Annotated in this window: 116 protein-coding genes and 4 pseudogenes; 95 read left to right on the forward strand and 25 right to left on the reverse strand. The window is 42.8% G+C overall.

Annotated elements, in window-relative coordinates:
• The 12 genes from ltrA (DFP98_RS16685) to DFP98_RS16745 form a co-directional block, all read left to right on the forward strand.
• The coding region (gene ltrA, locus DFP98_RS16685) for a group II intron reverse transcriptase/maturase (RefSeq protein WP_116061757.1) at positions 1 to 1,020 on the forward strand (1,020 nt) is incomplete at its 5' end.
• 314 nt (positions 1,021 to 1,334) lie between these two features.
• Complete coding sequence (gene ltrA / locus DFP98_RS16690) at positions 1,335 to 3,260, forward strand: group II intron reverse transcriptase/maturase (RefSeq protein WP_181917731.1); 1,926 nt, start codon at positions 1,335 to 1,337, stop codon at positions 3,258 to 3,260.
• Between the two features lie 246 nt (positions 3,261 to 3,506).
• Positions 3,507 to 5,792, forward strand: a complete 2,286-nt coding sequence (locus DFP98_RS16700; protein WP_181917732.1) for a helicase-related protein — start codon at positions 3,507 to 3,509, stop codon at positions 5,790 to 5,792.
• A 163-nt stretch (positions 5,793 to 5,955) separates the two neighbouring features.
• Positions 5,956 to 6,690, forward strand: a complete 735-nt coding sequence (locus DFP98_RS16705) for a YecA family protein (protein WP_116061759.1) — start codon at positions 5,956 to 5,958, stop codon at positions 6,688 to 6,690.
• A 151-nt stretch (positions 6,691 to 6,841) separates the two neighbouring features.
• Complete coding sequence (locus DFP98_RS16710; protein WP_116061760.1) at positions 6,842 to 7,582, forward strand: hypothetical protein; 741 nt, start codon at positions 6,842 to 6,844, stop codon at positions 7,580 to 7,582.
• 619 nt (positions 7,583 to 8,201) lie between these two features.
• Positions 8,202 to 8,540: a hypothetical protein gene (locus DFP98_RS16715; protein WP_116061761.1), complete on the forward strand. Its 339-nt coding sequence runs from the start codon at positions 8,202 to 8,204 to the stop codon at positions 8,538 to 8,540.
• Entirely contained in the window at positions 8,540 to 9,004 is a 465-nt protein-coding gene (locus tag DFP98_RS16720; protein WP_116061762.1) for a hypothetical protein, read from the forward strand. Before DFP98_RS16715 ends, DFP98_RS16720 begins: the two co-directional genes overlap by 1 nt.
• Positions 8,970 to 10,118 (forward strand): hypothetical protein, encoded by a 1,149-nt coding sequence (locus tag DFP98_RS16725; RefSeq protein WP_181917733.1) that lies wholly within the window; start codon positions 8,970 to 8,972, stop codon positions 10,116 to 10,118. Before DFP98_RS16720 ends, DFP98_RS16725 begins: the two co-directional genes overlap by 35 nt.
• A 58-nt stretch (positions 10,119 to 10,176) precedes the next feature.
• Positions 10,177 to 11,469, forward strand: a complete 1,293-nt coding sequence (locus DFP98_RS16730; RefSeq protein ID WP_116061764.1) for a Mov34/MPN/PAD-1 family protein — start codon at positions 10,177 to 10,179, stop codon at positions 11,467 to 11,469.
• A 54-nt stretch (positions 11,470 to 11,523) separates the two neighbouring features.
• Positions 11,524 to 12,381, forward strand: coding sequence for a ThiF family adenylyltransferase (locus DFP98_RS16735; RefSeq protein WP_116061765.1), 858 nt, complete (start codon positions 11,524 to 11,526; stop codon positions 12,379 to 12,381).
• A 2-nt stretch (positions 12,382 to 12,383) separates the two neighbouring features.
• Positions 12,384 to 12,716, forward strand: a complete 333-nt coding sequence (locus DFP98_RS16740; protein WP_116061766.1) for a hypothetical protein — start codon at positions 12,384 to 12,386, stop codon at positions 12,714 to 12,716.
• Positions 12,717 to 12,778: 62 nt separating this feature from the next.
• On the forward strand, positions 12,779 to 14,968 hold the full coding sequence (locus DFP98_RS16745; RefSeq protein ID WP_116061767.1) for a DNA cytosine methyltransferase: 2,190 nt from the start codon (positions 12,779 to 12,781) through the stop codon (positions 14,966 to 14,968).
• Positions 14,969 to 15,219: 251 nt separating this feature from the next.
• Here DFP98_RS16745 and DFP98_RS16755 read toward each other — a convergent pair whose 3' ends face one another.
• Positions 15,220 to 16,080, reverse strand: coding sequence for a hypothetical protein (locus tag DFP98_RS16755; RefSeq protein WP_116061769.1), 861 nt, complete (start codon positions 16,078 to 16,080; stop codon positions 15,220 to 15,222).
• 486 nt (positions 16,081 to 16,566) lie between these two features.
• Between DFP98_RS16755 and DFP98_RS16760 the strand changes: the two genes are divergently transcribed.
• The 28 genes from DFP98_RS16760 to DFP98_RS16880 all read left to right on the forward strand — a co-directional run bounded on the left by DFP98_RS16760 (position 16,567) and on the right by DFP98_RS16880 (position 38,768).
• Entirely contained in the window at positions 16,567 to 17,700 is a 1,134-nt protein-coding gene (locus DFP98_RS16760; protein ID WP_116061770.1) for a hypothetical protein, read from the forward strand.
• The gene (locus DFP98_RS39090) at positions 17,687 to 17,848 is read left to right on the forward strand and encodes a hypothetical protein (protein ID WP_158223858.1); all 162 of its coding nucleotides are present in this window, start codon (positions 17,687 to 17,689) and stop codon (positions 17,846 to 17,848) included. The genes DFP98_RS16760 and DFP98_RS39090 overlap by 14 nt, the downstream gene beginning before the upstream one ends.
• A 162-nt stretch (positions 17,849 to 18,010) precedes the next feature.
• Positions 18,011 to 18,571, forward strand: coding sequence for an AbrB/MazE/SpoVT family DNA-binding domain-containing protein (locus DFP98_RS16765; protein WP_116061771.1), 561 nt, complete (start codon positions 18,011 to 18,013; stop codon positions 18,569 to 18,571).
• 543 nt (positions 18,572 to 19,114) lie between these two features.
• A complete protein-coding gene (locus DFP98_RS39095) occupies positions 19,115 to 19,264 on the forward strand; it encodes a hypothetical protein (protein WP_181917735.1) in 150 nt (49 codons plus the stop codon).
• A gap of 463 nt (positions 19,265 to 19,727) precedes the next feature.
• The gene (locus DFP98_RS16775; RefSeq protein ID WP_116061773.1) at positions 19,728 to 20,045 is read left to right on the forward strand and encodes a hypothetical protein; all 318 of its coding nucleotides are present in this window, start codon (positions 19,728 to 19,730) and stop codon (positions 20,043 to 20,045) included.
• Positions 20,046 to 20,118: 73 nt separating this feature from the next.
• A complete protein-coding gene (locus DFP98_RS16780; protein WP_116061774.1) occupies positions 20,119 to 21,225 on the forward strand; it encodes a hypothetical protein in 1,107 nt (368 codons plus the stop codon).
• Between the two features lie 348 nt (positions 21,226 to 21,573).
• Positions 21,574 to 21,840 carry a hypothetical protein gene (locus DFP98_RS16785; protein ID WP_116061775.1) on the forward strand — a complete coding sequence of 89 codons (267 nt, stop codon included), beginning with the start codon at positions 21,574 to 21,576 and terminating at the stop codon, positions 21,838 to 21,840.
• Positions 21,841 to 22,096: 256 nt separating this feature from the next.
• Complete coding sequence (locus tag DFP98_RS16790) at positions 22,097 to 22,900, forward strand: hypothetical protein (protein ID WP_116061776.1); 804 nt, start codon at positions 22,097 to 22,099, stop codon at positions 22,898 to 22,900.
• Between the two features lie 426 nt (positions 22,901 to 23,326).
• The gene (locus DFP98_RS38670) at positions 23,327 to 23,764 is read left to right on the forward strand and encodes a hypothetical protein (protein WP_147310210.1); all 438 of its coding nucleotides are present in this window, start codon (positions 23,327 to 23,329) and stop codon (positions 23,762 to 23,764) included.
• Between the two features lie 14 nt (positions 23,765 to 23,778).
• Positions 23,779 to 24,645 (forward strand): hypothetical protein, encoded by an 867-nt coding sequence (locus DFP98_RS16800; protein ID WP_116061778.1) that lies wholly within the window; start codon positions 23,779 to 23,781, stop codon positions 24,643 to 24,645.
• 268 nt (positions 24,646 to 24,913) lie between these two features.
• On the forward strand, positions 24,914 to 25,480 hold the full coding sequence (locus tag DFP98_RS38675; protein ID WP_220377122.1) for a hypothetical protein: 567 nt from the start codon (positions 24,914 to 24,916) through the stop codon (positions 25,478 to 25,480).
• A 3-nt stretch (positions 25,481 to 25,483) separates the two neighbouring features.
• Positions 25,484 to 25,741 (forward strand): hypothetical protein, encoded by a 258-nt coding sequence (locus DFP98_RS16805; protein WP_094048391.1) that lies wholly within the window; start codon positions 25,484 to 25,486, stop codon positions 25,739 to 25,741.
• 13 nt (positions 25,742 to 25,754) lie between these two features.
• Positions 25,755 to 26,057 carry a type II toxin-antitoxin system RelE family toxin gene (locus DFP98_RS16810; protein WP_116061779.1) on the forward strand — a complete coding sequence of 101 codons (303 nt, stop codon included), beginning with the start codon at positions 25,755 to 25,757 and terminating at the stop codon, positions 26,055 to 26,057.
• Complete coding sequence (locus DFP98_RS16815; protein WP_116061780.1) at positions 26,058 to 27,119, forward strand: GGDEF domain-containing protein; 1,062 nt, start codon at positions 26,058 to 26,060, stop codon at positions 27,117 to 27,119. It abuts the gene before it with no gap.
• Positions 27,120 to 27,134: 15 nt separating this feature from the next.
• Positions 27,135 to 28,094 carry a helix-turn-helix domain-containing protein gene (locus DFP98_RS16820; RefSeq protein WP_181917737.1) on the forward strand — a complete coding sequence of 320 codons (960 nt, stop codon included), beginning with the start codon at positions 27,135 to 27,137 and terminating at the stop codon, positions 28,092 to 28,094.
• Between the two features lie 163 nt (positions 28,095 to 28,257).
• A complete protein-coding gene (locus DFP98_RS16825) occupies positions 28,258 to 29,184 on the forward strand; it encodes a CpaB family protein (protein WP_147310212.1) in 927 nt (308 codons plus the stop codon).
• A 12-nt stretch (positions 29,185 to 29,196) separates the two neighbouring features.
• Positions 29,197 to 30,411 (forward strand): CpaE/TadZ family protein, encoded by a 1,215-nt coding sequence (locus DFP98_RS16830; RefSeq protein WP_116061783.1) that lies wholly within the window; start codon positions 29,197 to 29,199, stop codon positions 30,409 to 30,411.
• A gap of 18 nt (positions 30,412 to 30,429) precedes the next feature.
• Positions 30,430 to 31,842 carry an ATPase, T2SS/T4P/T4SS family gene (locus DFP98_RS16835; protein WP_147310213.1) on the forward strand — a complete coding sequence of 471 codons (1,413 nt, stop codon included), beginning with the start codon at positions 30,430 to 30,432 and terminating at the stop codon, positions 31,840 to 31,842.
• Positions 31,793 to 32,836 (forward strand): type II secretion system F family protein, encoded by a 1,044-nt coding sequence (locus DFP98_RS16840; RefSeq protein WP_147310214.1) that lies wholly within the window; start codon positions 31,793 to 31,795, stop codon positions 32,834 to 32,836. The genes DFP98_RS16835 and DFP98_RS16840 overlap by 50 nt, the downstream gene beginning before the upstream one ends.
• A 12-nt stretch (positions 32,837 to 32,848) precedes the next feature.
• On the forward strand, positions 32,849 to 33,763 hold the full coding sequence (locus tag DFP98_RS16845; protein ID WP_116061786.1) for a hypothetical protein: 915 nt from the start codon (positions 32,849 to 32,851) through the stop codon (positions 33,761 to 33,763).
• A gap of 197 nt (positions 33,764 to 33,960) precedes the next feature.
• Positions 33,961 to 34,137 carry a hypothetical protein gene (locus tag DFP98_RS39100; RefSeq protein WP_181917738.1) on the forward strand — a complete coding sequence of 59 codons (177 nt, stop codon included), beginning with the start codon at positions 33,961 to 33,963 and terminating at the stop codon, positions 34,135 to 34,137.
• A 249-nt stretch (positions 34,138 to 34,386) separates the two neighbouring features.
• Entirely contained in the window at positions 34,387 to 34,854 is a 468-nt protein-coding gene (locus DFP98_RS16850; protein WP_246016574.1) for a hypothetical protein, read from the forward strand.
• Positions 34,847 to 35,425, forward strand: coding sequence for a hypothetical protein (locus tag DFP98_RS16855; protein WP_116061787.1), 579 nt, complete (start codon positions 34,847 to 34,849; stop codon positions 35,423 to 35,425). The genes DFP98_RS16850 and DFP98_RS16855 overlap by 8 nt, the downstream gene beginning before the upstream one ends.
• Positions 35,426 to 35,436: 11 nt before the next feature.
• On the forward strand, positions 35,437 to 35,925 hold the full coding sequence (locus tag DFP98_RS16860; protein ID WP_181917739.1) for an HD-GYP domain-containing protein: 489 nt from the start codon (positions 35,437 to 35,439) through the stop codon (positions 35,923 to 35,925).
• Positions 35,926 to 36,299: 374 nt separating this feature from the next.
• A complete protein-coding gene (locus DFP98_RS16865) occupies positions 36,300 to 36,911 on the forward strand; it encodes a recombinase family protein (RefSeq protein WP_116061789.1) in 612 nt (203 codons plus the stop codon).
• Positions 36,912 to 37,096: 185 nt separating this feature from the next.
• Positions 37,097 to 37,510 carry a MerR family transcriptional regulator gene (locus DFP98_RS16870; RefSeq protein WP_116061790.1) on the forward strand — a complete coding sequence of 138 codons (414 nt, stop codon included), beginning with the start codon at positions 37,097 to 37,099 and terminating at the stop codon, positions 37,508 to 37,510.
• A gap of 1 nt (position 37,511) precedes the next feature.
• Positions 37,512 to 37,781: a YbbN family protein gene (locus tag DFP98_RS16875; protein WP_116061791.1), complete on the forward strand. Its 270-nt coding sequence runs from the start codon at positions 37,512 to 37,514 to the stop codon at positions 37,779 to 37,781.
• 69 nt (positions 37,782 to 37,850) lie between these two features.
• Positions 37,851 to 38,768 (forward strand): hypothetical protein, encoded by a 918-nt coding sequence (locus DFP98_RS16880; protein WP_116061792.1) that lies wholly within the window; start codon positions 37,851 to 37,853, stop codon positions 38,766 to 38,768.
• A gap of 158 nt (positions 38,769 to 38,926) precedes the next feature.
• Here the strand turns inward: DFP98_RS16880 and DFP98_RS16885 are convergent.
• Positions 38,927 to 39,016: pseudogene (locus tag DFP98_RS16885) on the reverse strand (transcriptional regulator); the annotation flags it as partial.
• Between the two features lie 483 nt (positions 39,017 to 39,499).
• Between DFP98_RS16885 and DFP98_RS16890 the strand changes: the two are divergent.
• From DFP98_RS16890 to lspA, 26 genes and pseudogenes are all read left to right on the forward strand, one after another.
• Complete coding sequence (locus DFP98_RS16890) at positions 39,500 to 39,844, forward strand: ArsR/SmtB family transcription factor (protein WP_181917740.1); 345 nt, start codon at positions 39,500 to 39,502, stop codon at positions 39,842 to 39,844.
• 114 nt (positions 39,845 to 39,958) lie between these two features.
• Positions 39,959 to 40,381 (forward strand): annotated as a pseudogene (locus DFP98_RS40380) (prolipoprotein diacylglyceryl transferase family protein).
• Positions 40,382 to 40,422: 41 nt separating this feature from the next.
• Positions 40,423 to 40,575, forward strand: a complete 153-nt coding sequence (locus tag DFP98_RS40240; RefSeq protein WP_425455537.1) for a hypothetical protein — start codon at positions 40,423 to 40,425, stop codon at positions 40,573 to 40,575.
• 103 nt (positions 40,576 to 40,678) lie between these two features.
• On the forward strand, positions 40,679 to 40,939 hold the full coding sequence (locus tag DFP98_RS16900) for a hypothetical protein (RefSeq protein WP_116061793.1): 261 nt from the start codon (positions 40,679 to 40,681) through the stop codon (positions 40,937 to 40,939).
• The gene (locus DFP98_RS16905) at positions 40,939 to 41,460 is read left to right on the forward strand and encodes a TlpA family protein disulfide reductase (protein WP_116061794.1); all 522 of its coding nucleotides are present in this window, start codon (positions 40,939 to 40,941) and stop codon (positions 41,458 to 41,460) included. Before DFP98_RS16900 ends, DFP98_RS16905 begins: the two co-directional genes overlap by 1 nt.
• Positions 41,457 to 42,113: a cytochrome c biogenesis CcdA family protein gene (locus DFP98_RS16910; RefSeq protein WP_116061795.1), complete on the forward strand. Its 657-nt coding sequence runs from the start codon at positions 41,457 to 41,459 to the stop codon at positions 42,111 to 42,113. Before DFP98_RS16905 ends, DFP98_RS16910 begins: the two co-directional genes overlap by 4 nt.
• 89 nt (positions 42,114 to 42,202) lie before the next feature.
• Positions 42,203 to 43,807, forward strand: a complete 1,605-nt coding sequence (gene merA, locus DFP98_RS16915; RefSeq protein WP_116061961.1) for a mercury(II) reductase — start codon at positions 42,203 to 42,205, stop codon at positions 43,805 to 43,807.
• 761 nt (positions 43,808 to 44,568) lie between these two features.
• Positions 44,569 to 44,952 carry a MerR family transcriptional regulator gene (locus DFP98_RS16920; protein ID WP_116061796.1) on the forward strand — a complete coding sequence of 128 codons (384 nt, stop codon included), beginning with the start codon at positions 44,569 to 44,571 and terminating at the stop codon, positions 44,950 to 44,952.
• A gap of 136 nt (positions 44,953 to 45,088) precedes the next feature.
• Positions 45,089 to 46,090 (forward strand): organomercurial lyase, encoded by a 1,002-nt coding sequence (gene merB / locus DFP98_RS16925; RefSeq protein ID WP_116061797.1) that lies wholly within the window; start codon positions 45,089 to 45,091, stop codon positions 46,088 to 46,090.
• Positions 46,091 to 46,441: 351 nt separating this feature from the next.
• Positions 46,442 to 46,642 carry an integrase core domain-containing protein gene (locus DFP98_RS16930; RefSeq protein ID WP_116061798.1) on the forward strand — a complete coding sequence of 67 codons (201 nt, stop codon included), beginning with the start codon at positions 46,442 to 46,444 and terminating at the stop codon, positions 46,640 to 46,642.
• Between the two features lie 205 nt (positions 46,643 to 46,847).
• Positions 46,848 to 47,117, forward strand: a pseudogene (locus DFP98_RS16935) (mercury(II) reductase); the annotation flags it as partial.
• A gap of 262 nt (positions 47,118 to 47,379) precedes the next feature.
• Positions 47,380 to 47,691 (forward strand): ArsR/SmtB family transcription factor, encoded by a 312-nt coding sequence (locus tag DFP98_RS16940; protein WP_028598744.1) that lies wholly within the window; start codon positions 47,380 to 47,382, stop codon positions 47,689 to 47,691.
• A 15-nt stretch (positions 47,692 to 47,706) separates the two neighbouring features.
• On the forward strand, positions 47,707 to 49,119 hold the full coding sequence (locus DFP98_RS16945; RefSeq protein WP_116061799.1) for an arsenic transporter: 1,413 nt from the start codon (positions 47,707 to 47,709) through the stop codon (positions 49,117 to 49,119).
• A 32-nt stretch (positions 49,120 to 49,151) separates the two neighbouring features.
• A complete protein-coding gene (arsC, locus tag DFP98_RS16950) occupies positions 49,152 to 49,577 on the forward strand; it encodes an arsenate reductase (thioredoxin) (RefSeq protein ID WP_116061800.1) in 426 nt (141 codons plus the stop codon).
• 10 nt (positions 49,578 to 49,587) lie between these two features.
• Entirely contained in the window at positions 49,588 to 50,058 is a 471-nt protein-coding gene (locus tag DFP98_RS16955; RefSeq protein WP_116061962.1) for an ArsI/CadI family heavy metal resistance metalloenzyme, read from the forward strand.
• 3 nt (positions 50,059 to 50,061) lie between these two features.
• Complete coding sequence (locus DFP98_RS16960; RefSeq protein ID WP_116061801.1) at positions 50,062 to 50,505, forward strand: protein-tyrosine phosphatase family protein; 444 nt, start codon at positions 50,062 to 50,064, stop codon at positions 50,503 to 50,505.
• 102 nt (positions 50,506 to 50,607) lie between these two features.
• Positions 50,608 to 51,057, forward strand: coding sequence for a MarR family winged helix-turn-helix transcriptional regulator (locus DFP98_RS16965; RefSeq protein ID WP_116061802.1), 450 nt, complete (start codon positions 50,608 to 50,610; stop codon positions 51,055 to 51,057).
• Positions 51,058 to 51,107: 50 nt separating this feature from the next.
• Positions 51,108 to 52,088 carry a flavin-containing monooxygenase gene (locus tag DFP98_RS16970; protein ID WP_116061803.1) on the forward strand — a complete coding sequence of 327 codons (981 nt, stop codon included), beginning with the start codon at positions 51,108 to 51,110 and terminating at the stop codon, positions 52,086 to 52,088.
• Positions 52,089 to 52,122: 34 nt separating this feature from the next.
• A pseudogene (locus DFP98_RS16975) lies at positions 52,123 to 52,935 on the forward strand (arsenite methyltransferase).
• A 358-nt stretch (positions 52,936 to 53,293) separates the two neighbouring features.
• Positions 53,294 to 53,887 carry an alpha/beta hydrolase gene (locus DFP98_RS40245; protein ID WP_116061804.1) on the forward strand — a complete coding sequence of 198 codons (594 nt, stop codon included), beginning with the start codon at positions 53,294 to 53,296 and terminating at the stop codon, positions 53,885 to 53,887.
• Positions 53,888 to 53,895: 8 nt separating this feature from the next.
• Entirely contained in the window at positions 53,896 to 54,078 is a 183-nt protein-coding gene (locus DFP98_RS16985) for an alpha/beta fold hydrolase (protein ID WP_147310215.1), read from the forward strand.
• A gap of 83 nt (positions 54,079 to 54,161) precedes the next feature.
• On the forward strand, positions 54,162 to 54,800 hold the full coding sequence (locus DFP98_RS16990) for a CadD family cadmium resistance transporter (protein ID WP_116061806.1): 639 nt from the start codon (positions 54,162 to 54,164) through the stop codon (positions 54,798 to 54,800).
• A 40-nt stretch (positions 54,801 to 54,840) separates the two neighbouring features.
• Positions 54,841 to 56,250 carry a dihydrolipoyl dehydrogenase gene (gene lpdA, locus DFP98_RS16995; protein WP_116061807.1) on the forward strand — a complete coding sequence of 470 codons (1,410 nt, stop codon included), beginning with the start codon at positions 54,841 to 54,843 and terminating at the stop codon, positions 56,248 to 56,250.
• A 75-nt stretch (positions 56,251 to 56,325) separates the two neighbouring features.
• Positions 56,326 to 56,694: an ArsR/SmtB family transcription factor gene (locus DFP98_RS17000; RefSeq protein ID WP_116061808.1), complete on the forward strand. Its 369-nt coding sequence runs from the start codon at positions 56,326 to 56,328 to the stop codon at positions 56,692 to 56,694.
• Entirely contained in the window at positions 56,687 to 59,077 is a 2,391-nt protein-coding gene (locus tag DFP98_RS17005) for a heavy metal translocating P-type ATPase (RefSeq protein ID WP_116061809.1), read from the forward strand. Before DFP98_RS17000 ends, DFP98_RS17005 begins: the two co-directional genes overlap by 8 nt.
• A gap of 76 nt (positions 59,078 to 59,153) precedes the next feature.
• Complete coding sequence (lspA, locus tag DFP98_RS17010) at positions 59,154 to 59,630, forward strand: signal peptidase II (RefSeq protein ID WP_116061810.1); 477 nt, start codon at positions 59,154 to 59,156, stop codon at positions 59,628 to 59,630.
• Between the two features lie 431 nt (positions 59,631 to 60,061).
• Here lspA and DFP98_RS17020 read toward each other — a convergent pair whose 3' ends face one another.
• Complete coding sequence (locus DFP98_RS17020) at positions 60,062 to 60,886, reverse strand: C39 family peptidase (protein WP_116061811.1); 825 nt, start codon at positions 60,884 to 60,886, stop codon at positions 60,062 to 60,064.
• A 115-nt stretch (positions 60,887 to 61,001) separates the two neighbouring features.
• Here DFP98_RS17020 and DFP98_RS17025 point away from each other — a divergent pair, with 115 nt between their 5' ends.
• The 20 genes from DFP98_RS17025 to DFP98_RS17135 all read left to right on the forward strand — a co-directional run bounded on the left by DFP98_RS17025 (position 61,002) and on the right by DFP98_RS17135 (position 85,040).
• Positions 61,002 to 61,715, forward strand: a complete 714-nt coding sequence (locus DFP98_RS17025) for a cytochrome c biogenesis CcdA family protein (RefSeq protein WP_116061812.1) — start codon at positions 61,002 to 61,004, stop codon at positions 61,713 to 61,715.
• A 275-nt stretch (positions 61,716 to 61,990) separates the two neighbouring features.
• Complete coding sequence (locus DFP98_RS17030; protein ID WP_116061813.1) at positions 61,991 to 62,653, forward strand: class I SAM-dependent methyltransferase; 663 nt, start codon at positions 61,991 to 61,993, stop codon at positions 62,651 to 62,653.
• Between the two features lie 316 nt (positions 62,654 to 62,969).
• Positions 62,970 to 65,939: a Tn3 family transposase gene (locus DFP98_RS17035; RefSeq protein WP_116061814.1), complete on the forward strand. Its 2,970-nt coding sequence runs from the start codon at positions 62,970 to 62,972 to the stop codon at positions 65,937 to 65,939.
• A gap of 239 nt (positions 65,940 to 66,178) precedes the next feature.
• A complete protein-coding gene (locus tag DFP98_RS17045; protein WP_116061816.1) occupies positions 66,179 to 67,153 on the forward strand; it encodes a hypothetical protein in 975 nt (324 codons plus the stop codon).
• 673 nt (positions 67,154 to 67,826) lie between these two features.
• Complete coding sequence (locus DFP98_RS39110) at positions 67,827 to 67,982, forward strand: hypothetical protein (RefSeq protein ID WP_220377123.1); 156 nt, start codon at positions 67,827 to 67,829, stop codon at positions 67,980 to 67,982.
• A gap of 111 nt (positions 67,983 to 68,093) precedes the next feature.
• The gene (locus tag DFP98_RS39115) at positions 68,094 to 68,255 is read left to right on the forward strand and encodes a hypothetical protein (RefSeq protein ID WP_181917744.1); all 162 of its coding nucleotides are present in this window, start codon (positions 68,094 to 68,096) and stop codon (positions 68,253 to 68,255) included.
• 537 nt (positions 68,256 to 68,792) lie between these two features.
• The gene (locus tag DFP98_RS40250; protein ID WP_220377124.1) at positions 68,793 to 69,041 is read left to right on the forward strand and encodes an ATP-binding protein; all 249 of its coding nucleotides are present in this window, start codon (positions 68,793 to 68,795) and stop codon (positions 69,039 to 69,041) included.
• On the forward strand, positions 69,038 to 69,223 hold the full coding sequence (locus tag DFP98_RS17055; RefSeq protein WP_116061817.1) for a hypothetical protein: 186 nt from the start codon (positions 69,038 to 69,040) through the stop codon (positions 69,221 to 69,223). Before DFP98_RS40250 ends, DFP98_RS17055 begins: the two co-directional genes overlap by 4 nt.
• Before the next feature lie 1,133 nt (positions 69,224 to 70,356).
• The gene (locus tag DFP98_RS17065) at positions 70,357 to 70,758 is read left to right on the forward strand and encodes a helix-turn-helix domain-containing protein (protein ID WP_116061819.1); all 402 of its coding nucleotides are present in this window, start codon (positions 70,357 to 70,359) and stop codon (positions 70,756 to 70,758) included.
• Between the two features lie 20 nt (positions 70,759 to 70,778).
• Positions 70,779 to 71,300 carry a hypothetical protein gene (locus DFP98_RS17070; RefSeq protein WP_116061820.1) on the forward strand — a complete coding sequence of 174 codons (522 nt, stop codon included), beginning with the start codon at positions 70,779 to 70,781 and terminating at the stop codon, positions 71,298 to 71,300.
• 190 nt (positions 71,301 to 71,490) lie between these two features.
• Entirely contained in the window at positions 71,491 to 72,195 is a 705-nt protein-coding gene (locus DFP98_RS17075; protein WP_116061821.1) for a Sak single strand annealing protein, read from the forward strand.
• A gap of 25 nt (positions 72,196 to 72,220) precedes the next feature.
• Positions 72,221 to 72,709, forward strand: coding sequence for a single-stranded DNA-binding protein (locus DFP98_RS17080; protein WP_116061822.1), 489 nt, complete (start codon positions 72,221 to 72,223; stop codon positions 72,707 to 72,709).
• A 291-nt stretch (positions 72,710 to 73,000) separates the two neighbouring features.
• Positions 73,001 to 73,699 carry a hypothetical protein gene (locus tag DFP98_RS17085; RefSeq protein ID WP_116061823.1) on the forward strand — a complete coding sequence of 233 codons (699 nt, stop codon included), beginning with the start codon at positions 73,001 to 73,003 and terminating at the stop codon, positions 73,697 to 73,699.
• Positions 73,700 to 74,848: 1,149 nt separating this feature from the next.
• Entirely contained in the window at positions 74,849 to 75,208 is a 360-nt protein-coding gene (locus tag DFP98_RS17095; RefSeq protein WP_143762645.1) for a hypothetical protein, read from the forward strand.
• Between the two features lie 368 nt (positions 75,209 to 75,576).
• Positions 75,577 to 76,437 carry a hypothetical protein gene (locus DFP98_RS17105; protein ID WP_116061826.1) on the forward strand — a complete coding sequence of 287 codons (861 nt, stop codon included), beginning with the start codon at positions 75,577 to 75,579 and terminating at the stop codon, positions 76,435 to 76,437.
• Positions 76,424 to 78,514 carry a VirB4 family type IV secretion system protein gene (locus DFP98_RS17110; protein WP_147310217.1) on the forward strand — a complete coding sequence of 697 codons (2,091 nt, stop codon included), beginning with the start codon at positions 76,424 to 76,426 and terminating at the stop codon, positions 78,512 to 78,514. The genes DFP98_RS17105 and DFP98_RS17110 overlap by 14 nt, the downstream gene beginning before the upstream one ends.
• Positions 78,511 to 80,715: a tape measure protein gene (locus tag DFP98_RS17115; RefSeq protein ID WP_116061828.1), complete on the forward strand. Its 2,205-nt coding sequence runs from the start codon at positions 78,511 to 78,513 to the stop codon at positions 80,713 to 80,715. The genes DFP98_RS17110 and DFP98_RS17115 overlap by 4 nt, the downstream gene beginning before the upstream one ends.
• 54 nt (positions 80,716 to 80,769) lie before the next feature.
• Complete coding sequence (locus tag DFP98_RS17120; RefSeq protein WP_116061829.1) at positions 80,770 to 82,497, forward strand: M23 family metallopeptidase; 1,728 nt, start codon at positions 80,770 to 80,772, stop codon at positions 82,495 to 82,497.
• Positions 82,494 to 83,024, forward strand: coding sequence for a hypothetical protein (locus tag DFP98_RS17125; protein ID WP_116061830.1), 531 nt, complete (start codon positions 82,494 to 82,496; stop codon positions 83,022 to 83,024). Before DFP98_RS17120 ends, DFP98_RS17125 begins: the two co-directional genes overlap by 4 nt.
• Positions 83,025 to 83,999: 975 nt before the next feature.
• Positions 84,000 to 85,040, forward strand: a complete 1,041-nt coding sequence (locus tag DFP98_RS17135) for a toll/interleukin-1 receptor domain-containing protein (RefSeq protein WP_181917745.1) — start codon at positions 84,000 to 84,002, stop codon at positions 85,038 to 85,040.
• A 426-nt stretch (positions 85,041 to 85,466) separates the two neighbouring features.
• Here DFP98_RS17135 and DFP98_RS17140 read toward each other — a convergent pair whose 3' ends face one another.
• Together DFP98_RS17140 and DFP98_RS17145 are read right to left on the reverse strand one after the other, a co-directional pair.
• Positions 85,467 to 86,516, reverse strand: a complete 1,050-nt coding sequence (locus DFP98_RS17140) for an IS630 family transposase (RefSeq protein WP_116061833.1) — start codon at positions 86,514 to 86,516, stop codon at positions 85,467 to 85,469.
• A gap of 315 nt (positions 86,517 to 86,831) precedes the next feature.
• On the reverse strand, positions 86,832 to 87,098 hold the full coding sequence (locus DFP98_RS17145) for a hypothetical protein (protein WP_116061834.1): 267 nt from the start codon (positions 87,096 to 87,098) through the stop codon (positions 86,832 to 86,834).
• A gap of 1,590 nt (positions 87,099 to 88,688) precedes the next feature.
• Here DFP98_RS17145 and DFP98_RS17150 point away from each other — a divergent pair.
• On the forward strand, positions 88,689 to 89,558 hold the full coding sequence (locus tag DFP98_RS17150; RefSeq protein ID WP_116061835.1) for a hypothetical protein: 870 nt from the start codon (positions 88,689 to 88,691) through the stop codon (positions 89,556 to 89,558).
• A gap of 81 nt (positions 89,559 to 89,639) precedes the next feature.
• Here DFP98_RS17150 and DFP98_RS17155 read toward each other — a convergent pair whose 3' ends face one another.
• Complete coding sequence (locus DFP98_RS17155) at positions 89,640 to 90,062, reverse strand: hypothetical protein (RefSeq protein WP_116061836.1); 423 nt, start codon at positions 90,060 to 90,062, stop codon at positions 89,640 to 89,642.
• Between the two features lie 1,097 nt (positions 90,063 to 91,159).
• Here DFP98_RS17155 and DFP98_RS17165 point away from each other — a divergent pair.
• Together DFP98_RS17165 and DFP98_RS17170 are read left to right on the forward strand one after the other, a co-directional pair.
• On the forward strand, positions 91,160 to 91,591 hold the full coding sequence (locus tag DFP98_RS17165; protein WP_116061838.1) for a hypothetical protein: 432 nt from the start codon (positions 91,160 to 91,162) through the stop codon (positions 91,589 to 91,591).
• Complete coding sequence (locus DFP98_RS17170; RefSeq protein WP_181917748.1) at positions 91,584 to 92,036, forward strand: S-layer homology domain-containing protein; 453 nt, start codon at positions 91,584 to 91,586, stop codon at positions 92,034 to 92,036. Before DFP98_RS17165 ends, DFP98_RS17170 begins: the two co-directional genes overlap by 8 nt.
• A gap of 674 nt (positions 92,037 to 92,710) precedes the next feature.
• Here the strand turns inward: DFP98_RS17170 and gshAB are convergent.
• From gshAB to DFP98_RS17200, 6 genes are all read right to left on the reverse strand, one after another.
• Positions 92,711 to 95,050, reverse strand: a complete 2,340-nt coding sequence (gene gshAB / locus DFP98_RS17175; RefSeq protein WP_246016576.1) for a bifunctional glutamate--cysteine ligase GshA/glutathione synthetase GshB — start codon at positions 95,048 to 95,050, stop codon at positions 92,711 to 92,713.
• Positions 95,047 to 96,390, reverse strand: a complete 1,344-nt coding sequence (locus DFP98_RS17180; protein ID WP_116061840.1) for an MATE family efflux transporter — start codon at positions 96,388 to 96,390, stop codon at positions 95,047 to 95,049. Before DFP98_RS17180 ends, gshAB begins: the two co-directional genes overlap by 4 nt.
• Before the next feature lie 12 nt (positions 96,391 to 96,402).
• Complete coding sequence (locus DFP98_RS17185; protein ID WP_181917758.1) at positions 96,403 to 96,576, reverse strand: hypothetical protein; 174 nt, start codon at positions 96,574 to 96,576, stop codon at positions 96,403 to 96,405.
• Positions 96,577 to 96,655: 79 nt separating this feature from the next.
• The gene (locus DFP98_RS17190) at positions 96,656 to 96,979 is read right to left on the reverse strand and encodes an ArsR/SmtB family transcription factor (protein ID WP_116061842.1); all 324 of its coding nucleotides are present in this window, start codon (positions 96,977 to 96,979) and stop codon (positions 96,656 to 96,658) included.
• A gap of 393 nt (positions 96,980 to 97,372) precedes the next feature.
• The gene (locus DFP98_RS17195) at positions 97,373 to 98,428 is read right to left on the reverse strand and encodes a flavin-containing monooxygenase (protein WP_116061843.1); all 1,056 of its coding nucleotides are present in this window, start codon (positions 98,426 to 98,428) and stop codon (positions 97,373 to 97,375) included.
• 90 nt (positions 98,429 to 98,518) lie between these two features.
• Positions 98,519 to 98,956, reverse strand: a complete 438-nt coding sequence (locus tag DFP98_RS17200) for a MarR family winged helix-turn-helix transcriptional regulator (protein WP_116061844.1) — start codon at positions 98,954 to 98,956, stop codon at positions 98,519 to 98,521.
• Positions 98,957 to 99,088: 132 nt separating this feature from the next.
• Here DFP98_RS17200 and DFP98_RS17205 point away from each other — a divergent pair, with 132 nt between their 5' ends.
• Positions 99,089 to 99,529: an arsenate reductase ArsC gene (locus DFP98_RS17205; protein ID WP_116061845.1), complete on the forward strand. Its 441-nt coding sequence runs from the start codon at positions 99,089 to 99,091 to the stop codon at positions 99,527 to 99,529.
• Positions 99,530 to 99,582: 53 nt separating this feature from the next.
• Here the strand turns inward: DFP98_RS17205 and DFP98_RS17210 are convergent, their stop codons facing one another.
• The 7 genes from DFP98_RS17210 to pstS form a co-directional block, all read right to left on the reverse strand.
• Positions 99,583 to 99,888 carry an ArsR/SmtB family transcription factor gene (locus DFP98_RS17210; protein WP_116061846.1) on the reverse strand — a complete coding sequence of 102 codons (306 nt, stop codon included), beginning with the start codon at positions 99,886 to 99,888 and terminating at the stop codon, positions 99,583 to 99,585.
• A 94-nt stretch (positions 99,889 to 99,982) separates the two neighbouring features.
• Complete coding sequence (locus tag DFP98_RS17215; RefSeq protein WP_116061847.1) at positions 99,983 to 100,666, reverse strand: helix-turn-helix domain-containing protein; 684 nt, start codon at positions 100,664 to 100,666, stop codon at positions 99,983 to 99,985.
• Between the two features lie 16 nt (positions 100,667 to 100,682).
• A complete protein-coding gene (gene phoU, locus DFP98_RS17220; RefSeq protein ID WP_116061848.1) occupies positions 100,683 to 101,342 on the reverse strand; it encodes a phosphate signaling complex protein PhoU in 660 nt (219 codons plus the stop codon).
• Positions 101,343 to 101,362: 20 nt separating this feature from the next.
• Positions 101,363 to 102,121, reverse strand: a complete 759-nt coding sequence (pstB, locus tag DFP98_RS17225) for a phosphate ABC transporter ATP-binding protein PstB (protein ID WP_116061849.1) — start codon at positions 102,119 to 102,121, stop codon at positions 101,363 to 101,365.
• Between the two features lie 12 nt (positions 102,122 to 102,133).
• Positions 102,134 to 102,988, reverse strand: a complete 855-nt coding sequence (gene pstA, locus DFP98_RS17230; RefSeq protein ID WP_220377125.1) for a phosphate ABC transporter permease PstA — start codon at positions 102,986 to 102,988, stop codon at positions 102,134 to 102,136.
• Positions 102,985 to 103,968: a phosphate ABC transporter permease subunit PstC gene (gene pstC, locus DFP98_RS17235; RefSeq protein ID WP_116061850.1), complete on the reverse strand. Its 984-nt coding sequence runs from the start codon at positions 103,966 to 103,968 to the stop codon at positions 102,985 to 102,987. Before pstC ends, pstA begins: the two co-directional genes overlap by 4 nt.
• 98 nt (positions 103,969 to 104,066) lie before the next feature.
• Positions 104,067 to 105,143, reverse strand: a complete 1,077-nt coding sequence (pstS, locus tag DFP98_RS17240) for a phosphate ABC transporter substrate-binding protein PstS (protein ID WP_220377126.1) — start codon at positions 105,141 to 105,143, stop codon at positions 104,067 to 104,069.
• Between the two features lie 206 nt (positions 105,144 to 105,349).
• Between pstS and DFP98_RS17245 the strand changes: the two genes are divergently transcribed.
• The 5 genes from DFP98_RS17245 to DFP98_RS17265 are packed head-to-tail and all read left to right on the forward strand — an operon-like array spanning position 105,350 to position 108,351.
• Positions 105,350 to 105,664: an ArsR/SmtB family transcription factor gene (locus DFP98_RS17245; RefSeq protein ID WP_425455540.1), complete on the forward strand. Its 315-nt coding sequence runs from the start codon at positions 105,350 to 105,352 to the stop codon at positions 105,662 to 105,664.
• 12 nt (positions 105,665 to 105,676) lie between these two features.
• Complete coding sequence (locus DFP98_RS17250; RefSeq protein ID WP_116061852.1) at positions 105,677 to 106,969, forward strand: arsenic transporter; 1,293 nt, start codon at positions 105,677 to 105,679, stop codon at positions 106,967 to 106,969.
• Between the two features lie 27 nt (positions 106,970 to 106,996).
• Positions 106,997 to 107,419, forward strand: coding sequence for an arsenate reductase (thioredoxin) (gene arsC, locus DFP98_RS17255; RefSeq protein ID WP_116061853.1), 423 nt, complete (start codon positions 106,997 to 106,999; stop codon positions 107,417 to 107,419).
• Positions 107,420 to 107,421: 2 nt separating this feature from the next.
• On the forward strand, positions 107,422 to 107,901 hold the full coding sequence (locus DFP98_RS17260; RefSeq protein ID WP_116061854.1) for an ArsI/CadI family heavy metal resistance metalloenzyme: 480 nt from the start codon (positions 107,422 to 107,424) through the stop codon (positions 107,899 to 107,901).
• Between the two features lie 18 nt (positions 107,902 to 107,919).
• The gene (locus DFP98_RS17265) at positions 107,920 to 108,351 is read left to right on the forward strand and encodes a protein-tyrosine phosphatase family protein (protein WP_116061855.1); all 432 of its coding nucleotides are present in this window, start codon (positions 107,920 to 107,922) and stop codon (positions 108,349 to 108,351) included.
• A gap of 32 nt (positions 108,352 to 108,383) precedes the next feature.
• On the opposite strand, the gene DFP98_RS17270 is transcribed toward DFP98_RS17265, so the two are convergent.
• The 6 genes from DFP98_RS17270 to DFP98_RS17295 form a co-directional block, all read right to left on the reverse strand.
• Positions 108,384 to 108,875 carry a GNAT family N-acetyltransferase gene (locus tag DFP98_RS17270; RefSeq protein WP_116061856.1) on the reverse strand — a complete coding sequence of 164 codons (492 nt, stop codon included), beginning with the start codon at positions 108,873 to 108,875 and terminating at the stop codon, positions 108,384 to 108,386.
• A 170-nt stretch (positions 108,876 to 109,045) separates the two neighbouring features.
• A complete protein-coding gene (locus DFP98_RS17275) occupies positions 109,046 to 111,001 on the reverse strand; it encodes a hypothetical protein (RefSeq protein WP_116061857.1) in 1,956 nt (651 codons plus the stop codon).
• Between the two features lie 80 nt (positions 111,002 to 111,081).
• Positions 111,082 to 111,960, reverse strand: a complete 879-nt coding sequence (locus DFP98_RS17280; protein WP_116061858.1) for a DUF2971 domain-containing protein — start codon at positions 111,958 to 111,960, stop codon at positions 111,082 to 111,084.
• A 281-nt stretch (positions 111,961 to 112,241) separates the two neighbouring features.
• Positions 112,242 to 113,222 carry a DUF4365 domain-containing protein gene (locus DFP98_RS17285; RefSeq protein WP_116061859.1) on the reverse strand — a complete coding sequence of 327 codons (981 nt, stop codon included), beginning with the start codon at positions 113,220 to 113,222 and terminating at the stop codon, positions 112,242 to 112,244.
• A gap of 48 nt (positions 113,223 to 113,270) precedes the next feature.
• Positions 113,271 to 114,407, reverse strand: coding sequence for a hypothetical protein (locus tag DFP98_RS17290; protein ID WP_116061860.1), 1,137 nt, complete (start codon positions 114,405 to 114,407; stop codon positions 113,271 to 113,273).
• A 424-nt stretch (positions 114,408 to 114,831) separates the two neighbouring features.
• Complete coding sequence (locus DFP98_RS17295) at positions 114,832 to 115,221, reverse strand: hypothetical protein (protein WP_116061861.1); 390 nt, start codon at positions 115,219 to 115,221, stop codon at positions 114,832 to 114,834.
• Positions 115,222 to 115,343: the final 122 nt, after the last annotated feature.

The following is a 115,343-nucleotide window of genomic DNA, read 5'->3' on the forward strand; positions in this document are numbered from 1 at the left end:
AAGGGAAAGCCCAAGGAGAAACGTCCGCTGGGCATCCCGACCATACGGGACAGGGTGTGCCAACAGGCACTGAAAAACAGGTTGGAACCGATCTTCGAACCCTTATTCAGCGAATGCAGTTTCGGGTACCGGCCGGGCCGCTCGACCCACCAAGCGATGCGGAAAATCTATCGCGAACTGATGGACGGATACGAATGGGTTGTGGACGCGGACTTGCGGGACTTCTTCGGGACGGTGCATCATGAGCCGCTTATTGACATGATCGCCGAGCAAATCAGCGACGGGAGAATCCTTAATTTGGTCAGACAAATGCTCGAAGCCGGGTACATGGAAGGCGGAAAAAAATACGAAACGCCCAGCGGCACACCGCAAGGCAGTGTCGCAAGTCCGTTGTTTAGCAACATTTACCTCAATCGCTTCGATCATGAGATGACAGACAAAGGATATCGTCTGACGCGTTTTGCCGACGATTGGGTCGTCCTTTGCAAAACGCAGGCGGAAGCCGCGAAGGCGTTAAGAGATGCCAGAACGATACTGGAATCGCTCGGATTGACGCTTCATCCGGAGAAAACAAGGATTACCCATATTAAATGGGGATTCGAGTTCTTGGGATATAAGCTGAAGCGAGGAAAGGGATTGACGCTGCCGAGGGAAAAGGTGAAGAAGCAAACGAAGATGAACATCTATGCTTTCCCCAAGGAGAAGTCAATCCAATCGTTCAGGGACACCATCCGAGCCCGGACACGCAGACGCATTCCGCTGACCGTCTTTGAACTCATCGACTCCATCAACCCTGTCATACGGGGATGGGGCAACTATTTCCGTAAAGCCCACGTTAGGAAACTCTTCAACCGACTCCAACGCTGGATTGTCCGACGAGTTTGGAGTCACCACTTTAAACGTTGGCGCAATCCGGGATGGAAAAGGCTGCATGAATCCATCCTCTATTCCAAGTACAAATTGGTGAACCTCCTGTCGTTAATACCAGATCTGAACCTACGAACTGCACCCAGAGGGTGACATGAAGGAAAGCGGATTGCGGGAAAACTGCACGATCCGTTTGAACGAGCGGACGGAGGAAGGCGCAAGCCGACCTCCTTCGACTCTACAGTGATGATCATTGGCCTGATGACCTGTCTATAAAGCGGACGAAGACCGCGGAAGTGACAGCGAGGGGAAAAACCAATAGGAGCGAAGGGAGCTAGTCGGGAGGGAACTCTTTGAAGCATTCACGTCTACACGAACCCATCCCTTCGGATGGTGGGAGTCAAACAGCTAATTCGCAGGCATACATCATGAAGTCGCCGGAACACCGGTAGCGGGAGGTGTATGTTGTGAAGGTAAACGGACGTGAAATTCTTAATGAACGAGGTCTAAGGGAAACCTTAGATACAATGTATGCTCTTGCGAAAGCAAAGAAGGAACCTTTCTATAACCTGATCGATCTGATGTGCAATGAGCAGACTATCATGTCGGCCATACACAACATCAAATCGAACAAAGGGAGTATGACCGCTGGGATTGACGGTAAGACGATTGTTCATTTCCTGCAAATGCCTTATAGCCGGTTAATAGCAATTGTCCGCCGCGAAATCCTTAACTACCGGCCTCGCCCGGTACGGCGCAAATACATCCCTAAAGCCGGATCATCAAAGATGAGACCACTAGGGATACCAGTGATGATTGATAGGATTATTCAAGAGGTCACACGAATGGTCATTGAGCCTATCGCGGAAGCCAAATTCTATCAATATTCGTTCGGGTTTCGTCCGATGCGTGATGCTAGTCAAGCAATGGCTGAAATCATAGAACGAATACGCCGGAACGGAACATACTGGGTCATCGAAGGAGACATTATGGGCTTCTTCGATAACATCGACCACAACAAGCTCATTTCGATGCTCTGGAACATAGGGATTAAGGATAAGCGTGTTCTCGCGATCATCAAGAAAATGCTTAAGGCAGGGGTCATGGAAGAAGACGGACGACTTCTAAAGTCAGACGTAGGTTCTCCACAAGGCGGCATTATATCGCCGCTACTAGCCAACATCTACCTTAACGCATTTGACTGGATGATAGCCCATAAATTCGTTGAGCACCCAGCAAGATATACGGTGCCTGACCCCTCTAAGAAGGGCTTAACGAAAGTACGCAAACGGCACACAGACATTTTCCTGATCCGTTATGCTGACGACTGGGTTATCCTCTGCAAGAGCAAGCATCAAGCAGAGTCAGTTTTGTCGCAGGTGGAGAAATACTTCAAACACTGCCTCAAACTTGAATTATCTCGAGAAAAGACCTTGATCACGGACATTCGCAAACAGCGAGCAAAATTCCTTGGATTCGAAATTTTTGCTGAGAAATCTCGCTCACCCGGTTCCGAGCAAGTCGTTGGGAAGTTCATTCCCAACATCGCCAAGTCTACGGAGAAGGTAAGAGAGATTGGACGGGAAATCAGGCACCTCAATATTCTCCTTCGCAACAAGAGAGATTTGCGGGACGCTGCGCTGCAGATCGAGAAAGTGAACAGCAAGATTGTCGGACTTACTAACTACTATTCCTATGCGAACTGCTCCAATTTCTTTAAATCGTGGGACAAGCGGATTGTCTACCAAACCTATAAGGTGTTTAGCAACACGAAGTGTAGATTCTACGCCGGGCTCAAAAGAGATTGGATGTGCAAAGCGAAAGACAGTGGGAATCGTAAGAACCGCCATGAAAACCGATCAGATATGATTTTTGCTGTCCCAGTGGACGGCATATGGATTGGGGTTACGAAGTTCTCCTTCACTCCCAGCCAGACAGCTCTGAAGGTTAATCTAGCACTTACCCCTTATTCCAAAGAAGGGCGTAGGCTACACCACCAGAAAACGGGGAGTTTGCTTCCCCTTCTGCGAATGGGCACGATTTATTCATACAACGAACTCTTAGAACGAGTTATCTGGATGAAAACTTCAGACAGAGGCTCACACTACTACAACTTTGAGTTTGTGATGAATCGGGAATACGCCTACCTTAGGGATAAAGGGAAGTGCAAATGCTGTGATCAGCCTGTACTTCCGGGCAACTACGACTGCCATCACATTAACCCATCCTTACCAGTAATGATCGTTAACAAGGTTAATAACCTCGCTACGCTATGTTCGAGATGCCACGGTCTTATACATGACGACAACCTTGACCCTAATGCTTTAGTTGAGAGAAAGGCGGCAGCTAAGGTTATCAGGTACAGAGAAAGGCTTTCAAAGCAGGAGACATGAATAAGTTCAAAGAGTTGGCAGCTTATATCCGTAAGGATTAAGCCAGCCACTGAACACACTCTGATGAGATGGGTTCTAACCTTCTCGATGGAACGCCGTGTGCATCGAAAGGTGCATGCACGGTGTGGAGCGGGGGAAAAGGCGGAGATCATATCAAAGCCTTACCTATCGCTATAATCAATTATGGCTGGGGGCGCTGCGCATGTTATGCACCAACGGAAAAAGAGGCGAACGGGAAAGTCAGGAATGGCGGTCTTGTTGTCTGCTCCCGCAATCACGCTGCCAAAATGGAAAAGTAAGGAGCTACTAAAAACCGTTCCAGACATTGAAGTCAACATCATCCGGAGCGGGAATGATGCTTTAGCTTTGCTAAAGCGTGTTCGGCAGGGGTATAAGCCTAAAAAACTTGAGTTTACCCTGGTGGGCATAGATAAAGCAAAATTGGGTTCTGAGATTTATTTCGGAGGCATCTGGAAGCGTATGTACAATGTACCTCTCGAAGATGAATTGGGTACTTTTGAATATGCTTGGCATTGTCCAGGATGCGGAAAGCCCATACTGGTCCCACTGGATGAAGGTGACGATAAATCCGAATTAGTACCAGCCCCGTGGGACACATTCGCCGATGTTCCAATGGTTTCAGCACAAGAGCTTGAAATTGCGCGGCGACAAGGAGAGCTACTACCAAATGGGCTTCCAAAAGGAATAAAAATCAAGTGGAAGCGTCACTCTAAACTCCCAAAATTCTGCGAGCATTCCTTTCCCTTAACAGGTGTAGATGCAACCAGGGAAGGGAAAGAGGAAAATCCGGATCGCATATGCGGAGAAAGACTGTGGCGACCAGCGATCCACTCTTTAGGTGAATCCAGGAATCGATCGCGTGTAAATATCAGTCAGGTACTAAAGCGATTGAAAGGATATTTTGCTCTTTACATCTGCGATGAAGCGCATATGTGTAAGTCAGAAGACAGTGGTCGAGGCGACGCCTTTGCACAAATGGTAAAGTCTGCAAAACGAACACTTATGTTAACCGGAACGATTACCAATGGCAAGTCGACGTCTATAAAGGAGTTGCTTTGGCGGACGGATCCGCGTTCTTTGCTTGAAGCAGGTGTGGATTATCAAACTGGTTCGGTTGAGTGGGCGTCGAGATTCGGTAAGCTGGAGCAGGTTATCAAAGAGGAGGGTGGAGACGAAGGTGTTATAACGCGAAGAAATAAAAGAAGTGTTCAGACCAAGGAGGCCCCAGGAATAGCGCCGCAGCTCACAGCGCAATTTCTGCTACACAAGTCAGCTTTTCTTGAACTTCCGGATCTCGGGTTACCACTTGTAGAATTGAAAGAGTACCCCGTATTCCTCGATATGGATGAGGGGCACGGTGAGCATTATACCAAATTTCATAACACACTACATGAAGCATGCAAAAAAGCGAGTGGTGCTTCGGGTACGCCAGGAGCTTGGTCAAAGTTTAATCCGGCCACGCTCATGTATTCTGCTCGTCCTGACCAAGAAATGATCGTAAGACTCGGACAGTCAGCATATACAGCTCCTGCACTTGGAGATGGCTCGATGCTCCATGCCAAAGAAAGATGGCTTGTCGAAACTGTCCAGAGTGAACTGTCCGAAGGTAGGCGCTGCATCATTTTTAATCAGTTCACCGGTTCGTATAACATGAACGAACGCGTTGAAGAAATTCTTCAGCGGATGGGTGTTCGATGTAAAATATTGAATGAGCCTAATACTGAGCTTCGGACACAGCGATTGGCTGAATATGAAGCAGAAGAATATCCGGTAATAATCTGCGCCATGAAGCTTGTTGAAGTTGGTCTTGACATGATGTATTGGCCAACCATCATTTATAATCAATTAAGTTATGAAGTGAGTACAGTCCGGCAATCGTCTAGGCGAGCATGGAGAATCGGACAAGATCGCGAATGTCGGGTCTACTACCCGATCTACAATCGTTCGCAGCAAATGAAACAATTCATGCATATCATGAGCGCCCGCGGCCATGCATTGATGGTAGAGGGTAGGCTTGATAAATCAGAACTAGCCTCTTTTTCTATCGATTCCCAGTCTTCGTTGGCTAGAGATCTAGCATCTTGTTTCGCTGGTGCCGATGTTGCAAAAGCGTGGACTACACTCGCCGCGAAGGAAATGGCCGGCATTGAAATGATCGCAGAAGCGAATTTTAAGGACGTGCTTTCCGAACGGATGCAACGATTGGCTGACGAAACGCTAAAACTGTGTGGCATTGACCCTGCTCAATGGCATCAAGAAAGATCGAAAAAACCAATCATTAAGGAAATTGGCGAAACGAGAACAATCGACCTAATGAATGATCTTCTCATCAGGCAAGAAGTACAAGCAGAAACTTCAGCAACAACGCGAATTTTGTCGAACAATGTCATCAACCTAGAGGAAGAAATCAGAATATTGACTTTCGCGGAGCTGATTGTGGATGAGCCAAGAAAGATATTAAAAAAACAAATTCCTACTCACGAAAATCAGCTGATGTGGGATTTTGGGTAAGAAGTTGGACCATGAGCCTAGGTTGGCTCATGGTTCTTCTTTGTTTGAAATGAGTAGATTTCTCCAACTAATCTAGTATTTGAGGTATAATTTGATTTAATTCTTTGCGATATTAGGATTTGGTATCGAAATCTCAAAATAGACAATAAACGGAGGAGCAGGCATGACGAATATTGGTAGGAATGATCCCTGTCCGTGTGGAAGCGGAAAGAAATTCAAGCACTGTCATATCGGTGAATCAGTTCATACGGAACCTTCATTACAAGAGATTCAACTTATGAGGGACACCACTGTTAAAAATCTACTAGCTCAAATCGACATATACGACAATGAGGGAATGTTAAACCATTTTCCAAATCACCAAACGCTTGTTCGAGAATTAAGAAGTGCAGTTAAAGCGGCAGCGCAGGTAGATATAGTAAGGAACCCCAGTCACATACCAGGCAAGCAAATTTATAATCGTGAACATCTCGGGAGATTAGGGAAGATCGTTTTCGCCTGGAGCATTCCAGCAGTTGAGCATCTGATTGAAGTATATAACCTACAAACACAAAATTTTTATGTTGCGGATTTAAATAAGTTTGTTAATTCTTCGGCTCTTAAACAAAAAAAACTAATATATGCACGATCAAATACTAACCCAATTTACGTGATTGAATACAATATAGCTCATACTATCGAACAATGGGCAGTCGATGGAAACCATAGAGTTGCAGCCCGATACCAAAATGACTCTTCATCGAAAATCGAAGGATATCTTCTTCCTCCTGAATTGCATATTAAGGCACTAATGTATGATTTCATGCGGGTCGCATACACAGTTAGGACGAATATTAATCGGGCTTTTGACTACCAGAACGGATCTCAACCAATACCAGTAATGCTCCCAATGACATAATGTTGAAGTTAATGCTCGAACTATTTTTAATTCTGGAGTAGTGATGAGTTGGAGGAAACCGCGATTCTCGATAATTTGACCTGATCGGGATGATTGATGGTTATAGTGGAGTTCGAAATTTATAAAGTAGATAGCAGGAGTTGAAGCAGAGATGAATCAGCCTGTTTCTAAAGAAGAAATGAATAGTCAAATTATTCAGTTGCAAAGAAAATTAGAAGCGATCATCTCAAGAAAAAATACACTTCTGGAGTTATGTGAATCCTACGATCGTGTATCAAAAGGAGCACGCGACGTTCTACTAGCAGGACGTCGCAGGCTTCTTGATGGAGTATGTGGTATAGTTGCCGACTATATCGATTTTCCAGAGAAATATTTAATTGCTATGATTTCTATTTTAGGTGATGTATCCGATTATGTTCTGATTGAGAATTTTGAAAGTGCTGCAAATGCAATTGCATATCTAAAGAAGCGCCAGTCTGGAAGTGTTGCGTTTTTGTCATTGGATCGAGTTGTTGGAAAAACCATTGATGATACAGTTCTTCAAAAGGCTTTGCGGACAAAAGGATATTTGGGGAAAGCAATTGAACTTGTTACAGTAGATGAGGCGTATCTGCCGGTATTCACCCACTTACTCGGTGATGTTCTTATCGTTGAAGATCTAAAAGCTGCAAATGAAGTCTCCAACAAGACGAAACAACGATGCAAGGTTGTGACACTGGAAGGGGATGTAATTGGTATCGACGGTGTCTTAAGGGGAGGGGCTTTCGTAAAGCCGATGACACATCTGTTATACAATAAATCGCTAATTCGCAATCTTGATCAAGAAATCAAAGAAGTCGAAACACAATTGCATAGGTTAAGAGATAGCTCCAAAGAAGGCATAATAGATTGAAATTCATGACGTCTCGTCCGGGCTGCGCAGCTGGGCGGCAACAGCCGAGAGGGGCTCAACTGCTGGTCACTTCCTAGTTCATCTGGATGAAGCCGGGCAAATCCGAGGTGCAGAAAGCGGCAGGAAGCGAGGAGCTGCAGCTCGCATACTGGTTCCTTTGAATGAAACCTACGTCTCCGTGCGATCCCCTTGCCGCAATAGCAGTCATCTTCAGCAACTGCAGACGAAGCCACAATAAGCAGGATCGTCAACTTGCAGCCGGACAGGAACGTAAATGATTCTTATAATCTGCTACGTCTTATCAATCACCAAGACCTACTAAGCCAAAGTGGTTCAAATTTCTTCTAAAGGCCAATTAAAATGATGTAAAGGTAAGGCTTTTATCTTCAGCTTTAGATATGTTACAATCACATTAGAAACCGACTGCCTCTGGCATTTAAGCAAAAATCACACGCCTATGATTGCGGCTGCTTATCTCGAAAACCTTTATTGGTGATCGAAGGCATCGCTCAATCATGGGCGTTTTACATATAGAGATATCTATAAAAGACGGCACTTTTTCCGCAATGAAGCGGAAGGATTGTCGTTTTTTTTATTTCATGAAAAGGAGCTAAGCGGCATGAACGTACTTGCATTTGTGGAAGAATTGGAGTCAGTAAAGATCGATAGCCCTAAAAATCTCATCCGAATTGAGCAAGGGTTAGCTCTTCTTGATGATCTCCTATTTCTAAGAAAGCCGGTTATCCAAGAGCTATCTGCATTTCACACAGTTTCTTTGGAACACATGGAAGAGCTGTACGAAGAACTGCGGTACTTTTACACAATTGACAACGACGAGGATTTTTACGAACTGTTTAATGCTTATTGCCCGATTATGGACCTAAACCGAACACACGGAATGTCAAAGATTTTTTCGGATTCTAAGCCGCATGGCATCCGGAAAAGGAGACTTATTTAATGAGTAGCTTTTTTAGCCTTTCTTACAATGAACTAGATGACTATTTATGTATGTTGTCAAACGTCATCATGGTCAAAAAGATGATGGAGTTTGGGTTTTCGGTTGATCCGAGCTGGAAAGTAGGGGATCCAATCCAATCTTACTTTCTCAAAGCCTTATTTGGAGAGTCCATACAGGAAAACATGGATAAAATCGTGTTAACTGGGCCACTTTCTCGAAAAGATATATATGACCTGAGAGCACTGCTAAAGAGTCATGCCTTTTCGGATGAGTGGACAGAGACTGAATTTAAGGTGAGTAAGCTAGGGGTTCAATTTGAATTTTCAACCCATTATCCTAAACTTCATTTGATGTTCGAGGATTTTGTGGAACTAGCTAAACTCTGGAATGAGTCGATAATGACAAGGAAGGTGAAGAGGTATGCAAGAGATGAACGAAAAAAGAACAAGGTTAATATTGGATGAATCCGGGCGTACTTTCCCGATTGTTGAACGGGAATTAAACGGTAACATCATCAACAAATATTCCGTTAACCCAGCCGATCTCATGCGTTTGATGATTAAAAATGCAGATGATTGGATGATTTTCGAAGCATTTACTGCCAGAAGTGAAGGGCCTTATAACATATTCGACAGCCTTTTTTCCTTCCTTGATGAGCAAAGCGATAAAAACTATGGAGAAATATGGTTCAATGAACTTCTCAAGCATATGAGAGATTCTGCTTATTCTCACACCAAGCGAACGTATGCTTATGATTTCTCTGAGCTACTTCGTGTGATGTGTAAAAATCTAACTAATACAGAATTGGATTCAGACGCATATCGACGTCTATTTCAAGGGATTCTTGCTAAGGCGGAAAACGTATTGGATCCAGAGGCTGTTGCAAAGTTGGCGAAGTACTTGCTGGAATCTGTTCAATTTTTTGATTCACCAAACATAGGGCTGGTGCAATCGATATTGGATACGATTTTTAAGTATGTTCGCTCACATGAGAGCATTAATGAAATGTGGACGTTTCTTGCGGAGAGAGTATCGCAAGAATCGGTTATGAATTATGCTTTGGCTCATTTGGACGAACTGGTAATCAACACGCCCATTCTACCGAGCAATTGCATATTTTACTCGAAACGACGGCAAGAGGAGATCATCGCCATACGAGTACACAAGCAAATGATAGATGTAAATCTTATTGGCACGGAGTATCCTTCTGTTGGGCACCCAGCATTAATTTACGTGTTCAAATTGAAGAAGGAGAAACCTAGCATAGAGGCATTCCTTTTTGCAGTAAAAGATACCGTGATTACTGAGAAAACGCTCCTTTACCGATATCCTTATTCAAATGTCTATGGTAACGGGAAGTGTTGTTGGAGTACTTTTCCCAACATTGATAAGGTTCGGCAGCTAGAATCATTTCCGGACATTTTTATGAATGGAGAACGGAACTTTCATCTTTACCCAAAAACCGGAGATATGGATTACCGAGCAATCCTCACCTTGATGAGTGGTCGGGAGTTCGAAGATCAATTGCTCGTCTCCCTAGATGTAAACATCGGGGAACTCTTAAAAATTGAGGACTAAGGAATAGAAAATTACACAATAAGGGAGGGAAACCCCTCTTTATTTGGGGTGCCTAATAATGAGCCAATCTGATCTATTTGCATTGCTTGGAATTGAAGTGGAGACATCACAGTCGTCCACAAAATCAAAGGATAAGAAGAATGTTGATGTGAAGTCAACCGCTTCGAAGGCAACCACAGCACAAGCTCGAAAGTCAGAAACTGCAAAGCAAAAGTACTCCACGCGCGAAGGTATTCGGAAAATGCCGATTCCAGTTCAGGGTTGGACGATCCACTACGCTACCCACACGTTTGAAGTTGAACGTTATGCGAGGCAGCTGGTGGATATGGGGGATGAAACTCCTTTGGAAAAGGTTAAAGAGGCTTTGTGGACAAAAGTGCCAGAAGACGTTCGAGCTGACATTCTGAAGGCGAGAGAGAAACAAGAGAACTCTAACGACAAGGTTCAAAGTGAAACTGTGGAAGAAGAAGACAATCTTGATATTGATGAGGATTCCGGTGAAGTTAGGGAGAAGAATATTGCGAAAAAGGAAAAGAAACCTGAAGACCTTTACGATGGAGATATGACGATCGCAATGATCGAACAAGCTTTCGCCTACGACTATTTCGAATTCGCATCGTCAGAAGCCATTTCATGGAGGGTTGACCGAGAAAATAAGCGTCTGTTTCCGGCTGTAACAAACGGAAAGTGGGGCGCATATTCGACAGGAACCAGGCGATTGTATTGGAAATGGCAAGATTATCTCAAAGATACCGACAAACCTCCAATTGGGGTTGTTGCTGGTAGGCAAGGTAGGTTATTTGACGTCCGTGAGGATGACTTCATGCGTATCGTAGCGCCTTCGCAGTTAATTAGGGAGCTCGATATACCACCAGAAGGATTCCATTTGAACTTGGACAAAATTCCAGGGGAATTTCTAGTCCAAACGGTAGCGTTTTTCAAACACTTTGCACAGCAGGAACCTCCAGTTGAAGCGGCGGTCTACATTACTTGGAACAAGGAAAAGCATTCGTATGCACTCCATTGTCCAAGACAAAGAGTTTCTTTGGCGGAAGTCAGGGCTGATTTCCCTCATTTTTTGGACGATCCGGACACGAGGATAGTTGTTTATATTCATTCACACCATCTCTGGCCAGCGGATTTTTCGGGACAGGATGATGCTAATGATAAAGCATTTGCCGTCTATGGCGTCATTGGTAGGTTAAACTTACCGATGATTGATATGCGCTTTAGGGCAGGTTTTAACGGCCAGCATTACGAAGTGTCGGCAAAAGAATTGTTCGATTTTTCGGATGTAACTTACTCAGATCAATTTCCACTCGAGTGGCTGGCTTGCGTTGAGCGGGAATAGAGGAAAAAGGGGTCCATTATTGGACCTCTTTTGTCTACAAAGGAGGTTGTATTCATGCCAAGCGAAATTAAATTCCCCACAACGCCAATATACCAATTCACAATCGTCGGTGCCGGCGCAAATGGTAGCCACTATTTCCGGGGGTTGTGTCAAGACCTTCGTACGCACAGCAATGCTAATCAGAATCATTCTGAAAAAAGGTACATCTTGGATCACATCATGTTGATTGATGGGGACAAGGTGGAAGAGAAAAACTTGGGGAACCAACTCTTCGAATCGGAGGAGATTGGAGAGTACAAGGTGACTTGTCTTGCGGAGCGATATGGCAGCCACTACGACCTAGAGGTCTTTAGGCATACCGGTTATATACAGGATGCTCAGCAACTCGCTGAACTCATGCCGGTGAATACGTCGAACCGCGGAGAGTTCATACCCGTAATCGTTGCCATGGTCGACAACAATGCTACCCGGCAGATCGTAGACACGTATTTTCGTGACGCAAACGTCCAGACGTTAATCTACATCGATGCTGGCGTCCACGCGATCCAAATGGAGCGGGGACCGGGAGGGATGGCCGGTCGAGTCGATACTGGGAATAACGGACAGGTGGTCGTGGGCTTCAAGTATCGGGGCGAAATCATCATGGAACCCGTTACTGGGGTTTATCCCGAGATCCTGACTGATACAGATTCAAGGGTTCCTGGATGCGGCGCAGTTGTGGAGTCACAACCTCAAAGACTTATGTCTAACAAATTTGCCGCCCAGATCGCTAACAACCTGGTAACCAGCTTGCTTTCTGAACGCGCTATTCTCATCCATCAAGTGCATTTTGACGCGAGATTTTGCGGCTCACGCGCCACCTATGTGAGTCAAGCACAAGCTTCCGCCTTTGATCACCTGATTGGGGGATAACTATGGAGACCAATGCGTGCAAATGGCCATCAGCTGAACGTATTCAAATTATCAAAGTGAATCCTCCGAATCGTTATGGGGATTATTCGTTTAAATGCCTGTCGCTTGAAGGGGAAAACACGACGATCGCTCGATGTGACATCATTTTGGATGATGAGGCTAGACTGATCGAGGAGCTTGCAGGGATCTTCCTGCAGCACAAAGTTCCGCCGCGCTCTCCAAGATACAGTGTCATTGTCAGGGCGCTGCTAAAGAACCGCGTCCCGTATGTCTCCCTGTTGAAGCAGCTTTTAAAAGAGAAGAGAAACTTATTTCAATTGGAACTGAACTTCTAATATTACTAGACGGGGAGAGGGCTGTTTTTTTCGGCCCTCTGTCTTGATAAAAGGAGAAAAAAATGGGAGCTCAACCTATTTCAAAATTTAATGTCATTCCAGTGTGTAAAGCTGACTTCGCGGGTTCCTACTGGGGTAATGGTGGGAAAGCACCCTCTGAACAAGTCCGAACGGAATTTACAGTGGCATACCTATTCGGTGGTGTAGGCGGCGGAGCGATTGGCGTTCAGCGTTCACGAGGCCACTACAAAGGAACAGTGGGGCGATTTAGATCGCTCTGTAGTATTGACGCGGATCCGATCGCGAGCAAGAACTACGAAAGACTGACTGGGAATAAAGGTACAGGCAAAGTCATAGACCTCTTCAGTTACAAACAGTACGTTGCTTTTCATGGCAAGCGGCCGCCGGCAAATTGGAAAGAATGCACACCTTGGGATCTTTGGGAGGCATTCGGGTACATTGTTCCGGATCTGATTTTGACCAGTCCGCCATGTAAAGGGTTCAGCGGATTGTTGCCGGAGAAAAGCAGCAAGACTGCGAAGTATCAAGCACTGAATCAGCTTACCATTCGTGGACTGACTCTCACGCTAGAGGCATGCGAACAGTACGGTGATGCACTTCCTAAAATCGTTGCCCTTGAAAATGTACCGCGGATCAAAACTCGCGGGAAAGAAATATTAAAGGAGATTGTAGATTTACTAAAAAGGAAGGGATACGCAGTCACCGGTTATGACCATGACTTAGGGTTAACCGGCGGTCTTGGCCAAATCCGGAAAAGGTACTTGCTTGTCGCGCGTTTAGAAAGAGTGATGACGAGCTTTATCTTTAAGCCGGAACAGAAAAAGCACAGAACGATTGGAGATGTTCTGGGTAATTTGCCCCTGCCTGGTGATGTGATTCACGGTGGTAGGCTTAATCGGCTTCCCAACCTTTCGTTCAAGACGTGGCTGCGGCTTGCTTTGATTCCTAAAAAGGGAGATTGGAGAGATCTCAATAAAATAGATTGGTGGAATTACCGATTAACACATGTCCCGCGTGGTGGAGGATCTTGGGGCGTACAGGATTGGGACGAGCCATCAACTGCAGTGATTGGGAAATCAAGAGTCGGAGGAAGCAATGCCTCAGCCGTTGCAGATGTCCGTATTGGCCACTTACCGCGTGCAGGTGCATATGAAGTTGGAGATTGGGAGAAGCCATCCCGAACGGTGACGGGTGCTCAGGGTGTAGGAACAAGCAATGGATGTTCGGCCATCTCGGATCCTCGTTTTCAAATCAATGAAGGTAACGGAAAAGCAAACTTGATGCGCATTATGCAGGTCGACGAACCGGCAGCGTGCATCACGGGCAGCGCGGGACCAACCAATGGTGCAGCGTGCATTGCGGATCCGACGCTCAAGGAGAGAGCAAGCAGACATCCAGCCGTCTACAAAATTGTCTCAGTTGATGACCCTGCTCCCTGTGTCACGGGAACAAGGCTTGGTAGCGGTCAGTTTGCGATCGCTGATCCCGGAAAAGTCAAAGATATGTATCCTGGTGGATATGGGGTAAATGATTGGCATGGAGTTTCGGATCCTATCCGGAGTCAAGGACGTGTAATGAATGCGCCAGTCTCGATTGCCGATGTTCGATTGCCGTTGCCATCGTGTGGTGGGCGGTACACGAATAAATGGCAGATGGAAGATTGGTTGGGCGTAGCTGCAACGATAACTGGAGCGCCTGACATTCAAAGTGGGGCTCCTAGTATCAATGACCCGCGACTTACGTGCAATCCTCGTGCAGGCACAATGGGTGTTATGCCCGCAGATGAGCCTGCAAAAACCATTATTGGCTCAGCTGATATTCACGCTGCAACCAGTGCTGTGGCGGATGATTGGTTCTCGTTTGAGGATCTAGAGGGAGCGGGGGAACCAGATTCGGAGATTCCTGCAGATGACGATAGGGGAGTATTTATCATTCTTTCAACGGATGGGACCTGGCACAGGCCTTTAACAACGATGGAACTTGGTGCGATCCAGACGCTTCCAATGACACTGCCAGATGGAACTCCATTTGACTTGGTGGATTGCCCGGAGGCAAAAGCGAGAGAATATATCGGAAACGCAATTCCTCCAGATGCTGCAGAAGAAGTGGGTAATGTTTTTCTAGATGCTTTAATGATAAGCAGCGTTGGAGAATTCACGATGGGTTTTGAAGAGGTTTGGGTACATCCGCATGATGATGATGAGCGGACATATGCCATACTTATGCAGTAGTAAAGCGAAAAACACTCCAGATCATTCTGGAGTGTTTTTTATCTATTTCTTTGTATTCGATTTTGTAGTAGCCACCTGGAGTTTCGCTAGGTTTAATTCCTTGATTACGTCGCTAGTGGCGGGAGGAATCTGGAAGTCCAAGGATACACGCTGGCCAGAATACTTGGATCGAGACTTTACCGTTCTACCCTTTTTAGGGCCTATCCACATCGCTTTTGCCATAAAATCGCGCTCCTTTCCAGAAGAATTTACTAGGTTCTATTTAATTTTAGCACAGTTTCAGGAAACTTGTCCACGTGTCCTAAATATAGTAGATTAGCCGTTGCTGTAAAGAAGGCTTCCTGTTGTTTTATCGTGATCGCATCCTTCTTCATGACAAATACGATGTAAGCTAATCTAAAATTACCACTGTTCCGTTGAAAGAGAACATAGTCCACTGGGTAGTTTTCATACTTGCCCGGCACGATGTTCGGCCGATCTGCGAATGTCTTCTTACCAGGATGTCGTAAGGCAGCCTCAATGATATGTATATCGTTTTCGTTTAAGTGCTGGGAGGTGCTTACAGAAGTGTATTCTCTATCATTATTCGTTTTAACAAGCCAATAGGATCGGAACTCGTGTTCCTTCAGGTTGAGAAGGGAGGCGACTCCGCTATTAAATGCATCGAGAAAGGTGTCAACGGCTTCCAGTGCACTATCGGAGCCGGGTCGCTCATCGACAGCGGCAACTGCAGCAGCCATTTCCGAAGATGCAATCCATTTAATGCGGTTGTCAGTAAATGGATAATATCCCTTAAATCCTTTGTAAATCAGAAAATATATGAAAACCAGAATGGAAGATAGACCCGCAAGCCAAACGATTTCAACAAAAAAGCTCAGACCAAAAAAAGTCCACTTTGGAAAGTCACCCGGCGGTGGGGTTGCGGAGTGATCAGGAATCATTTGAACGATTGCCTTGAATGGCCAAGCCATAAAATCGACCACACTATCAAGCACACTCCCGGTAATGGATGCAACCAAGCGATCTCTTATCACCTTAATGACAACGAAGGTGAACAATATCCCGAGAAAGGATAGGAAACCCCTTAACGCCCACTTAAGAAAACCCGTCACAATTGCGCCTCCCTTTTTACCCATACTGAATATCATAGAATATAATGGGAGATCTGCATAGTATCCTATCATTTATTCTTTACTACTTGGCCTTTGAAACGTTGTAACATAAAGAAAACGACCAGAAGGAGCTTTTTTCGTCTGTTTTCCTGTAATCCTGGGTTGGTTCCTATCAGTTTTTTTACTTTGTATCTTCTTCCGGAAGATCCTCATAATACGACTCCTCTCAAAGCAACTATTAGCAAGTATGCCCGATCAAACGAAGTAGATACATAGCGTAGCGAATAATAAGGTAGCAAGAAGTTACAGTGGAAAGCAGGTGTTGAAACAACATCGTTATGTGATATAATTATTTCAAATTCTGGTATAAATCCTTTTCGCAAGATAGAAGCCCTATGGGCCGATTTTTTAACGAGAAATCGTTAAGGAGACGGCATGTAGGGCTTTTTTTGCGTGCCAGAGTAATACAAGGGAAGGTGGGTTAAGATGGAGCAAGTAAAAAAGAATTACCACGCAGCACTGACAACTTTGAAGGATCTAGACCCTCTATTAAAGGTGTTAACACGGAATAAGGAAGAGGGGCACTGGTTTTGGATTGCAGTAGTTGCACCCATTAAGGCACTTGGCCGACTGGTGAAACGTCTGAACATTGCTGCACTCCTCAAAGCAGTCAGTGGCATCTCAATTCCAGTCGCTGGTGTTGCAGGTGCAGGAGTAATAAGTGCCGAGAATCACCTACCAGTTTGGGCAACGATCGTCATTGTTACCGTTACAGGAGTGGGGGTTTACTACTTGTTGATGATTCCTCATATCAACAAGATGATTATCCCTGGAAACCCTGAGTTCCACTTGGGTTTATTCAAAAAGAAAAGAAGGGAAGAGTACGAACGATACTGGGAGAGAATCATGTCACTAAGCGATTTCAACTTCGAGGGCCTTCAAGATTTCGTGGGTTCTGTGTTTGGTGTTCAAACGATTGAGCTGAGCAGGTTAATTCAACGCCTTGAAGCTGAGATTGCGGAAAAGGATCTCCAGAACAAATCGTTCGAAGCCAATCTTGTTGAGTACGAGCAGGAAATAAAACTGTTTGCTCAGCAGCAAGAAAAAGCGGATGCTGCGCTTGCCTATGTATCTGAGGTAATTAAGGAATTGAATATCACGTTGTATCGATTCGTAAACAAGCGTATGTCTTTCAGCGACCTTGCCTTCATTTCGGGGATTACGATCTATAGACAGAAAGATGACTGGCTCTATAAAATCGCCGACGAACGCACCACTGGCGTCAGCCCTAATATTTTGGATATCAACGATTCGGTATACGAGAACTACTCAATGATCGCTGCGGTCAGAGCTGAGGTAGACAAGCCCCATTGGGTGAATCCGTATCCGGGACACTATGTCGTTTCCAACCGAATGAGAATGATGGAAGGGGAAGTATGGCTACTGAATTTCCACTTCGATGAGAAACGCAATGAAAAAGCATTGTCGCTACTTCTGCCGTCTGATATGATTGAGATAAGAGAAATCTATCGAATGTTTCATGTACTCTGCTTGATTCTGCAGCAAAATGAAGCACAAGAGAGGACAGAAGAAGGAGGCGCTCATCATGAGCTTGCTTGAACGTAAAACGAAAAAGGTCCACGCTGTCGCATTTGCTTCACAAAAGGACTTGAATGATGCTCGTCGAAAGCATCGTGATGAAGTTCTTAGGAAGGTTTCTGAGAATGAAACGAAGCGCTTGGTCGTTATTTCGAACAGCAATGAATAATACATTATTCACTCATTTGGAGTAGATTAATGACTCCACGTTAATACAATCAGAAAAAATAAATAGGCCGACTCCTTGTTTGGGGACGGTCTATTTTTTAATTAATATAGATTAGATTTATTGTTTGTCACAATTCGAAGAACGAGTGAAAGGGTGGACATAATGTTTTCTCCAGAGGGAAGTATATCTGGCTATGGCATGATCAGAAAGCTAGATCAGTTAGGCAGAATCGTCATACCGATCGAAATTTACCGATACACAGGGATAAAGCCAAATGAGGATTCTGTAGAGATTTTTTACGATGAAGTTTCGAAAGAGATTGTATTAAAACACTATACGGGTTCAGGGTGTATGTTTTGTCTATCTATTGACCATATTCATGTCTATAAAAATAAGATCATTTGCAAAAGTTGCTTAGGCGAACTGAGTGGTATAAACGCAAATTGGGACCAGACGGGAAAGCAGATTCAAAAAGTTTTGGGTGATTCCCAAGAAGGGCAGGAGTCTTCTGAATTTGACACATTATTAAGCAAGAATCGATCCAACAATATCAACGAGAGAAGTACAAGAAAAAGTAAGACTGATGATTCAATTATAGAAATGATGGCAATTCTCCAGGAGAACCCGAAGATGACTCAGAAGGAGCTGGCAAACCGTCTAAATTTTTCTCAAAGCCGTATCAGTCAACTGAAAAAGCTAATTCGATCGAGATATCCGATTTGACATAGACGAAAATTACTTTTTCGTCGACAAGAATAAGGGTTAGCTATTCAAGATACGGGGAAACTATCAGTATTAAATCTGATAGGGGGATGTTCAATGACTGATCATGATCATTCAAATCTGTACAGGTTCCTACGCAAACCGAAGGCGATAGTCGAGAAATCGATAAAATTTGGGATGGAGGAAAGAAGAAAGCAGAGAGAAGAAATTTTGCTGAAAATAGAAAAGAGGGAAAATAGCCGGCAATCTCCTGGCAAAGATAGTAACTCCCCAAAGTGAAAGAATTGTGCTATAATCAGCTTAATCATCAATCACACCTTAACGCAAGATAGAAGCCCTAGTGGCGGAATTATTTCGAAGGATACTCCTTCCTATGATTCCGGTTCGCTAGGGCTTTTTTTGCGTTCGGTTCAGTAGATTATGGAAGGAGTGAAACATTTATAGTGTTCTTTACCATTTTTATGGGGAATTGGATCTACCGTGACAGGCTTAGGTGAAGCATAAGAAACGTAAAGTCTTGAATATAATCAGGAGGTTAACGATATGAAAACAATTAAAGTTACAAGGAAAGACGGGACAATGGTATTGAAAAAAATGGGAAACAGCATGGATGTAATAAATCTTGCTACAGCATTTCAAACTGACCGTATCAACCATGATGGCGATGTAACGGAAATAATCCTTAGAGTATAAAAAGAAGATTATCCTATCTGATCTGATTAATTACAAAGGCAACTTGTTTTTTTCAACAAAACATAATATAAGGAGGGAGCCCCTCTGCCATTTTGGCGCTGGGGGGTTATCCCGGTATATTATGGCATGGGCGAGATTATGAGCAAAGTACAATTGATGAAAGCAATTTATAAAATGCAGCAACTCCAAGCCTTGAAGAAACACACAGTTGTTGGGAAGCTGCTGAGTAAATAAGGGTGAGTGAGGATTTTATTGCAAGAATTACGAGATAAAGAGAAAGAACGAGGGAGCGGAATTGTCGCGATTCTCGTTCTTTCTTTATTCAAAGGAAATCAAACGACATTTAACCGGTAATGGACGGATTGGGCAACTTCAGTTTCTATGCCGCTTATGGTTAGCTGCACCTAGTCAAGCTGATACAAACCGCCCTCACTAATAACCTATTTTCAGGAGGATATACTAAATGAACACAAAATTCTATTCGAACGTGCAATTACAAAATGGAAAGCCTGCGGAACTGATGGCCACATTTAATGCGCCTAGTTATGATCATCTGCAGGTCGACGTTGAGACAAAGGGTACTGTTGTGCTAAATACCGTTTTCGGGATTGTAACACTATCGATCATTCCATACGGCACCGGGGAATCTGGAGGCTGTATCGACATTAAATACCATGGCGAAAAGTTTAGGACCACTATGATCGGATTTAAGGGCCATAGGGATGAACGTGTAAAGGATGCTGATTTATATAGCTTTGACCTTCAAAAAGCTAATTCTTAATTGCAAATAACCACGAAAGAACGGGGAAGCGGGATAGCCGCGATCTTCGTTCTTTTCTATTAAGGAGGGCCCGATGAGATCAGAACAGGAAGTCCAAAGAAGAGTTCGTAAATACATCAATCGACTAAAAAAAATGAATGTCTTTCAAACCGCGCGAGGAATGAAAAATTCTGTTCTAGATATAGATAATGATTCGATCATTATTCAGAAAAAGAGATCGGAAAAAGGGAGCTACAAAATCGCGAAACGAGCAATAGAGCGATCTGCACTATTTGTTTTTCGAGTGAGAACAATCACAAAGAAGGAATTAGAAGCATTTACGAATTACACATCTGCATTTTTTGGATTACTGGAGGCAATATTTGAAGGCATTGCACGCATTTACAAACTGCGCGAATTAAGGCTATCCTTACTTGGAACTCGTGTTTTCTTTAGCGGATTTTCGCATCGTGCACCCTCAGATTTCAAACTTGCACAGGAAACACAGGCTGAATATATATTACTTAGTTATTATTATATTCGGCAAGATAAGACTAACGCTTGGAGGAGACTTGCCGACCAATATGGTTTTAGAGGGAAGATTTTATTGGATAGTGGGGCATATAGTCTCTATAATTTGTCGAAGTTTAAAGAGATTAAAGACGAACCTACAATACATGAGTACATCGAATTCGTCAAAGAAAATCGGGATTACTTTTGCATGTGGGCGTCGTTTGACAAGATCGGGAATGATAATGAATCAAGAGAAAACTATGAAACAATGATTGCATCAGATGTTGAGCCAATGCCGATTATTGGAATTGATAGTCCACTGTCCGAGTTTCAATACGTGATCGAGCAATACGATCCGGCGGTTGTAGGTATCGGTGGAATATTAGGGATAAAGAATAGGAATGCACGAAGAGCACGGCTCAAAGAAATCTTTACTGCATTTCCAAATACAAATTTCCATGGACTGGGCGTAGCTGATTCAAATTTGGTAGCATTTAACTGGTTTAGTTGTGATACTACATCATGGTTAATTGCACCAAGAAAGTATTTGAAGGTCCAAACTATTCACGGTCAGAAAGAATGTCCCAAGTCATGGAGTCTATTTGATAGAATTGCATTTGGAGTTAAGGAACTTAGATCCCTGGAGCATTGGTATCAGACACATTCTCCAACAGAACTCATTATTTAATAAGGTACTCACAATCGTTCGGAAGCTGTAAGAAGAAACGGGGAAGCGGGAACTGCATCCGCAATTCCCGTTCTTTTCTTGTAGGGGAAGAACAGATGAGAACAGAACATGGGTTACGAGAGTCTGGTACTTCGGTTCAAACTCGGCTTCGTGATCGGTGTGCCGGCGTTAGGGACCAATTCGAACAACTGCAGCTCGCACTCTGGATCTCCGAATGAAACCGAATTATTTCTAAACTAGATCTTCACGAAAATTTGAATGATAAATACAGTTGCATTCAGACAAAAATCGAAGGAGAACACAAGTTACTAAACAGACACACTATTCCAAAAGGGGACTTAAGTAATTATGAAAGAACACGTACACGCTCATGACTCAGTAATGAACCACTTTGCTACATTTTTAGAAGAAGATTATAAGCTTGAGGGAAATGGCACTATGCGAAAAGATCCTTCCGAAAAAGCTGAATATAAATACTTGTTCGAAGGCGTTGACCCAGGGCGTGACAATATTCAGACGAGATTTGAAGTTAAAAACAAGAAGGGGAGCAACGTTTACTCAGTTTCCATGCTGATTAACTACAATATGCGAGAAATTGGATATTTTGAAGTCTAACTATTTGATAGAATTGCATTTGTTGTAACGAACTTAGATCCTTGGAACATTGGGGTATCAGGTACATACTCCAACAGAACTCATAAATTAATAAGGGATTTAGGTACTCAACAAGTAAGAAATATGATATGATGAATAATAAATTTAAACGCTCATTCGAGCATTCTCTGCAAAATTTAAACCCTACGGGTGGCATTATTCTAGATTCGTCTAGAAAGAGCCAACGTAGGGTTTTTCTATTTGGAGGCTGATAAACATGATCGGATTAAAGTTAGTTCTCTCAATTTGTCTACTTGTGATAGTGCTGATTGCATTTTTTGCATTTTGCCTACATAGGTGGCATGTTCGAAAATGGGAGGTACTGTCTGAAAGCGGAGAACAAATTGAAGAAAACGAAAGAAGGGCCATTCTGCAGCACAGAAAGGAAAAGATAAAACAGGAAGCAATGGATCTGGGCCAAACATATCAGTCAGCTCCAAGAACTGTATGTAAGGAACCGGAAAACTGGACAAACGTTGAACAGTGTGACGTCGAGCATGAGAACAGCAACCAAGAACGCTGGGATTCGGTTCAATTGCAAAAGGAAAATATGGTTGCGAATAGATTGAAAGGTGTGCTCGATAGCAAAAATGTCATTGAAGAGCCCGTAGATATTACTAGAAGCCCTTCCAAGATGTCAACGCTAAAACTGGCAGATTTACCATCAGAGGATTTCTTAAAACTACTAAAAATAGAAAAAGGAAATATGGAAATTCTTGATGAAGAATCAGTAATTACTTTTGGTAAATCAATTTCAAGCAAGAGGAAAGTTTGGGAAGAAGGACAACATGTGGTCCATTGTCGCATTATCGACAGTGACCAGATCGATTTAGTTGTCTGCGAAGAAATATCAACTGGATTCTCATTTGTTTTACAACATGCGGAATTTGAACGCATGGGCATTGGTGATCTTTTTACTGCTCAGATCGATGTCTTAGGCAAAGAAAAGCAGTGGAAAGAGGTAATACAGGTTTGGCCAGGTATTAATGATGCTGATTTAACAGAAGCGGGAGCGAGTTAACCTCCCGTTTCTAAACAAGAAAAATCTCCTTTTTGGATTTATCATAAATAGATCAATGAATACTCTCACTTATTATTTTGTATAGTCTCCCATATAGATACTATACGAGAAACCATATATGATATATTATTGAGGAGGATAAGTATGATTTTTTATTTTGGTGCAGCAAAATTAACTCCTATTGAAGAACAGGGCGAAACATATATCCTGATTACTCTGTCTATATTGCAAAAGTACGGAGTTCTAATCGGAGTTTGTACCGTTTTAATTTGTATGATTCTGAGATACCTTGCTAAAATACGAAAAAACACTAGGCTAATGTCTGTATTTTTAATGATGTCCATTGGTATTTCGATTTTGTGCTTAATTTTCATCTTTTTGCCTTACTTTGTTCTTTATAATCTACAATGAAAGGAGCACTATTTTGTGGGAGAGCTGATTCACATTGGTTTGAGGGGCAGGAAACCAGAAAATTTCTATTCGGAATACCTGGTTAGTTCTGTAGACTGGTTGAACAATGGTTTTATGCAATCATTATATGAGGGCTACCCCAATCTTCCTCCAATCGATCCTCCACTTAACGGGATGAGCTGGTGTGCACTTCCGTTAGGTGCTCGGTTTGGTGTGTGGATTTATAATCCTTACAATGCTGAAAGCAATTATGCAAAAATCCAAGGTTGGAACCCATTTGTTAGATGGTCATCCACACCGGCTTATGAACCTCTAAATGTCTCATCTGCAGCAGATCGCCATAATCTGGCGTGGATAGTCGATAAGGAAGGCTATGGCCAGTACGGCAAAGTTTTTGAAGACGGAACGGTTTGGGTGCCTTATCCAAGACCAAAGAACTGGAAGATAAACTAAGGAGAGGGATGTCAATGCTGACAGCGATATTACCAAGTGGGAAGATCATTAGTGCAATTGAATACGATGAGCAGAAACATGGTTATGAGCTGTATTGTATTGATGCGAATTGCAAAGCTCCGGTTGTGTTCGTAGGAAGAAATGAACGGACAAAAGCCTATTTTAAAACTGTTGGTCGAGATAAAGGAACTAAGCATACTACTAATTGTGGATTTTATCAGCCGTTAGATGTGGCTGGTGCTGTAGAAAAAATTGGTGAGTATCAAAGTGCAGTACTTGAAGCCGAAGGTGTTCCTAAAAAAATAATACGACTAAGTCTATCACGACTTGATCCAGAATATGAATCAGTTGAACGGGCACCAAGAGAAACTAAAGAAAAACCGGATACCGAGAATTTAGGGTTGAAGGATAAAAGGGAAACACCCGATGTAATAGGATCATTAACCAGCATTGTTAAACTATTAACTTCTGTAGAGCCAGATATATTAGCATCGATTTACTTTAGTGTTGCTGGACGAAAAATCCCAATGTCTATGGTTGTAATGGGTCCGCAGAAAGCGCATGAAACAGTTTGGGCAGATGAGGCGCTCAGAATAAATTATTTCGTCTACGGGAGAGTCATAGCCGTTAGGCAGCTCGAAAAGGTAACTTACCTTGAACTCGAAGGGAAAGAAGCTCCTGTCACACTTGTCATCTTCAAAGATTACTATAAGCACTTTGATGACGATAAATTTAACTTGTACATGAACAAAAAAGTACTTGTTTATGGTCAGCTTAGGAAAAACGATTATGGGGGGAAGAAAAAAACCGAAATAATCATTAAAACTTCAAAGTACATTACAATATTAAAGAAGAAAGAAATTGAAAATGTTGAACAGTAACTTCTTATCTCTTGCGCCTTTCAGTATTAAATGTGTAAAATATGAGTAGATACTTTTAGGCTTTATGCCATTTCCGCAAATTTAGACCTTATGGTTGTATTGCTCGTAAAAGAATAGTATCTTTACCCTCAAGGTGACTGCTGATTTTATATCAGTAGTCTTTTTTTTGCAATTTTAAAATATATAATTTATATTTCGGGATAAATATTGCATTAAAAATATGAAGTGATAAAATAGAAATAAGTAAAATGGGATGATGGGGAGCAGGGTGATTCATATTACATCTATTAGAGATACTTTCCTATATAGAGGTCAGATTCTCACTGTGAAGATAAGCAGAGAAGTTGAAACGCAGTACGTGCGTCTCGAAACTAATTCTTATTCTGAATGCGTAAAACCTGTCGAAAACGGATTTTTAACAAGACCAAATTCAGAAATAGCCTCTAGTTTTGGATCTGACGATATAATGCTCATCCCATCAAGTTATGGGGAAAAATACCAAAAAATTCTAGAATCAGAACGAGCTAAACAAAATGAGCTTTATAAAATGAAGTGGGAAAGTCAGTTCAGAGCTGGTCTTGGTGGTTTGGTTTATGGATCAATCAATCCTGGTCAACCTGCGGGCTGGAACTTATTAGTGTTGATGAGATTACCGTCGGGATTACTTAGTGAATATTCATATAAAAATAATTTGTTTATTGGAGAATCAGAAGCGTGCGAGGCAATCAGAAATCTTAAAGGAATTGATGGAACATTAATAAAAAATGGACTTCCGTTCCCAGTAACCTTTGTAGGAAAAACTGAGCTAAGAATGATTTTGAAGGGCAGGGGCTGACACTTGAGACCCAAAAAGGATAAGGGCTTAAAGAAAATACACCAAGGGATTAGAATACCGGATTATCTCGTTCAAGTAATGAGAAACCATGGCGGTGTTCAAAAATTCATTGATGCCCTGCTCACAGGTGATGATACGATCGCAACTTGTTTACTCTTTGATTTGGTTGATGCAATTAACAGAGAAGATAATGTAAAGAAAAACTCTGCAATTAATAATGCAACTTGGTTCTTAGAATGGAAACAGGAAAGAAAGGCATAGGAGGAGGTAGCGCATGTACTCAGTTCGTTTTTCATCAAAAAGAGTAGAAAAAGAAGTGAAATGTTTGGAAAAAAAAGATCGAGTAATAGCTGAAGCTGTATTTGAAGAGCTGATGAAGGAACCCCGTCCTGCAAAGTATCAATATGAGCAACTCTTGTGCAACTCAGTCGTAAAAAAATTGAAAGCCGGCCGGGTAAGAATTTTCTATATGATTAACGAGAACTTAAAGGAAATTGTTGTAGGAAGAGTATGCTACAGAACTTCTAACACATATCAATGTGAACCATCTAGTTGGTTCAGAGGAGTGGTTGCATAAATGACAGATAATCTGTCAGTAATCATTTTAAATCTATGCTTTATTCCGTTTTTATTGGTATCATTAATATTATCAGTTAGAATTTATAAAAAAAGAAAAAAGAGAGGGTATAAGGTTTACGGATATGGCACAGCCCTATTATTAAGTTCTGAAATACTCTTATTGCTTTCGATTTCCCTAGAACAAAACGATTGGATGCAAACGTTAAGAGATTCTATTCAGTATTCTGGGTTTTACATCTCATTTTTGGGAATCCTGCAACTGTATAAAGTAATTCCATGGCGTGCCAGAGTAACGTTATATGGATTTTCTGTTATTGTTTTTGGTGCCGGGTTAATACTTGATGGATGGGAAAGTATTCTATTTGTTTTAATTCTGTGTTTAGCTTGCTGTAACAAGGGGAAATGGATTCCCGCAACTCAGGTGAGTGTTGTACTAGGGCTAATGCTAGCTTCAGAAATAATACAGCTTCTTAAACAATTTCTAAATATTGATAAATACTTTCAGGTGGATCTTCTTGCTCCTATACTAAATGGATTGACCATTTGTATGTTTATGGTCATAATTGTTGAGCGAATATCTGATGTGTTGGAGAAGTCATATCAAGACTCCGTCATTGATATGTTAACTGGCTTGTTTAATCGCAGATACTTCACTGGAATGATAGCAAGATACGTGGAAAGGGAATTGCAAGTAACCTTGGTGATACTCGATTTGGATAATTTTAAGAAACTTAATGATTCTCAAGGACATGAAGCTGGAGATGCTGCTTTAAAAAGCATAGCTGATATTATTAAAGAGGAAGTAGATAGCAAAGGCTTCGCTGCTAGATTTGGTGGGGAAGAGATGGTTATGCTAATTACAAAGGATATTCAGGTTGCCGAGTTCTGTGAGAATGTAAGGTATAGAATAGAAAAAGAATCGACGCCTCAAATCACTGCAAGCATTGGTTTTTCGAAGTGGGTAAGTGGAGTTTCGGTGAGCGAGCTAATAAAGAGAGCTGATGAAGCCATGTACCATAGTAAGTCAACTGGTAAGAACAAGGTAACTGGTTATCAATAAAGGGGACGGATGGCATTGGAACGTACCTATTCACCAGAAGAGGTTGCTCGATTATGTGATGTCACTGTAAGAACTGTTTATGACTGGAACAAGAAAGGTTTAGTCGTAGGGTTTCAGGAAGGTAAGAATCTACGGTTTAGGAAATCTGATTTCCATTTTTATGAAACAAGTATAAGCCTAAGAAAAGCTGCAATCGAAATAGATGTACCTTTAAAATTCTTAATTCAATGGGTCGAGAAGAAAAAGAAGTTGCTTTCAGCTCCCTTTGCAAGCAACACTAAAAAGTATTTTGTTGATAAAATGTGGCTCAGTCAATCAAAGGACCAAATACTAGAAGAGTATCGATCAAAGCAAAAAAAGACTAACGAAAAGGATCGTACTGGGAAAAAATTATCTTTATTCAAAGATTCACTAAGATTGTTTGATTCTGTGGATATCGATGGTTCAAAATACCGCATTACGAATCTTGATCTATTGGAAGTCATTGATGCGCTTGGACAACGGAAAACCTTAGCGAATCTTGAGTGGCAGTCGGCAGAATGTTTGAATCGACCTTACATTGGATATGAGGGTCGAACAGAGTTTCGGATACCAAAGTCAAATGACATTTACTCTGTGGAGTTTTTTGTTCTAGAAAGACTCGTATATTATTGCGGAATACACAATGTCATAATCTATGAAAATAGTAATTACTATTTAGTAGTTTGTAGGAATTGCATAATTCCTTATAACGAAGCATTGTATGCTGCATTAAGCCAATATGTCATAGATGGTTACGTGTGGGTAGACGGAATTGGCAACATTGTTCTAGGAGAGTACGAAATCCGACTTACAGTGCCATTAAAATATAGCTCTATGCTTGAAATTGAAAATATCCTTAAATCAAATCTAGATGACAGTTCGATTCCAAAATGGATAGGAAAAAAAATAGATGAGATTGTTGAACATCAGAAGAACCATCCACTAGAAACTTAATCTATTGCGGATATGGAAAAATAGACTTATAATTAAAACAGTTCGAGTGAATTCACTCATTTTAAGCAAATTAAGGACTCTATTGAGCTTCTATTCTTAGGAATAGGTGTGTCAATAGGGTCCTTTTTTATTTCAAAAAACTTATATAAGGGGACTGAGAAGATTGAGGAGGAAGGCACTTCTATGGATCGCATCGCTAGTAATGATGGGGGTTTCAGTTTTTGGATACTATCAGTTTATACAGGCAACTAAATCAAACGTCGAGATGAGGACTACCATAAAGCCAACAAGATTTCTAAAAAGCAGTGAAGTAATTGAGCGGTCTATGTTGCAAGAGGTAGTAATCGCTAACGAAGCGCACTCAGCAAACGCAATTCTCGATGTCGATCAACTTATCGGTTTAACAGTCGTAGTTCCAATAAGTGAACAAGAGGAATTTCTCCCATGGAAACTCTCTAAAAAAGAGATTGTCCCAAAGGAGGGGGAAAGGTACTTCAGCTTTAAGACCGATCAAATTGCCAATGTCAACAATATGGTTAGAAAAGGAGATCGAGTAGACGTCTGGGTCGAGTTTGACACTCCAAAGCGTGCAGTACTTAATGGTCAAAACTGGCACATAGGCGCAATCAAAATAATTGAGGGACTCATGGTTTCCAGTGTAAAGAATGCTGAGGGCATTGAGATTACTGACGAGAAAACAATTTCGGTTTTTTCACAATCGGAGGCAGAGCAACTTAGAAACGACCGTGGAAAGGCAACTGGAAAAGCCGAACAGAACACATACATTATGAATGATGATATATATACAGCGTATGTTCTTGGATCCATTGGTGGCAAAGTGAAACTTGCACTCCCCAACCTAGCTGCAACCGACAGCGCGGAGGCTAAAGTAACCGATGTTTTTCAGAATGTAAATGGTTCCTCCATATTCATTAAAGGAATGGAAGAAGATCAAGTAATCAACTTCACAGGTGAAGTCAGCACCCAAAATGTGAGGGGAAGTCAAGTGGAGAAAGAAGATGAAAAATCCTCATTCACTGATACTCAGGATACTTCGAGTTCCTCCAATGTTGAAAATTCGAACGAATAGGAGATTGGCGAAATGAATGCATTATTCGCTTTGAAACAAGATGCAAGTTTAGAAAAAATTCTCGAAAATAAGAAGTTGGAAATCAATATCGAAATTGCCCAAGACAAATATGTTTTTATGAACAAAATGAAGTCCCAGTTCGATATTGTCGTTGCAAATTGTAATCTTTTTGGGGACGTATACCCCTGGGAATGGATGCTTACTATCAAGGAAAAATCGCCGGCAGCAAAAGTAATTATTCTTTTAGACCATGAAGTATACGATGCAAGTCTTCAAGAAGTCGTAACTCGATTGTCAAATGATTTTGGGTACCTGATAGTACCATCTGGACAGTCCCCTGAAGAAATAGGAACCGCGGTATCAAACGAATTATTTAAACCTTATGTTCGTAATACAACAAGTACTGATCTTGGAGAAGTTATTTCCGTTTGGTCTACATCAAACAAGGATGGTGCCAGCACCATCGCTGGCAATACGGCATTAGCAATAGCGCAAAAATTCCCAGAACTTAGAGTGGGCTTAATTGACCTCAACTTAAAGAATCCAGAAATCCGGACAAACTTCAATTTGACAGATCGTGGAAGAAACAATCTTAAAATTCGTCCAAAAATGCAGACCGGTACTCTAAGCTCAGATGATTTGTTAGCAGCATGTCTGGTTTATGGAAGGCTTAAAAACTTACATATTCTAACTGGATCATCCAGGAGAGATACTGCATTTGATGTCACACCAGAAATGATTCACCATCTGCTGAATACAGCAAAAGCTACCTTTGATATTACGATCGTAGATGCTGGGGCGCAGCCTGATAATGCTGGGACTATAAGTGCAGTAAGGTTGGCAGACCATAAGTGGTTGGTCACACAGAATTACTTCTCTTCTTTCAAATTAAGTTGGGGTGAGTGGTTTGATTGCGTTTGGAAATACTGTGGAATTGAGCCTAAAGATATCGCCTTAATAGTTAATAGATCTACAAAAAGCGGGGAAGGAAAAAGTATCTCAAATCATCTGGGGATGCAGCTATTGGCCGAAGTTCCTAACATTATGGGAGGAGAAGGACTTCGAGCAGTGAATGAGGGAATTCCTGCTTACCAGCTTGGTGTAAGTGAGGAGTTTAATGAAAAAATAAATGAACTTGTTCGAAGTGCAGCTGGTAAACACGTTTCCAGCAATGACAATCCGGAAAAGAAGCAAGGGATTTTCAAAAAGTTATCATCTTTGTTCTAGGAGAGGGGAGACTGATTTGTGAGCGAATCCACTATGAAGATTAGGAAGAAATTTCATCTGACAAGCTATATAAAAGATTTAAAACATCTGAATTCACTTGATAATAAGCCTGAGAAGTTAATCCCGATTGCAAAACGTCGAGTAAGAACAAAAATGTCCCTTAGTGAAGCTTCAGAAATAATATACAAGCATCTAATGGATCGATCGAAAAACGATACCCAGCTCCATGAGGATATTATGAGTGCAGGTTTAGGAGAACCAAATGCCCAGGAACGATTGAAGGCGGTTGTCGAAAACCTGATTCTGGAATACAAAATCGATATTGATGAGAGCACATTAATTGATAATCTGAGCCCCGCGGAGTCAGTATTTGCAGAAACTTGTGGTGCAAGTTTATTGGATGATCTGCTGAGGCTGCCGGATGTAGAAGAGGTTCAAGCAATTGGTCAAGATATTTTTCTAATCAGAAACGCCGAGCAAACTATGCACCATCGGAAATTCTCTTCATTAAAGCATGTTGAACTTCTTCAAGACCGGCTCGCGCTTTGTGGTAAGAAGCCAATAAATGATGCTAACCCATTTCTTCAAACTTATCTTTGGAGTGGATCTAGATTAGTAATGAGTAGACCCAGGTATTCTGATGTGCCGGCAATTCACATCAGAAACTTCCTGGTAAAAGATGTATCGCTAGATTTGCTTGCTACGAGTCAATTTAGAACGATTAATACACAAATGGCGGGGCTTCAAAAAAAACTCATTAAGTTTAAGTCAAGCTTTTTGATCGGCGGAGGAACTAATACAGGGAAAACTACGTACTTGTACGGCCTCTGCGAAGCAATGTCAGAGCAAGATAGAATACGTACATTGGAAAAGGAGTTTGAAATTTCTTTAAGACGTCGTCTATCCGGAAAGCGTAATATTCTTGCAGTCAGGGAAGTAGAGGAACTGGGACTAACAATGGAAGAAGCTTTTAAACCGATATTGGTTATGTCCCCGACCTGGATCATAGAAGGAGAAGCAAAAGGAAGCGAAATCAACCAAGCAATCCAAGGTTCACTACGTGGTCACAATGTGATCGTTACCGTTCATACTAACAATCGGGATAGTATCACATCGGATATATACGACATGATTAAGCAAGATAATCGAAATCATGATGTAGCAGATATTATGAATCGGATTGCACGAGCTTTTCCAATTCTCGTCTATAAACGGATCATAAAAATAAAAAACGTCAACTATCGAGTAGCTACAGAAATAACGCATTTGTACGTAGAGGATGGAAAGGTTTACGTGAAGCCGCTTGTCTTATGGGACTATGAGAAACTTGATTGGGTAACTACTGGAAACAAGTTTCATCAGTCGTTCAAGGAACGATTGATTGGAAATGGTGCAACGGCAGCAGATTTTGCTGAGTTTGGAGTGTGGTAATTTGATAAATATCCTTGGTAATACAGTACTTTCTGGAATAATCAAAGGCATTTTCCACTCATTATGGATCGTTGGATCAGCTATGTTAATCCTTCAAATCAACCAAATGATTGGGAATCGATTCAAAGGCAAGAATCGGTGGAGAACGTTTGAAGGAAAATCACCCCGGATAAGTACATCATTTTCTCTTAAGGAATCGCCTATTCTTAAGAAGTTCGTAAAGGAGATTGACTTCGCTGAGATAAAATTTCAGCCAGGTTTTATATTTGCATTAATGGTCATCATGACTATTTCTGCATTTTGGGGAATAGAAGGAGCTATCTATCTACTGAAAGTAAAATTCGCAACTGGTTCTGATCGGTTGAGTGATTCCGGTGTTTGGATCATCAGTCTTTGTACAAGTATTCTATTCGGCTCAATACCCTATTTCTATGTTCACTTCAAAGTACAAAGAAAACGCCATCGTATTTCGGTTCGAATGATAGCTTTGGTCCAAAATTTGATCGGAAATTATAATCACCGACTAACGATGCTAGAGGTTATCCGGCAGTCGGAGGAAACAATGCCAGAAGACGTAAGAGGTGAATGGTCTCGATTATCGCTGTCATTAAGTATAAAAAAAATTGACGAGGCTCTTTATGAGTTTGCAGATAGAATAGGGAATAAATGGGCGGAAGATTTAGCAGATATGCTGCTCATCGCATCCGAGCACGGTTCCGACATAACAGATTCATTAAAAAGGCTTGTTCAGCGAATGCAAACTGAGAAAACGAATGAAGATTCGCGCTTGGCAATGATCACAGTTTTTCGAATCGGAACAACCATTCTTGTAATTTCAAACTTTATCGTAATTTTTGTGAACATTTGGTTGGATGGAGCGAATTACCATGCATATTTTATTGATCCCACAGGAAAGCTGCTAATTGTACTATCGATAATTGTGATGTTCGTGTCTATGATCTTAGTCATTCGTTCAGGGAAGAAACAGTTTTAGGAGGCCAAGGAAATGTCAATCAGTATAAACGTACTACCATGGCTAACCGCAATACTGTTTATTGTTGGGTCATTCTTATTCTGGAAGACATTCTTTTCTCAATTCAAATTCAATCGAACTAACCGACTGGCTCTTTTTCTTGAAAGAGCAGAAAGTAAAATAAAGAGACCTAAACCTGAAGATTCAGTTTTAAATAGTGTGACAAAAACCTTACCTTACAAGGAAAGGTTGTATCTAGAAAGAGCGCGATTATCCGGTCTATCTCCTGATTGGACAAGAAATAAGTTTACCGTTATTCAGTTGACAATCTCAATACCACTGGCAGTTGTTTCGATCATGATGACCATTACTGATCCGATTATGATTAGATTAATTTCACCGACAGACTGGGTGATTGTAGGGATAAGGACGATCATAATCGCCTCAATTGGTTACTGGTTGCCAATGTGGATCATTATGGCAGCTGCGAAAAGTCAGAAGGCAAAATGGTTAATGGAAATTGCTTTATTTGCAGAGAGGTTATCTCTGTGTGTTTCAGATAAAGCAGACATTCGCGAAATGATTAGTAGGGCAAGCAGACCCTTAAATCTGCTAAAGCCTCATATTACAGAACTAGTTGAAAAGTGGCAAGTAGATCAGAAGAAGGCGATATGGGAATTTCAGGCATCTGTTGGAATTACAGAAATTTTTCCACTTGTGAATGCATTGGACAATATTAGCAGGGCTAAGTCAACTGATATCGTTCATGTCTTAAAGGACCAGACAGCAAGTATTGAGGCTGCATTGGAGGCAGATGTTAAAAAACAAATCGAAAATGCTCCGATCGTCATAAGTTTCTTAGTTCTGATCCCATTCCTTATTGCGTTAATACTACTATTGTATCCGTGGGTAACACAAGCGAGTAAGCTAATTTCGACTAGTATTTGAATACGTCATACCATTAAAGGAGGTGATTTTTTGAGCAAGTTGCTTGTAACAGTTGCGGTTTGTGTTCTCACGCTCGGATGTTTATTTTACATATTCGGAGTTGAGATCATTCCTCCGCTGGTTACAGCAGGGGGTGCAACCGGCAGTAGGATCGAAACTGCATTTATTTATTAATCATAAAAGGAGAGAGTGAGTAAATGGGAAAATTGTTGACAACTGTTGCTGTGTCCGTATTGGTTCTTTCTATTACATTTTTTACAATAGGCTATAAGATCCTTCCGGGAGTTGCGCCGAAAGGCGAAAGTATCGGGACGGGGATTGAAACACTGAGAGTCGATCCAGCAACTGGTGCTGTAACGGCGACGCTTCCATGACCTATGAGTAAAATACTTGCTAGTTTATCACTCGGGGTCTTGATGTTAGGAGTAGTCATTGCTATTTTTCTTGGCAATGGCAACGGATTGAACCAGAAGGTAATTGATGGGCATGGAAACCTATCTGAAAAAATACGCAAATACGACTATGTTACAAATTAACCCTGAAGCCTGCGGTCCACGCAACTGCAGGCTTCATTAAAAAACGACTACAACACTATTGTGTAAATATAGAGGTGATACAATCCAATGATTACCAGAATAAAACGTACTATGAAATGTAATCAAGGTGTCGCTACTTTGATTACTACCATCTGGATAATGCCCATTCTGATGGTATTGTGTTTTAGTATTATTCCGTTCTTTGTTTATAGTATGAAACATGACAAATTAATTTCCATCGTGAATCATGCATTGGAGGAAGTTCAGGATGTTGGATTAATGAGTTCCACCATTATCCAAAACACAAATGATAGGCTCTCAGAAATTGGAATGGGGAGCATCAGCATTAACGGGAACGGATATCCTTCTTACTCTGGCAGCACTTTTAATAAAGTGTTAAAGGATGATCCAGATCCGACCGTTTCTGTCGTATTAAAATACCCTGCTCCAAACATAACCAAAATAATAAGGGCGATCGGAGGTAATGGTTCAAGCGAGGAAACTGAAGGGTTCTATCAGATCACGGTCTTTGCAAGGAGTGAAGCTTATGAGTAAACTCCGGAATAAGTTTTTTAGTCTCTTTTGGTATACGTTAAAAGATAACAGGGGCGGAACCCATGTTCTTGTTTTTGTGTTGTTCTCTGCAATTCTTATCGCTCTAATCTGGGCGGTTTCTATCAACTGGATTCTTCAAGTTTCCAGTAGCCATAAACTTAAGCCTGCATTAGACCAGGCGACAAAAGCAGCAGCTGCAGATGTCAATGAGATAGAGAAAGCAAGGGGACGCCTGGTTTGGGACAGTGGTGCAGGTACAAAAAATTTTTACAAATACCTTAGACTAAATCTGAGATTAGACAATGACGATCAACCCCAAAACGATAGCTTTTTGACTAGCAAACCAATTGTACATGTACTGGAGGCAGTTACTGCAAATTCTTATCCTTTTTTCTATCAAAAAAGCATTTCGGTAAACTCTGGGACAGACCATGAAGTAACAAGAAATATTGCGGTAACCATTTACGGTCCATCGGTTGTGGCCATAGTAGAAATCAAGCAACCGCTTTTGGGATTCAGTAGATCTGAACCAATTGTGAAAAGTAGTGTCTCAAATATAAGATTCCGATAGGAGCAGATGAGTTGAGGATAAGTGCGGACTATTTCTTATTAGAGAAATTACGAGCTCATCATTCTGAAACATATTATCATTCACTTCGGGTATCAAATCTTTGCTTACAAATTTCGAGGTATTTAGGCTGGCAATACAGAGACTCTTTTCTAGTTTGGCGGTCGGGACAGTTACACGATATTGGGAAAATTTATGTCCCACATCAGCTTTTGTCATTCCCAGGACCATTAGAACGGGAACAGTATGAACGCGTAAAAAGCCATGTTACTTTAGGGGCTGAACTTCTAAAAAGATATAGAGTAAATGTCGAGATTGTTCAAGCAGTTATTGGGCATCATGAGCGAGAGGACGGATCAGGATACCCGAATGGGAGATTAGATCAGACAGAGTTATCGAAGTTATTGGCTGTGTGTGATGTCTTTGATGCAATGACAGAAGTTCGAGCATACAGAAAAGCAGTAAAACCGATGGATGTAATAGGGGTCACGCCAACATTTTAACGAAAATATACGCTAAGCCTCCGGATTAGACCGGCTTAGCGTATTTTCTTACTCTAGGCTCGTATTGGAATGTCCCGAAGTATAAGTCGAAAGCTTGCTAGTATCATACTGAACTGCTTTGTCCGGGAACACAGGAGACCAAAGTTATTGATTCTCCTTTATTCAAGAGCTTAGCGGTCATTAGGTGTTTTCAAAACGTATATGATAGTGACACCTACCGAGTAGTCTTTTATTATGTCTCGAATAGCATACGTTTTGACAGGTCCGGAGACGGGCCTATTTTTTGTGTCAAAACCTACAAAAACAAATATTGAAACATCCCACGCAATACCATATACTTTTTGAAACAGATTCAATTAGGGGAGGCATCAGAAATGGAGATGGCTTATGCGCGAGTGTCGGCCAAGGACCAAAATCCGGAGAGGCAACTTGTGAAGTTTCGGGCGCTGGGGATCGACGAGCGATATATTTTTATGGATAAGCAAAGCGGTAAAGATTTTGATCGCCCCAGGTATCAGGCCATGCGGCTGATGATCCGCGAAGGTGATCTTATTTACCTCGATGCGCTGGACCGGCTGGGCCGTGATTATGACGGCATCATTCAGGAATGGAAAACTATCACGCGGGAGCTGCAAGCGGATATTGTTGTGCTGGAAAACGAAACGCTATTCGATAGCCGGAAGTTCCGGACGATGGGCGACTTTGGCAAAGTGATGGAGGATCAATTTCTGAGCCTGCTTTCCTACGTGGCCGAACAGGAACGCAAGAAGAACCGGCAGCGCCAAGCGGAAGGGATTGAGGTTGCGAGAAAGGAAGGCGTGAAGTTCGGGCGCCCCAAGCAGCAAATCGACGCAAACTTTATCCGGGTATACGACCAATGGAGATCCGGCGCGATTACGGCCACCGCAGCCATGAAATTGCTTGATATGAAGTCCAACACGTTTTACCGGCGCGTGAAGGAGTACGAAAGTCAGCAATGCGGATAAGGGGTTTTGGGTCTGTTTTGGGGGCTATTGACGGAGTAGCCGTCGGATAATAGTCCGGGGGCCGATTCGACTTATGGATAAGTCAAATAGCGGTTGAAGCAGTTCGATAAAAACTATCTTATAAAATTGTATTGACCCCGTACCATAGTACGGGGTGCATACTAATAAACGAGGGGGGTTATGTAATGAATGGTTTAACGATGAGCCAAGTGGCGAAGGCATCTAACGTAAATATTGAAACCATTCGATACTACGAAAGGCGTGGATTGATTTCGGAACCTCCTCGAACCGAGTCCGGATATAGAATGTTTCCACAGCATGTGATCCAAGACATTGAGTTTATCAAACGAGCTCAGGATTTGGGGTTTACGCTGGAAGAAATTAAAAATTTGCTGTCGGCATCAAGTGGGGACGAGGAATTCCATTCGGAGGAAATGCACGACTTTGCGTCAGGAAAAATCGAGGAAATTGAAAAGAAGATTCGCGATTTAAACGAAATGAAGGTATTGTTAGAGGCTTTGGTCGAAAAATGTCCTGGTTCCGGAGTTCCGAAAAATCAGTGTCCAATCATGAAACAATTATCTGAAGGAGTGAATTAGGATGTCTAAAAGATTAATCGAAGTATTTACTGCAGGTTGTAGTGTGTGCGAAGGTACGGTGCAGCAAGTAAAGGACCTTGCTTGCTCGAATTGTGAGGTTGTGGTGTATGACCTCAACAAAAAATGCGATACTAACGAATGCGAAGCGAAAGCAAAAGCATTCGGTGTTAAATCTATTCCAGCCGTTGCGATCAACGGACAATTGGTGGAGTGCTGCAGCAATGGTGGTATTAATATCGATGCTTTGAAAGCAGCCGGTTTAGGTCAATAATGCACGTATGCCAGGGTGGACTTGATGTCACCCTTGCTTTTCTTTGGCTATGAAAAGGAAGTGAGAACCATGAATGTACCGGTTTCAAAAGAAACAATAATTTCTTATATCGCGGCTATAGCCTTTATTTTGTCGATGGTTACGGCTTCGGTTATAATGAACGATCACGAGATAATTTTGCCTGAAATTGCGGCAATGGCAGTTGCGATGTGGGTGTATCGGGAAGCCGGATGGATAAGGCAGCCATCGAAGATTTTTCTTGCTCCATCTGTCACGGCTGCTTTAGGTTTTGCGATTAATCAATTACCGTTTACATATGTAGTGAAAGTCATGCTCACCCTGGTGTTCATCATGCTGTTTTTGCGTCTCGTTCAATCGAACCTAGCTCCTTCGATTGCGACCGGCTTACTGCCGCTGGTCATGAACGCAAACGAATGGTCATTCATCCTGTCGGTTTTCATTTTGACCTTGATATTAATGTTTGGGGTTCTCATATTTGGATTCAGTAAAGGACTTGAACAGAAGGTGAAGATTCACTACAAGTACATGCTTGTGTTCTTAATGCTCAATTTCGTATGGATTGCGTTATGCTGGTTCGCTGGCTACCTGCAACTCGCGGTGATTCCACCAATCCTCGTTGTTGTGTACGAGTCACTTCAGAAGCCCATGTATAATGGAAAAGTGGCTTTTAAGCAAGGGCTTGTGTTAACCATATCTGCGACTGTCGGAACGTTGTTGTACTTTGCTATTGATTCGTGGATCTTGGTGACATTAGTAGCGATGTTTTTGATGCTTATTCTTTTACGTGTTGTTGGCATCCGTATGCCAGCCGCGTATGCCTTTCCCCTGCTCCCGTTTATATTTCCTCGGGATATAGCTGCGATGTTGCCGGTGGGCGCACTCATTTCTTCCGTTTTCATGTTTGGTGCGGTACTTGCTTATAAAAAGTTTGAAATGAAGCAACGTGAAAAGTTAATGCAATTGTAAAACAACATTTTACTGACGATATCTCAATCAATATTTTATTGTGCAGCAAATCACTGAACATCAGAAATAACGAAGATCCCTGCCAATCTGGAGGGATCTTTTGTTTTGGACGGCGGTGATCCCTTCAAAAATTCAGCCCCCACTTGGATAAAGGGGCGATCACTTACACACAATTCATCTTCTTGGCATAATGCCAGGGCAATCTTGACTCGCGTTTCATCGGACAGCGCCTTGAAGATTTTCGCCATAATGTTTTTCATCTGGGTTGGCCCCATCATAGCATGCGGCATACCTTGCGCCATAATGCCAGGGTTCATCATGTCAGACCTAAGGACCATAATATTCGTATGGCCACATTGACAATGTTGATCTCTCCTCCTTCCTATAGACTCCTTTTTTGCTTTTGCCTTTACTTTATGCGATTGCCTAATGAAAGGTGCTCTAGTAAATAAACGCACATAGAAACAGTTCGGAATCAACCTGAACTGACAATTGAAATATGAAATTTTTCAGGCCGCCGCGTTCACGCACACGAATGTTACACCGGTACATAACCGGAATACCCTGTTCCATTAATGCTCTGGTCGCTGTCTCTGAAATTGAGGGGTAATACCCTTTAAAGTTCTGAGGACTTTTTTACATGATCAGGAACATGTCATGTGGATTGAGGTAAATTCAAACCGAACTTGTATATAATATTTAAATATTATAATATGATATTGGAGGTGTTGATGATGGTTGAAGAACAGCCAGTTACACAGTTGGAAGGTTTGCATCATGAACTATTAGCCAAGTTTTTTCACGGTCTTTCAAACCCCGCACGGTTTAAAATTGCTCTGTCATTGCTTGAATCCGAAAAAAATGTCGGGCAGTTAGTCCAAGAGTTGGGAATGAAACAAGCGCAAATATCAAATCAGCTTGCTTGTTTAAAATGGTGCGGCTATGTTTCTACTCGTCAGGAAGGCAAATTTGTTTATTACCGTATTACAGATGAAAGAATTCGCAAGATCATTGAATTGGCTCGTGAGGTCGTAGCGGATAACGCAGAGCACATCAATTGTTGTACCAGAATTTAAAGGATTAAAAAATGGAGATGTTGGATAAGCAATGATTGGATTTGAATTGTTCCGTATTGCTGTATTCCGGTCTCCACACACGGAGCTGTCATTGCATTAGCCTTTTTGCTTGGTATGTGGTTGGCACAACGTCAAGCGAAAATACAGGGTTACGCTTCGGAATTAATTGCTGATTTTATAATCTATGCTATGTGGGCGGGGTACTAGGCGCTCGTTTGTGGTATGCGGCATTTTCACTAGAATACTATGTGGACAGACAATCCCCTCAAATTGTTAGCCATTTGGGAAGGTGGATTAGCGCATCAAGGCGGTTTAATCGGCGGTATCATCGCTGGAATCCTGTTCGCCCGAAAGCGAAATATGCCCGTCTGGAAATTTGCGGATATCGTAGCACCCGGACTTATACTTGGCATGGCTATTGGACGTATTCGCGATTTTATGGCCGGCGACGATTACGGAATTGTGTCACAAACGTTTGGTTTCGTCTATCAACAGCCCGGTACGATGGCTTATCAAGCCAATGGCCCTGTCCGCTGATACCCGCGGTCTTGTTTGAGGCGTTCGCAGATTTAATGATTATGGGCATTCTTCTGATGCTTCGAAATCGGAAGTTATATGATGGTTTCCTTTTCCTGTGGATGCTCACCTTCGATTCCGCATCCCGATTTTTCCTGGAGTGTTACGAGGCGATAGTCTGCGCACGTTTTTTGATCTTCGTACCGCTCAAGTAACGAGTGTAATTACGGTTTTGATCGCAATAATTTTCATCATTCGGCTAAGAACAGAGAACATGGTAAGAGAAACAACTTAAATGACATCAAGGGAGGACTTTTCATGGAGAAAGAATCGAAGAAAGGTTGGGGTTGGGGAGTTTTAGCTTTCCTAACTTGTCCTTGTCATCTGGTGTTCATCATTCCCCTATTAGCGGGAACTGCTTTGGGCGCCTTCTTAACCACTTATAAAACCGCTGCGTTTATTGTTCTAGGCGTATTGTTTGCTTTGTCCCTATACAGGGTCTTTAATAAAATCGGACAAGATAAAACTGAAGGCCAAACAATGGATTGTTGTCATCCTCCTAGGAAGGAGGTCAACTAATGAAACGTGTTTCGCTTATTGTTCTCTTAATAGCTATAGTCGGCATTGGTTACTTTGCGGTGACCAAATTCGGAGGCGCTGCTACCGCGGGCGGTGTGAAAACCACCGATCTAGTAAGCAATACAGTCGGCCAATCGGTGGTTTCCGATTTGTCATTTACAGATATCGACGGGAAAAGTGTTACGGTCGATCCGAACAAAAAGACGATTCTTCATTTTATGATATCGACCGGGTGTAGCTCTTGTGCAGAGACTGAAATCAGTCTGCTCAAGTTTGCGAATAACCCGAATGTAGATCTCGTAGGGATTGCTATAGATCCGGCGAATGACACAAAAGATACGATTCGGGAATTCACGCAATATACGAAGTCGGATTGGCCCCATGTGATTGATATGGATCAATCCCTGATACAAAAATTTAAGGTTACGTCGATCGATACCGTTTTGGTCGTTTATCAGAATCAAATTATTTTTAGCGGCGTGAAGCCTTCACCATCCGAGCTGCAGAAGGTGCTAAAATGACGGCGACTGCACTTCTTATTTTTGGAACCGGGATGATGGCGGCATTCAATCCATGCGGCATAGCGATTCTTCCCTCGTACATTGTGTACTTGTTAGGCGGACAGCAAAGGAAAGTCAGCGACGGTCTATGGGCAGGTCTGCTTATGACCTCCGGTTTTTTGGTTGTGTTTCTAATTACCGGACTTGTTTTCATGGTATTCGCTGAAATATTAGGGAAAGCTATGCCATGGATCGCCTTCACGGTTGCGGTCGGGTTTGTTATCGCAGGAACCTTTATGATGCTTGGCAAAAGCATATTTTCCTTTCATATCGGGGGAAATTGGGAATTAAAGAAAGGCGCGAAACTGTCCCTCTTCTTTTATGGAATTGCATATGCGCTTGGATCGTTGGGTTGTACCTTGCCGTTATTTTCGGTAATGGTTTTGTCGTCGTTTGGAGCAAACGGATTCTTGAGCGGCATGTCTAACTTCCTTTTATACTCGCTTGGGATGGGCTTTGTGGTAACTTTGATATCACTGGCTTCAACAATTTCCCAACAGCTCGTGATGAACATTGTCCGTTCAAGCGCTCGATGGATGGGAAAATTGAGCGGCGTCATAACATTTGCAACAGGAATCTATCTTATTTTTTATTTCATGCCGTATCTGCGCTGACAAAAGGATAATGCAAGCAAAAATACATTTAGTGAGGCGAGTTCATTGTGAGTGAAAATAAAATTGAAGTTCGCATCCCGGTTCAAGGGATGACTTGCACAGGCTGCGAAGACCATGTGGTCAAAGCATTACAGAACGTCGGGGCAACCAATGTATCGGCCAGTTTTCGACGCGGAGAAGCAAGTTTTCAGGTTGCAGTGAATAGCGACCTTGAACAAGCGAAAAAAGCTATCTCTGACACCGGGTACAAGCCAGGCGATGCAGTAATCATTTCAGAGGAAGTCAAACCACCATTCAGCGACGGCGATTATGATTTGGTAGTTATCGGATCAGGCGGAGCCGCTTTTTCGGCCGCCATTGAAGCCGTCCAACAAGGGGCCAAAGTAGGCATGATTGAGCGCGGCACCATCGGCGGAACATGTGTCAATGTAGGGTGTGTTCCTTCAAAAACACTGCTCCGTGCCGGGGAAATCAATCACCTTGCTCATCGGAACCCATTTCTTGGAATAGAAACTTCCGCCGAGCCAGTGGATTTGGCTACATTAGTGAAGAAAAAGAATGAGCTTGTTGATAACCTTCGCCAGCAAAAGTATGTCAATTTGATCGATGATTACGGTTTTGAACTTATTCAAGGGGAAGCCCGATTCATAGACGAGATGACCGTAGAAGTAACTGGCCGCAAGATCTCGGCGAAAAGTTTCTTGATCGCAACAGGCGCTGCTCCTGAGGTTCCGGACATTGCAGGACTGAAAGAAGTCGATTATCTCACGAGCACATCGGCTCTTGAACTGAAAGAACTTCCAAAACGACTTGCTGTGATCGGTTCCGGATATATCGCAATGGAATTGGGCCAACTGTTTCACAATCTGGGAGCAGAAGTTACATTAATGCAACGAAGTGCGCGCATCCTAAAAATGTATGATCCCGAGATCGCTGAAGCTGTAACCGAAGCCCTAACCGACCAAGGAATCAATTTAATTACTGGAGCCTCGTTTGAGCGAGTAGAACAAGACGGGCAAGTAAAACGTGTCCACATTATGGTCAATGGCGAGAAACAAGTGATTGAAGCGGAACAACTGCTTGTTGCAACGGGAAGAAAACCAAACACAGCAGCCCTCCATCTTGATGCTGCCGGAGTCAAGCTCGGAGCCCGTGGACAGGTTATCATCGATGAATATTTACGGACAAGCAATCCTCGCATTTATGCAGCAGGCGATGTGACGTTGGGACCGCAATTTGTTTATGTGGCGGCCTATGAAGGTGGCGTTGCAGCACATAATGCCTTAGGTGCATCGCGTAAGGTCGATCTAAATGTTGTTCCAGGCGTAACCTTTACGAATCCTTCTATTGCGACTGTCGGTCTCACAGAGGAACAGGCGAAAGCGGCCGGACACGAAGTGAAAACGTCCGTTTTACCGTTGGATGCTGTTCCGAGGGCCATTGTGAACCGCGAAACAACAGGCGTATTCAAAATAGTTGCTGAAGCAAAAACACTGAAAGTGCTCGGCGTGCATATTGTTGCCGAAAATGCGGGAGATGTCATTTATGCGGCCACATTAGCGGTGAAATTTGGTTTGACGGTTCAAGATTTGCGCGAAAGTCTTGCGCCCTATCTGACAATGGCGGAAGGTCTCAAGTTAGCCGCGCTTACCTTCGATAAAGATGTATCCAAATTGTCCTGCTGCGCAGGCTAATAATCACCACATCTAAAGTTTGTTTTATACGATCAAACCCAAATAACCATCAGGAATGATTTTGCCTGACGGTTATTTGGGTCTGATCGTTGATAAGTCCGCACAATTAATTATACCATTATATATGTTCGGTCATTTCGGGCCTGCATCAATGTATTTGCTCATCGTAGTCACATATCCAACCTTATTGTTGATCCTTGATTTTATACCAATAATTAGTTACCCGAGAGAAGATTCAACCGATTCCCCTTTGCTTAAGGTGCGGATCCGATCACTGTTAAGGGCAGGTAATTCGCGGAAGTTGACTGAACGTATCACTTCTGCATTGCTATCGTTCTGGGGATTTTTCTCTTCATTTTATCGGAAAGTTCAGCATCCGTAGGCTTTTCCGGCGAAACTCTAAAGTACGGTTTTAGTGTGTGGGTTCCGCAAGGAGATGAGCACATACCATGTCCGATCTGTTTGAGCCATACGACTTGGCGATCCATATTCTCGACTAGACGAGTGTGCTGAGTGCGCGAACGGTAACTATTCCTCTCGTTATTTATGACGTTCGCCCTTCCGGTTTCCCTGCACCGTATTTCGATACAGCCCCGGTCACTCCCAATTCTGGCTCCAAAAATCTTGCCCTCATTCTGATTTTGTTCGGTGGCTGATTGTGGTTTGTTTTGTTCTACAGATGACACTTGACCTTGACCTTAGGACAAGGTTGTATAATCATGACATGATTTAAACTATTTTCGTAATGGGGTGAAAAACTTATGGAATGCCTGACGATCGGTCAATTATCGCATCAAACCGGAGTCAGTCGAAAGGCGATTCGCTTGTATGAAGATACGGGGTTGGTTGTGCCTGAAGTTCAGCGCAGCAACGGCAATTATCGGGTCTATAACGAGAATCATGTATTTTGTATTAATTGTATTAAACAGTTCCAATCCTTAGGGATATCCCTGGAGGAAATCAAGCAGTTACTTGTCATTTTTGAAAAAAATACGAAAGATGTAGAACCGCATCTTCAACATTTATTGCGGGAAAAGCTGATACGGATAGATGAGCATATCGAGGAACTTCAAATGTTACGTCAACACGTTGCTTCGTTTCTTGACTGCCCGGAAGAAGTATTCACTCATATGGAGGGGATATAAATAAAATGAGGTGTCACCTGGAATTGCAATAATTTGTTATGATTTTCAGTCCACCTATTCTGCGGATAATACCCAACGATAATTTCGAGGCGTAATTTCGGATGATACAAAAACTAAAAATAAAGGAGTCAACAACATGAAACAAAGCCAAAATCAAATAAATGCATCATTACAAGATTTAACGGAGAAGGTTTTACAAACACTTGGCTTGCCGGAAGAAGGATTTAAGGAAAAATTAAAGTCCCTGACACCAATGGAAAATATGATTCGTACGGCTATTCTTTTTGAGTTTACCGAAGGTAAGACAGTTAATGTGGCTGATTTGATTCCGATGGTAAAACAACTCGGTGTAGATCTGCAATCAATTTTGAGTAGATTTTCCGAATTGGACTTAATTCATTGGGATAAGAAGAGCGGCAACGTGACGGTAGCCTACCCTTATTCCGGAATTCCCACACCACATCGAGTGACACTGTCCGGAAAATCACCAGCGTATTCAATGTGCGCCATTGATGCTCTTGGGATTCCATCGATGTTTGAATCGGATGCCCTCATTGAATCAGAATGTGCGCACTGCGGCGAAAAAATTAATATCAATGTCAAAAACAATGTTCCTGTTTCCAATCCGGAGACAGTTGTAGTCGGCGTTGGAACTGTTACTGATATGACTTCGTGCAGCACCACGTCTTGCAGCACGGACCCTAATCCGCCTGTTTCCACAAGTTGTTGTCCGGCGATTCAATTTTATTGCTCGGACAAACATTGGTCTGAATCTAATGAAAAGAATCCAACAAAAGCGGGGACTCGACTCACTCTATTGGAGGCATTCGAAGTTGGTGCCGGCGTGTTTGGTGGTGCATTGCAGGGCTTTAAAAACGAAATGACTATCCAAACAGAAGCCGATAAAATTATTTTGGAATCGGAGCGATTCACGTGCAAAGGTTGTTTGGAACGAGTGAACGAGGCAATTGCTAATTTACCAGAAGTTACAGGGCAACCTGAATCAGCGGGAAATCTGTTGATCGTTCCTATAAATATAAATCATGACACTGATATCAGAAATATAGCAAATGCTGCCCAAACTGCATTGGAATCCGATCCATACTATCCGTTCCCAGTTACGGTGATTTATCGATAGTAAATTCCAGGAGGGCAACTACCGACCAAAGTCGTAGTTGCCCTCCCATATAGCGACTGATCATGTCTTCGTTCACTCTGCCGGCTGTGCTGGTTTGTTACAACTGTTCGATGAACTTGACTGGACAGGCCGAACTTTCTTGATTAGATTCAAATTCAGTAATTCGTGCGCGAAGTTCCAACTGTACATCTTCTTGTCCCTTTTCCGATAACGATATAACTTCTTGTCCTGTGCAAAAGACAAGAAGTTATATCCATAAAACAAAAAAACCGCGCTGGGCGCGAGTTATTATGGATATATGTTCTTGTCCTCTGTCAGTTTTTGTCTGTCCAATGACGCGCCAAGGACAACATCGTGATTGAGCGCTTCTGGCGCAGTCTGAAGTACAACGAAATCTATTTATACGAATATAACAGTCCGCGCGAGACGCGGCAGGGCGTGGAACGCTACATCCATCTGCACAATCACTACTTGCCTCATCAGTCTCTGCAAAACCATACGCCGGCTGCTGTGTATAACCGCGATGTCGTGCTTTCATCCACATGTGAATAACAAAGGAGAGATGCCTTTCTCCCGCGCCTTCGCTTGGGCTACGCCCTCCACCTGTGGACAACGCTCTCTACTGGTAATATTTATTGTTTATTCCATCTGAGATCGAAGATCAATATCTTAAAATCTTAGATCTATACAAACATTGTGAACCATTTCACACCTTGATTATATTAAAAAAACTGTCTTGACATCTTGTAGCACCATAGCAGTGCCTAGAGCGCTTGTAAATCGCGAAACGACAGGCGTTTTTAAGTTAGTTGCTGATTCCAAGTCGTTAAAACTATTAGGTGCCCATATTGTCGCTGAAAATGCTGGGGAAGTCATTTACGCCGCGACATTAGCGGTAGAATTCGGTTTAACAATTGAGGATTTACGTGATAGCCTTGCGCCGTATTTAACCATGGCGGAAGGATTAAAACTGGCAGCATTGACGTTCGATAAAGACGTTTCCAAATTGTCTTGTTGTGCTGGATAAATATTCGCATTACCCTTTTCATTGACCGCACCCCTTATCTAAACCAAAGAAGCCTTCGCATCTGCAAGGGCTTTTTTTGGCATGCGTAGCCTTTTTTCTAGCTGTTTACAAACTGTTCACAAATAATCGATTGATTATATAAGTAAATCCGTATATATTTATTGATGTAGGTTAAAATAGGCAGATGAGCCGTTATGTATTGTTTTCGGGACTACTCAAAGCGGCTTAAGGAGATCGTATAGCAATTGAGGGGAGGAAAGACATGGAACAGATCAATGAAATGGCCGAAAATTTAAAACTGCTTGGGGATAAGACCCGACTCACGATGATGGCCTTATTAAAGGATCGCGCCCTTTGTGTTTGTGACATTGTGGAACTGCTAGAAACATCACAGCCCAACGCAAGCCAGCATTTGCGTAAATTAAAAGCTGCGGGGCTGGTGAATGAAACACGAAAAGGACAATGGATTTATTACTCGTTAAATGTTGAAGATAAGCCCTATATTCAGGCGATTATGGGCTACCTTCCATCGTTAAAAGAAAAAATCGATCAAATCAAAAATGATTGCGATTGAGTAGCGGAGGATTACATGGCTATTACTGCATTTCTTATTTTTTTAGTTACCTTAACCTTTGTGATTTGGCAGCCAAAGGGACTAAATATCGGCTGGTCCGCAAGTGCTGGTGCGATCCTTGCTTTACTTTTCGGGGTGGTCAGCTTCGCAGACGTTGGTACCGTTACCGGCATCGTGTGGAACGCCACCTTGGCGTTCGTGGCCATTATTTTAATCTCATTGGTGCTTGATGAAATTGGATTTTTTGAGTGGGCGGCGTTACACATGGCGCGGCTGGCACGTGGAAATGGCATTCTCATGTTTGTGTTTATCATCCTGCTTGGATCGGCGGTCGCAGCCCTGTTTGCGAACGATGGCGCGGCCTTGATCATTACGCCCATTGTACTGGCTATGGTTCGGGCGCTTAAGTTTGACGAAAAGATGATCCTGCCGTTTATTATGGCGAGTGGGTTCATTGCCGATACGGCATCCTTGCCGCTTGTTGTAAGTAACTTGGTGAACATTGTGTCTGCCGATTATTTCGACATCGGTTTTGCGGAATACGCGAGCCGTATGATCGTTCCGAATTTCTTCTCGATCATCGCGAGTCTGCTGGTGTTGTATCTGTATTTCCGCAAAAGCCTCCCGAAAAGCTACAGTCTTACCCAGCTTAAAAAGCCAAGTGAAGCGATTAAGGATATGAGGCTGTTTAAATTATCTTGGGTCATTTTAGCTGCGCTGCTTGTTGCATATTTCGTCAGTGAATTTTTCTCGATCCCTGTATCCATTGTTGCCGGGATCGCCGCTATTGCCTTTTTGATCGCTGCGAGAAAAAGCCCAGCGATTCATACATGGAAGCTTGTGAAAGGCGCGCCCTGGGCCGTTGTCATTTTCTCCATTGGGATGTATGTGGTCGTTTATGGCTTGCGAAACGCCGGTCTTACCGACGCGTTAGGCAGGGTCATTCAAGCGGTCGCAGACAATGGGCTGTTCGCGGCGACGATAGGTATGGGTTTTATTGCAGCGATCCTGTCGTCCATTATGAACAACATGCCAACGGTCATGATTGATGCACTGGCGATCCAAGGCACTCAAACCGATGGGTTCATTCGTGAAGCGCTGATCTATGCCAATGTGATCGGTTCGGATTTAGGGCCGAAAATTACGCCGATCGGCTCACTGGCAACCCTGCTTTGGCTGCATGTGTTATCCACGAAAAATGTGAAAATCAGCTGGGGGTATTACTTTAAAATTGGGATTATTTTAACCGTTCCAACGTTGTTGTTTACCCTCATAGGTCTTTACTTATGGCTCTATGTCATCCAAACATGGAACGTGAATGTATGGGTATGTATTGTGGCGCTTGTCGTTGTACTCGTTGTTGTTGCGATGATCATTAAAAGCATATTGGCAAGCAAACAAACCAAAAGAGGGCATCAAGGCGCTTAACGAATTCATATAAAAAAAGGAGATTTATTACCATGGAGAAAAAACCTCTGATTTACTTTTTGTGCACCGGTAATTCCTGCAGAAGCCAAATCGCGGATGGATTTTTAAACGCTCTTGGCAGCGACAAATACGAAGTGAAAAGTGCAGGGCTTGAAGCACATGGACTGAATCCGCGTGCGGTTCAAGTCATGAACGAAGCTGGTGTGGATATTAGCAAAAATACATCCAATGTGATCGATCCGGAAATTTTGAATCGTGCCGATTATGTCATTACCCTGTGCGGTCACGCCGACGAGCATTGCCCGGTGATCTCCAACAAGAACGTCACCAAATGGCATTGGGGATTTGATGACCCGGCAAAAGCAACCGGAACGGAAGAAGAAATCATGAATCAGTTCCGCAGCGTTCGCGATTCGATTAAGAGCCGGATTGAAAAGTTCGTCAAAGAAGGGAAATGAGGTGGATTCGATGATCAAAAGAATGCACGTCGCTTTAAACTGTACGGATCTTAACAAGTCCCTTGATTTTTATCGTGCTTTTTTTGGAACAGAACCGAGTAAGATTAAAGATAATTACGCTAAATTTGAACTGGAAGATCCGGCGCTGCATTTTTCGCTCAATGTCCGACCCTTTGAACAAAAAGGCGTGCTGAATCACTTGGGATTCCAAGTCAATGACACCGAAGAAGTGCTGGCCATGGGCGAGCGGTTGCGTCAAAGCGGGCTGCTGCTGATTGACGAAATGAATACGACTTGCTGCTATGCGGTCCAGGATAAAGTTTGGGTGTATGATCCAGACGGCAACGCTTGGGAGATTTTCTACACCAAAGAAGATTCTGAATTTGAATCGGCCGGAGAAACCAAGGATTTATCCTTGTGCTGCGCTCCGCCATCAGCGCCGGTTGCAATTGAATTTGGATCATTTAAAAAAGGAGTGTAGTCCATGTCGTCTGAAAAAAACTATCATGCTTTGATTCCGGATAAAATTTTCATGGGCGCGGCTGCTGACGTTGAATCGATGGTGATCAATGAAGGTATCGACGTGATCGTGGATCTGCGCGGAGAAGCGACGGAATGTGCGTATCCAGCAGCAAATGCGAAATGGATCCAAATTCCGTTAGCGGACAACTCTGCTGTGCCGCAAGAAAAAGCTTTTGAACAAGCGATCCAGGCCGTCACCGAAGCTTACCAGCAAAACAAGAAAGTTGCTTTTCATTGTGGTGGAGGAAAAGGCAGGACCGGTACGGTAGCCGCTGGCACCTTACTTGCTTTGGGCTTAAGTGATACGCTCGACGAAGCCGAGGCCAAGGCAAAGAGCATTCGCAGCGTCATTGATATTAAGCCATCACAGAGAGAATCCCTGAACAAATTATATCCCGGTAAATAAGTACGCAAGAAACCACTCAGGGCGAGTGGTTTTCTTTTTGTGATTAAACATTTGCAAAATGCAAATGATTCGTGTATAACTAAGACATGAGGTGAAACCACAGTGGAAAATGCTCGCGAACTATTTCAAATCATGACACGCCGTTTTGGGTTTCTCAATAAAAATTGCTGTTCTGCCGGTGGTTGCGATATTTCTTTGGTGCAAAGTCATATTCTTTACGAAATTGATCGTCAGCATAAACCGTCCATTCAGCAGATAGCCGAAGCGTTAGGTACTGATATTACGACCTTTAGCCGACAAATCCAATCGTTAATCAAAATGAATTTAGTGAAGAAATCGCCCGATCCGGACGACCGCAGGGTGTATGTCCTTTCGCTCACGATAGAAGGTAAATACGTGGCCACGACGATTGACCAGCAAATGAATGCTTATTTAGCTGAAGTGTTCTCTCATATGAACGATTTTGAAAAAGAAACGGTCATTCGCTCCATAAAGCTCTTGAATGAAGCGATGTCGAAATCCAGCCAATGCTGCACGACCCCATTGGGGTGATTTCTTTTCTCTAATACTTGTAAATTGCAAATAAATCGGAGGGCATTGGGATGAATAAGGTATTAGATACGATTGTTATCGGAGGGGGGCAGGCGGGTCTTGCTTCCGGTTATCATCTACGTAAGCAGGGACTTCAATTTTTGATTTTAGAAGCAAGTGACCAAGTTGGCGGTTCCTGGCCGCGCTACTACGACAGTCTTAAATTATTTTCTCCAGCACGCTTTTCCTCGTTACCGGGCATGAAGTTCCCAAGCGAGCCGAACCGGTATCCACATCGAGATGAAGTTATTCGCTATTTGCAGGATTACAGCAGAACGTTTCAGCTGCCGGTCATGACCAATCAGCGTGTGGACTCCATAACAAAGGACGGAGAGGGGTTCACGATTACCACGATGGCAGGGGATACGTTTCGGTCCCGAACGATCATTAATGCGACCGGATCATTTCACAATCCATTTACGCCAGCTATAACGGGGCAGGAGGCTTTTCAAGGCCATATCCTTCATTCCTCCGCATACCGGGCTCCGGAGCCTTTTATCAATCAAAGAGTGGTGGTGGTCGGGCGTGGCAATTCGGCCGTTCAGATCGCCGTCGAGCTGGCCGAGGTAAGCAAGACGTCGTTAGCTGTACTACGGCCTGTTCAGCTTATGAAGCAAAAAGTGTGGGGGCAGGATCTTCATTTTTGGATCAAAGTGACGGGTATAGACACCTTTCCCTTTTGGCGATTGGGCAAAACTGCACCGAGTTCACCTTCGGTCATTGACTTGGGCCAATACAAGGAACGACTGGCCGCAGGGAAGCCGGATCAACAACCGATGTTTACGTCCTTTTATGAGGGTGGCGTCCCCTATGAATCTCAATTGGTACGTTACGGAAACGCTCATGAGACAGAAGAAGACGATATTGAACGATCCGCTAGGGAAGCTTGGCAATGGTCCGATGCCACGCAAAAGCAATCGGGAAGATTCTTTCGGCGGCGGCAAATCACGATGGCGACACCAACGGCTTGCTGCGCTACTGGCTGCTGTTGATTATATAAAAATTAACCTAAGGGAGTGATTGTTCATGAATCAAGTAAGTAATGATCAAATTCGTCAAAATGTTCGCAGCCGTTACAAAGAAATTGCTTTGCAGCCGGTAGAGGATAGCTCGTGCTGTGCGCCAACTTCCGCAAGCTCCGGCTGCTGTGATTCGCCGGTGGATTACGCGGATGTGTCTGCCAAACTTGGTTATTCGAGCGAAGAATTAACCGCTGTTCCGGACGGGGCAAATCTTGGTCTTGGCTGTGGCAATCCACAAGCGATTGCCGAACTAAAGCAGGGGGAAGTCGTGCTCGACCTTGGCAGCGGCGGCGGTTTTGACTGTTTCCTGGCCTCGCGTCAAGTCGGAGAAGCCGGTCGCGTGATTGGCGTAGACATGACGCCGGAAATGGTAAGCCGCGCCCGCACTAATGCCACCAAAGGCGGCTTTACGAACACCGATTTCCGTTTAGGGGAAATTGAACATTTGCCTATTTCCGACCAAACGGTGGACGTCATTATCTCGAACTGCGTGATCAATCTTTCCCCGGCCAAGCAGTAAGTGTTCGACGAAGCGTTCCGGGTGCTGCGCTCCGGCGGCCGTTTGGCCATTTCGGATATTGTCACGACCGCGGAACTGCCTGCAGAAATCAAAAACGACCTGGATGTGATGTATTCGGGATGTATTTCAGGAGCTTCCTCCGTTGATGAAGTCAAAGCCATGCTAACCCAAAGCGGATTTACGGATGTGGTGGTAGAGCCGAAGGATGAATCGAAGGCATTTATTAAAGATTGGGTACCGGGATCTAACGTTGAAAATTACATTGTTTCGACCGTGATCAAAGCCGTTAAACCCTAATCGCACAGTAGACAAACTGGCAATGACCATAAAAAAGCTCCTGCAGCTGCAGGAGCTTTTGTTATTGTTCGCCTTATCGTCCGGATCTCACGGCCGGGCTGGATCGGGGGTTACGCTAACGGACAGTTTTGTTTTGAACGGCGGCGATCCTTTGCAAAATTCAGCCCCACCTGGATAAGGGCGGGATGTTTTTTCATTTCTAATTAAAACATTCAAATAATCATTTGACTGTTAAGGGAGTCGGAAGTATAATAATCTCATAATCAAACGATTGTTAGATTGTTAGGGGTGCCTAATTACTAAAAAGACCCCGAGCAACAAACAACATAAGCAATGATACATACTGGAGGCACACACTATGGCAACTTGTGATCTTGTTTCACTTTCCCCTTCAACCAAAAGTCGACCAAACCCAATCCTGTTTATCCACGGTGCTTTTCATGGCTCTTGGGCTTGGGAGGAATACTTTCTTCCCTACTTCGCTAACCAAGGGTATGAGGTTCGCGCCCTCAACTGGCGAGGACATGGCCACAACGCCGGGCGAGAAAGATTGCGACAGTACCGGATTAGCCACTACGTTGAGGACGTTTTGCAGGCCGCCTACACATTAAACAAACCACCAATCCTAGTGGGCCATTCCATGGGCGGTTTTGTAATTCAAAAGTATTTGGAGAACCATTCGGCCCCAGCTGGCGTTCTGCTCGCTTCGGCACCACCGGGTGGCACGCGGAAAAACACTGTGAAAACCGCGGTTCGCAATCCTGGCAAGATGATGAAGTCATTGATCACAGGACGAGTGAATCTCTATATAACGAAACCGGAGCGGTTCAGGCATTCTTTTCATCAAACATGCCCCAAGAACAGGTCAGGCGGTACGTCAGCTCCTTGCAAGATGAGTCACTACAGGCCTTTATGGACATGGCATGATTCCCGGTTCAGACGGAGAAGGTGAAGACCCCCTTGCTGGTGCTTGGCGCAGCAAACGACTTCCTCATTGACAGCCATGAGCTTGAACAAACAGCTCGCGCGTACGGTACAAATCCGGAGATTTTCCCGAACATGGCGCACGATATGATGTTAGAGGCTGAATGGCAGCGTGTAGCACATCGAATGATTGAATGGCTAACCGCATTAAAGCTTTAATAAAGTCTATTGTTTAATCAAACAGTTATTTGGATATAAGAACATATAGATTAAAAATATACAAATGGATGGAGTAAATCACCATGTCACTCACATTAATTTTTTCCGCTATTGGTACGTTCATCGTGACAAACATTGACGACATTTTTGTGCTGATGATCTTTTTCGCACAGATCGAGAAAGCGCGGCACGCACAAGTTGTTCTAGGGCAATATCTTGGGTTCGGATTGCTGGTTGTACTAAGTTTACTGGGGGCTTTTGGCTTTACATTTTTGCCGTCCGAGTGGGCTGGTTTTCTTGGGTTGATACCCATTTATCTCGGTATCCGAATGTTCCTTAAAAAGGAGGAAGAAGATGAGGCGGAAGAAGCGCTTGAGAAATTGGGCGATCTAAAGTCACAACCTTCAAAGAACCGTTTGTTTGGACCACTCACCGGTAAGGTCGCTGCGATTACCTTTGCCAACGGCGGGGATAACCTGGGCATATACATCCCGTATTTTACGACCCAGGGGAACGCGTCACTTTTATACATCGCGATTGTGTTCCTTTTGATGGTCGCGGTATGGTGTTTCCTTGCGTATCGGCTGGCAAGCTTCCCGGCCATTCTAAGGATTCTGCAAAAGTACGGAAGTGTCATTGTTCCACTCGTGTTTATCGGATTAGGTATTTCGATCATGCTGCATGGTGATTCATTTGCCTATCTCATGAAGCTGTTTGGGTAACGTTAATGAAAGTAGAAATCACGAACTGGAGGGAAACACAATGGTAGTAGGGGATGCAAGTCAGCACATTGAGTTATTGGTCATTGGCGGTGGTTCAGGGGGATATGTTGCGGCGATAAGAGCCGCGCAACTTGGCAAAAAAGTGCTACTCGTTGAAAAGTCAGAACTTGGCGGCGTATGTCTCAACTGCGGATGTATTCCGTCTAAAGCACTGATCTCCGCCGCTCACCGGTATGAACACATGCGAAATCCCGGTATCTCCGGCTTAAAAGCAACTGATGTGGAGATTGATTTTGCCCAAATTCAGCACTGGAAGCAGTCGGAGGTTGTAAACCGTCTTAAGTCCGGCATCCATTCGCTGATGAAGAAAAATAAGATCACCGTATTTAAAGGAGAAGCACTATTCATTAATGAACAGGAAGCGCGTGTTTATAATGAACAAGAATCGCTCCGATACCAATTTGACCACTGTATTGTTGCAGTCGGATCGCGTCCAATTGAATTAAAAGCATTCCCGTATGGGAACCGAATTTTGTCCTCCACCGAGGCACTGAGCCTTACTGAAATCCCTAAACGAATGGTCGTCATCGGCGGCGGCTATATCGGCATCGAACTGGGTCAAATGTACGCTAAGTTCGGCACCAAAGTGACCATTTTGGAAGGTTCACCGTCGATTCTGCCCGGATTCGAGAGTGAAATTAGCCGTATTGTGCGAAAAAATCTTGATTCCCTTGGTGTTACGGTGTACACGAACGCCATGTCTCAATCCGCACAACAATCGACTGATGAAATCGCGGTTACCTTTACGGTGGATCAGGCAGAACAACAAGTGACGGCCGATTACGTTCTTGTGACAGTAGGACGCCGTCCCAATACCGATGGCGAACTCGGTCTTGACCGTATTGGAGTAAAAATTGGCGACAGGGGACTGGTTGAAGTCGATCAACAAGGGCGAACATCTATTCCTCACATTTATGCGATTGGTGATATCATCCCTGGCCCTGCACTGGCGCATAAAGCCTCATACGAAGGAAAAGTGGTTGCCGAAGCAATAGCTGGCCAGCCAAGCGCCTTCGACTATCAAGCGATTCCGGCGGTTGTGTTTTCCGATCCGGAAATTGCCTCCGTAGGACTTAGCGAACCTGAAGCCAAGGAGAAGGGATACGACATCATGGTTGGCAAGTTTCCGTTTGCGGCAAACGCACGTGCTCTCTCTTTGAGTGCGTCCGAGGGATTCGCCAAGCTGGTAGGCAATAAGGAAACAGGTTTGATCCTTGGCGGGCAAATCGTCGGCACAAATGCGTCTGACTTGATTCCGGAAATTGCCCTTGCGATTGAAATGGGAACGACAATGGAAGATCTAGCCCTTACCATTCATGCGCATCCTACACTTGGGGAGTTGTCGGCTGAAGCTGCAGAAGTTGCCCTCGGCTATCCCATTCATATTTAGTTGCTTTTTCCTTTGACAAAACTATGGCATGAGAATAATATAATAATCAAATGTATATTAGATTGAGGTGATTAGATGAAGAATCAAGATACATGCGAGATCTTTTGTTATGACGAGGATAAGGTCAATCGGGTCCGGGAAAAAATAAACAAAAATGATTTTCAGGATATGGCGCAAATATTTAAAGTGCTTGCCGACCATACACGGCTAAAGGTTGCCTATGCACTGTGCGATGAAGACGAGTTATGCGTCTGCGATGTGGCCAATATTATCGGGTCCACCATGGCGACGGCTTCCCATCATTTACGGCTGCTGCGGAATATGGGGATTGCCAAGTATCGAAAAGAAGGGAAGCTCGTCTTTTATTCCTTGGAAGATGTGCAATTGAAACAAATGATAAGGCTCGCCATTGAGCATCAAAAGGAGGTTGTTGGCGTTGAGTAAAGTGGCTGAACCCTTAGAGAACAAAAATGTATACCGCGTTGAAGGATTCACTTGCGCGAATTGTGCCGGGAAATTTGAGAATAATGTAAAGCAACTGCCTGGCGTTCAAGATGCAAAAGTGAACTTTGGCGCTTCAAAAATTGCCGTTTTCGGTGATACCACAGTAGAGGAACTGGAGAAAGCCGGTGCATTTGAAAATCTTAAAGTCATCCCCGAAAAACCAGTGCGGGTGGCAAAGCCGGCAATGAACGATGAAAAAAACGTATTCAACGTTCAAGGATTTACATGCGGGAACTGTGCCGGGAAGTTTGAAAATAATGTGAAGCAGATTCCGGGAGTTCGGGATGCGAAAGTGAATTTTGGGGCTTCGAAAATTGCTGTTTATGGCGATACCACAATTGAAGAACTGGAGAAAGCCGGTGCTTTTGAAAATCTGAAAGTGACTCCGGAAAAACCTGTACGGGAAGCGAAACAAGCGGGCATCAAAGAAGCAAAAGAACCGTTCTATAAGAAACACAGCACTTTGTTGAACGCCGTCTTATTGATGGTGTTCGGCTATCTTTCTCAATCTGTAAATGGGGAAGAAAACCTCATCACTTCTCTGCTATTTGCTGCTTCTATTGTGATCGGGGGGTTCTCGCTCTTTAAAGTTGGTTTCCAAAACTTACTTCGGTTTGAATTTGACATGAAGACGCTCATGACCGTTGCCATAGTCGGAGCCGCGATCATAGGGGAATGGGCCGAAGGTGCGATTGTTGTTATCCTCTTTGCGGTCAGTGAAGCGTTAGAACGGTTTTCCATGGACCGGGCAAGGCAATCCATACGTTCATTAATGGACATTGCACCCAAAGAAGCACTCATTAGACGGAATGGGCAAGAAATGATGGTACATGTGGATGATATTGCCGTTGGGGATATCATGATCGTGAAACCCGGTCAAAAGATTGCCATGGACGGTGTGGTGATCAGCGGCAATTCTGCCGTCAATCAGGCAGCTATTACCGGTGAGTCCGTTCCCGTTGGCAAAACGGTGGATGATGAGGTTTTTGCCGGGACATTAAATGAAGAAGGCTTGCTTGAAATCAAAGTTACCAAGTTGGTCGATGATACGACCATCGCGAAGATCATACACCTGGTTGAAGAAGCCCAGGGCGAACGTGCGCCATCCCAAGCCTTTGTCGATAAGTTTGCGAAATACTACACGCCGATCATTATGGTTGTTGCTGGTTTAGTCGCTATAATTCCGCCACTTTTCTTTGATGGAAGTTGGGCCACCTGGGTTTATCAAGGGTTATCAGTTCTTGTGGTTGGTTGTCCTTGCGCACTTGTGATTTCGACTCCTATCTCCATTGTATCTGCAATCGGAAATGCAGCGAAAAATGGCGTTCTTGTCAAAGGCGGTATTTACCTCGAAGAAATGGGTGCCTTGAAGGCCATTGCATTTGATAAAACCGGTACGCTCACAAAAGGGGTCCCGGTTGTAACGGATTTCAACATATTTAACAAGAAGACAAATGAAACCGAGTTGTTGTCGATCATCACAGCTTTAGAGTATCGTTCCCAGCATCCGCTTGCTTCGGCCATCATGAGAAAAGCAGAAGAAGCGAATATTTCTTATTCTAACGTTATGGTTGATGATTTTTCTTCCATTACCGGCAAAGGAATTATGGGTACGGTAAACGGAACAAGCTATTATATTGGTAATCCTAAACTCTTTAAAGAAATAGCTACTGCTCATTTTAGTAACGAACAGGAGCAACTGGTTACCACACTGCAAAACCAAGGCAAAACGGCTATGGTCGTCGGAACAGACAAAGAAATTCTCGCGGTTATTGCGGTAGCTGACGAAGTTCGTGAATTCAGTAAGGACATTATTCAAAAGCTACATCAGCTTGGGATCAAAAAGACCATCATGCTTACCGGTGATAACAAAGGTACCGCAAATGCGATTGCCGGGCATGTTGGTGTTTCGGATGTACAGGCCGAACTAATGCCGCAGGATAAATTAGACTTTATTAAACAGCTCAGAGCCGATTACGGAAACGTAGCGATGGTTGGTGATGGTGTCAATGATGCGCCAGCACTCGCAGCTTCTACCGTTGGTATTGCCATGGGCGGTGCCGGTACCGATACCGCACTGGAAACGGCTGACGTTGCTTTAATGGGAGATGATTTAAGAAAACTTCCATTTGCGATAAAGTTAAGCCGCAAAGCTTTAAATATCATCAAGCAGAACATTACCTTTGCGCTGGCCATTAAATTGATTGCTTTACTGCTCGTCATCCCAGGTTGGTTAACGCTTTGGATTGCTATCCTCTCCGATATGGGGGCAACGCTCCTGGTTGCGTTAAACGGTCTGCGACTGATGAGAGTCAAAGAATAAGGAAAAGGCTAGAACAGAACATTCATATTGAGTTAGGGGGATACCCCTGACTCTTTACTTTGAAAGGAAGTGTGTTGTGCTTCGTTACTATGTTGTGGCAGTTATCGCCTTTACTGTTGATCAATTAATCAAATGGAGTGTTGCGACTTATATGGATATCGGTCAAAAGATACCGCTTATTCCGGGTTTTATTCAACTGACATCTATTCGAAATCGGGGTGCCGCGTTTGGGATCTTGCAAAACCAGAGGCTGTTTTTTATCTTAGTGACTGCCATCGTGCTTATTGGTATTATCATGTACTTGCGAAAAATTTGTCGCGGGCAAAAATTCCTCTCTTATGCATTAGTCTTGATTTTTGGAGGGGCGCTGGGTAATTTTGTCGATCGCGCTCTGCATGGAGAAGTCGTAGATATGCTTGAGTTAACATTTATAAATTATCCGGTGTTTAACATGGCGGATGTCTTTATCACGGCAGGGGTTATTATGATCATGATCGATACGCTCCGGGCGTCCAGAGCGGATAAGGCATCGAGTCAGAGCTTGCCGGAGTAATTGGGGTGATTGTGCTGAATTGGGATAGTCTGCTTTATGTATGTCTGGCGGCGGCCGCCAATGTGTGATCGGCGGCCTCGTTTTTGTGTTAAAACGGATTGGTCGCGTAGCGGCCTTATCGCCATTTTTGATTTTATTCCGGAATCTCAGCATTTTTATTAGGAATCTCTACATTGGCGGGTGCACTGACGGCATTTATGCTCGCCGACTTTTATTTGCCTGGGGAACAAATGGTTGCCGTAGCGATTGCTTTCTCGGCAGGGGGTGTTTTTAAATGTTGCCCCCACCGATTTGCGGCCTGTGGTTAATGCATCAGGGGATCACCACGCGGCTCTGTTTTTCTTTATAGGTGTATTCTGTTATTTTTTCTGCTTCAATGGGGCACCAATTGGATGGCTCCATCCCTGCATTAAATCATGAACATGCTATTTTTACATATTGGCTGGCCTGTAGGAAAGCGCTTGTTTTCCTAGCGCTTCCCAACTTCTGATAAACTGCTGCTTATTCACCTGCTTCCCTTTCACGCCGGATAAGGGATCATTGACATAGACGTAGTGCTGATCGTATCCGACCAAAAGTACGCTATGCACGGAGAACGTGGCACGAATGGGTCCATTCGGCGAATCCCAGACGACCCATTGTGTGGGTTCTACATATGCTGTGGTTGTCCATGCAATAACAGGTACTCCCTGCGCTATCTGTTGTTCGAGTGTATCAAACGAATGATTAGTTATATCGACAGCGCTTGGAATATAGTTTTTTAACACGTCGAATAAAGCCGAGTGATAGATGCTATATCCTTTTTCGTTGCCTGTGACGTCACCGACAAAACCTAGATTCAGGTTTCCCCAATAAGTAATGTTGCCATTGCCATCTGTTTTCATTGGGGTTGGATCTTTTTTCATTTCGCCTATGAGTTCCATCTTATTCTTATCGATGCCATGGAACTGAAGCAACATCGCCAGACTGGTAATTTCGCAACCGTTATACAACTCCGGCAATTGTTTTATCAAAGGCGCATCGAGCTTTACAGCGCTTTTTTGGGGCAAAGGCGAGACATCTTGCATTGGGGTGCTATTTGGTTCAGGAAGCACTAACGGTTCCGACTGTGCACGCCAGATTACAAGCGGCTTCCCTGTCGCTTTTTCGTACAAAAGATTGCCTAAGATCCAATTTATGAAGATAAGCGTGACAATGATCGAGCAAGCAAATGATATTTTTAAAGATTTCGATAACAAGATCAATGTTCTGCGCATGGCGACAGTCCAGTCCCTCTATTCTAGTTGATTTAAGTTGGTTTTGTTGCCTATCGTAGCATGTTTAGTAGAAAGATTGAAATATTAGTTTTCAATGGGATAAGGAGGCGTGTTTTTGAACCCTGAAAATATCACAATTTGGTTGGCCTTTGGTGCCGGCTTTTTATCTTTTATCTCCCCATGCTGTCTTCCGTTGTACCCGTCCTATATTTCGTATATTACGGGCGTTTCTACCAAAGATTTAAACGAACGGAAGAGTCTATTTCAGCATCAAGCCCTACTTCATACCTTGTTTTTCATCCTGGGATTCTCCATTATTTTTTTTGCTTTAGGATTATCAGCAAGCTTAGTAGGGGATTTGTTTGCTAACAATCGTGATTTAATCCGTCAGTTGGGAGCGATTCTCATTATCGTGATGGGACTCGTTATGCTTGAGGTGTTTAAGCCCCGACTATTTATGCGAGAAAAACGCTTTGAATGGAAAATGAAACCCTCCGGTTATTTGGGTTCGACATTGGTGGGTATTACGTACGCGGCCGGGTGGACGCCTTGCGTAGGTCCTATCTTGTCCGCAATTTTCGCGCTGGGTGTCACGAATCCAGATCAGGCGCTGTTTTATGTTTTCGCTTATACACTGGGATTTGGACTTCCCTTTTTCATCATGGCGTTTTTTATCGGGAAAATGAAGTGGATCATGAAATATTCCAATAAAATGATGAAAGTAGGAGGATGTTTAATGGTTGTGGTAGGGATTTTGTTGTACACCGATCAGATGACACAGATTACGATTTGGCTGATTCGTTTGTATGGAGGATTTACCGGTTTTTGAAGATGAAAGGACGGTGAGCAAAGGGGGGAAAGCGCAGCTTTAGTCGATCTCAAAGGGTAAGTCCATAGTTTGTCGATAATAAGGGAAAAATGGTTATCATCCTTTTATTGGATATTTTCTCCGACTTGCCGTGAAGATATGTTGGCCATCAAGTGACAATAAGAAGGTTATTCCTTGGACCTCAACATCAACGAAAGTCCAATCTTATCTAAAAATCTTACTTCGTAAAAATCAAGCTTAAACTCATGGCCATATGGCCGGATTGAAGGTGAAAGATGAGTAAAGGAACCGATAGAGATTTTATTCCAGCCCTACGATTTCACTGGCTAACATCATTTTATGATCCGATACTACGCTGGACAATGAGGGAGTCTACCTTCAAGAACAAACTAGTTAGGCAAATTCAAGTTGGCCCAGGGCAGCGAGTGCTAGACCTAGGATGCGGGACTGGTACATTAACTCTTCTTTTAAAACAAGCTTACCCGAAAGCAGAGGTCACCGGACTAGATATTGATCCGAAAGTTCTTCGAGCTGCGGAGAAAAAAGCCGAAAATATGGGAATAGACATTATGTTTCATCAAGGGATGTCGTTTGAACTACCCTACCCTGATCATTCTTTCGATCGTGTTGTCACAAGTCTTATGTTTCATCATTTGACTTTTGAAAATAAACTCCGAACATTGAATGAAGCTTTCCGGATACTTAAACCTCAAGGTGAACTTCACATAGCGGATTGGGGAAAGGCTCAAAATTGGCTCATGCGCATTGCGTTCCTTTCAATCCAAATACTCGATGGTTTTAAGACGACATCAGATAACGTAAACGGCCTCATACCACAAGTTATTGATAAGGCCGGGTTTGTTGAGACAAAAGAGACTGATCGGTTTATGACATTATACGGAACCCTTTCCTTATACAAAGCGAAAAAAATTAAATGATGGTAATTAACATCCGCTTTGCGGGTGGTGGCTTCGCTGCTACTATCGCATGTTCGGCATAAACAATAAGGCGCTGCCGGTTAGCTGGCAGCGCCTTCGCCTTTACGTGTAGCTGCGCCTCGCGGTGTTATACCTTTTTTTATTCGCATCCCGTTTAAAGGAATCCATGCGAAGCGTTGTTTGCCCATCAATATGTTTTTTGGTTTCGTACAGCGGCGGTGAGTAGCGCGGCTCGATGGATTGATTGCCCACGATCTACGGCACCGGATCAGCAATCGAAGAAAAAAATAGCCTTGGCAAAAAGGGGATGTGAACGTTGTACGCGAGAGTAAGGGAACTGCTAACTCCGGAGGAACGGCTGCAATATTTGCAAATACCGCCTGATCTCGGCGAATGGGAATTGGGCACTTATTTTACATTTACCCAGCATGACCTTGAGATCATCCAGCAGCGACGAAGAGATTATAATCGACTTGGCTTTGCCGTGCAGCTGTGCGTACTTCGCTATCTCGGCTGGACGCTTTCTGACGTAACAGAAGTGCCGGTTCAAGTTCTTCGTTATATTGGAAAGCAAATCAATGCCGATGTGGAGTCTTTTACATCTTACGGCGAACGGGAAGCCACCAAATACGAACATCTGGAGGAAATCCGGAAGGAGTATGGGTACCAGACATTTACCTTGAGCGAGTATCGTTCTTTGTGCAAGCATCTTTTTAACCATGCAATGGCAAACGGCAATCCCTTACACCTGATCCAGCTCGCACTCGAAGATTTACGTAAGCGTAAAACCATTCTACCCTCAATGGCCACGATTGAAAGAGCAGTTTGGGAAACTCGCAAACGGACAGAAGAAAAAATATTCAAGCTCCTCAGCGGTTCACTTACAGAATTACAAATTGCTAAGCTGGATCGCGTCTTATCCACTATGCCGGACAGCAGCAAAACCTACCTGGCGTGGTTAAGGGAAGTTCCAGGTACCAGCTCTCCGGATTCTTTTTTGAAGGTTATTGAAAAGCTCGAATACATACGGGATTTGCAGCTGCAAGTCGATACGAAAGGCATTCATCCGAACCGGCTGCGGCAGCTTTCAAAAATCGGTTCGCGTTACGAACCTCATTCCTTCCGCCGCTTTAATGATCCGAAAAAGCACGCGATTTTAGTAGCGTACCTATTAGAACTGATTCAGGATTTGACAGACCTGGCTTTCGAGATTCACGACCGGCAGATCATGATACTGCTTTCCAAAGGGAGAAAGGCTCAAGAGGAACTTCAAAAACAAAACGGGAAATCGATCAATGAAAAGGTTGTTCACTTTGCCGATCTTGGGGCCGCTCTTATTAGGGCCCGAAGTGAAGGTACTGATCCGTTTGTTGCACTTGATGCCGTTATGCCGTGGGATCAGATCGTCGCATCCGTGGAAGAAGCTAAACGGCTGGCGCGGCCCGTAGATTACGACTATTTGGACTTGCTGGAAAAGAAATTCTATGCTCTTCGGAAATATACGCCAACGCTGTTAAAATCCTTGGAGTTTCGGTCAACCAAGTCGGCAGAGCCGCTAATGAAGGCGGTCGATATCATCCGGGAAATGAATGAAACCGGAAAGCGAAAAGTTCCGGAAGGAGCACCGCTGAACTTCGTTTCGAACCGCTGGCAAAAGCACGTTTACGACGATGACGGAGCCATCAATCGGCATTACTACGAAATGGCTGTCCTGACAGAGCTGCGGAATTACGTTCGTTCCGGGGACGTTTCCATTGTCGGAAGCCGTCAGCATAAGGACTTCGAGGAATACCTTGTACCGAAATCTGACTGGAATGGTATCGATCCTAACGTTACAAAGCTTGCCGTTAGCTTGTCAGTAAAGGAATATCTTGAGGAACGGACTGAATCGCTTCTTCAAAGATTAAGCTGGGTGCAGGACAACATTGACGAGCTGGATGGCGTTAATTTGGAGAACGGGAAATTGCACATCGAGCGATTGGAGAAAGCTGTTCCCGATGAATCCCGGAATTTCAGCCTTTCCCTCTACGAGCTGCTGCCAAGAATCAAACTAACGGATTTGCTCATGGAAGTAGCCAACTGGACGAATTTTCATGAGCAGTTTATTCATGCTTCCAGTAACCGCGCTCCAAATGAGGAAGAAACGACAATCCTTATGGCTACCCTTATGGCAATGGGAACGAACATTGGGCTAACAAAGATGGCTGAAGCTACGCCGAACATTTCATATCGGCAAATGGCCAATACAACGCAATGGCGGCTGTACGAAGACGCAATGAATAAAGCGCAGGCTGTTCTTGTTAATTTTCATCACAAGCTGGCGTTGCCCTCATACTGGGGAAACGGCACGACCTCATCATCTGATGGAATGCGAGTCCAGATCGGAGTTTCGGCGATTCACGCAGATGCGAATCCACACTACGGGACCGGAAAAGGAGCTACGATTTATCGGTTCGTGAGCGACCAATTTTCCACATTCTATACAAAGGTCATCAATACGAATGCTCGGGATGCCGTACACGTCATCGATGGTTTGCTCCACCATGAAACGGACTTGGCCATTGAGGAGCATTATACGGATACAGCCGGTTACACCGATCAAGTCTTTGGTTTAACGCATTTACTTGGATTTCGCTTTGCGCCACGCTTACGCGACTTGGCTGACTCCAAGCTCTACGCTATCGGGAAACCTTCCGATTTCCCTAAATTAGAGAAGCTGCTTCGCGGACAGATTAATACAAAGATTATTCAAGAGAACTATGATGATGTACTCCGTCTGGCTCACTCCATCCGAGAAGGCACCGTTTCAGCATCACTCATTATGGGGAAAATCGGCTCCTATGCAAGACAAAACAGTTTGGCTACCGCGCTGCGGGAAATGGGGCGTATCGAGAAAACGATCTTCGTCCTAGATTACCTTTCGAGTGAGGCACTGCGGCGAAAAATCCATCGGGGGTTGAACAAAGGGGAAGCTATGAACGCATTAGCCAGAGCGATCTTCTTCGGCAAACATGGCGAGATGCGAGAACGTGCGCTACAAGACCAGCTCCAACGGGCAAGTGCATTGAACATTATCATCAATGCGATTAGCGTTTGGAACACTGTGTATCTCCAGCAAGCAACTGAACACCGTAAAAAGCAAGGTAAGCTTCGGGAAGAACTATTAAACCATATCTCACCCCTTGGATGGGAGCATATCAATTTCTTGGGCGAATACAAATTCAATTTTAGGCAGAATACGTCTCTCAATTCATTACGGCCGCTGAAACAACAAGAAGTCGAATGAGCAGTGGTCCGGGTTATTACCGCCCGGACTCTTGGGCTTAGAGTAAGAAAAAACGCTAGACTGGTCACGTCCGAAGGCTTAGCGTATATTTTCGTTAAAATGTTGGCGGGCCCCCTAATAGAAATGATGAAAAATGGACAATTGGGATATCTGAACAAAAAGTACATTTCTGCACTAATGAGTCTTGTAATCGATAGAAAAAACATAGCCAAAATTGATTAGGAGGATGCTACAAAAGAATGATTAACGGATCAGATAATGAAAAGTTTAGTGCATCCCTAAGGAATGTTGCAGGAAGGATAACCTCTTCACTTGTCGATAAAATATTTAGCCCATTCTTGCTTGGGCAAGTAAACTTAGATACATACATTAGTTCAGTAGAAGGTTATACATTCATCCAGGAGCATTTTGAAAGAAACTGGCCACTTTCTGCTCATTTTGAGATGTCAAAGCAGGATACATTTAGGACTATTAAAAAAATGGTCGAAGACGGACTTGAGAATAGGATCGTACAAATATTGCATGTAAAGTTGTCCACTCTGCTTGAACAGTATAGAATTGCTTTAGTTGAGCAGAAGGCGCTCACAGAAGACTTGAAAACGAATACAGTTCAACTGGACGTTCTTCATAAAATTCATGATGTTCACACAGAAATGTTAGAATACGCAGAAACAATAGCAAGAATTAAAATATATCTGCAGGCAAAAAACAGATTGTCAGAAATAGAAAACGAAAACGGAACAAAAGAGATGTCTTACGACTACCAAACAACTAGTGACGATTGGCAAGGCAAGCTCTATGTATTCCAACGGAAGATTGAAGGTGGTAATGTTGATGTAGCTGATGGAATAGGCTACATTAGCGAAAGATGGGTCCGTGCAATGGGGCTAGAAGATGGAGACATTGTACGGCCGATCAAAAGGATTCCACTTCAAGAAGGAATAGGTTTTAGATATGAATTTAATTTAGTTGAAAAACGAAAATGTAAACAACCATTCCAAAGAGAATTATTATCTAAATGCAGGATTAGTACGAACAATGTCGTAGAATTTTACGAAAATGGGCAGGAAATTATCCTGAATAATAAGAAAGAGACATTTTTGCTTTCATATACAGAAATAAAAAGGAAAGACCTAAAGACAGGAGATATTATCGATATTGCTTTTCCTAGTGGTAAACCTCATAAGTATAAAGTAGTTTGGAAATACGAATAAACGGTAAGCTCCTTTTACTATAGGAGCTTTTTTTGTCTTACGGGTATCGATGGCCTGCACGATCAGCTGCAGCTTGCGTCTTGGTTCTTAGGATGAAGGACAGATTCGCGGTTGGTGCGGAGACGACCGGTCGCGATATTCGCACCGGCGACACGGCCGACATGATCAACTTCAGTACGTGTCCAGGTTCGCCGATTGAAGCCTGGCTTTGATCTACGTACGGGTGTCGGCGGCCAACGCGAACAATTGTTTCTCACGCTCCTGGTTCTCTGCGGCGACGTCGAAGGCCAGTACGATCAGTGTGGCTTGAGCTGGGTTCTCCAGATGAAATCCGGCTAACGCGTTTGGCTCACTGGCAACGGCCGGCATGATCAGTTGCAGATGGCGTCCGGGTTCGCCGATTTGATGCCCAGCTTGATCAGCACACGGGCGTTGGCGGCCAGCGCGAGCAGATATAGCTCGCGCACCTGGTTCTCCGACGGCCGACTCGACCAGCTGCATGATTCTCCACTCTGCTACCCTGTTCGTAGACGATGACGAGGGGTACGGGACGGGGAGATGTTGAAGATGAGTCAGATCGAGTCGATCAAGAATATGCAGAGCAAAGGGCTGGCTGGGGCCGAGCGCGATCGCGGAACGGATGCAGATCGACCGAAAGACGGTGAGGAAGGTCATGGCGTCGGAAGAACCGCTGCTGCCAAGCGGCAAACCGATTACGGTGTACCTTCGTCTATTCGGCAAGCAACGAACCGACAGCGTCGATGTCCGAACCACGCTCAGCCGCCTGCTGCAGAACCCCGGCGCCTGGCGAAACAGCCAGCTGCGATAAGCGATTCCGGATGCGCTTCGTGAGGAGCTGGACAAGTTGGAACGCACCGAGCTCAAGGAAACGCTGGCTACGATGTAGCAACTCTCCGGTCGCTATGGATTCGATACCGCCTTGCAAGCGATAGAGGAAGCGACGAAGCTCGGACGGCTCACCAGCGCAAACAGCGTCGTGCTTGCTGCAAGGCTGGCCTCGTTTGAGCCGGAGGAAAGCCCAAGTGTCGATTTGAGCGTGTATGACCGAATGCTGGATCCTGCCGGCGGGGTGAGACCATGAACATGGCACGGGAGCGTGAGGCGTTAGCGCCGAAATCTCAGCCTTCTGCAAGAAGCTTGTGCTCAGCCAGCGCGCCGTCCAGCTATGCGAGACGGAGGCGACACCGCGGCAGGAAGAGTTCTTGCACCGCGTGCTCGTGGAAGAAATTGAAAGCCGGGAGCGCAGCCGCCGAGCCAGGCTGCTTAGCCGTGCCGGTTTTTCCGGTCTACAAGAAACTGGACGGTTACGAGCGACATGGTGTCAAGCAGCCAAGCTCCCTGCAGTGGAGCGATCTGACGGAAGGTACATTTATTGGGGGCCGACGGAATCTCGTCCTTTACGGCCGGTCGGTACCGGCAAGACGCACCTGGCCATTGCTGCCGGCTTGCGTGCCTGCGAACTGGGCATACGATGAAGTTTTACCCCGTTGCCGAACTTGTGATGCGTCTGGCCAAGGCGAAGCGCGGCGGCCCGCAATCACCCGAAAGAGTAACTGCGAGCCGTCCTCTTGTCGACGGGGATATAGCCCCACTCGTCAAGGATGAGTAACTGGTAGCGGTGGATCTCGCTCATGAAACGCACAGCTACGAGAGCCGCAGTCTGGTCATTACGACGAATCTGGAGTTTTCCAAGTGGGGGACTGTCTTCACCGATGACCAGATGGCCGCAGCCATGATTGACCGTTTGGCACATCATGGGCACCTGCTCGTTTTTGAGGGCGAGAGCTACCGGATGAAGCCCGGATTCGCTTTGACGCGGCGATATACAGCTTCACGTTTTGCGCGCCGGCGGCATCGACTGGCATGATCAACCGCAGCAGCTCATTTTGGCTCTCCGTGGCGATCGGCGAAACTGCGATCTTGGTTCTGGCATTTCGCTTTGCAAAGCTGACGATTTTTCAAAAACGTACCGACCGAATATATCCCTTACATACAGAAGAGCCGATTCCGGAAGAACGTATATCCGGACGAAGCCCAACATGGCCATAAGAGCGAGTGCAACTACTCATCAATTTTGTCAGCCATTCTACTGCAAACTTCGAGCATTTCTATGAGCGCTCGAATAACATTCCTGGATGTCCGAGCGTAGATGGGCGAAAAGCATGGGTACTGGTGTCGCATGAATCCGATCAGTAAGGCGGGTAGAAGTAGACGTCTTAGGCCGGCAGGCGACCGCTTTTTCCCGACTGACTGTTATTTGCTGCTCGTTATGCTTGACTTCCGCTGCGGATCCACATTCCAGATTTCATCAGTGCGATCGCTATTTAGTCAAGGCTGATAGCTTAAAGTCCACATTTAATATCTTATAATCGTATATCTTATCACATAATATAGCCTTAAACATCGATTTTCGCGTATTGTGGCACTACCTACCTACAGTTACGTTTGCATATTCTTCTCTCCTTTGAAACTTTGGGTTTATTCTTCTCCCTTTTCTCCATCCTAGAGGTTTCGTTTTTTTCTAGACCATTCGATTATTTCAGGTTACATGAAACGGATCTAGATACGACTAAGAATGTGTGGGCGGCCGTCCGCGCGCTATATATCGAAATGGGTTTAAAAGGAGGTCTACGATTCAAGATATTTACGTCTAGCTGAAGAGTTGAAGGAAAAGGTCAAACCGCATTATTCCGAAGTCACAAAAGTAATTGATGTGACGGTGACATATAAAGCATCAAAAAGAGAGACCCGAACAGACCAACAGGCAGACGAACGCCAAGATGGAGGGAGAAGATTAAACGAATAATAATATTATGTGATAAGATATACGTTGATAAGGTAATGAAGGCGCGCTATAATGGAAACAGATGTTCTTAACTATGCGAACGGGGGAACTCCATTGAAAATGCCAATTCCGTATGTCCTTACTCACGATTCAGATTTTCAACATGCCATATGGTTTCAATGGCCAATTTCTGTATTCAACGACGGTGATTGCATCTACGAAGGTGGGATCGTAGATGAGTTTGACGATGTGGTCGTTCTGATTAACAACAAGCTATTTTTCAAGCATAGTTGGCAATTTGTCCGACATCTGGCCGTTCAGAACTCATAAGAGCCATAATAATTATTGTTGATCGATTCAGAATCTATCATCACGAAAGAATAAGGGGGTCATATCGTTGAAAAAAAATTCACCTGTTATTAAAGATTCAAAAGTTGGCCGTATTCTTCAAGTACAAGAAATAATTGATTTTTTTGTACTCTCAGAAATTATGGAAACCCCGAGATATCTTCAGGAACTAGACTCTCGCATGGTGCTATTTTTTAAGGGAGTTGGCGTTAATCTCTCCTACATGAGCAGACGCATTGCCTTTATGCGCGAGAAAGGCTACCTGGTACAGCAGTGGGATGACCCAGTAAATCGTGTGAAACATTATTGCCGAATCACTGATGCCGGCCGCGAATACTTTATGATGATGCTCCGCGACATTCCCGGGAAGATAGAGAACGGTCTATCATTCTATCAAAGCATAAGCGAATACACCGCTAAGCGATATGCGAAATGGGATATTACCCAATAATCCAGAGGGGGATCTTAACCATGGATAGATCAATCGATCTGATACTCGACGAACTTAAAAAGTCACTACCTTTTGAAGCTGTCAGTTATCATGAAAACAATCAAACGAAAGCATTCATCAAAAATGATTGGTATGAGTGGTGGGCAAGCACGGTTGCAGGCAGCCTTTACAAAAGTGAAGTTCGATCAGTTACAATCGAACCTGGTCAATATATTGTCGTCATCTGCAGAGTTTGGATCGGAGAAGTCTATCATGATGGCAGAGGGTTTGAGGATCTTACGAAAAAAAGTAACACCTCACTTTCGACACTAGTGGATCTTGCCGAAGCTGAAGCTTTTCGCGCAGCGTTTGATAAATTTCAGATGGGATGGCATAACCTTGGGAAGTATCAAAAATTGAACATACCTTTAGCAGCTTCGCATAGGAATTGCATTAAATGTCAATCCGCATTGACGACCGAAGATGTAAACTATTTGCGAGAACGTCCTCATATTAAAAATGACTATCACCGACATTGCATTCCAAGTCACCTAGATCGATAAAAACATTGATTCCGGCTCATATTATTGATAGGATACAGATAGATATTATTTCGCCATGAGCATTTATGCAAGAGATTGACGCCCTAGAGGACGTTCTTTCCCGTTTGCCTATGCAAACGAAGGAGAACGAAGCTCTAGGGCTTTTTTGCATTTTCTAAGGTTTACATTTTATTACAAGGAGGAAATTACGATGACTGAAGGTTTATTCAATCCACTTGCATTTCTTGAACGTGTTGGTGACGATTTGTATGCTAAGGCCATGCGGTTTTTGATCGAAAGCTACCCTGATGCAACCTGGGAAGTGACTCGTTATCCGGACAAAAAGGGAAGACTGATCAATCCGTATTTACAAACAGATGTTGGTTATTTCGTCGAAGTCACTGTAATTGTCAATCAGATCCGCAGGAGTCACCTGCAGGCTGTTCTCGACGAAAACGGTGCCGTGATCTTCGAGGGAGCGACCGCTCATGAAATCCAAACCGCAATACAGGATTGTTTCCTCATCTGCGTTGGATTACATGGATTACACCATCAGTTTTGGTCCTTTGTACAAGGTGACGAACCGGCAAATGAAAGAGTTGTTGTTGAACCCATTCCGGAAGAACCACCGGTGCGACAAGATCCTGCTGAGCAGATCGATGTCTCAGCGACCGAAGATCACATTTTTATATTAAAGGAAGTGGACGTCGTCGTCGGTGCAAAGAAACCCTACTACCGCCTTGATCTTCAGCTTGGGAACCAGATTTTCGAAGTACGGGTACCTGAACATATGATCGAGGAGTTTGATCGGGCAGCTTTTCGAATCGAGGAAAGACTTGCAGTTTCTGCACGCCGCGTACATTCTCCGCACGGAGAAATAACGGTCATGCAGGGCTTCAAGAAAATTTCTGCATAATAATCTCATGTAAAGGAGTTTTAAAATGACTTATTTATTGAATCGCTGGAGCGGAATCGGAAACGTAGCAGCAGATCCTCAGACTGGAAATATGGGTGACGGATCGCCCTGGGCTTCCTTTCGTATCGCCTGCGATCGTCCTTATGATGGTGATGATGGATTGGACGCTGACTTCATTCCAGTAGTCGCAAAATGGGATTTGGCCAAGCAAGCCTCAAGGCTGATAAAAAAAGGACGTCTTATTTATGTTGAAGGAAGAATCTCGGTTAGAGGTTCCATAGACGGAAGCGGCCCGCAGATTGAGATACATGCAGAATTTATACGCATGCTAGATGAACCACCACAGGGAGTTAGCCGACTTAACAAAAGTCAAACTCGAACTGAAAATCCGCGATTTGAATATTTTGGTTCTCGGGATCTATCCTCAGAACAAGGCGATTCTAGAACAAGACGAACTGGACCTATTCCAGCCAACGGTGGCCGTCCATTTCGTTCTCCTTCACACAATGTATAGCTAGATCCACATTTTATATGGTACCCGTTCATAAGAGCTGCTTAGCAGCATCTTACTGAACGGGTTTCTTTTGTAACCAATGAAACTTATAGGGTATCGAATCAGTACCTGGCATCAGCGCGCCGTGCGACACTAACGCTGACGGAGAAGCGATTACATCTAATCGACGTAAAAATCCCGTGGTGAAATATGGCTAATCATGGTAAGATATAGCGAATAATTCCTATCAGCTCCTATTTTGAGGAGAAACGTTCTATTTCGATTTTTTTCTATAAAAAAAGGTGGGTTCAAATGAAAAAGATATTTGGTTTATTTTTTGTTGCTTTTCTAATGATGTCTTTGGTTGCGTGCAGTATTAAAGCTGATGAATCAGCTGTCTCAGAATATTTAAAAAAAGTAACTGATGATCCAGAAATAGCTGTACACATTTCAGGTGAACTAGACCTTGAAGTCGAAAAATCGATGAAGATAGGCAATATAAAGGAATTTTACTTCTGGGTTCGAATTCCGGTTACAGATACGTTTGAGAAGTTAACTAATGCCGAAAAATACAAGCTTTTAAAGAGAACAACTGAAGAGATTGAACCAAATTTCCCACACGCTTCACCATTTAACTGCGGAAAAAATGCAGTTTGTTTGATTGATAAACTCATATTCAATTATGAAGATAAGGAAGGAAAAAAATCAAAATCCTATTCATTTGATCATGAAAAAATGCATACAGCTACAATCGATAAAGGAGATGGATCCCCACGTTCAACAAGTGAAGAATACAATCCAACACCAGAGAGAGTTACACCTGAGAAAAAACCTGAGGTGAAGGTTGGAATGACTGCTGACGAAATTACTTCTATTTTAGGTAAACCGGATGAAATATTAAATACAGAGCCCGATAGTAAAGGGGAGGTGCGCTATCGTTGGCGGTACGAGGGAAGAGGATACATCTATTTTGCAGATCATAAAGCTTTGCAAATTCTATTCAATGATTAGTTGATCCTTTATTCGTAAGTCATTAACTGCATGTTCTAGCCAAGCACACGCTTATATATAAAAAAAACCCAAGTAATGCCCGGCAGATAGCACGCCGAAACCTATCCCCAAGTAGGAGAGGTGCAGCTGGCTCTTGTGACTGGCCATATATAACCAGGCTGCACCCAATTCGTCAGTCGTTTTTTGGATGTTTTGTGTTCTGTCCTTCCTGTACATCCAGGCTACTTTGAAAGCTCATTCTCCCCAATATGGATATTAGCTAAGGTGCCGAAAGTTAAGAAAATCATTATTAATATACCAAGATAAGAACTTTAATTATTGGTCTATTTTTCTAAATACAAATTATCCAGTGTTCAATTTGAAGTGCAATATGCTATACTACAATTAGTTCAAAGTTCTGTCCGCTAGAAGGACATTTTTCGCAATAACAGCCCTATCGGGTGCAGTATTTCAATGTGTTTGATTTCAACAAACACGTTAAATGCCTGCACAATCGATAGGGCTTTTTTGTCGTTTCCGAAGTTTTTGTCTATCTACTGCTTCAATGAACGATTTTGAATGGCATTCTATCCAGTTCATCAGCTCGTTTTTGAAGATTTATCCACTTACGTTTCCAGGTTGATGGACGACCGTTGAAAATATCCGAGGTTAGATTCCAGCAAAAAAACAAAGTCGTTATCAGGGAAATTAAAAACATCCATACCGACCAAACACGGACGTACTGAGGAGTGTGATAAATGAACCACTCTGAAATAATCCCGAGCTTGATTAAAACAACATCGAACTGATCCGGAAAGCAGAAGACAGGAAAAAACGAAAGAAAGCTAAGTGTTACAAACAAAACTGCAGCTTGCATGACACGAATGAAAGTGAAGCAGAGCCAAACGAAAATCATTAATAAGAAAACAAGCGAAAAAACCAGTATGAACGTACGATCAGTTCCGTGTCCAAATATGAATTGATTGATTGCGTAAAGAAAATAATCAAACATGAAAGACACCTCACATTCTTATTTGTGCAATATTTATCTTATGTAATTTATATTATCAGATAAATATTGCACAGACAAGAATTAGTTGTCTGTCCATTCTGACCAGAAAGGAGCACCCAACGTAATACACTTTTCATTGATTAGGAGGTATGTTGTTCGTGAAAATTAGAAGGCTTATTGCGGTTCTCCTATTGACATTCGGGTTAAGCCTTGCCGTTGCTGCACCTACATTTGCAAAGAATGATCTAGACTTCAGCAAAATTGAAAGCGTTCAGTCTGGCACTGGAACTGAGACTGCAATAACGGATACGCTCGATAAATGGGTCTTGAACCTCCGGATTGTGGGCGTCATTCTTGCAATCCTAGCGATTGTACTCGGAGCGATCATTTTTTCAATGTCGCTCGGGAACTCTCAACGAAGGGGACTTGGTATTTCTGCAATGCTTTGTGCAGCCATATCAATAGTAATTATCATAAAAGCTCCTCAACTCGCCGGCTACTTCATCAATCAGACTTAGAAAATCTAGCCCTGCAAAAGCAGGGCTATTTTTAGAAAGGGGAATTCAATTGAGAACTCGGATGCCCTTCGACACTGAAAAGGAAAGAAAGCCTCTCAAAGTATTGGAAATGAGTTTCTCTTGGAGACAAGTGGCTTACTTGTCTGTTAGCCTACTGGCTTGTATTCAGTTGATACAGTATACCTATGTCGATTCATTTCCTCTTGTTATGAATATCATCATCATTGTTTTGGATTTGCTTATTTTCGTTCCCTCTATCGTTTTCGGATTTATCAAGAATGAAGCAACTGCTTTATTCTTGGATCGACACTTAATCTATTATTTACGTCATGAGAAAAGAGAGAGCGGATTGTGGAGGCGATAATTACGTGGATGATTTATTAATGTTTTTTTTGCTCGGCTGCATTGGTTATATCATGTACCGCGGTATTACTGGAAAGCCAATTCTGCCCTTTCTGGCCAACAGGAAGAAAAAAGATACCGATCAACGGTCTGTTAAAAAAATCAAAGAACTGAAAGGTGATTTTAAAGAACTTATCGGCTTAAAGGACATCCATGGAAATCTCCTGGAGTTAATACCTGAGAATAACATCCGGACATTTGTAGGTGCTATTAAATGCAGACCGATTAACTATGATCTCAGATCGCTTCAGGAACAAATTGAGACAGATAACCGCTATGAAGAACTATTAGCGAAGCTGTCGCTTGGACCAGGGCGCGAGGTAAAGTTCGCAATCCACGTACAGTCCAGACCAATCGAGTTAATCGACCAATTAAAACAGTATCACGAAAATTTCAAAGATTTAAATGAAATCGCGCAGCGTTATGCGCAAAGTATGTTCTATCCCTTTTTGGAACAATGGCAGAACTCCGTTGATGAATTTAGTTACTCAAGGTACTTCTTTCTCATCCTTGATTATTCTCCAAAGATGTTGGAGGGACTTGACGAAGATAGTATCCTAGCAAAAGCCCAAAATGAATTTCTGCGACTCTCCGGAAATGTGATTAGTTCTTACAGTTTAATGGGAGGAGCATCAGATGTGTGTGACGCAGAAGGTCAGCTCGAATCGCTCTATTTTGCTACACATAAACGTAATGCATCCATCGAAACCATTCGATCGATCCTAAATCGACCAGGACGTCTGTCCAATGTCGTGACATCAAATTATGAGCGAGAGCCTTTCCGAGTAATCGACGACATGGACGAATTGGGGGATGAAATTGCTTAAAATTAAGAATCTGTTTCAAAGATTCCGAGGCAAAAAAACGGAGAAAATCGATTTAAGTAAGCTTTCAACGCTTAAAGGTGAAGATGATTCTCTCGTTCCTACGCTATCCTATTTTGATTTGGTTGGACTAAATGGACTTGAAATTCCGCCAAATATTAGAGACCGTGGCTATCAAAATGAGGGGACGTCTGGGGACTACCCATTTAGAACCTTTATTCTAGATTTTGGTCCAACTACATTATCAACCGGAACTCTTGATGCACTGTATAGAGCAGGAGCAGTGAATGTCACACATTATCTGACGAAATTGACAAAGAGCCAAGCTGTACGTTTGTACAAGCAGGCAGCTACTGATGAAGGCTCAAGATTACTCAACATGATCAAATCAGGGAATGACATTGAAGCTCGCGAAGCTCAGAAATCTCTCGATGCTGCAAACCGCTTATTAGAAGAAATCAGTGACGGTTTCAACGATGGTTTTTTAAGTACTTGTCTTGTTACCATTTTTGCTCGTGACGAGAAGGTCCTGGATCAACTTGGAATGATTATGCAAGATAATCTGATTGGGAATGACCACCATCTGCGTATTGCATACAACAGACAAAAAAGTGGATGGATTTCAACACTTCCCATTGGGAATAATCGATTTACCGATAAAAACGACCGTCGCTTTATGGATCGAACAGCTATTGTTGCAGCATCACCCTTCTACAGTTCCGAAATTCCATATAGTGGGGGCGTTCCAGCAGGAGTAAATCAGCACACCGGTACTATGGAGTTCTTGAATGTTTGTGCAAAATATTTACCCAATTACTCTTCTTTAATTGTTGGCGCGAGTGGATCAGGAAAAAGCTTCTTTAATAAATTTGTTTCCAGCTCCCAAATCCAATTGGGTTATAGAATTTTTTCGATCGATCCGGATGGGGAAAACGGGCCAATTTGTAGATTATTAGGAGGAAGAGAAGTAGAAGTGCGGGAAAACGCCGACGTCTGCTTAAATGTCTGCGCCATTACCGAAGAGGAAGTAGAAATCACACTTCCGACTGGTAGAAAGGTTAATCGTGTAGTTGTTCCAGTTGGACCCAAGACCGGACAACTCGTGAAGTTTTATGACAAAATCATGGAAGGCCTTACTCCGGAGGAAAAAGCAATTGTTAAGGTAGCAATTAAAAATACATTTAATCAGTTTGGTATCACTGAAGATCCGAAATCCTTATATGAGCCTGACAAAACGCCACAGAATATAAATGGAGAGATCACTTATATTCATGTTCGAAAACGAGAAATAACATTAAGTGATATTTACTGGCAAATGCTTCTGGCTACAACGATCAATCCTGACAAAAACACATTCGCATACGAGCAGCTCAAAGATCCTCTGGCTGATCGTTTACTTCGGGTATGTCGTGGTTATCTCCGTGACTTTCCCGATGGTAAATTGCTTGATGGACAAACCAGTTTTGGCGACGGCCATTCGGTCGATAGCTTACTTGATAATATTAGCTGGATAAACTTCAATATTAAAGCGATTGAAGGCAGCGACATCTACGATATCGTCATGCACATACTCTTTGTTCTAGGATGGGAGTATTTTGTAAAACGCCCATCCCTAAGAAAGTATCATAAACGCATAAAACTTGAGGAAGGATGGCGTATGAAACGGGTACCCGGGGGCATGGAATTTGTCGAAGACTCTTCCCGTCGAAGCAGAAAATACAATGCTGGAATTGATGTAATTACGCAGGACTTAAACCCATTCATTGATGACGACAATGGGAAAGCATTGGTTAAAAACGCAACCTCTGCAGCTTTCTTCAGAATTGGGCAGATCGAAATGGATGAGCGGTTGCAGCTCAAAAGCATCTTTAACTTGAGCGATGGTGAACTAAATATCATCTGCCAACGTCCGCCTGAAGATGAGAACGACGATAGCAGAGGCATGTGTATTCTTCGAGTGGGAGGAAGCACCGCTTACATCAAAGTTACAGTTAGTGAAGAAATGCGCCACTTTATCGATACAGACCCTGATTGGCTATATCAACACGGACTCCTGCCTGAAGTGGAGGAAGCAGTATGAAGAGCTTCAGCACAATTGCTAGGAAACCTTTTCATTTCTTATCTATCAAGAAATACATGGTTTCTGTCATTCTGTTGGCATGCATTTGTGGTTTTTTCATACCTGTCGCATTTGCAGGTGATCCTTGGTACATCAAACCGATTACCTGGATTCTCGATTTTTTGCTCGGTTTACTTGGCGGAATACATGATCCAATGGACCACGTGTTTAATGGAGGATGTGCGCCTGCAGATAACTACTTTCGAGGTTGTCCAGATTACTCCGTCATGGGGATGTGGACCGAAGGACAATTCAAGCATGTAATTTATCGTGGATTTATGCTTTTTTCCGTCTTTGCATTTTTTATGATTACTGCTTCTATTATCAAATCTGGCGTGCTTCTATCCCTAAAAAGTCTATCATCGACGATGAAACTTGAGGTAAATGACGCCCTAATAAAATCTATCATTGCAATTGTCCTATTATTTCAGTTCTTTACTCTAACCGGAGCTCTTTTTAAGGCGAACAACCTCATAGTTGATCTTGTGAAAAGAGATTTGACGGGCGGAATAATTGTTAAAGATTTCAATAACAACGTCATCGAAGGTGATGGTCTCGTTATAACAAATGAACGTATTGTCATGAGTGATCTCAATACTGGGATGAGCCAAATGGAGTCACCGATATCTGAAGCTGCCGTTTCTCTCGTAGCCAAAGGCGTTTCAATATGGTGGGAAGTATTTTATTTGCAGCGAAAATTAATGATCGGGTTGCTTCTCGTTCTCGCACCGCTTTGGATTTGTTGTTTGTTTTACCCAAATCTACATTCGATAACTTTTACCGCCATGAAAGAACTTTGGTCACAGATTATCGCTCAAGCTCTACATGCTTCTCTATTTTGGTTCTACTTTCACATCATGGATGATCAAATGGGCTGGTTCCAAGCTGTAGTTGCAATGTGTCTCTTTATTCCGATAAGCGAAAGCGTTCGATTTATTTTCGGTGCAACTTCCGGAACTGGTGGAAAGCTTGCGATGATCGGTACTCTTACTGGTGCTGCAGGATTGATGAACATGACTAAAGCAGTAACAAGCCTCGGGAAAGGAGCTCTTAATGCAGGTGGTGCACTTGCTGGTCAAAAATCCGGAGGATCACAGACTGGACGCGGAGCCTCTTCTGGTGGCGGTTTTGGTCCTGCTCAATTCGGGCAAAGTATGCTAAGTGGATCATCATCTGCAGAACGGGGAGGCGGAGGAATAAACCCTTCTGTCGCGAGGACGAACACGCCTTTTACAAGACGACTGCGTGCAGCAGGTGAGTTTGGCGCCGGCATTGGATCAGCAGCTCTGCGTTTGGGTCTTGGCTTTGCTGGCTCTGGACTAGGCCCAGCTGGAGCTTTCATAGGAGGTGAAGTAGGGGCGAAAATGGGAGACAGGGCTGGTTACAGTGCAGGCGCAGCAAGTTTTGTTGGATCTAAAATTGCTGCCCAAGGAGCCGTTAACGGCGCAAAGAAAGTGGCTGCACATGTAAAGCAAATGCCGGGCACTTACCAATCTGCATACTCAGCTTTAACACCAAGAGACGGGGATGTTCCGACAAGAAAAATACGCGCTCTAGGCAGCGCAATGCGCGGTCAAGGGAAGCAACCTTCGAGTCCGCAAGATGAAGCTCACTCTTTGGCCTTAAATCGCGAACAATCAGCTGAACGCTGGGGGGCTGCTGGAGAAGTTGTCATGGGAAGGGGCGGATATGAGCAGGGAGATGCGTTTGCTAGAAGAAACGTACCAGGCCGTAAATTAAGCGCAGGTCGACTTAATGATATGAAGCAGTCCGGAGTTAAGTCTGTTTATACTGTTGAAAACAACAATTCAAGCGTTCTAGCTTATAAAAACCCTAACGACAACTCCTTTGTTCCAATTTCAAACTATAGTCGAGGAAATTCCTCACTTCAAGCCGGCCAAACCGTTGTTTCACAGTATTCAATTGAAGGGGAAGGGAATTCAGTTCGTTTGGCTCCTGTAAAAGAACAGGTCAACGTTAAAGTAGAAGGCGGCGGTTCCTCAAAACCTGAATTTGCTCCAGTTTCATATCTTTATAACAATGGTGGCAAGAGTGCATATAACGGAAAGACTGCCGATCCTCATCAATTTATTGGGAGTGGGAATGAGCAGAAGTCCCAACATGTAGATTTGTTACGAAAAAAATTCGTAGATAAATACTGACAAGTAGTTGGAGAGCCCTACAGTCAAGTAGGGCTCTTTTAAGGAGTGAAAGATTTGGATCAGAACCAAGATGGCCAGGATTCAACAGTTCGACGAATAGGTCAAAAAGGGATGGATGTTGCTAAAGCATTTGCCAAGCGTGCCATTAAAGAAGTTGCAAAAAAAATAATCAAAAAGATAGTAAAAGTCCTTTTTAAACTAATTGCCAAAGCTATCTTGAAAGCAGTGATTTGGTTTGCTGCTACGATTGGTTTACCTGTAACGATCGCCATTGTAGCAGTATGCTTTTTTGCTGGGGCAGCTGTCTTTATCGGTAGTCTATTCGGATGGTTCGATGACGATAGCAATGTCGACATAGAAGCATTAAAAGCAAGATATGAACAGTCAGTAATTGATACATCAAGCGAATTTCCAAAGTATCGTGTACCTATTTGGATTCTACAGGCAATCGATAATATCCGCATCTTAAAAGAAGACCGTGAGCCTGATCAAATCGATCCGGAGGGAATTGCTGAGAAATTAACTGCTGAACTGTTCCCCAAAGAATTGAAAAATACAATTACAATTAACGGAAGTGTGACTTCATCTACTACGATTAAAGTTATGGAAAGAGCAATTGCTTGGAATCGGGACTATAAATATACATATGATTTGATTACTGATGAGCGAAAGACTGTGAGCAAATCACGTACAACTGGGTCTGAAGAATCCGGTGGTACATCTTACGATGATACTACAATAACTTTCACTCATTTTGAACTTCTATCCGAAGTTCACACGTACTCGCCAGAAGCTATTACGATTGAATATTTCTACGAACCCTATATTGATACTGAGTACCGCAGTGCTTCTCGACCACTCAAGGCCAAGGATGCTGGTGATGAAACTGGTACGTCTAGTAGAAGCGTGACAACCTCAACTTGGAAAAAAAGCCCTGAGATAATTAAAGATGTTGAGTGGTTAGATGAAGATTCCTACGTTGAAACATTTACCTACAGTTATGCGATGAGCACCAAGAGCGACTCCTCAAATAGTACAGTAACTTTGAATGAATTTACCGGAGAATCTGAAAGCAGTTCCACAACTATTGAAAAAATTAACACTTGGAAGATCAAGAAAGATGAAGAAATAGTTGACTTCACGAAGTTTAATGATGCGCTCGTTGCTTACGGATATACGGTTGGCGATTTTGATTATCTACATGATGCAATTGAAGTAAATGACCCTAGTTTAAACTCAATTGAAGGGTATGATCCGCAGTATCTGCTTCCCGATGAGGATGGATTCGGAGGATCAGAAGGTGGAACCGGAGGTGGGGGTTATACTGGTGGTACTATAGCCGATTCTCCAAACATTCCTGGCAGTAAAGAGTGGGCATACCCCACGCTCACGAACGCAGTGGTCACAAGCCCTTATGGCTGGAGGATTCATCCCGTAAAGAAAATACGAAAATTGCATAAAGGAATTGACATAGCAAGGTCCGATAGAAGTAAGGATTATCCAATTTATGCTGTCGAGGCTGGGACAGTAACCTGGGCCGGGTTTAAAAATGACGGCTATGGCTACAGTGTCATGATCACACATCGAGATGGAGTGGTAGTGCGATATGCACATATGGTCGCGGGATCATTACAAGTATCAAAAGATGATGAAGTTAAAAAGGGTGCTGCATTAGGGATTATGGGGCAGACAGGCCTTGTAACTGGTATTCATCTCCACTTGGAGGTATATGTGAACGGAAAACCAGTTAATCCTGCTGGATACTTAAGGAGGGAACCATGAAGAAATTAATTATCATAGGGATCTCTTTATGGATCGTTGCTATTTGCTTTATTATTTTTATGAGTCGCACAAAAAATGAAGGATCTGAGGTACCTGTAGTGCCAAATGTTCTGCCTGAGAGTATTTCGATTGATGACGGATCTGCTGCAGAATGGGGAGACGAATTTGAGGAGACTCTTCCTCCAGAAGTTGTTGCAGAGCAATTTTTTCAGTTCATTAACATTGGCGATTACGATACTGCATCTGGCTTTATTGAACCAAATGTTCTAATGGACTATATTTCATACCATAAAGAATTAAGTCCGCAAGATGCATTCATTAGTTATCTCAAACTCTTCAATCCTAACGAGTTAAAATCATTAAGAATATCTAAAAGTAAGTGGGACGGCTATTATCAAAAAGTAACTGTTTCAACTAAGTTGAATACGGATAAACCAAACACATATACACTTTCATTTCGAGAGTTTTCTGAGCGTGGTCATAGTGGTAAAGAAAAATATTGGCTAATTGTAAAAATAGACAATTAATCGATATTAAAATGATCAGCATTTATTGAAGAAACTGAGCCTACTGTAGAAATATCGTAAGCATTTCCGTATGAACTTACCATAAGGTAGAAACCACGTAAACTTTCCCGGAACTGCAGAATCCGAAAAAGTTTAAGTGGTTTTTTTCTTTCCAATAAAAAACAGTCAAACATTATTTTCAAAGGATGTCGCAATGTGAGGTCGGACAAAGTAGACTACCGAAGTTGTCTACTGCTGATGCTTCAAGCGGTTAATCTCCAGTTCAACCCGATGCCTCTCCGCAGATGCTCCCGCATGTCCGCTCTGCCGCGTCGGCATCGCGCTCCCGAATCGCCTGCGTCAGCGTAGTGCTGATCGTACAGAGTCCCACTCGCTCTCGCTGACTAACCGTAGCAAGCGGCTGTGGTTCAGATGCAAATTTATCTGACGGGTGTCGAGCCAGGTATTCCGCTTGCCGGAGCTTTCGAACAGAATGGTGGGGGGAGAGCCTGAACAGCTTCCGATTGTCGTCCTGATACTCCATGTACGCTTGGTGATCTCGGAAATTCGCTTCAACGCCTCGATGCACCTTCGCTGGAAACCATCCGCACTCCATCTGATCCCTTTGAGAATATTCATGAAGGCAATAACCACGGTGATTGCTGGGTATTGACAGATTCCCTCAACTGGGATTTCATGTAGAGAGGAGACGATTAGAGGAAAGAACAATTAAACGAAGACTACATAGGAAAAATAAAGACTGGAGCTTGGATTGCTATGAAATAACAGAACGTAAGCACAACCGGTGCACGCGCCGTCTCGACTTCTCAGGGCAACAGTAATGCGATCCTGAACGGACGGAGCATCGACCATTTAATGTTATTTCGAAATCTCGGAAAGCCTATCGCCGTCTAGGCTTATAGATGAATCTGCGAAAACGAAGACTGCGATATAAATTAGATTTATAAGACCTAAGTGATGGAGTTGAAGTCGTCGATGAAAATTTTTATTAGTCATTCCAGTTTAGATAATCGGCTGGTTAATCCACTTATGGATTTAATTCAAACACAATTTGGCTTAACACGAAGTAATTTTTTCAATACTTCGGATGAAGAATTGCAAGCAGGTGGCCAGTGGATAGAAGAAATAAAGCAAGGTATGCATGATTCGTCCCTGGTATTGCCCGTGATTACTCCGAACTACTTAGAGAGCGCATTCTGCTTATGTGAGCTTGGAGCAACCTGGGTGAAATCTGCGGATCTCATTCCAATTATTGTTCCGCCACTTGATTATAAAGCGCTAAATGCGACACCATTCCGATCGGTTTATCAAACAGTTTCGCTTGATTCTGAGGAAGGGTTAACGCGCTTGTATGACGCCATTACTAAACGAGGCATCGGTCAGGGGAATGTGACTCGGTTCTTAAGCAGAGCAAAACAGTTTAGTGAGCGAGATTTGGCACCCTTTATCAAAGAAATGGAACAGCGAGAAGTTGTAACGCCTGCGCTAGTAAAAAATTTAAAGGCTGATGTTGCGCGTTACAAGGAAGCGTTTGAATCATCCGAGTCAGAAATGGATCAGCTGCGTGAAGAAAACAAAAAGTTGCGGCTCATGAAAGATGCAAAGGAAGTAAAGCAGATGGATTATGAGCGAATGGATGAGTGGGACGAGTTCATGGCTGCAGCCGAGGAAGCAAAGTCGATTCTTAACAGTTTGCCACGTTATGCGGTAAGCGTTTTGTACCAAAATTATAAGTCGAATCACGAAGGCTTTTTTCCGGAATCTGATGATTTCTCGAAACTAACAGATATGGAAAGTGAGGGAATGGTCATCTACGATAGCGGTTGGAAACCTGATTATGGACATCCGAAAATAAAAAAAGCAGATGCAGCGCTCGATAAATTGAAGGCAGTTTGTGGAAATTATCCTCACCTAGAGGAACGTTTCCACGAAGAATATCCTGATTGTCGTTTCGGTTTAAGATATAGCAACTTTTGGGAAGCAATTTTCAAAATTTCCATTTATAAGACCAATTAATAAATTGCTAAATTTCGGAGGACTAGAGCGCACCTCGGTGGTCGCAATGACCGATCGTCCGGCTGCAGACTGGCTATCTTTGTTTTCAGTGCCAGCAGTGGATCGAGACGAGATGCCCTTCAGCTCGATGATGCCGGTATATTTCCGGTTATAAGATCGACCAGATTCATAAACTTAAAATCGATACACCGATTTGTAGCGACAGAAAGTTGGTAACATGCCTTTGCTTGCTATAATTGAGTTTAGGTGTAGATGTTACCAAATTCCTGTCGCGGATGTTTCAAAAGTTCTGTCGTTGGGATGGCTCCTGTTTCAAATAAATTGAATACGGATAAACCAAACACATATACACTTTCATTTCGTGAGTTTTCTGAGCGTGCTCATAATGGTAAAGAAAAATATTGGCTATATAGACCGCAATTAAGATCATAACCTGACAAGCAAACGATCGATGGTTTCTAGCGGATGCTTGTTGACTCGTTTCATGAATTGGCTCACGTGAAGCTTAATCTTATAGAACTTCTCGAAAAAGACGTTATTAACGACGTCCGCTTTAAGCCATAACCATAATCCTTCGACAGGATTTAGATTCGGACTATACGGCGGAAGAAAGACCAACTGTAGACGTGGATTCTCTTCCAGAAAAGGCTGTAGACCAGTCGCATGATGAATGCGGCTGTTATCCAGAATTATGGCGATTTTGCCACTCGGATAGGCCGCAAGAATGTCTTGTAAAAAGCGAATAAAAGCGGCTACATCGGCCTTTTCTTCTTCACGATGATGAACTTGACCCGTTTCGTAGTTGATCGCACCAAATAGCTTGGCGCCTTCGTGTTTGCCGTAGGTCGGCACTTTGCGCTGACGCCCTCGTGGAAACCAATTGTATTGTAAGGCTTGATAAGAGCGAATCATGGATTCATCTTCAAATAGGAGATGTTGAATTTCTTCGGATTCCACCTGTTTCTTAAGCCTGGCAAACGTATGCTTACGGAACACGGCCTGCGCATCCGGATCTGCTTTCGCAAGGGTATAGGTTGCTTTAGTGAAGCTGAAATTCATACGTCTCAGCATCGCGCTAATGCCTCTAACGCTCATCACAACATCAAACTCACGCTTGATCCACTCTGACACAAGTGGAAGCGTCCAGGTATAATGCGCTTCAAAGCCGACATCAACCGGTTGCTTTTGTTCCAGCAAAGCGGCTAACTGATGACGTTGCTGATCGTTGAGTTTGGGCGGTTGGCCGGGAGAATAATCCATTTCAAGTCCAGCAAGGCCGTGTTTCTGATAATCCCGCCAGTAAATACTGATGGTTTGACGAGCCCGGTCAAGCAACTGTCCAATTTCCGAAACCGAGAGTCCCTCCAGATGAAGCCGGACGGCTAGGTATCTTTCATAGAGGCGTTTATCCGGTGTTTCTCTCATGGCTTTGTTTAACCGTTCTATCTTCGCTTGCGTACGTTTGGTGCTGTTCATGTTCATCGCCACCTTGGGTTGAAGAATACTATTTATTACCCAGGTTGGCCACGAGTTTGACACGGGTAGCTCATTAGTTGCGGTTTATATAATTGTAAAAATAGACAATTAATCGATATTTAACTGCGTTTCAATTGTCCCAAGCATTCCCATATGAACTTACCATATGGGAAAAACCACGCAAACTTCTCCGGAACTGCAGAATCCGAAAAAAAGTTTACGTGGTTTTTTTATTTCCAAGTTAATCAGTCTAAATCTTTATTTTCAAAGGATGTCGAAGTTCATTAAGTCGAGCAAGTAAACAATCGAAGTTGTCTATTGCTGATGCTTCAGACGGTTAATCTCCAGCTCATTCATTGAGGCTTTCTGGTATGTAAACTCAACATCATTCTTAATAGAGTCGAGTTTCTTATCCATCATTTGAAGAAGAGAAAGTACGTCTGCAGGTATCCCTTCTGCCAACAGGTCAATCTTTTCTTCTACACGGTGAATACTCTTAGCCACAATATCAAGATCTGTCCTGATCAGATCAAGTTTTTCATCTAGAAGCAAACTAATTGCTTTAATTAATTCCTCGTTCATAATCTCAACCCCCACTCAAAATCATAAACTCACTTACCTTTATTAATGACAATCATAAAACTGTTGTGTTGGGTTAAAACTGCTCCTTAAACTCTATACCTCGTTTGATTATTATAGCACGAGATTAAGCCTACATATACTCGGATTACTCGACCTTCCTATGTGAACAAGCCGACGTCGGGATCCTGCAGGAAAGCGAGCGCAGTTTACCTTGGATTTTCTAAGGATCCGCCCACCTACTTTCCGAACCACGGCCGGTCTTCCCTGGATGTCGAGTTCGGTTCCACCTCAGCAAAAACTCAGTGACTATCGCCTATCCAAGATCTCGCGGCTGCGCTGCAGTCTGGAGATGAACGGGCATCGAATGTTTGCGCCGCCGTAAAAGAAGGGAGTTACATAGGTGCTCTGGTTCTCCGATTGAAGCTCGTGTCGGTTCGCGACGTCGGCGACCGGCATGATCAACTGCCAGCTCACTTGATTCGCCGAATGGAAATCGGTTTTTCGACCGGAGCGCCGGTTACGTCGAATAGAACCTTCAAATGCAACTCGTTTGGTTCTTCGGGGTTCGCTGTCTTCGCGTTTTGCGCGCCGCGATGGTATACGATATTGAGTAGTCAAGCGTTAGGGGTAGCCGGGTTGAACTCGGCTTTGTGATAGATACGTCGGCGACGGAAATCCCACTGTTGCCAGGTAGAGAATCGGGACCTACAATTCTGGCTTTCAGAACACCATTCAGCCCGCCTCATGAAGCGATTGCACTTATTCAATGACGTAGGGGAGAGGATAATCAGTTGCATGTGAGCGCATGAGCTGGCCTTTTTACTAACTGCTAGCGCTGCTGCTATGAAGCTATCGGACAAAGGTCGGTTCCGATAAGGCCCAATGTCTGACGCGTAGTGGAGAAAGCATGTGAGAATTGAAGAAAAACCGTATGGTTTGACTACAAAATCCCACGATTTAATACAAATAAATTCTTTTTTCGACAAAGATTGGGAATATTCTCATGGCATTAATAGTTATTACTAACCATACCTAAAAAAGGAATAATGTGTTGATAATTATATATGAAAGTAAATCTATTAATTGAGGAGAGTGAGATTTAATGCTTAAGAGAATCATGATTGCAATGTTGGCTATTTCTATTTGTGCGGGTACGTCCAGTGCATTCGCAAGTGTCCTTTCTAGTGATCAGGAGATCTTTAGTGTCCCAGGCTCTTCCAACGATGCAAGAGGATTGTCCCAAATTAACGATGCCCCTTCATCCCCTGGTGTCCCCATCACGGGGGTTGGAACCACAGCGCTTACACATTCTGGAACTTTTACGCTGAAGGTTACTGTTAATACATCGGTAAATGGAACACCACTGCCAGCTGTAAGTGATTCCTCAACCGGCACTGTTGCACTAGCCTCACAGTACATGGGGCCTAAAGACGGGTCTGTCGTGTATGCAATTAGCTCTTCTCATCAGGTGTATTCTGGGGGTACACTTAAGGCTTCTGCATCTACGTCGTGTACATGGTAAAAAAATCAACCAAACTGGAATTCCTCTAGTGGATTCCAGTTTGTTTTGTTAAAGCAGGAGGGCTTAATTTGCGAAAATTTATTTTTATCCTTTTACTTATTGCAATTCTGCCGTCTTGTTCTTCGATTAGTGATAAACAGATGAGTTCAAATGTAAGTTACAGTGTAGAATATGGGTTCTACCATGAATCGGGGAAGGACTCGAACCAACTTGTGCATAAAATTGAAGAATATGACGAGTATTCACCAACAGTATTTATCAAAAATAATTATCCAGATAAATACACTTTCAGGCTATATTGCATGATCGATTATAAGCTTTATCCATTAAATAATAATAACTATATCGATATTAGCTTGGCTTCAGGCGAGGAGAAGTCATTTCCTATTTCTTTAAGCAATAAATTTCAACAGGGTCTGCACGACGTAATCATTATTATAGTCAGGGATCCAGATAATTTATTAGAAGAAAAACAATATGTGAGTCCAGAGTTTGTTTATTTTTCAAGGAGAGTTTCTCTTTTGGTTTCAACCGACTCTGTTCCTGACATAAAATATACCATTGTTGATGTCAAAAATATGGATAAAAAGGATCGCTCTAGTACACCATATATCACGATAAATAAAGATGATAAATTCTCTGATTTGATTTCTAAGATTTCAAGAAATGAACTCTCGACGTTAAATTTGCATTATAACACCGATGGGAAAGAGACTAGTGCAGCGATAATCGCTATTCAACAAAAGGAACAAATCCAGATTAGTGAATCCTTTATTAAATATGCTGGAAGTGGAGACATCATTGTGCCAATTAATCCGAGTACATTGATACCAAGCAACTTAATAATTGGTTTCGTCCGAAATCCATTCATGATTCAGAATGGTGATGTTTTTTCGTCAGATGTGCTCTTTACCAACTTAACTACTATCACAGAGTAATAACAGGTAACAGGAAATTAAAGTGCAAGTTGTGCATTTTAAATAGCCCTTTCGCTCTTTGAGAAGCGAAAGGGCTATTTTTTATTTCTTTTTTTGTCTGTAACTTTCTCGTTCAATGAATACCTTATGGGTTTCAGCATCCATAACAACATAGTGGAGCCGCAAGTCATCTTGAGTTTCTTTTACAGTCGCCAGAAAATAAACTTGTCTATCGGGATGTATGTGTGGCGAGTAAGTGGCAGCTTTGATTTGAAAATCCTTAATCTGATTAGCTGTAGATTTCACATCTTTAAATGGGATTTTTTTTCTCATGTTGTACTTAGATTTTTCGAATTCAGTGAAGCCAATATTCTTGTCACGAATATTGAGATCTACAGCAGGTGCAAACGATTTGCCACTATTGTCTGGGTATTCATAATAAGGAATACCCGCGCCAGTAGCAACAAATGCACCCATCACCAACAGAATTGACAACACCATGGATTTTAACGTTATTCTTTTCAACTCAATCCCTCCTTTATGTCTCAATTTTGCCCATACAGCTTAGACATCATTCAGGAAGAATTCCTTTTCTTCAGATTTTATTGTTTAGACCTAAAATAACAGGAGCAAATAATAAGTAATTGTGGCTCAATTCAAATCGTGTTCAGCGAATTAATCCCAGTAGTGTCGCTCTTAATATTAAATTACAGATTGAACAATGGTCCAACGCTTCGCTCAAACAAATCGAACTGGATAACCATTATAGGCATTGCCTTGATCGACGGAGTCATCACGCTCGATGTGGATGCGGAACTCGACAAGCTTTCGGAAGACGAAATGATCGAGTTGTTTAGACTGTTCGCCGCCTAATTATTTGGCGGAGAATCATGATTGTTTCGCCAAATAATTAGGCGGCGAACAACAGGGCAGAATGATCGAGAACAGACAATCGGACCTTTCGGGCTGGGACAGACAATGGAATGCTTACGGTAGCCGATGAAATACTTGTTCTGGTTCGCCTTCGTTCGCTGCACCCCGATCGTTGCATCCGGAAGCGCACGTGCTCCGATTCGGGCATTCACAGCGTTTGCGCTTATATCCGTTGACATTCGCCCAAACGGGTCTGGAAGAACAGCGGACAATCACAGCTCTACTGCCCGAAGCCAAGCCGCTGTTCGGGATGTTTGGGACAATAGCTGTCGTCGATAATGAGGGGGGATATTAACAGACGCTTTGGTTTGATACTCCCTCGACTTCTTCGTTGCCTGACGGAATGCCTCCCTGCGCTTGTACTCTTCATCGATCACTTGGAGCATGCCGATGCAGGCACGCTTGAAGTATTGGGCGAGCTAGCGCATGGGGAGAGGCCGTACCCGGACTCCTGGTTATAGGCGCTTGCGGCGTTGAACTTGGGCGCCGGGATGCTAACGCTTCGGCAGCTTCTTGGCTTGTGGATCGGATGAACGACTATCCGGAGGAGCGATAACGCTTCTACCGCTTGGCTTCGAGGAAGTCTGGCGTTATATTGCGGATACGCTGCACGATTGCTCCCTCCGTACCCGCCTGTTGGCTAGGGCAGCGTACAACCGCACGGGAGGTTCTCCGAGAGATGCCGTCTGTTGGAAGATTGGATTCTGGAGAAGAAGCTGGCTTTCGATGACCGGAATCGGCAATGGACGTGGGATGAAGACGTCGTGCGGAGCGCGCATGATGCAGAGGCCGATCTTCAGCGGATGAACGAGAATTACGCCAAGCTTCCGGAGGATTCGAAGGCCCTGTTAGAGATGGGGGCGGTGATCGGCTCCTCCTTCGAGTTGTTGCTGCTTGCCGAAGCAAGCGGGTGTCTACCCGAGGAGGCAAGGGTCAGGCTTCGCGTCGCGGAGGCGGAAGGAATCGTTGGATGCGAAGATCAGACGACGCAGCCGGGTAACGCTCAGGATCGCTCGTATGTATTCTTGCATGACCATCTGCGACGATTGGCCTATGCCTACGATGCAGAGCTCGTATGCCGTTGTAAAGAGCTTATCGAACAGCACGTTTGCCTTGATTAGGCATCAGAAGCATTTTACGGACGTGGAGGATCATTGGTCGGAGGAAGCCGTGAACGATATGGCATCGCGATACATCTTGAATGGCGTAGATGAAAGCAACTTCCATCCGGATGCGGCGGTTACTCGCGCTGAATTCACTGCGATTATCGTTCGTGCGCTAGGACTTGCGGATAAGGGGGGAACCTCTCCATACAGCGATGTAAAGTCCAGCGACTGGTATGTTGGCGCAGTGGCAACAGCGAAGGAATACGGAATCGTGGACGGATACGAGGATGGGACGTTCGGTCCGAACAAGACGATTACCCGTCAAGAAGCAATGGTCATGATCGCGCGGGCGATGAAGTTGGTACAACTCGATACCCGCATCGATGAGAAGGATGCAGATGCCGTGCTTGCGATGTACACCGATCATTCGGTCATACAACGTGGGGGAAGTAAGCGGTAGCCGTTGTGGTAAGGAGCGGTCTGGCGAAGGGTGCTGCGAATCGATTGAATCCGACAATAAGCATCACAAGAGCGGAGACAGCGGTCATCGTACAACGCATGCTGGAAACGGCCAAGTTGATTTCTGGGTAAACGACTTAACGATAGTTTAGTCAACATTATAGGGTCCCAAATAATTAATCGCGTTCCTTAGAGCCAGCCGGCCCATAACCGGCTGGCTTTGTTGAACTTTGTTGGTTATAACCGTATTACCGATTATCTAATATAATTGGATGCTAAACCTGCAAACTGGAGCTTAAGTAAAGACTCGACACTTGTGAACTAATGCACAAAATCCGAATTTTATACATATGTCACCAAAACAGGTTATGGCCTTGTAATGACTGATCTTATATATACAGTGACAACCTATAGCTCATTCTATTTCGTTTTCCAAAAATAACTTTCGGATTGTTCGCTGTTCTTATGAAAAAGCCATGGCAGATTGCCATGGCTTTTTTTCCTATGGGATATAAACTCATTCATAATCAGCCCCGATAATATCGTCGAATATTAAAGTTCTCACCGTCCACGTAGAACGTCCGAGTATACGGATCACCCTTATCGACAATCCCGATTACTGTTCATTCCTCGTACTTGTGATAGTTTCGTGAGGCCATCCCTTTTCGCTTCGGCTTATTTCTCATGAAACAATAAATCAAGAATTTTTTCGTCGGCTTTTCGGTTTATACCCTGATATGGATAACAATGAATATGGATAGCTGGATTAAAATTGATTTCAATAATGCAGTAATTCTTAGCGGATGCTTCTTCAGATATACGATCAATCATCATATCGACACCACAGAAAGTCGCTCCAGCTGCTTTAGCTGATTGGATGGCAATTTGTTTATAACTTTCCCGAATTTCATCTGTAAAGTCAATGCTATCTCCGCCTGTGCTGATATTAGAGTTCTCGCGCAAATAAACAATCTCGCCAGCCTTTGGAACATCATTGATTGTTTTAGACTGATTCTTCAAAAACATCCTTTCCACATCACCTAGCTCAATACGTTCAAGCGGCGTTTTATAACCTTTGCCTCTTAGCGGATCTTTGTTTTTATCAAAAACAAGCTGTTCGATCGTCCGATTCCCATCTCCCACTACATTCGCCGGAACACGATGCAGAATACCGACAACCTCGTCTCCCATGACGAGAAACCGATATTCCTTTCCTGTGACGAACTCTTCAAGCAGGACAGTTTGGTCATGTTCGAAGGCCATTTCAAATGCCTTATGATAATCCTCCAGTGAAAAGTCACCGGCAAATATCGTAATGCCAAGTCCAAAATTCGTCGATTTCGGTTTGATGACGATCGGCTTATGCCGATGAACCGGATAATCAGTGAGGGCAATTTCCAAGTCATGATAGGCCCGGCCATCTGGAACGCGAATACCGCTGCGCTCGAGGACTTTTTTTGTGACAATCTTATTTTCCATAATTAATACGGTGCTATACGAATCTAGAGATGTTTTCGTGGCTTGCTTGACGTACTCCTTATGTTCACCCTTTTGAAGTAAAATGAAGTTATCTTGACGATCTAAAATTCCAAACTTAATCCCTCTCTTAACCGCCGTCTTTAGTAACAGCTGTGTAGATAATTCCAAGTCTTCATAGCCTTTAAACTGATAACCGTTAGCTCTACTTTCCTCCTTATATTGCTTAGCCTTCCCTAGATGGTAAGACAAATAGGTCGACTGTTGAACCTCAGATTTAACAATAGCCGCATAATTGAGTTGCGGTTGTTGAACGATACTACGTTTCTTTTCAAGCAACTGTATATATGATTCGTCGTTTGTCACTATGGCATTTAGCATAACTTCCATTTCGCCAATAAAATCCAGCGCTTTATTTTGCAAATTCACACACTGGTCTTCTTCTCCGTATAATCTTCCCTCTATGCCATTCATAATTAGGCTGTCATGATTAAGAGCGGCTATTTTATGCTCTTCTTCCCCGTATGGCTGATCTTCGATAAGCAGCATAAAGATGAGAAACAAATGAACGAAATGCAAGGTTTCTTTACTGATCCCAATTTTATAAAGAGGATTTAAATCTATCATTCGCAGTTCCAGATAGGCGATACCGTGATGTAATAATTCTTCTACTAAATTGTTTCCACTAGTGGGTTTTATTCTGACCGGACTGTAATACTCTCTCACACTAAGTAACTCATTAGATGAAACATGCTTTTGTAAGTCTCGAATGTAATCCTCTACAGATTCCAAAGAAACATGCAAAAGTTTCTCGTTACGATAACCGCATACACTATTGCGAAGAGAAATCATGTTCGGAAAGAAGTGGCTCTCTTCATCGAAGTGTTCACTAAGTTGTACGCAACTTTCGATATAAGATTTATCAAATACTGGGCTTGCACCGGTTAGATAAATTAAAAGCCAACGGTACTTCATCACATTACGGGCCACTTTTAGATAAACACTGTCTTTAAAAACTCTGTAGCTTTTATCCACTTGAAGGATGCCATACAACTTTTTAAGAAAATCCTCTTGAAAAGAGAAATTAAAATGGATTCCGCTGATGAGTTGTCTCTTTCGGCCATATTTTTCGGCTAACTTCGTTCGATATTGGCTTTCAGATGGGTCGTCCATGGATGCGATTGGGATCTCATCTTCATTCGGCAAGCCGGGTGGATTGCTGCTGGGCCACAAATACTCATCATTTAGTTCAAGTGACACGATATCGTGGAGCGTCTCCATAAAATGATAGGTCTCCTCGATTGATTCAAATACGGGTGTAATTAGTTCTGTTTGACTTTCCGAGAAATCTGTCTTGATATACGGGTTCTCCATTTTACTTCCGAATGCTTTGGGATGAGGGGTCAGGGCAAGCTTCCCATTAAGGTCAACTCGGTTATTTTCTTTTTCTAAACCGAAATTTCCGCCAAAGATATCGTGATGCAAATGATTATCTACCATACATTGTAACAAATTCCGATTTAATACTCTCATCATCATGTACCCGCTTTCCTCTGATTCATTTTATCGAGTGTCCGAATAAACCAAATGACAAGTATGACTCCTTTAAGTACACTGCTTAATGCAGTAGATATCCAAACGCCGTTCAATCCATAATAATTTGAAAGCACAATCGCCATAGGTATTCGTAGCGTAGTCAAAATGATACTAAAAATGGGCGGAATATAAGTCTTTCCAATCCCATTGAACGCCCCGACAGTCATCAATTCCACGCACATAAACAATTGTGAAGCACCGATGATTCTCAAATAGTCGACACCCAGATTCAAACTTTCTTCATCTGCCAGGAACAATGCAAATATGGGACGGGGAAACAACATGAAAAGGATAGTAACCAACATGCCAAATATCGAAGTGATAAACAAGCCTTTCATATATCCTTTTTTTATTCTATCTTGATTGTGGGCACCGAAATTTTGTCCAATAAATGCTGCAACAGCACCTTGAAGCCCACCAATGGTCATGTAAGATATAGACTCAATTTGTATGCCGACTCGTTGAACCGCAATCGCACTTGGTCCCCATTGGACTAATATTTTTGCAATGATGATGGAAATGACGGTAAAGGACACACGTTGTATCGTTATTGGTATCCCCATCCGAAGAACTTCTTTCATGTTTTCATATTTGAATGTAAACGGCTTAGAATACAACGGCGAGTTCCTCGTATTCACTAAAAACAAACACGTAACGATTACATTCGCTATCAACGAAGCCAGCGCTGCTCCAGATACACCAAATCCGTTGAAATGCCCTACTCCAAATATGAATAGGGGATCAAGAAATAAGTTAACGAGGAATCCTACGGTTTGTACTTGAAACGGTTTTCTGCTGTTCCCCATTGAGGTAAGAACGATACTGAACAATGAATTCAGTAGTGAAAAGAAAGTTCCGATGATCGAAATGATAAGATATCGGCTTGCCATCTGCTCAATTTCAATGCTCCCCAATTCGAAAAAATTGATCAGATACTGATGTGTTGCCAGAATGATTATGATAAATAAAGTACCCATGACTAACGACATGAGTATTCCATTTTGTGTATAAACTCTTGCTTGGCCTTCCTTCTTAGCCCCTATACTATGTGCGACTTTTATTCCTGTTCCGATGGAGACCATCGTAAACAATGCTATTGCTAAATTCACAAAAAAGATCGCGGTGCCGATCGCTGCAACTGGATTACTTCCCAATTTCCCGATCCAAAACATATCTACAAGGCCGTAAGTTGTCGAGATAAAATTTGTGGCGATTACTGGCAAGGTCAATCTCATGAGGGTTGATGTAATAGGGCCCTCCCTCAAGTCATGCGTTCCCTTCAATTTGTCACTTCCCTAAGTCAGTTGTCTAAACGCTTTCAGAGGTGGACAAATGTTCTTTAAATATGACAGGTTCCCAGAGATGCAAACACCTGTTTTAGGTAAATCCAGCTCTACTTTTGTAGCAGCCTGCCAATCATCAGTAAGTGCAGCAACAACGGATGTGATTTGCTCATAACCGATAGCCATCAGCACTCGCTCATTTGTAACCCCTTCGTTAATCAATTATTTTTGATATATCAGACAAACGAATAACATGACTCAAGGGTCATCTCATTCGAAAGATGCAACAGAGCTCTGGGGACAAGATTTGATTCACTTCAGAATGATTGAGCTCATAGTAACTCCATGTCCCTCTTGTCTCGCGAAGGATCAGGCCGGCATCCAATAAGATCTTGAGGTGGTAAGACAATTTCGACTGAGGCATATCCAAGATATCGACAAGGTCACATACGCATGTGTTTCCCCTTTGCGTAAGTTCGTACATGATTTGCAAACGTTTCTGGTCAGCCAACGCTTTGAACTTACTCTCATATGGAGTGAAGTCAATCGAATCATTCTTCTTTTCAATAACAGGAAGTTGTCTAATCATTGCTCGTGCCTCCTCAGCAACAAACAGGTTGGCAGCACATGGCGCTCGGTTGAATATCCTTAACTTCGTACACAGTTTCTGCCTCGGACTGATTAATCCACTTCCAAGCATGTCGTGCTTCTTTTTCAACCGTTTGCTGGTGTTGAGACATCAGGTACTCGAGCGCATAAACATTGAACATCCGGATACTCCCCATAAATCAAAATTAATTGATGTATGAATCTTAACATAACTGGTTTTTATGTGCAATGTTAAATCAATTAATTTTGATTTATAAACAAGGTGCCTACCGGTAAAGTTATTCATTCGTATGACCCGGATCAACTTTACTCCCCCCCATGAAGGAGCGGTTATGAGGCGATGGACCGGCTGTAAAGGATCATGCTGAGGATATTAATTTTTCAGATAAGAAAATAGCCGTTTGACAATAAACTTCGCGTCTGGCCCTACTCCCCTTAAGGTAGCCGAGGCAAATGAACGCTGCCCCTCCAACCCGACATAATAAAGCCCTGGAACATGGCTAATGCCAGCCTGATGCAACGGTCTACCGTCTGCATCTAGTGCGTTAATGCCTTGTAGGTAAGGAAGATTCGGCCGATAGCCTGTAGCAAAGATGATTGTATCTACCGCCTCCTTTGTTCCATCCGGCCAAATGACACCCTCTTCATAAAATGAAGTAAACATTGACTGCTGATTCGGTTTCCCTTCCGCTATTCGCGTTTGGTATGGACCTGGATCGTTCACAGCGCTTGAACTGGGTGCAGTCTTCCCGAATCGCCAAAATGGGAAGGTATCAAAGCCAATTAATTTTATCCAAAAGTGCAAATCCTGCCCCCAAAGCTTTTGATTCACGAATTGAATAGGTTGGAGCACTGCTAAGGTTGTTTGGCTAACCTCCGATAACTCAACACCGATTTGTACTGCTGAATTGCCGCGGCCCACAATAATCACGCGCTGATTGCGAAAAGGTTCTGTATTCCGATATTGAGATGAATGCAGGAAACGTCCCCGAAAAGTATCATGACCCGGAATAACTGGTGTGTAGGGATTGTGAAATGAACCCGTTGCATTGATGATGGTCTTTGCTCGAAACGTATCCCCTCCCAAGGTGTGAATGGTAAATCCTTCAGCTCCCTTTTCGATCGATGTCACTCGCTGGCTCGCCCTAACCGGTAGTTGAAACTTTGTCCGGTAATCACGTAAATACCGAATGACCTCATCTCTTCTCGGATAATCATTTGTCTGACCGGGGAACTTCAAGCCCGGCATTGATGAAAAGCGTGCTGGAGAAAACAGTTTAAGACTATCGTAATAACGTGGCCAGGAGCCGCCTACCTCATCGCTGGCTTCTAATATTAGAAAACGAAGCTCCTTCTTCTGTAAGTGATAACCGGAAGCAAGCCCAGCCTGCCCGCCTCCAATGACGATAGTATCAAATGACTCATTCATTTCGTTAGCCCTCCAATAATATTTGCAATATGCAAGTATAATGCAAAAGAAATCACCCCATAGGGTGGAAAGAAAAATCATATTTGATATCTAACAACAGGATGAGCTTACCTTGGTCATGCTTTCATTGAGTAATTTTAATGAGCGAATAACCGTTTCTTTTTCGAAATCATTCATTTGAGAAAAAACCTGATCCAAATACATGTTCATCTGCTCATCAATTGCTGTCGCCACGAACTTACCTTCAGTTGTTAGCGAAAGAATTTGAATTCGTCGATCTTCAGCATATGGCGTACGTGTCAGCAGCTTCTTATCTACCAGTGTTTGGACTTGCCGGCTAAACGTCGTGATCTCGGTACCCAACGTTTCGGCAATCTGCTGTATGGAGGGTTGATGTTGCCGATCCACTTCATACAGAATGTGACTTTGAATAAGTGTGACCTCTACCGCTCCAACAGAACAGCAAGTTTTATTAAGTAAGCCAAATCGTTTCGTCATTTGTTGAAGAATCGCTCTTACGTCTTCCATGCACTCTCACCTCTATATTCTTTATAACACATTACTTGTAAAATGCAAATAATATCTTTTTTATAAGTTAACACTAATATAATAAATGGATTATATAATTGAGATAACATAACCAATAAAGGAGAATGAAATATGGCAACTAATGATCGTCCATTGAGAATTTATTTCTTATGCGGACAAAACCGTTGTCGTAGTCAAATGGCTGAGGCATTTGTAAAAAGCCTTGGTAATCCAAATATTATTGTGGAAAGCGCTGGACTTGACCCTCATCCGTTGCATCCTTTAACCGTAGAAGCAATGAATGAGATCGGAATTGATTTGTCGGGATATACTTCAAAAAAGATCGACATGAAGGTGTTTCTAGCTGCGACGGTTATTATAAAACTGTGTGAAGATGTTCAAGAAAGATGTCCGATTGTACCCTTCGGTATCCGTAATGAACAATGGAATATACCGGATCCGCTCGGCTCAACCCCTCCAACACTAGAAGATGTACGAAAAGCGCGCGATGAGATTAAGGAAAAGGTCCATACCTTACTGAATCAATATTCAGCGATTGTTACTACTAGCTAAATCAGAAAAGCGCCTAGAACATCATGTTCTAGGCGCTTTTCTGATTGCTAAATTTAACATTCGACAGTAGATCCAGATCTATACTCCAACGTGGGGAGATATCTAATCGCTTCATGTATATAAGGCTTCCCCTCGATCAGAAGTGAATAATATACCCATTGGCCTCTTCTTGTTTCTGTAACCATACCAGCCGATTTTAATTTCCGTAAATGCTGACTTGTACTGGATTGAGAAACGCCCAATTCATCCATGATGTCACATACACACATCTCTTTTTCTTTTAGCAACGCTAAAATCGTTAACCTGGTCTTATCTGCAAGCAGCTTAAAATCCTCAGCCATCATATGAATTGTATTCATAGTAAAGCCTCCTTCAACATCGGAAACATGCTTTAAATCCTATTATTATCATATTTCCAAATTGTTTTCGGAGTGTTAATTTTGAACCTTATTATTATATGCTAATTTGTAATCGATATCCTTCCTTCTTTTGTGTAAGGATCTGAACGTGATCCGAACAGCAATTTAATTTCCTTCTTAATTTGTTAATGCTTTGTGTCAAAGAAGTTCTCTGATTCGAAATACGTTCCGATATTTTTTCGATCAATCGTGTCTCTTCAACAAGACTTCCATGCTCCTGCAGTAATGCAAGAAACACATGATACTCTCTCCAGGTTAGCGCGACTCTGTACCCAAAACATTGAATTTCCATACCTGCATCATATACTTCTACATGATGCAAACGGATCGCCCTCTGGGTTTGAGAAACCTGGAGGGCATGCGCTGATCCAATGTTTTTAGGTAGATGAGATTGAATCATGTGTAGAAGGTGTTCAAAATCAAATGGTTTATCTAGTGACATCAAGTTCCGTTTTGTTGGAAATTCCCGGAGATCTTGAGTAAGATCGCGAATAACGATCGTGGTTAGCGTCGAATCCACTAGGGTTGCACTTTCCCATTCGTCCTGAATGATAATATCATATGCATCTTTTTGGGGACTTATGGAAGAGAGGTTTACCACATATCCGCACTTTCTGAGCCCATATTCAATTACTTTTGCAAGTGTACAATCCGTCATGTTAAGCAGAATGCGTTTAGGCACAAAATCAACCCATTGACCATCCATCTCTTCACCCATGGATATTGAGCCTCCATCAACGATTGAGATCCAGTCTGCGATTAGTGGTTAAATAAATGACATTTTCTCCAATATTGGTAGCATGGTCAGCGATTCGTTCTAAAAAGCGACCGACGAAACAAATGGATAGCCCCTGAGTGACAGAAGATTTGCTTAGTTGAATGACTTGAGAGTTCCTTCGAAGAAAATCCCCGTATAATCGATCGACTTTATGATCTAACTCTGCCATTTCTTCAGCTAAATTTGCATCTTCTCTGTCGTAGCTCTCCATACTCCCTTTAATCATCTTTAACGTTATATCCTTCATCTCAGTAATACCCACCAGCAAAAGCGGATCAACTTGCTGCTCCAGTCTGATCACGACTTTAGCAATATCAACCGAAAGATCAGCCATTCGCTCCAAGTCATGGGCCATACGTATGGCGATAAGCGTCTTTCTCATATCTTTGGATACTGGCTGTTGGGTCGCGATGATAATGGCTGTTAGTTCAAGTACCTCATTCTCAAGTTCATTGATTTGAGAATCCTGATCAACAATTTGCTTGGCAAGATGTTGATCAAAAATTTCAAGCGAATGAACCGATTGTTCTAAGGCTTGTTGTACGTGTTCCCCCATTTGATCAAGCAAACGACGCAGTTCAAACTGCATTTTCTCCATAGAAGTGCGATAGTCCATATCTCTTCCTCCTCGTAAGATTATCCAAATCTTCCGGATACATAGTCATCAGTTCGCTGGTCAGCTGGAGACATGAAGATGTCATGCGTTCGATTAAACTCAATCAACTCACCATTCAAGAAGAATGCTGTATTATCCGCGATCCGTGCTGCCTGATGAAGGTTATGCGTTACGATCACAATCGTGACTTGCGACTTCAATTCCATAACCAGGCTCTCGATATGTCCAGTGGATATCGGATCTAGCGCTGAAGCTGGTTCATCCATTAATAATATTTCCGGTTCGATCGCTAAAGCTCGAGCTATACATAGACGTTGCTGTTGGCCCCCGGAAAGACTCATGCCTGAATGGTTCAGACGATCTTTGACTTCATCCCAAAGAGCTGCCATTTGCAAGCTCTTCTCCACTTTTTCTGATAACATCGATTTATTCCGAACCCCGTTCAATTTTAAGCCGGATGCAACGTTATCAAATATGGACATGGTCGGAAAAGGGTTGGGTTTCTGAAATACCATCCCGATTCGGCTCCGCAGTTCTACGGGGTCAATGTTTTCAGCATAGATATTTTGATCATCGAACCATACTTGCCCCTCAACTCTTGTTTCATCAATGACTTCGTGCATTCGATTCAAACACCGGACATATGTTGATTTTCCGCACCCAGACGGACCAATGATTGCCGTAATGGCATTCTTATCGATTTGCATATCGATACCCTTGAGAATTTGATGATTCCCGTACCAGGCTTTGAGACCATTTGTTTTCATTCCCTTTGCCATAACATTGCCACCTCAGTTGATTTGATTAAACCGACCTCTTGTCATTGTTCGAGCGGTAATATTAATGACGAGCACAAATAGGATCAAAACAAGAGCTGCTCCCCAAGCTTTCTGAATCCAGTCATCATAAGGAGACTTCGCGTATTCGAATATCTGCGCAGGCAACGACGCTATTGGATCCGACAAGCTTTTATTCCAAAAGTGATTACCGAAGGCTGTTAAAAGTAGCGGTGCGGTTTCTCCTGCCACACGTGCAATGCCAAGCATAATGCCCGTGATCATACCTTTGAGCGAATAAGGAATCACGATAAACAGAATGGTTTTCCATTTAGGAATTCCAAGCGCATAGGCACCCTCCCGAATTGCATTGGGTGTCAAACGTAATATTTCTTCGGTTGAACGAGTGACGATGGGGATCATGATAATTCCTAGGGCAAGACCACCTGACCAGGCAGAAAAATGGCCAATTGGACGAACAAACGCTAAATAGGCGAAAATCCCAATTACAATCGAGGGGATACCTAATAAGACATCCGTGATAAACCTTACAACAGAGGCGTACAATCCTTTAGGTTTATACTCGTTAAGATAGATGGCAGTCATGATTCCGATCGGAAGTCCGACTGCAGAAGCGATTGCGATGAGCACACTGGTTCCTAGGATGGAATTTCCGATGCCCCCTCCAAGTTCCCCAACTGCTGATGGAAGTTTAACGAAGAAATCGAAATTAAGTGCCGGAGTCCCTTTATATACGATATAACTTAAAATACTAAAAAGCGGAATCAACGCAATCAATGTGAAGCAAATGACTACGCCAAGCATGATTCTATTAAACCTCTGTCTTTTGCGCATCCGTTGGGTGATCAACTTCTTGTACCTCCTTTAGGGCCACGAGCAACCGTCCAAATCAAGAATCGAGCGGCAACATTCAAAACAAGCGTAACCAAAAAGAGGAGCAATCCAATTTCGATCAATGAGGATAAGTAAATACTTTCAGTGGCTTCGGTAAACTCATTAGCAATAACGGCAGCCATAGAATGTCCTGGCGCAAAGAGCGATGCCTTGATTTCTGCACGATTTCCGATAACCATAGTTACAGCCATCGTTTCACCGAGAGCACGTCCTAGTCCCAATATGCACGCACCAAGGATACCAGGGCGAGAATAGGGCAAAATGATTTTCCAGATAATTTCCCATTTTGTTGCGCCTAATGCCATATAGCCTTCTTTCTGCAGGCTAGGTACGACGCTAATAATGTCTCTGGTCAAAGCCGTAATAATCGGAATGATCATAATGGCAAGAAGGATGCCGGCCGTTAACATGCCAAGTCCGATAGGCGCGCCCGTGAATAACGGGAAGTCCCCCAAAATCTTCGATAAAGGTTTTTGAAGCCAATCCCGAATAAACGGAACCAGAATAAATAAGCCCCACAAACCATACAAAATACTTGGTATGGCGGCAAGCAATTCAATCATGAAGCCTACAGGACGTTTGAGCCATTTTGGAGACATTTCAGTAATAAACAATGCAACGCCAATACTAATAGGGGCAGCTATGATGATGGCGATAACTGATGAGACAACCGTTCCAAATATAAAAGGTAAGGCACCGAACACCCCTTTAACCGGGTTCCAGTCTTGACTGAAAATAAAACCGAATCCAAATGCCTTAAACGATTGACTGGACTCTCTCGTGAGGACAACCACTATCCAAACAAATAAGAGCAATATAAGAAGTCCGAATAAAAAAGTCGACCACTTAAAACCAGCATCCCAAATGCGATGACGAGACTTCTTTCCTCTTCGGATTTGACTAACGCCAGTGTGCAACTTCGGTTTGCTTTCCAAGAATACATCTCCTTCCGGACAAGAGCACGATTATGAAACGGAACAGGTATAAGGAATGAAAATCACCTTATACCTGAGTCCAATTGGTGGAATCCGAGTTATTTGATCTTCTCCATATTAGAATCATTCAACTTTGCTATTGCTTCAGGAATCTTTGCATACTGCAAAGGTTCAGAGTATTGTTGTCCGTCCCTGTATACCCATTCCAACAGTTCTGTGATGACCTGTTTTTTTTCACTATCGGCATAATTAACATTGAGCAAAGCCCAAGTAATTCCAACAATGCCGTATGCATTTGCTCCATCTTTTTCAACGATGGAAACTCGGGTGTCTTCCGGCATGTTTTGCGCTGCTGATTCAGCAGCAATTGTTGCAGCTTCAAGGGAAGGATACACGAAGTTTCCATCTTTATTTCGAATTTGGGCATAATGAATTTTGTTATTCTCGGCGTAGGCTAATTCAGTATATCCAATCGATCCTGGAGTTTGTTTGACTTGACCGGCAACCCCTTCATTCCCTTTTCCGCCTACACCTACAGGGAAAGGCACAGATTTTCCTTGTCCTACTTTTTCTTTCCATTCGGCGCTAACCGTACTTAAGTAATCCGTAAAAATGGCCGTTGTTCCGCTGCCATCAGAGCGATAAACCGGCGTAATATCCAGATCCGGTAAGTTCAAATCAGGGTTGTCCATCTTGAGTTTGGGATCATTCCATTTGCTAATCTTACCTAGATAAATGTCTGCAAGCGTCTCCTGCGTCAATTTAAGACCGTTTTCCACGCCGTCAACGTTGTAGATAATGGCTTCTGCACCAACCGTAACAGGGATATGAATAACTCCATCTTTCACGGCAGCGATTTCTTCATCGGACATATACGCATCGGATGCAGCGAAATCGATTGTGCCTTCCGTAAGTTGTTTAATGCCTCCACCAGAACCAATGGACTGATAGTTCACTTTTATTTCCGGATGCAGCTTGTTATATTCGGAGAACATTTTGGAGAATAGCGGATTAATAAACGTGGAACCTGCGGATGTAATCATGATTTCTTTCTTGCTCCCACTCTTATCATTAGTGGATGCTTCATTTCCATTCTTGCTTGAGCTACACGCAGTTAGTGCACCTATTACGATGATCAAAGCACTTAACGTCAACCATTTTCCAGTCTTCTTCAATTCGTCCACTCCCTTTTTTTCGACCTTATTAGCACATGATAATATGTCGATTCGAAACTTATGTTAGGCACCATTTGTTTTCGGAATGTTAACGTAAAACATGAGTTTTATTAAATTAGTTTTCACTAATATTATTCTTTACTTATATTAGTGAGCATGTATAATACGAAATAGTGAAATCACGTGATGAAAGGAGTGGAATGACTATAACTAAAGTCGAAGATATGCTTGAGACCCTTAAACTCCTTTCGGACAAAAGCAGACTCACGATTCTTGCGCTTCTCAAAGAAAGTGAAATGTGTGTTTGCGATATCGTCGATCTTCTAGAGACCACACAACCGAATGTGAGTCAGCATCTGAAGAAGTTAAAAACCGGTGGTCTCATCAACGAAACCAAACGTCGTCAGTGGGTATACTATTCCTTGAATTTAGAGGATAAGCCGTATATCAAAGAAATACTGGATCAGCTGCCTTCGATGAAAGATCGAATAGATTCATTAAAAGGTCAAAGCTGCGACTAACGTGGAGGAATTATGTTAACGATCGCTTCTCTTATCTTTCTAGTCACGCTTGTTTTCGTCATTTGGCAGCCTAAAGGGCTCAATATCGGATGGTCAGCTTGCGGGGGCGCAATCATCGCACTGATCTTCGGTGTCGTCAACTTTAATGATGTTTGGGACGTTACACAGATCGTTTGGAATGCAACACTTGCATTCGTTGCAGTGATTCTCATTTCACTCATCTTGGACGAGATTGGCTTTTTCGAATGGGCAGCCCTGCATATGGCCCGGTTTGCAAAAGGCAACGGCAACCTGATGTTCATTTACGTCATTTTGCTCGGGGCTGCCGTAGCCGCATTTTTCGCCAACGATGGAGCCGCACTGATCCTTACACCGATCGTCTTGGCCATGGTACGGGCTTTGAAATTCGATGAACGAATGATTCTCCCCTTTATTATGGCAAGTGGGTTTATCTCGGATACAGCCTCCCTTCCTCTTGTCGTAAGTAATCTGGTGAATATCGTATCTTCGGATTTCTTCGGTATCGGATTTGTCGAATATGCGAGTCGCATGATTGTCCCAACGATTTTTGCGATCGCCTCCAGTTTATTGGTTCTGTACCTGATGTTTAGAAAGAGTATTCCTAAGCAGTATGATCTTTCTCAGTTGAAACAGCCTAAAGAAGCCATTAAAGATATGCGGCTGTTCCGGATTTCATGGGTAATATTAGCCGTCCTATTGATTGCGTATTTGACAAGTGAATTCATTAACGTCCCCGTTTCCATTATTGCCGGTGTTGCCGCAATCATCTTTCTCTTATTGGCTAGGCAAAGCAAAGGGATTCATACCTGGAATCTCGTAAAGGGTGCCCCATGGGCGGTTGTCGTCTTCTCGATCGGGATGTACGTCGTGGTTTACGGATTACGAAATGTCGGCCTTACCGATGAGCTCGGCAAACTTTTCGATTGGGTCGGAGACCAGGGCTTGTTCGCGGCTACAATCGGATCCGGATTTATTGCTGCTATCCTCTCCTCGATCATGAATAACATGCCGACCGTCATGATTGACGCGCTTGCCATTCAAGGCACAGATGCAACAGGATTAGTTCGTGAAGCTTTCATCTATGCGAATGTTATCGGATCCGATTTGGGTCCCAAAATCACACCAATCGGCTCGTTGGCTACCTTGTTGTGGCTTCATGTGCTTTCGTCTAAGGGCGTCAAGATCCGTTGGGGGTATTATTTCAAGGTCGGCATCATTCTGACCGTCCCTGTCCTCTTTATCACTCTTACGAGCCTTTATATCTGGCTTATGATCATCAACTAAATACGCATCATAAAGGAGAATGACAAAATGGAAAAACCACTCGTGTACTTTCTTTGTACGGGCAATTCTTGCCGGAGCCAAATGGCGGACGGATTCTTGAATACGATCGGCGGCCATCTCTATGAAGTGAAAAGTGCTGGACTTGAAGCACATGGATTGAACCCACGTGCAGTAACAGTCATGGCAGAAGCCGGCGTTGATATCTCTTCGAATACCTCCAACGTCATTGATCCGGAGACTTTGAATCGAGCTACCTACGTCATCACACTGTGTGGACATGCTGATGAGCATTGCCCCGTCATCTCCAATCCGAACGTCATCAAATGGCACTGGGGCTTCGACGACCCCGCTAAAGCGACTGGGTCGGAAGAAGAAATCATGGCTCAGTTCCGTGCAGTACGCGATGCCATCAAATCGCGCATGGAGCAGTTCGTTCAAGAGGGTAAATAAGGATGGCAGCAATTAAAAGAATGCACGTTGCCGTTAACTGTTCCGACTTGGATAAATCTCTTACTTTCTATCGCAGTTTCTTCGGTGCCGAACCGACAAAAGTGAAAGAGAACTATGCGAAGTTTGAATTAGATAATCCAGCGTTACATTTCTCATTAAATGTTCGCCCCTTTGAGAAGAATGGTGTGCTGAATCATTTAGGATTTCAAGTAGATAACACAGAAGAAGTTCTGGCCATGGGAGAGAGATTAAGGCAGGCCAATCTTCTGCTCATCGATGAAATGAACACGACTTGTTGTTATGCGGTCCAAGATAAGGTTTGGGTATACGATCCGGATGATAATGCCTGGGAGATCTTCTACACCAAAGCGGATTCAGAGTTTGAATCTGCGGGCGATGCTAGGGATCTATCTCTCTGCTGTGCTCCACCTTCTGCGCCAGTTTCCGTTTCGTTTACCAGTTTTCATAAGAACAAATCCTAGAGATGGTGATTAAACCAAATGTCAATTAGCTATCACTCGCTTCATGAGAACCGCATTTTCATGGGCGGGGCCGCGGATATTGAAGCCATAGAAAATAACGAAGGCATTGATGTGGTTGTCGACTTGCGTGCCGAAGCAACTGAATGTGCATATTCGGAATCCAAAGCCAAGTGGGTTCAAATACCATTAGGGGATAATGCTACGGAAAGCGAACATGTTCTATACAAACAAGCAATAGACGAAATCGTAAACGCGTATAAAGTTGGTAAGAAAGTAGCCTTTCATTGCGGTGGAGGTAAAGGAAGAACGGGTACAGTTGCTGCAGGTACATTGATTGCCCTTGGACTTGCGGACAGTGTTGATGAAGCTATAGAAATCGCCAAAGGCATTCGTCCGAAAATTGATCTCAAGCCTATCCAACGTGAAGCGTTACAAAAACTGTATCCGTAACGTGAAAGGGAATGCCAATGTGGCATTCCCTTTCAATCGATTCCGACCATCTCGCTTCTTCTTTCTAACAACAAGACGTCTCTCCACACCTCTTTTAATTTCCCCATACGCACTCTTCTCCCGACTTCGCGAAAGCCGTGTTTCTTGTGCAGACGGATACTTGCTGTGTTTTCGGGAAAGATCCCGGCTTGCAACGTCCAAAACCCATTTCGTTCAGAAAGATCGATGATTTCTTTTAGAAGCTTGTCCCCCACGCCTTTGCCGCGTGTATCTAGCTTAAAGTACACGCTGATTTCTGCTACTCCAGAATAAACAGATCTTGCTGAGACCGGGCTTAGAGCTGCCCACCCCAGGACAACTCCATTATCAATAGCAACAAGGCTGTTGGGAAGATTTTGGCTGGCATACCACTGTTCTTTTGTTGGAGCTTCTACTTGAAACGTGGCGTTTCCTGTTAGAATTCCTTCTTCGTAGATTGTTTTTATGGCTTCCCAGTCCTCTGGCTTTACAAGCCTGATCTCCAACCTATGTACCTTATCATTTACGACCTATTCATCGGATCGGTAATTGATCAGTCATCACTATTGGATTTTGTTATACTTTGATTCAAGTTCTTGATTTGAAATGTTTGAGTAGAGAAAATCATGATAATAATAATCATTAGGATCAATAAAAGTAATCCGATGTTTAAAGTTCATTCTGAAAGCAATGTCCTTTCCCTTTTTAACTTCATTTCAAGATCATTGATGATGATTGCTGAACCAACAAGTGCCTTTATTACTTTAGGGTTATCGAAATATGAAGTTAACTCACTATTTAGAAACTTAATTATTCTCAGTGCTGCCTCCAGTAATTCAACTGATTTTTGATTAAATGTGTAACTAATCCATTGATCTAATGCTTCAAGCAAATTATCTCGTACTCTATTCTTAGAGTTATTTGAACTTTTTTTAATTGTACTGAAATGGAGACCACAATAGATATAAATATCTTTGTATTTTTCATTTTCTATCGAGTTTATCATTTCTTGAAATGCGCCCAGAATTGTATTGTTAAACACACCGTTGTAAAAAACTGAGGCAGAACTAACTGCAACTTCATTATTAATGTTCCACAATGTCCCAATGTATGCCCTGCATCCGGCTGCTATTAATTGGAGGGCGAATTCTTCCCAAGATGTACAACTATTATTGAAGATGAAAGGTAACCCATGAGATGCAATTGAATTAAACTGTCCTTGATGGATATCATCAAAGCATTGTACATGACATGAGTCTTCAATAAGAATATTATCAACTTTATTACGGTTGACTTTTCTGTCGTCACTATATAGAGCCTTCAACATATCAGTAAATACATATTTCGGATAATGTTGTTGTTCTAATTCCGCACTTCTCCAAGCAAATCCATCAAATAATCTGAAAATCATCTTTCTGGATACATTTACATATACTTTTCCATCCGGAGAGAATCCAACAACTTCTTCATATTCAACAACATGCTTGTTACCTTCTCTATCGATAAATTCTTGGATTACATAATAACCATCAATTTTTCCGCCGTGACTGCAAATATGAAGTACGTCAAAGGGATAGTGTCCTACAAAATTATCGAATGCCTTTACTGTTGCATCCTTTTCAATGAGATTTTTAACAGAAAAGTTCATTTCATTAAATATTCGATTTGCATGCCTTACTTCAGCTATGGTCTGCTTACCCAAATCTTGAGGAAGTGGTGAAAAAATAACTGCTGAACCATTCGTGGTGTTTTTTTCTTCATAGAGAATGTTATTAAAAATGAAAACATCAACATTAATTGATTTTAAAACATGTGTACATGCGACATACTCATTAAAAATCACTCCATAAGGAATTCCATCAGTAAAGAAAGTAGCATATTTATATTCCTCAAACTTAACATCAGATAGTGATTCTATTATTGTATTATTAAAAGATAGAAAAGACCCATAAGAGTCTTCTCTTTTCCATTTATATAGTCTTTGTTTAAGATCTCTCAATTCTGAATGATGGTAAGATCTTATAAATTTAATATCAGCTTTTATTGAACAGGAATAATTCACTACAAAAATTTCAGTAACAGCACCTTCAGACTCAACTATGACAATTCCTTCACTGTTGTTATCATAGAAATTCGATATGCATTGTGCAGATTCATCCACAACCAATAACTTATTACTTCTTAATGAATACACCAATCCATGCAAAATATCGGCTTTTCTACAGGGTAATATTCCATCAAATTCCCTGGTTAAAAAAGATAGTTTTGTATCTATCTCGTTAAGTGTATTTAATTCAATGAATTCTACACTGAAGTACTTTTCTAAGTTCAGAAATGATTTCTGATTTTCGTCCAAGCCAATTAGTATTACTCGCCGGCATTGAATACGTGCAATACTATTTAATATTTGCCTACTAGCTTTATTAGTAATTAGTTCAGAAATAAAACTATCATCATTTGCCTCATAGACATTCCTACGCTTAAAATCAGCTTTTGGCAAACGAAACATAGGTACATAATTATCAGACTTGTATAAGAAGCAAGATATTCTTGCAACAAGTTCAAGATCTGCCTCACTTGAAACAATGCAAGCAACTTCCTTGTTAAGGATAGGTGGAATGAACTTTTCCATGACATCATTCCTTTTGTGTTGTATGGGCACTGATTACACTATTAATTATGTGATTTTGTAGCTAGTTCTGAACCTCAAAACTAATCAAGTTTTTTCGAATTTAGCTTGTAATCAAGAGAATACTCATCAAAGTGCATCTGGTATATCGGGATTTGTAGTTTCTGCGCTATACTTCCTAATGAATGCAAATAATCGCGCGTACAGTTTACTCCCACATAAATTGCAGAAGGTTGTGCATTTATAAACCGATGCACCGAAGACGTAACGATACGCATTTCTTTTTCGTAACTCCAACTTTCATGTTTTAAACAACTATAATATATTGAAGCCCATAATATAGTCATATTTGATAATTCAACTTTCTTCATATTGTGCTTTAATGCTCGTGATTTAGCTATTTCTAATTCAGTCATTAACGACTCCATTATTTCTGTAATATCTATACGTTTATCTAGATATTGAACTGGAAATAGGCTAGATCTGAATGTTAAGTTTTCTTTATTTTTTGTATCATACTCGACACAAAATCCGGAATGATTATTAGCGTAGTGCGCCCACATTGGCATACAATTAGTTCCAACTCCTGTTAATGAAGTAAGTCGAATAAACGAAGTAAAGTCGTCAATAATTTTACCGTCAACTGGCCTTAATGATTCATAATGGGCAAGTCTTTTATGATTATAAAAAAATGCTTTACCTTCAAAGGGGTCGTTCAGAGTGCTGGCGTCTGCCAAATAAATTTTCTTATCAGTAAGTGTCTTCATTTTGATTTCATTTAAGTCATCATTAGAAGTTAGTGAATAATATTTATAGACTACATCGGGAATATGTAATCTTGTAATTTGATATATTACTTTCATGATCTCGGAATTATTTGGTATTTCCTTAATTATTTGAACAGCTTTTAAATAATCCATTGGATTCTCAATGCGGTATTTTTCTAAATCAAACTCATCCATTATCTTCTTCACCTACCCAAAATCATTCAATAAATTGATTGATAATAACTACTAATTATTTCCTACCTTTTGTGCAGTGGTCTTCTGTATGAGTATATCACAAATTATTACAATTTATTAAAAATCTAAACGCTATGCATAGTTCTGTTTTCACTAATTGCCATTTAACTCCCATTAGGAAAAGTTTGATAAAAATAATTCAAAGGTAATCGGTACAAAATTCTTGACACAGAATTATGTCAAGAATTTGTACCGAGGTTAATATACGGTTAGTCTCATTCTCATATATAGTCTTTAACTAAATATTCAAAGTCTGCATATGGGTTCATTTCATATAAAATTTCTCTAAGGAAGAATGCTAAGTGCTTATTCAATTCATTCAGTTTCTCTAATTTTGTAATAAGATGATTAAACTTCTCTTCAGTTGCTTGGCTTTCATATTGATTTATACTTTCGATTACTGTGTCTATAAAATCTCCAATTGTTGAATCCTTAATAAACCCTTCTGCGTCACGTATTCTCTTTCCATCAGTATACGGATAAACGAATGTTGACTCTGCGTCCAACCAGTGAAACACAAATCGAAATTTCTCTAGAACAACTTTAGTTTCATTAAGTATGATCCGATCTCGTTGGCGGTTAATAATCGCTGTTAAATTATCCTTTAAATGATCAGCCGAGTCTTTAAAGGCCAATAATCTATCTTTGAGTGTACCTTGCTGCTTTCCTGCATTCTCTATGACATTGTTGCTAACAGAGTGGGACAAGTTTTCAAATAACCTATAATCAAAATTACGAATAATCGTTTCAATCTCAATTGGCACTTCTCTAATACTACAAGAGAATACCGCTCTTTTATCAACATGAATGGTAACGGTATTTTGCTGTTGCAACTCCTCAATTCTCCCTGATATCTGATCAAATGGATAACACCAAAAAATTTTTAGCTTTTCTGCATCAACTACAAACAAAAAAGTGGGCTCTTTATGTAACAACCAGTAATTTATAGTTGTAATCTTTATAGGGATTTTAATAGTACGCTCATCAATCTCTACTTCATCTTTACCCTTACACTGTGCATTAAAACAAAGCCCATTTGGTGTAGAGCCATTCAATAACTCAATATGTAAATCAATACCGATATCTTTTTCAACAGGAATATTGTGAACGATAGAAAATCTAGATAATGCACTTTCAAGAAGCGTAACTGATACATTACCTTTCTTCGTGTTTTCATGAACTTGAGGTAATTTGGGTTCCATAGAATCTCCTCTCGACCTTAAAAACCAATATCCAATATTCACCGATGTTTATTGTGTAAGATTTGACAAAAGTAGGAGCTGCAGATCAAGCTTGTTTGTATTTCGATTAATATATGAAGGCAATATCTCAGCTTCAATGAGTCGGTTTATATGATGATCGACCAACGAAGGATTGTAGTTTGGATTGTGTAAATACTCAAATACTTTGGAAATGTCATAAAATACATTTTTAAACTTATTTGAACCCGGGTGTAAAAGGTGCCAGTGAGATAGATCGTCAGCATCTTGACTGTTTTCATCTTCTGCAGCATATGTCATGTTTTGAAGTGCTTCAAACAACTCGTCGACTAAAAGCTTACTCAAATTAAGGTATTTAGCAACCGCATCTTTTTCTTCAGCCGGGAATTCTTGCGGAGCCATAAATAGCTCGATTAACCTCATTATCTCATACTGATACCCCGTTTCTTTTCCTATTCGAGCACTATTTTCCTCCAACAGTATCTGAAGTTGTACAACGATATCAGTGCTACGCTTAATCTTTCGCTGCCGCTGCTTCTTAACAAAATCACGTTTCTTTTCATCGATTACCCTTATCACATTAGATAATAAGGAGTATCTCTTTACTATATACTCGTGGATCTTGACGAAGCTTAATGAGAATGGGATAGCTTCATCGCCTGGCTTGTTACTATATAGATAAACTGTATAATTTCCGGTCCCTTCAGTTTTACTTGACCAAGAAGCAAAGTACTTTTCTTCACTCTTCTTAGGTGGTGGCGACCCGTCAGCACTTTTCAGCGCTACAGCATGTGCTCCGAAACAAGCCCTAATATGAGCGAAGTATATATCATCCGTTACAGACTGTTTAAATACGGATTGATCTCCATTGAGTGGGTTCTCAATTTCAAAAGCACGATAAAGTTGTTCAATGGCTTGGACAACTAGATCAAAAGCCATAATTAACTGCAGTACATTAAGAGACCTAGCATCATCATTTGGATGATTCATTTGAATATACGGCAGCCCATTTACACTAACATGAAGCCAATCCTTCGAAGAACATATCAGGTTCCACAAATTCTTACCGCGATAGTCGCCATATGTTGTTATCAAAAAATCATCATGATCGCTAACTGCTTGTTTAAATTCCTCGAGCAAGGAGCTGTCTAGAATATATGGGTTCATGTAATCCCCTCAATTTAACATCGTTACAATCGATATTAATCGATTCGATCTGAAATATCCATTTCTTACAACTGAGCAATGAATCTGAGCGAGGATTCCCAACGGAGAAATGACGGTTACCGGAATCAATAACGATACAATTCTCACTTTCTATTCCAGATCGTGTAATGAATCGGTAATCGGTACACATTCTTAGCATCAAGCGGCAATCGGTACATATTTTCTTGACATCCGACAATGAAGTACACTCCCACAGATACACATAATTTTAGGCAGATCGATCATCTCCAATTGTTGAGGAAAGGATGCCGATTTCAGTCGGCAGTCGAGATTGCACTATCGTTCTTCGTTAGCACAATTGTTTGACTTAGAAGTACTGGGCCGACCATCGAGTACGATGGTCGGCTTTTACAAATATCGCGGTTTAGAATGGCTTTCTTATTACTTTAATGATACGTGCACCGCCTCGGATAAGCCGATTTGCTTCTTCCCGATTAATCCGCACTAGAACAGATACGTCTGTCGAGTTCTCCACGTCGAAAACTGAAAAAATACGACCATTAGCGAACAATACGCCTTTCAGTTCAACTTTCTTGCCACGACTCGGGGTTGGAGGCTTGGTTTGAAATATCGTACGCATGACACCTGCACGAATAAGACTTCTTGCTTGTTGCGCAGTCGTCCGAACGCCGAACACCGGGTCGATTTCGACACCAGGTGATTTAGCTTCAACCTCGACAATCAGGAAAAAGCGGTTTCCAATCTTTGCAATACTATTCGCTCCAATGGTTACTGGCTGCGTTGTTTTCGCCAAGTACAGCACCTCCCTCGCATCATAGTATGAGGAATGATGTATTGTGGATCTTGGCAATATACCCATTAACTAGGGCGAACCTAAGTTCAAAACGTCACGCTAATTTGTAGTGGGGCAGGAAA

This window comes from Cohnella phaseoli (genome assembly GCF_003386235.1).
Lineage (GTDB): Bacteria > Bacillota > Bacilli > Paenibacillales > Paenibacillaceae > Cohnella > Cohnella phaseoli.

Bases quoted from the DNA above. Each gene is read 5' to 3' on its own strand.
- DFP98_RS16765 (WP_116061771.1), top strand. From the start codon at position 18,011: ATGTTTTCTCCAGAGGGAAGTATATCTGGCTATGGCATGATCAGAAAG.
- DFP98_RS17080 (WP_116061822.1), top strand. From the start codon at position 72,221: ATGACTTATTTATTGAATCGCTGGAGCGGAATCGGAAACGTAGCAGCA.
- merA (WP_116061961.1), top strand. From the start codon at position 42,203: ATGACTTGCACAGGCTGCGAAGACCATGTGGTCAAAGCATTACAGAAC.
- DFP98_RS16760 (WP_116061770.1), top strand. From the start codon at position 16,567: ATGGAGCAAGTAAAAAAGAATTACCACGCAGCACTGACAACTTTGAAG.
- DFP98_RS16870 (WP_116061790.1), top strand. From the start codon at position 37,097: ATGAATGGTTTAACGATGAGCCAAGTGGCGAAGGCATCTAACGTAAAT.
- DFP98_RS16785 (WP_116061775.1), top strand. From the start codon at position 21,574: ATGAAAGAACACGTACACGCTCATGACTCAGTAATGAACCACTTTGCT.
- DFP98_RS16990 (WP_116061806.1), top strand. From the start codon at position 54,162: ATGTCACTCACATTAATTTTTTCCGCTATTGGTACGTTCATCGTGACA.
- DFP98_RS16735 (WP_116061765.1), top strand. From the start codon at position 11,524: ATGCCAAGCGAAATTAAATTCCCCACAACGCCAATATACCAATTCACA.
- DFP98_RS17265 (WP_116061855.1), top strand. From the start codon at position 107,920: ATGTCAATTAGCTATCACTCGCTTCATGAGAACCGCATTTTCATGGGC.
- DFP98_RS17190 (WP_116061842.1), bottom strand. From the start codon at position 96,979: ATGATTAGACAACTTCCTGTTATTGAAAAGAAGAATGATTCGATTGAC.
- DFP98_RS16700 (WP_181917732.1), top strand. From the start codon at position 3,507: ATGGCGGTCTTGTTGTCTGCTCCCGCAATCACGCTGCCAAAATGGAAA.
- DFP98_RS17290 (WP_116061860.1), bottom strand. From the start codon at position 114,407: ATGAACCCATATATTCTAGACAGCTCCTTGCTCGAGGAATTTAAACAA.
- DFP98_RS17045 (WP_116061816.1), top strand. From the start codon at position 66,179: ATGATTAACGGATCAGATAATGAAAAGTTTAGTGCATCCCTAAGGAAT.
- DFP98_RS17185 (WP_181917758.1), bottom strand. From the start codon at position 96,576: ATGGCTATCGGTTATGAGCAAATCACATCCGTTGTTGCTGCACTTACT.
- DFP98_RS16955 (WP_116061962.1), top strand. From the start codon at position 49,588: ATGATCAAAAGAATGCACGTCGCTTTAAACTGTACGGATCTTAACAAG.
- DFP98_RS17275 (WP_116061857.1), bottom strand. From the start codon at position 111,001: ATGGAAAAGTTCATTCCACCTATCCTTAACAAGGAAGTTGCTTGCATT.
- DFP98_RS17250 (WP_116061852.1), top strand. From the start codon at position 105,677: ATGTTAACGATCGCTTCTCTTATCTTTCTAGTCACGCTTGTTTTCGTC.
- DFP98_RS16725 (WP_181917733.1), top strand. From the start codon at position 8,970: ATGAACGAAAAAAGAACAAGGTTAATATTGGATGAATCCGGGCGTACT.
- DFP98_RS17115 (WP_116061828.1), top strand. From the start codon at position 78,511: ATGAAGAGCTTCAGCACAATTGCTAGGAAACCTTTTCATTTCTTATCT.
- DFP98_RS16905 (WP_116061794.1), top strand. From the start codon at position 40,939: ATGAAACGTGTTTCGCTTATTGTTCTCTTAATAGCTATAGTCGGCATT.
- arsC (WP_116061853.1), top strand. From the start codon at position 106,997: ATGGAAAAACCACTCGTGTACTTTCTTTGTACGGGCAATTCTTGCCGG.
- DFP98_RS17070 (WP_116061820.1), top strand. From the start codon at position 70,779: ATGGATAGATCAATCGATCTGATACTCGACGAACTTAAAAAGTCACTA.
- DFP98_RS17195 (WP_116061843.1), bottom strand. From the start codon at position 98,428: ATGAATGAGTCATTTGATACTATCGTCATTGGAGGCGGGCAGGCTGGG.
- DFP98_RS16855 (WP_116061787.1), top strand. From the start codon at position 34,847: ATGAGTAAACTCCGGAATAAGTTTTTTAGTCTCTTTTGGTATACGTTA.
- DFP98_RS16775 (WP_116061773.1), top strand. From the start codon at position 19,728: ATGAACACAAAATTCTATTCGAACGTGCAATTACAAAATGGAAAGCCT.
- DFP98_RS17000 (WP_116061808.1), top strand. From the start codon at position 56,326: ATGAAGAATCAAGATACATGCGAGATCTTTTGTTATGACGAGGATAAG.
- DFP98_RS17200 (WP_116061844.1), bottom strand. From the start codon at position 98,956: ATGGAAGACGTAAGAGCGATTCTTCAACAAATGACGAAACGATTTGGC.
- DFP98_RS16880 (WP_116061792.1), top strand. From the start codon at position 37,851: ATGAATGTACCGGTTTCAAAAGAAACAATAATTTCTTATATCGCGGCT.
- arsC (WP_116061800.1), top strand. From the start codon at position 49,152: ATGGAGAAAAAACCTCTGATTTACTTTTTGTGCACCGGTAATTCCTGC.
- DFP98_RS16815 (WP_116061780.1), top strand. From the start codon at position 26,058: ATGACAGATAATCTGTCAGTAATCATTTTAAATCTATGCTTTATTCCG.
- DFP98_RS16945 (WP_116061799.1), top strand. From the start codon at position 47,707: ATGGCTATTACTGCATTTCTTATTTTTTTAGTTACCTTAACCTTTGTG.
- DFP98_RS16740 (WP_116061766.1), top strand. From the start codon at position 12,384: ATGGAGACCAATGCGTGCAAATGGCCATCAGCTGAACGTATTCAAATT.
- DFP98_RS16800 (WP_116061778.1), top strand. From the start codon at position 23,779: ATGCTGACAGCGATATTACCAAGTGGGAAGATCATTAGTGCAATTGAA.
- DFP98_RS16850 (WP_246016574.1), top strand. From the start codon at position 34,387: ATGATTACCAGAATAAAACGTACTATGAAATGTAATCAAGGTGTCGCT.
- DFP98_RS17030 (WP_116061813.1), top strand. From the start codon at position 61,991: ATGAGTAAAGGAACCGATAGAGATTTTATTCCAGCCCTACGATTTCAC.
- DFP98_RS16970 (WP_116061803.1), top strand. From the start codon at position 51,108: ATGAATAAGGTATTAGATACGATTGTTATCGGAGGGGGGCAGGCGGGT.
- pstB (WP_116061849.1), bottom strand. From the start codon at position 102,121: ATGGCAAAGGGAATGAAAACAAATGGTCTCAAAGCCTGGTACGGGAAT.
- DFP98_RS16845 (WP_116061786.1), top strand. From the start codon at position 32,849: ATGTCAATCAGTATAAACGTACTACCATGGCTAACCGCAATACTGTTT.
- DFP98_RS16830 (WP_116061783.1), top strand. From the start codon at position 29,197: ATGAATGCATTATTCGCTTTGAAACAAGATGCAAGTTTAGAAAAAATT.
- DFP98_RS17145 (WP_116061834.1), bottom strand. From the start codon at position 87,098: ATGAACGAGGAATTAATTAAAGCAATTAGTTTGCTTCTAGATGAAAAA.
- DFP98_RS17110 (WP_147310217.1), top strand. From the start codon at position 76,424: ATGAAATTGCTTAAAATTAAGAATCTGTTTCAAAGATTCCGAGGCAAA.
- DFP98_RS16810 (WP_116061779.1), top strand. From the start codon at position 25,755: ATGTACTCAGTTCGTTTTTCATCAAAAAGAGTAGAAAAAGAAGTGAAA.
- DFP98_RS39100 (WP_181917738.1), top strand. From the start codon at position 33,961: ATGGGAAAATTGTTGACAACTGTTGCTGTGTCCGTATTGGTTCTTTCT.
- DFP98_RS16745 (WP_116061767.1), top strand. From the start codon at position 12,779: ATGGGAGCTCAACCTATTTCAAAATTTAATGTCATTCCAGTGTGTAAA.
- DFP98_RS16865 (WP_116061789.1), top strand. From the start codon at position 36,300: ATGGAGATGGCTTATGCGCGAGTGTCGGCCAAGGACCAAAATCCGGAG.
- DFP98_RS16890 (WP_181917740.1), top strand. From the start codon at position 39,500: ATGATGGTTGAAGAACAGCCAGTTACACAGTTGGAAGGTTTGCATCAT.
- DFP98_RS16710 (WP_116061760.1), top strand. From the start codon at position 6,842: ATGAATCAGCCTGTTTCTAAAGAAGAAATGAATAGTCAAATTATTCAG.
- lpdA (WP_116061807.1), top strand. From the start codon at position 54,841: ATGGTAGTAGGGGATGCAAGTCAGCACATTGAGTTATTGGTCATTGGC.
- DFP98_RS16780 (WP_116061774.1), top strand. From the start codon at position 20,119: ATGAGATCAGAACAGGAAGTCCAAAGAAGAGTTCGTAAATACATCAAT.
- DFP98_RS17075 (WP_116061821.1), top strand. From the start codon at position 71,491: ATGACTGAAGGTTTATTCAATCCACTTGCATTTCTTGAACGTGTTGGT.
- DFP98_RS40245 (WP_116061804.1), top strand. From the start codon at position 53,294: ATGGCAACTTGTGATCTTGTTTCACTTTCCCCTTCAACCAAAAGTCGA.
- DFP98_RS16875 (WP_116061791.1), top strand. From the start codon at position 37,512: ATGTCTAAAAGATTAATCGAAGTATTTACTGCAGGTTGTAGTGTGTGC.
- DFP98_RS16960 (WP_116061801.1), top strand. From the start codon at position 50,062: ATGTCGTCTGAAAAAAACTATCATGCTTTGATTCCGGATAAAATTTTC.
- DFP98_RS16900 (WP_116061793.1), top strand. From the start codon at position 40,679: ATGGAGAAAGAATCGAAGAAAGGTTGGGGTTGGGGAGTTTTAGCTTTC.
- DFP98_RS17280 (WP_116061858.1), bottom strand. From the start codon at position 111,960: ATGGATGAGTTTGATTTAGAAAAATACCGCATTGAGAATCCAATGGAT.
- DFP98_RS39090 (WP_158223858.1), top strand. From the start codon at position 17,687: ATGAGCTTGCTTGAACGTAAAACGAAAAAGGTCCACGCTGTCGCATTT.
- DFP98_RS16920 (WP_116061796.1), top strand. From the start codon at position 44,569: ATGGAATGCCTGACGATCGGTCAATTATCGCATCAAACCGGAGTCAGT.
- DFP98_RS17085 (WP_116061823.1), top strand. From the start codon at position 73,001: ATGAAAAAGATATTTGGTTTATTTTTTGTTGCTTTTCTAATGATGTCT.
- DFP98_RS16910 (WP_116061795.1), top strand. From the start codon at position 41,457: ATGACGGCGACTGCACTTCTTATTTTTGGAACCGGGATGATGGCGGCA.
- DFP98_RS39095 (WP_181917735.1), top strand. From the start codon at position 19,115: ATGAAAACAATTAAAGTTACAAGGAAAGACGGGACAATGGTATTGAAA.
- DFP98_RS17215 (WP_116061847.1), bottom strand. From the start codon at position 100,666: ATGGGTGAAGAGATGGATGGTCAATGGGTTGATTTTGTGCCTAAACGC.
- DFP98_RS17135 (WP_181917745.1), top strand. From the start codon at position 84,000: ATGAAAATTTTTATTAGTCATTCCAGTTTAGATAATCGGCTGGTTAAT.
- DFP98_RS16715 (WP_116061761.1), top strand. From the start codon at position 8,202: ATGAACGTACTTGCATTTGTGGAAGAATTGGAGTCAGTAAAGATCGAT.
- DFP98_RS17055 (WP_116061817.1), top strand. From the start codon at position 69,038: ATGATCAACCGCAGCAGCTCATTTTGGCTCTCCGTGGCGATCGGCGAA.
- DFP98_RS17020 (WP_116061811.1), bottom strand. From the start codon at position 60,886: ATGCGCAGAACATTGATCTTGTTATCGAAATCTTTAAAAATATCATTT.
- DFP98_RS17125 (WP_116061830.1), top strand. From the start codon at position 82,494: ATGAAGAAATTAATTATCATAGGGATCTCTTTATGGATCGTTGCTATT.
- DFP98_RS16705 (WP_116061759.1), top strand. From the start codon at position 5,956: ATGACGAATATTGGTAGGAATGATCCCTGTCCGTGTGGAAGCGGAAAG.
- DFP98_RS40240 (WP_425455537.1), top strand. From the start codon at position 40,423: ATGGGCATTCTTCTGATGCTTCGAAATCGGAAGTTATATGATGGTTTC.
- DFP98_RS39110 (WP_220377123.1), top strand. From the start codon at position 67,827: ATGGCGTCGGAAGAACCGCTGCTGCCAAGCGGCAAACCGATTACGGTG.
- phoU (WP_116061848.1), bottom strand. From the start codon at position 101,342: ATGGACTATCGCACTTCTATGGAGAAAATGCAGTTTGAACTGCGTCGT.
- DFP98_RS17205 (WP_116061845.1), top strand. From the start codon at position 99,089: ATGGCAACTAATGATCGTCCATTGAGAATTTATTTCTTATGCGGACAA.
- DFP98_RS16940 (WP_028598744.1), top strand. From the start codon at position 47,380: ATGGAACAGATCAATGAAATGGCCGAAAATTTAAAACTGCTTGGGGAT.
- DFP98_RS17285 (WP_116061859.1), bottom strand. From the start codon at position 113,222: ATGGAACCCAAATTACCTCAAGTTCATGAAAACACGAAGAAAGGTAAT.
- DFP98_RS16730 (WP_116061764.1), top strand. From the start codon at position 10,177: ATGAGCCAATCTGATCTATTTGCATTGCTTGGAATTGAAGTGGAGACA.
- DFP98_RS17210 (WP_116061846.1), bottom strand. From the start codon at position 99,888: ATGAATACAATTCATATGATGGCTGAGGATTTTAAGCTGCTTGCAGAT.
- gshAB (WP_246016576.1), bottom strand. From the start codon at position 95,050: ATGATGATGAGAGTATTAAATCGGAATTTGTTACAATGTATGGTAGAT.
- merB (WP_116061797.1), top strand. From the start codon at position 45,089: ATGAAACAAAGCCAAAATCAAATAAATGCATCATTACAAGATTTAACG.
- DFP98_RS16720 (WP_116061762.1), top strand. From the start codon at position 8,540: ATGAGTAGCTTTTTTAGCCTTTCTTACAATGAACTAGATGACTATTTA.
- DFP98_RS17140 (WP_116061833.1), bottom strand. From the start codon at position 86,516: ATGAACAGCACCAAACGTACGCAAGCGAAGATAGAACGGTTAAACAAA.
- DFP98_RS17260 (WP_116061854.1), top strand. From the start codon at position 107,422: ATGGCAGCAATTAAAAGAATGCACGTTGCCGTTAACTGTTCCGACTTG.
- DFP98_RS16790 (WP_116061776.1), top strand. From the start codon at position 22,097: ATGATCGGATTAAAGTTAGTTCTCTCAATTTGTCTACTTGTGATAGTG.